We start from the raw sequence: 115,343 nt of genomic DNA on the forward strand, positions 1-115,343 counted from the left end.
GCTCCGAGGTGGAGTGGGTGTAAGCACTGAGGGAGCCGCCGCTCAGGACCATCTGAGCGGCGGCTTCGTGTTGCCAGGGAAGTGAGATGTTCGATCAGGGCGGTCTCGCAGTTCGGAGGCGGCGCTGCGTCACAACCGTCAGGACGTGATCTTCACAGTTCGGTGTGAAGCTATTTCCCTCACGCTGAGACTGTCGTGGCCGCTTCCCACTTCGAGCCCCTAGCGCCACCGAGGCGAGCAAAGCATTCGATCAAGTGGCCGAAGGCTCAGGTCGACAGAGCTCCATCGCTGACGACTACGTACCCGCACCCTTGGCCACGCATGCCCGTGAGGCCCTTGATGCTGCAACTGAGCCTGGGCGACGCTCAGTTGCAGTCCACATGCGTCCCCGACGCAACCCTTCGACACTCACGAAGGAGTGGAATATCAGCGAATCACCAGTCGCACCAGTCGGCAGTCAGCTACCCTAATTAGCCCTGCGGATCAGGGAAGGGGCGGGGAAGGGCGGGCTAACTGACCGGGTGGCACTGGTTGCGCAGAGGGGCTATCGAACGCTTGAGTGAATTGCACTAGGCGTCGCACTGGACTCGATGGTCGCCTGGGACGTCGACTTGCTGCACGGCTGACGGCATGCTCGAAATTTTAGAAGACTCCGGGGGGTTCGGTGCACATTAAGTCGTTTCGAGTTCAGAACTTTCGCCGCCTGAAGAACGTCCGAGTAGACCTCGATGAGAAAACAACGATTTTTGTTGGCGCGAATAACAGCGGCAAGACGTCTGCAACTCACGTGTTCCAACGGTTCCTAGACCCCAAGGTTCGATTCCAGATCTACGATTTCACGGCCGACTGTTGGGATGCATTCAACAGCCTCGGTTCTGCAGTGGATCAAACGGAATTGGACCTACCCAATATCTATTTCGATCTTTGGTTCGAGGTTGATGAAGACAACGTGCATCGCGTCCTCAATCTCTTGCCAGGCCTCGACTGGGACGGGGAACCTGTGGGGTTGCGTATGGTTTATGCGCCCAAAGACCCTTCCTCGTTGATGATGAATTACCAGAAGTCGCGGAGCGATAGGAAGCTTCCTGACGAGAGTTCTGATAGTGCTTACAAGCCGTGGCCCCTGAATCTAACCGATTATCTCACCAAGCGGCTGACGAGCGAATATGAGATCAAGTATTACGCACTTGATGCTCGTCAGTGCGATGCCGACCTAATTCCGAGAGACGGATACGAGCCGTTCTACCTTGGAACGAACGCCACCGGCGCCGGCGCTATGGTCAGTTCGCTCATCAAGGTTGACTTTCTTAATGCCCAGCGGCATCTCACGGATTCAGAATCGCACGGTCGAGCCGAGGACTTGTCTCGGAGACTCAGTAGGTACTATCAGCGCAATTTGCAGAAGTTTGAAACTGACCTCGATGCCCTTAGCGCTATCGCTAACTCGGAATCGGCCCTCAACGAGCATTTTGCTCAAGCGTTTGATTCTATTCTGAAGAGTATTGAGCATCTTGGATACCCAGGGGCTACCAATGCTGGCCTCGTAGTCAAGGCCTCGTTCAATGTGCAGAACATGCTAAGCACAAATGCACGCGTTCACTACGCGCTTCCCTCGTCCAGGGGGTCCCTGCTCCCTGATTCATCACAGGTACTGCCAGATCAATACAATGGCCTAGGGTTCAAGAATTTGATCTACATGGCTGTTGAGATCTTGGACTTCCACCATGCTTGGGAAGATGTAGATGACCATCGTCCACCAGTACACCTAATCATGATCGAAGAGCCAGAAGCCCATCTGCACGCTCAACTGCAACAGGTGTTCATTCGCAGAGTCTTCGAACTTCTCCCCGAGGCTAAATCTGGGTTCCATACTCAGATGGTTGTCACGACTCACTCGTCGCACATCTTGTACGAGAGCAGCTTCAAGCCGATTCGGTATTTCTGCCGAGATAGCGGTACGCAATCGGTGCATTGCAGCGAGGTCAAGAACCTGTCGGTCTTCTATAACGGAGAAGAAGAGGCGACACGAGATTTCTTGCAACAGTATCTGAAACTCACCCATTGCGACCTATTCTTCGCCGATGCTGTTATTTTGGTCGAAGGAAATGTTGAGCGACTGCTGTTGCCTCTAGTCATAGAGCGAAAATTTCCTGCGTTGAAGGCGTGCCATCTCACTATCCTCGAAGTGGGCGGAGCGTTCGCGCATGTATTTCAGGAGCTGCTTGAATTTTTGGAGATCACCACCTTGGCCATCACGGACCTCGACAGTGTTGGGCCACCGGAAGTTAACAGTGCTGAAGCGAAGGATTCCGAAGGGAGCCGTGCGTGCAAGACGACTGTGCCGCACGCCATCACCTCAAACGAGACGCTTAAACATTGGTTTCCTAAGCTGACCACGATTGAAGAGTTGCTAGACCTTCCAGACAGCGAAAAGGTCGTTAAGCTCGATGGGGAGGAGGCTGGCAACATCCGAGTTGCGTACCAGACCCGCCAGCCTACTGTATGGGGTTCTAATGGGATTGAGCTGGCTGGTCGAACCCTCGAAGAGGCCTTCGCCCTGGAGAATTTGACTTGGACTCAAGAACCATCGAGAAAGGCCATCGGCCTCACTATCCCTAAGTCAAACCAAATGACTCTTGAACAACTACACGATGCGCTTTTCGCTCGGGTTCGAAACCTCGATAAAACGAGGTTTGCTCTAGGCCTTATTGCTGAGAAAGACACCGCATGGAAACCGCCGCAGTACATCATGGACGGGTTGGATTGGCTTTGTGCGCAGTTATTGTCTCCACCTGTGGGCTCTTCGGTCGGGGGTGAGGTGAAATGAAATCACGAGTTTCTGCCCCAGACACTCCTGCAGATATTAAGTTGCGTGGCCTCCTGGACGGTGATCAACTTCGATCCTTCATCGTGGTTGCCGGCGCCGGTTCAGGCAAGACAACTTCTCTGGTGAAGGCACTTGATTATGTAGTGACGCGGCATGGCGCCCAGCTAAGGGCTCGAACCCAGCAGGTTGCATGCGTTACCTACACCGAAGTGGCAGCTAAGGAGATCCACGCAGATGTGGCCAACAGTCCTCTAGTCTCCGTGTCCACCATCCATAGTTTTCTGTGGACTCTAATTAAGCCGTTCCAGAGAGATATAGCCAAGTGGGTGCGTAGTCATGTAGAGGGCTTGATTCATGAGATCAAAGAAAAGCAGAAAAATTACACAACGCGCACGCGTAACACCACGGTGACGAAGGATAAATCTGATCTGGAGAAACTTGGTGCTCAGCTTCGACTAATCAACGAGGTCAAGCGTTACTCATACGGTGTCGGAAGTGACTATGCAAAGGGAATCCTAGGGCATGAGGATATCATCGCAATGGTTCCCGACCTGATCCTCAGTAGCAAGCTTCTTAAGCAAATCGTGGCCAGTAAATATCCGTATATCTTTGTTGATGAGAGCCAGGATACCTTTCCTAAAGTCGTCGAAGCGCTTAAATCTGTTGATGCTCAGGTGAAAGGTGCCATCTGCTTAGGGTTTTTTGGAGACCCCATGCAGAACATTTTTCAACGGGGGGTTGGTTCGATTATTCGAGAGCAAGGGTGGGAACGAATCGAGAAACCCGAAAATTTCCGTAGTTCAACTAGGGTTCTCAACGTTGTTAACCATGTTCGATCTGAAGCCGACGGCATGGTCCAGGTTTCCGGGCGTTCCCCGGAAGAGCGGAACCCTGGCGAGTTCTTTCTCTTCGTTCTTCCTGCCGATGATCAGCGGAGTGAACGACTGGAGCGCGTGCGAGACTGGCTTGGACAGCACAGTAACGCTGGTAGCTGGGATGCGGACTCGGCTAACGACGGTGAGGGTGCGAAGATCCTCATGATCGTTCACCGAATGGTGGCCAAGCGCATGGGTTTCGAGCATCTCTACGCAGCTTTCCACGATAGCGGCTCGAAGAGCTTGAAGGAAGCTTTTGACGAAGGAAATGCCTGGCCGCTTCGACCCTTTGATGAGGTTATTCTTCCCGTTTGCGCGGCCGATAGTGTTGACTCTCCGGTCGTGATTTCTACCCTTCGTCAAAGTGGTGGAGTATTCAATGACGAGGTCCCCGACCAGGATGTCAGGAAGAAGCTGGCTCTTGCGCGTGACGCTGTGGCACAACTTCGCGAGACTGTGGCAAAGGGTGGTCCAGGCTCTATTGGGAAGGCTCTGAAGCTGGCTCTAACCGCAAACCTTATTTCCCCGGACCCGCGACTCTCCGTTTACCTAGAGCCGGAGGGTCAGCATGCCGAGATCGTGCTGTCCACGGAGACCAAAGAGACCCTAGACGCCTTTATGGCCTGCAACGTAGGCGAACTCTCGGATTACTTCAGGTACATTCGACAACAGTCTCCCTATTCTACGCAGCATGGGACTAAGGGGGCAGAATTCTCTAAAGTCATAGTTGTCCTGGATGACGATGAAGGAAAGTATGGCCTTTATTCCTATGAGAAGCTATTTGGAATCAAGGAACTTTCGGATACTGACAAGCGAAACTTGACTGCGGGGAAAGAATCGGTCTTGGAGCGGACTAGGCGCCTTCTTTATGTGTGTGTTTCACGCGCGGTTGATTCACTTGCCCTTGTTGTGTTCGTAAGCGACCCGGTTACGGCCAAGTCGGTGATTGGGAAATCGAATATTGCAGATGGGGCGTCTATCTTGACTGAAGCTGACCTCGCAGTTTTTTAGTCAGCTAGCGAACCAATGGAGACAGCAGTGTTCTTGCCTGGCTGCCGTTTCTGGCTAGGTATTTAGTTGCGAAGGCTCGTCTAGAGCCTGTCCGTCTGAAAGTTCACCCGTCGGACCTCAATCTCGCCGTGTCGTGCACAACTGGGTACGGTCTAAGTCGTATCCGGTGCACGTCGGGTTGGTCACCCGTAGTCGTGCGCTGGTTGATCGCGTGCGACTAGGGGAGCTGGTACGGGCATGGCGGTTGACGCTGCTCGGTCGGAAGAGGGGTTCACGTCGGCGAGAGCTGCGGGGGTGATGAGGGACGCGTGCCGGGCGGCGGGGCTGGATGGCGGGGGCGCGGAGCTGATCCGGTTCGGGGAGAACGCTCTGTTCCGGCTGACGTCGGTACCCGTGGTCGTGCGCGTGGCGCGGGGGGAGGAGTGGCTACCCAAAGCGCGTATCGAGGTGGCCGTGTCGCGGTGGTTGGCAGGGGAGGGCTTCCCCGGGGCGCGCATCCTCGATGACCTCGAACAGCCACTCGTGGTCGACGGTCACCCGGTGACCTTCTGGCATCTCATCCGTGAGGGTGACCGTAAGGCGACGTACGGGGAACTGGGCGGCATCCTGCGAGACCTCCACTCCATGACGCTGCCGGCCGGGGTGGAGTTTCCCTCGTTCGACCCCTTCGACAAGCAAGAACTGCGGATCGACCGGGCCCCGATTCCGGAGGACGATCGAGTCTTCCTGCGGAAGCGCTGGCGTGAGCTGCGTGACCAGTTCGGAGAGCTGAGCTTCGGGACCCCCAAGGGGCCTGTGCATGGCGATGCCCACGTGCAGAACCTCATGGTGGACGATCAAGGGCACGTCATCCTGATCGACTTTGAGGCGTTCTGCTTCGATCACCCGGAATGGGACCTGATGGTCACGGCCACGGAGCATCACAGTCTTGGGTGGCAGACCGACGAGGAGTACGCCGAATTCGTGCGGGCCTACGGGCGCGACCTGTACGACTGGCCTGGTTATGACACGCTTCGGCGGCTCCAAGAGTTCGGCATGACGACCTGGCTTATGCAGAACGTGCGGGAGGACGAGAGGACGGCTGCCGAGTATCGCCGGCGCATCTCGGCCCTGCGCAACGATGACGCGCCTCGGGACTGGCGGCCGTGGTAGCCGCTATTCGTCGTCGTCCAGCCGGGCCAGTGCCTCACTCACCTTCTCGTTGAAGGCGACCACGGCGGGGTGGGCCACGTGCGCGCTCACCTCGGCCTGGAAGTCGGTCACGTAGCGCTGGAAGCGGGAGGACTGGAGGGAGTCTCCGCCGTCGACTGCGAGACTCGCCGTGGTGACCGCGGCTTCCAACTCGCCGTCTATGAGCTGGCTCTGCGCGAGCACCATGCGGCAGAAACCGAGGGTGCGGGCGTACGCCGGGTCGGTGCTGTCGACGGCGCGCTGTGCCTGCTCAACTGCTTCCCGGCGCATCCGTAGATCGCGGAAGCAGTGGCAGAACTCGCCCGTGAGCTCCGCTTCGTCGAAGTAGCCCAGCCATGCGGGGTCCTCGGCACTGTCGGCCTGCTCGAAGTGGCGTGCCGCCTCGTTCATCGCCCGGGCTGCGCCTACCTTTTCGCCCGCGTTGGAGAGGGCTCGGGCCTCCATCGCCCAATAGTTGGACATGGCGCGTGGGGTGGCTCGGCCCTTGGCGCCCTCGACGGCGGCGCGGGCCAGTTGGATGGCCTGGGCGTGGTTGCCGAGATAGTTCGCCTGGTGGCTGAGGTTGCCGAGGATGCGGGCGCCGAACATACGGTCATCGATGACCTGCGTCAGCCGGAGCGTGGACGACAGGTAGCGGTGGGCGAGCCGGTGGTTTCCAGTGTCGTACGCGGTCCACGCGAGAAGCTGAGAGACCTCAGCGGCGGCGCCGAATAAGGCGGTGCCCACCTTTTCGCTGTAACTGGCGTCCAGCAACGGCAGGACTTCGTGGCGGAAGTAGTGGCGCAGTGCTTTGTGGCCGTGGCCTCCGCCGTACTTGAAGTCGAGCTGCATGAACATGCCTGCGGCGTCCCTGATCGCACGTACGTCGCGCATGCCGACGCGTTGGCGTCCGGGGCGATCGGCTTGGATGCCATCGGGGCGCGCGATCATCCATGACAGGACGGCGGAGCTGAGGTCTCCGTCGGCAACGATCAGCGGGTCGTCGGCCGGGGTTTCAGACCGCTCGTCGGCAAGACTGCCCAGTGTGGAGAGCACGTCGGGAACGGTGCCCGGGTAGCCGACCGGCTGAGGGTCGGCGGGCCGTGAGTGGTCGAAGAAGCCGAGATCGCCGGGTGTGATGCGGCGTCCGAGTTTGGTGCTCAGTACGTCCGCCATGATCGCCGCTGTCTGCGGTTGGATGCCGGCGCCGTCCCGCCAGCGCTGTACGGAGACGTGCGTCGTTCCAAGACTGATGCCGCGTGCGGCGGCTGTGTCCTTCATGCGCTTCGCGAGGCCCTTGTTCGAGACCTTGGCCTGCTCCATGACAGCGATCAACGGCGCGTTCGGCTCTCGGCTCATGCTCCCCTGCCAACCCGAGAATGACGGCAAGTGTTCATCGTGTCACAGCAGTATCAGCTTTGGGGGGTTCATGGATGAACCCCCTTGCCCTTGCCGGTGTTCACGTGAACCCCCTGGTGAACGCTCCCGGTCACGCCTGCTTCGCCGTGTACTGGCTTGCGTGAAGCAAGCGGTGTCTTGAGGGCCGCGGGGCCGCGGAAGGGGAAGCCGATGGACGCGGGGAAGACCGAACGTCTGGCGGGTGAGCTTGATGCTTACGCGCACTGGTTCGTGAGGCCGGAGCCGTTCTCCGACGGGCACTTCCTGGCGTTGACGCTCTTCGCCGAGTTCGGTGACACGGCGCGCGTCGCTCGCGACATGACGGCGGTGTTCCTCCGGGGTGCGGGTGCCGATGAGATCGTTGACGACGCTCGGTTGGTCGTCTCGGAACTGGTCGGCAACGTGGTGAACCACGCCGTGCCGGACCGGCATCTGTCCTCCCCTGGTAGCTGCCGGCGCATCGACGTGATCTTCAAGATGTGGCCGAAGTGGCTCTTCATCGGGGTCGCCGATGAGGACTCGACTCCTCCGCTGCTGCCGGTGGGAGAGGTGTTCTCCCCGGGACTGCTGGGAGAGCTGTCTGAGGCGGTGCTACCCGACAGCGGTCGGGGACTGCTCATCGCTCAGCGCCTGGCGGCGTCGGTCTGGTGGACGCCGGAGGACCGGGGCGGCAAGACGGTTTGGTGCCGATTCGATCTGAACGGCGGAGTGGAGTCCGTACCGCACTGGTGATCTCCGGGCTGCCGTCCTCGTTTCGCTCCTTCGCGATCGGGAGCGGGCGGCGGCCCGGTACGGCCGGAGTCTGACCCCTTCGGCCAGGGCGCGGCTCCTCCGGATTTTCGGGAGCTCCCCCACGGCCGGAGGGCCGCGCCTCACAACCACAAACCGAGACCGGGCCACCCCATCAGCCCTGGAAAGCGAAGGGTGGCCCGGTTGGGAACGCGGCGGTTCCCGGTGCCTGATGGTACCGGGGCCGTCGTGCTGCGCGTCTGCCCTGGTCCACAGAGAGTTGACGATCCGTTACATAGATCGGGACAGAGGTGGGCAACGTGACTGGCTCGGGTGAGAGCTGGCTGAGCGACGGTCTTGATGACATTGCAGGAGACGACGACGGTCTGTGGGTGCCGGGAGTCGACTATGTGGCGGGCTGGCGCACTGGGCGTGCGGCTGCCGACCGGTTGAATCGCGCGCTGCTCGGGGTGGGCTTCGAGCTGTCCGCCGTGCGGGCGGTGGCCTCGACGGACCGGGATGGGCGCGGGGTTGTGCGGCTGGCGGGCCGGCCGGAAGCGGCTGAACTGCTTGCCGGGCTCCTGGAGACGCTTGCCGACGGCACCGACGGTGCGGCATGAGGGGCACTGGCGCCGGTGAGCGGCGCGCGTGGGCACGTCGCCTGCCGGAGAGACTTTGGGCGGTAGCTGCCATGGGGCGAGTGAACAGGGGGCCCTACGCTGGCCCGGCGAATCGGGCAGGCACTGGTCCTGCCCGCGTACGTGCCCGATGGGCCCCCTGTTCTTCGAGGCTCGCCCCATGGGAGCTGCCTAAAGTCTCGGAGGCCGGCGACCCCCGGCCGACCACGCCCCGGCCCTCGACGGCCGTTCGACGCCTCCACTCCTTGAGCGTCCTGCGGTGCGGGGCGTCCGGCGGCCGGACGGGACCGGCGGCCACGCCGCACGCCCGGCCGGGGCGGCCGGGCGGCCCGGCGCGCCGCAGGCGCGCCCTTGAGGAAGTGAAGGCGGTTTCGACCGATGCCTCTCGCCCCTCATGCCTGGCGGCGTCGGGCGGGTTGCTTGTCGGCGGTGATCCGATAGGTGATCTCGGCACGGTCCGCGCCGACGCGCAGTTCTTCGAGGATCAGCGGGCGGTCGTCGGTGCCGTGCGCGACACGGGCCAGGTGCAGGATCGGAGTCGCGTCCGGGAGCTGGAGCGTGCCGCGCTCGTCGGGCAGCGGCATGCGGGCCCGGACTGTCTCCGACCACCACAGGGCGTGTCCGTCCTGGGTGAGCAGTCGGTAGACCGCTGCCGGACGCTTGCAGGGCTCCTCCCTCAGCAGCGGGACGGCTTCGGCCACCTCGAAGGGGATCAGCGTGCGGTGCATGGCGCGGGTGCCGGTGCTCGGATCGATCAGCAGTCGGTCACAGCCGAAGAGCGCTTCTTCTTCGTCGAGTTGGAGCAGACGACCCGTGGCCTTGGTGGTGCGGGTGCGGTACGTGGCCGGCTCCTCGGCCTCCTCCCACACGTCGCCGTTGGGCATGGTGAACCTGCCGTCGCTGGTGCGGCTGATGCGGCGCTCGATGGTGAGCGCGGGCTGACCGTCGGAGCGTACGAAGCTGCCCTTGCCATGCCGTACATCGATCAGCCCTTCCGCGCGCAGTGCGGCGATCGCGTTGCGCACGGTGGGGCGGGAGACCCCGTAACGGGCGATCAGCTGGGCCTCCGACGGCAACGGGGAGGCGGGCGCGAACTCGCCGGACAGGATCGCCTCTCGGATGGCGGCGGCCACCTGCTGGTAGAGGGCTCCGGGGCGCTGGATCTCCGTCATCTCGGCTTCTCCGGTTCGGTGTCGTAGGCACGTCGCACGCGCGTCATCACTCGTCAGCATAAGTAGTTGCGCCCTTGCCGTACAGCGCTCCATAGTCATCACTCGTAAGGACAAGTGACGTCCGGATGTGCTGGGCGTCCCAGCTGGCCAAGGAGGCCGAAGAAACATGCAGTCCATTCCTGTGGACACGGCGCGACTGGGCGTACTGCGGTGCGCCATCGCGCCGGAGGCGAAGATCAGCAACCCCGAGACGCAGGAGGTGAAGAAGGACCGGGACGGCAATCCGGTGTTCACCGTGGCCGTCACGGTGCGGCAGGACCGGCGGCGGATCTCCGTCATCGAGATCGCGGTGACCGGTGAGCCCAAGGGCATCGAGGAAGGGCAGATCGTCAAGGTCACCGGACTGACGGCGTTCATGTGGGCCATGGGCGACCGGCACGGCGTCAGCTTCCGGGCTGACGCGATCACGCCCGTGCACGGCGCCGCTGCCGCTCACGCCAAAGGCGGTGACGCGTGATGGGGGCGATCCTGCTCGCCTTCGCGCTCGCGGTGCTGGCCTGGATGCTCGTCGTCGGTGACCTGGTGCGCCGGCACCGCCCGGCCTGGCACTGGTACCTCATCGGTTACCCCGTCACCGCGTGCCGGGTGGTCCTCACCTGGCGCAAGGTCGCCATGCTCAACGACCTCGCCGTCTCCCGACGTCCGCCGCGCGGGCTGCTCGGCGACCTGGTCGTCAAGGGCGATCCGCTGCGGCCGGTGGCTCCGCGGATCTCCTTCCCGCGGGCTACTCCCATGGGCCTGACCGCGCTCGTGCGGCTGCACGCGGGGCAGACTCCGGCGACGTTCCTCAAGGCGGCTGACGCGCTGGTCCACGCGTGGAAGGTCCACGCAGTGCGGGTCACCTCACCGGAACGCGGGCTCGTGCTCCTGACGGCTACGGCTACAGATCCGCTTCAGCGTCCCGGCCTGGCAACCGCACCGACGGAACTCCTCTGCGCGCTCGTCGGCGTCCTGGAGTCCGGCGGGGCCTGGGTGATGAACCTCCGCCTGGTGCCTCACTGGCTGATCGTCGGCGCCACCCGCTCGGGCAAGTCCACGCTGTTAGCTCGGCTGATCACCCAACTCGCGGCCCAACGGATCGCCCTCGTCGGCATCGACTGCAAGGGCGGTATGGAGCTGGGCCTGTTCGCCGGACGGCTCAGTACGTTGGCCACCTGCCGCCGGGAAGCGGTCGCGGTGCTCTCCGCGCTCGTGGTCGACATGCAGGATCGCATGAGCGCGTGCCGGTCGGCCGGCGTCCGCTCGATCTGGGAACTCCCCGACAAGCTGCGGCCCGTGCCGGTCGTCGTCATCGTCGACGAGATCGCGGAACTGTACCTGTCCGACGGCACCCGCGAGAGCAAGGCAGAGGCAGAACAGTGCTCCACGCTGCTACTGCGGCTGGCACAGCTCGGGGCCGCGCTCGGCATGCACCTGGTCATCGCCGGACAACGGGTCGGCTCTGACCTTGGGCCCGGCGTCACCGCCCTGCGGGCACAACTGGGCGGCCGGATCTGCCACCGGGTCAACGATCCCGGTACAGCGGAAATGGCCCTGGGTGACCTGAACAAGGATGCCGTGGCCGTCGCACAAGCGATCACGGCACAGGAACGCGGCGTGGCCGTGTGCACCGGGCCGGACGGCGGCTGGAGCCGTGCCCGCTCCCATCTCACCCCCACCGAAGAAGCCGTGGCGACGGCCCGCAAGTACGCCCCCATGGCCCCCGACCTGCCCACCGTCAGCCGCGCCCTCGAAGCGCTGGGAGGAGACGACAAGTGATCAGCACCGGTACCGCCGTGTCCCTCGTCGTGGTCTTCGGGATCATCACCTTCCTCCTCGTCCGCTCCCGCGATGTACGGATCTGGGAAGCGGCGTGCATCGCCCTGTTCGGCATGTACCTCGGCGAGACGCCCGTAGCCCTCACGATCAACGGCTTCCTCACCTGGTTCCTCAGCGGCTTCAACCACTTCTGATCAGGAAGGACCCATGCGCATGCCCATGCCTCGCGTGAGGTGCCCCCACTGCAAGGGCGACGGGGCCCGCAAGACCTGGACTGGCCGGCTGCACCGCTGCCGCGTCTGCCGGGGCACTGGAACCACCCGCTGACCCCCTTCACGCCCGACCACGCAAGAGAGGTGGTCCCCATGACCGACCACGCGTCACCCACCATCCTCCGTGCCGCTGCGGCGGCCCACACGGGAAGGTCACCACCATCACCCCGGAGTTCACCCCAGCTGACAGGCGCGCCCTCCTCGACCGCGCGGCGCGCCTGCGCCAGCTTCCCGAAGCAGACCGCGACGCCATCCGCATCGCCCAAGATCCGCGCTTCTCCCGCTGGCTGGAGCAGGTCACCGCTACTGGCGGCTGTGCCCACCCCGTGCATCTCTCCGGTTCCACCACCACCCTGGACGGCGCAACAGGCGAGATCATCCGTCAGTACGACACCCGAGACGAACCCGGCGAACGCCTTCTCGTCCGCTGCCGCAACCGCAGGGCAACCGTCTGCGCCCCCTGCTCCCGCCTCCATGCGGGCGACACCTTCCACCTGGTCCGCGCGGGCCTTCTCGGCGGCAAGAACGTCCCCGCCACGGTCCGCAACCGCCCCCGGCTCTTCGTCACCCTGACCGCACCGTCCTTCGGTTCAGTGCACCGGACCGGGGAACGCTGCCGCCCTCGCCGTGACGGCAGTACGTGCGAACACGGCTCCTACCTCGGCTGCGCCACTGAGCACGCTCCGACCGACCCCCTCGTCGGCCAGCCCCTGTGTCCCGACTGCTACGACTACACCGGACACGTCCTGTGGCACGCGCACGCCTCCAAGCTGTGGGACCGCTTCGTCATCGACGTCCGGCGGCGCCTGGCCTCCTCCGCCGGTCTCGTACAGTCCCGCTTCGCCCACCACGCCCGGCTGTCCTTCGCACGTGTCGCCGAATACCAGAAACGGGCGGCTGTCCACGTGCACGCCGTCGTCCGCCTCGACGGCCCCGACGGACCGGCCGACGAACCCCCGGCCTGGGGCACGGCCGATCGGCTCACCAATGCCGTACGTGCCTCCGCCGGGCGTGTCCTGGTCCGCACCCCGTACAGCCCCGCCGTCGGCGAACTGCCCGTGCGCTGGGGCGCCCAACTCGATGTCCGTCCGCTGTACGCCGACGGTGACGGGCCCGGTGATGACGCGGTGGCCGCGTACGTCGCGAAGTACGTCACCAAGGGAGCGAGCGACACAGGCGCCGGCACCGACCACAAGGTCACCACCTGGGACGACATCGACACGGCACCCGTGAGCGCGCACGTCCGTACCCTCATGCGCACCTGCTGGCGCCTCGGCGGCCTCCCGGAATACGCACCCCTGCACCTGCGCACCTGGGCTCACACCCTCGGCTACCGCGGCCACATCCTCACCAAGTCACGCGCCTACTCCACCACCTACGCGGCCCTACGTGCCGAACGGGCTCAGCACATCGGCCACGCCGACACCCCGGACGTGATCACGGATGCCCACTGGCGCTACGTCGGCTCCGGCCACACTCCCGGCGCGGCGCTAATCGCGGCCGGAGTCGCCCAAGACCTCGAGGAGTGCCGACGGCTCAGCGCTGATGCGGGGCGATGGGGAGGTGGCCGCCGATAACTCCTCTGCCGAAACTTGAGCCCGCGAACGACAGAGCTGCGAGCTTGATCGAAAGTGAGATAGTGATCGTGGATGAGGACGGCACGGAAGAACCGTTCGACGCCTCCACGTGGTTCGAGTAAGACACGAAGCCGCCTCCCCGCGTGACGGGAAGGCGGCTTCGTTCTTGTGCGGCCTGGGATCAGAAGGCTTGCGCGAAGTCGTCTTCGCGGATCACGAGCCGTTCGCGTACGTCCTTCGGGATCAGCAAGCGAAGGTGCACCTTCGGCGCCCGGACCTTCGGCACCTTCGTGCGGGTGACCTCGCAACGGATTCCGACGCGGTAGAGGTCTGCGGACATGGCTTCCATGCCGCCTTCCTGCCAGTGCTCACGGAACGTCTTCCCGCCGTGGACGTTGACCCATCGGTCCTTCGCCGTCTCGGGGTCAATCGCTTCGAGCTCACTGATGAGCTTGTCCAGCGTCGTTTCCGCCTGTTCCTTCGTGAACCGCGTCTTCGTGTACCGGCCCCCCGGTTCCAGTTCCTTCATGTACAGCGCGATGGACTCCTGAAGGCGCTTGATCTCCCTCCGCGCCTCGGCGCCCTCCGCGTACTGGCGAACTTGCACGGGGAAGTCTCCGAGGACCTTGAGAACGTCCTCCACCAGGCGCTCGTAGACCCGCTCGGGGTGGGGCGCCCCGAGTCCGCCGCTCTTGCAGTTGCGGCACCGCAGGTATTGGTAGGTCCCATGAGTGTTGGTCGTGACCTGCACGATCATGTTCGTCTTGCAATCGGCGCACAGGAGAACGCCGAGGAACTGGGTCGCCCCGCCGACACGGCGCGGAGGCTGGTTCTTCTTGCGCTTGTCGAGAGCGGCGCCGAGCGTCTCGAACTCCTCCTCCGTGAAGATGGCGGGCGCGACCTTGATCGGTCGGCCGTCCTTGCCGAGCACCGGCTTCGAACGTCGCTGCCCGCCGTTCTTGTCCTCTTCTACGCGGTAGCCGAGGAGCGCGGGATTGCGGAGCCGGCGGAGCAGCGTCACCACGGTGAGGCCCTGGCTCATAAGGCCGGACCGCTTCAGACAGCGCACCATGAAACTGGCTGAGCGTCCTCGAAGCGCCATGTCCCGAGCCCAGTGCAGTGCCTTGTACGCCTCGGGATCGATGGCGAGAACGACCTTCCCCGTGTCGTCCTCGTCCGTGACATAGCCGTACGTCGGCTTCCCGATGATCCAGTCTTCCTGGGACTTCGCGTAGTCCCACAGGCTCGTGACCCGGGTGGAGGTGTTCGCCGCTTCGATCTCGGCGATGCCGCCGATGATCGTGACCATGATCTTCCCGGCGGTCGTCGTGAGATCAAGACTGTCGTTCTTCGAGACCAGGTTCTTCCCGCGCTTCAGGCTCCACTCGATCATCGTCGAGAGGTCGGAGAGACGACGTACGAAGCGATCGAGCTTCCAGAACAGAAGCTCGTCGAACTCGGGGGATCGGTTGTTCAGCCAGTCACCGAGCTCCTTCCGCTTCCACGGCGGAACCTTGGTCGCCGACACGTTCAGGTCGGAAGCGACGCCGATGACTCGGCTGCCTCGCTCCCTGGCCAGGATGCGGAGATCGAGCTCCTGCCGTACCGGCGACGTCGTGTCGTCCGTTAGTACTGATAAGCGGATCGACAGGAGCGCCCGGGGAGCATCCGCGGGAAGCAGGGCCTCGGCCCGCTTCAGCTCCTCCAACAGGGCAAGGTCGGCCTCGGTCCACTCGGCTTCCACGTTGTAGGCCGCTCGGTCTGCCGCGAGCCGCCGCTGTCCTCGTTTCCTCATGCCGACAGCGTGGCGGAGTTTTAAGCGTTTTTCCATATGCCCGGCCATGGACACGTCCATCCAGATCGGCCCGACCGGCAAGAAGCTGCTGCCGCTGACCGTGAAGAACGGGGGTCCGGCGCCGGCTTCGGCAGGTCACGCGCACTGACCGGGCTGTCGATGCCGCAGTCGGTGAGTCCCACTCATCGCTACCGGTTCACCTGGGACGGTGCGTCGGCGGAGCCGGGCCCGCGCTGATCGGGAGGTCCGTGACCGCCTCCCCTGCCCAGCGCCAGCCGCAGCACGCGCGGCCAGTCGGCGGGTGGTCTGTTCGCCGGGGTGCCGGGGCGGTGGCGGGGGACGCGGATGCGCAGGGCGCCGGGGGCGATGCGGCACAGCACCGGGGCCGCAAGCGTGACGTGCTCCCCGTCGATGCCCGCCGGGACGGTAGGGCCGTCCGCCTCCACGGCCACTTCCCGGGCGGTCAGCCGTCGCAGGTCGGGAGAGCGTGCCCCGCGTACCGTCCGCGCCGCCTGGGCGGCACTGTGGACGCCCACGCACAGGACGCCGAGCCGTCCGGAGTCCAGCCGCTCCCGGCGCCCGGGGTGGGCCGCGTCGGTGGCACGCCGGTAGGGGTTGTTGCTGACCAGGACGGCCTGAAGTCCGCCGATGCGCGTTTCACCGGCCCGCAGCCGAAGGCCGGGCGCCTCCTCGCCGCCGAGGAGGCCGGGCAGTGTCTGCAGGGCGGTGCGCAGTTTGCGGTTGCGGTAGGCGGGGTCGGCGACCACGGACGCGTAGGTGCCGAACGAGGCGTTGTTGACGAACACCCGGTCGGCCGCGAACCCGAGGTCGACCCGTTGTTCCACACCGTCGGTCAGGGCGTCCAGGGCCGCCGCCGGATCGTCGCGGTCCAGGCCGAGATCCAGGGCGAAGTGGTTGCGCGTGCCGGCCGGGATCACCAGGAAGGGGATGTCGTGCGCGGCGGCCACCTCGGCCACGAGGGCCTGCGTGCCGTCGCCGCCGGCCACCGCCAGCAGGTCGGCGCCGTCGTCCACCGCCCGCCTGGCCAGTTCCGCCACGTCCTGGTGCCGCGCCGGATCCAGCAGGACCACCTGCGCGCCCGCCGCCCGCGCCTTCTCCTCCAGGTGGAAACGGGTCACCTTGCCACCACCCGAGAGCGGGTTCATCACGATCCAGGGACGGCGCGGCGCCTCCGCACGCCGCTCACGGCCGGCCGTGGCGGCGCCACCCGCCGGCGTCAGGGCGGTCCGCGCGGCCGCGGCGGCCAGCGCCCACAGCCCCAGGGAGACGGCGGCGGCCCACACCACGCCGTTCGCGGCGAACAGGGCGAGGACCGCCAGCGGAACGGCCACCGAGAGCAGGGTTCCCACCGCCCGGACGATCCCCGTGTGCGCGAGGACCAGCCACAGCCCGGCAGCCGTGAGGGCCAGCCCCGCGACACCGATCACCGGCCAGAGCAGACTGGTCAGCCCGGCGGCGACGAGCGGCACCACGACGCTGCCTGCCAGGGTGAGCAGCGCCAGACGGGCCCACAGGGCGGGCGACCCGCGGGAGGCCGCGCTCACTGTTCCCGCGGCGTTCCCCCGTATGCCCCGCCGGCACCGGCAGCACCGGAGGCACCGGCAGCACCGGAGGCACCGGCAGCACCGGAGGCACCGACTGCCCCGGTGGAGTCCGCGGGCCGGGCCACGCACAGCGCCCAGATGACGAGCCCCGACAGCGCGATCATCAAGGTGGACCACACCGGGGAGTACGGCAGGGACAGGAACTGGGCGATGATGATGAGTCCGGCGATGCCCACGCCGGCGAAGCGCGCCCACCGCGCCGACTGGAACAGCCCCAGGCTGACGATCACGGCGAACGCTCCCAGGACGAGGTGCGCCCAGCCCCAGCCGGTCAGGTCGAACCGGAAGACGTAGCCCTGGGTGACCAGGAACACCTGGTTCTGGACGATCCCCATGATGCCGCGCAGGATGTCCAGCACTCCTGTGATCATCAGCATGACGGCGGCGAAGAGCATGAGGCCCTGGGCCCACGGGTGCCTCGCCGCGTGTACGGGGGCGGTCTGCGAAGCAGTCATGTCGACTCCCTTCCGGGTTCATCCTGTGCATGGCAGGGGCGGAAGGGGCTCACCCGGCGCGGGTGAAGGACCGGGCGGCGCGGTGCCCGGCGTACTCGTTGCCGACGACGGCACCGAGATGGATGACCACGCCCACCGCCACCAGCCACGACAGGATGACCATGACGACGCCCACGGGACCGTACTTCTGGTTGTTGGCCACGATCGACGCGGAGAAGAAACGGGCGGAGAACAGCCCGAGGCCCATCCAGCAGACACTGGTGGCGAGGGCCGCGGGCAGGAGGAAGCGCCAGGTGACCGCTCCGATGAGCAGCAGCCGCATGGTCACCCACCAGAACACCAGCGCCAGGACGAAACCGGACAGGCTCCTCAGGGCGAACGAGGTGAGCACCGCGCCGGACCCGGCCTGTGCCGCTCCGTACACGACCAGTGCCGCGAGCCAGGCGAGCTGGGCCGCGAGGTCCCGCCACCACCGGGGGGCGACGTCGAAGAGGAGCTGGTACCAGCCCTGAAGGGTGCCGGCCACGGCGACCGCGCCCGCGACCAGCAGGAGCGCGCTCACCAGGGTGAGGGTGACCGAGCCGGGACTGGGTTTGAAGAGGCCGGCGAGAGCCTCGGCCGCCTGGTGGTTCAGCCCGAGCCATCCCGCCACCACCTCCGCCGCGTTCTGGCCGACGGCGGTGGTGACGAGGATCAGGAACGGGAAGAAGCAGAGGAAGGCGAGCGACGCCAGCTGGAACGAGTGGCCGAAGAAGTCCGCCACGCTGAGACGCCCCCACAAGCGCCCTGCCGTACTCGCCGTGAAGCGCCTGCCCGCCGTCCGCCATGCGTTGCCCAGCCCGATGCACCGTCGCATACCAGGCAGTCAACAGCGCTGGTCAGGCAATGTCGCGCGGGGCGCCGTCGGGGCGGGCGCGCGCGTCGTGCCTGTCGTCGCGGTCCTCCGGTTCCGGGGAATCAGGCGGGTTCCGGTTGCGGCTCCGCCAGCCGCGCCGGTGCTGCTTCCGGTTCCCACGCTCTGGCGGTCCGTACGTAGCAGTGGATCACCGAGGCCATCGCCAGAAGGAGAAGCGGGCCGAACGCCCACGGGTGTTCGGCCATTTTCACCGGCAGGTAGCGGTACGCCAGCAGGAGCGCGGCGAAGACCGTCGTGCCGTGCGCGACCAACTGGATTCCCGACCGGTCCCAGCCACGGTCGAACGAGCGCAGAGCCGCCTCGACCGTGAGCGAGAACACCACGCCGGCGACGAGATCCACGCCGTAGTGGTAGCCGAATCCCAGCGTCGCGCTGAGCGTGGCGACCAGCCAGAACGTGCCCGCGTAGCGCAGAATTCGGGGTCCCTTCCGGGAATGGACGAAAATCGCGGTTGCCCAGGCCGTGTGCAGGCTGGGCATGCAGTTGCGCGGGGTGAGCTCGTCGAAGGGCATCGGGTGAGGGGCGTCGACCGGCGGCGGCGTGTGCGGCCACAGGTCGGCCAGCGCCCAGTGCGCGCCGCCGGTGCCGAAGGCGCCGGGACCGTAGGCGAACACCGGCCCGACCACCGGGAAGATCATGTAGACGGCGGGGCCGAGGAGGCCGATGGCCAGGAAGGTCCGCACCAGATGATGGCGCGGGAACCGGCGCTCGGCCGCCACGTCGCGCAGCTGGTGCAGCGCGACGACGACCGCGGCCACCGCGAGCTGGATGTAGACGGCGTCGAGCACATGGGGGCCGACCGGGCCGGTGGCCCTGACGATCCGGCCTGCCAGCCACGACGGGTTGCCCAGCGCGTGATCGGCGGTCGCCACGTACTGGTCGAGCACCATCGGGCGGGTCTTCGCCGTGATGAGCAGCCAGGTGTCGCCGGTCTTGCGGCCGGCCACCAGCAGCAGGCCCAGCCCGACGCCCTTCAGCAGCAGCACACGTTCCCGGCCCGTGCGACGCATGACGGCGACGACCCCGCAGCCCAGCATCACCCACAGGGCACCGTTGCCGAAGGGATGGCCGTCGGTCACCTCGACGCCGAGCGCCCACCGCACCAGCGCGAAGGCGATGTCGACGCCGATCGCGGCGGCGAGCGCGAGGAACCGCTGCCGCCAGGTCAGGACCACCATCATCAGCGCCAGGCCGGCGTACAGCAGAAATCCCGATTTCGGCGGGAATATCACCTCCTGTACCTGGTTGGTGAGCGGCCCCGGCAGGCCGTAGCGGCGCGCGGCGAATTCCAGGGCGATGAGGAATCCCAGGATGGCCAGGCCCGCCGCAATTCTGCAGTTTCTTCGCGAAAACACCCGCGGCGCTATGGATATCAATTGTTGTTGTCGGCTTGTTCAGATGTAAGGACAGGCGATGAGGTGCCCGTCATGATTCGATCATGTTAGCGGAGCGGTGCGGGCGGATTCGGGGAATCGGTGAAGACCGCCGCTGCCCCGCGCTGTTGCGGGGGGAGTGGCCCGGCGGTGCAATCAAGTGTGAGGCACTTCGGCGGCAGCGGGCCCGCCGGCCGCCCCGCTCCCGGGACGGGGGCCGGCCGGAAAGGGCTCAAGAGCGACGCCCTGGACATGTTCTCCTCGGTGGTCATCGGGGTGGCGTCCACCGCTCCCGCCTACAGCCTCGCCGCGACGCTGGGGCTCATCGTGGCGGCGGTCGGTCTGCAGGCCCCGATCGTCACGATGCTGTCGTTCGTGCCGATGCTGCTCATCGCGTACGCCTTCCGGGAGCTCAACGCGAGCAACGCCGACTGCGGGACCACCTTCACCTGGGCGACCCGCGCCTTCGGCCCGCGCACCGGCTGGATGGGCGGCTGGGGCATCGTCGTCGCCAACGTGATCGTCATGGCGAGCCTCGCCGAGATCGCCGGCACCTACAGCTTCCGGCTGGTGGGCCTGGACTCGCTGGCGGAGGACCGGCTGTGGACCACCGTGGCGGGCATCGTCTGGATCGCCGTGATGACCACGGTCTGCTATGTCGGCATCGAGTTCTCGGCCGCCGTCCAGCGCTGGCTGCTGTGCGTGGAACTGGCGATGCTGGCCCTGTTCGCCGTCACCGCGCTGGTCAGGGTCTACACCGACCCGCCCCCGACGGCGATGCATGTCTCCGCCTCCTGGTTCAACCCCTTCGAGGTGTCCTCGGCGAAGGCCCTCACCTCGGGCCTGCTGGCGGGCGTCTTCATCTACTGGGGCTGGGACACCGCCGTCTCGATCAACGAGGAGACCGTCGACAGCACCCGCATCCCGGGGCGTGCCGCCGTCCTGTCCACCGTGCTGCTCCTGGTCATGTACGCGCTGGTGGCCACCTCGGCGCAGGCCTTCGCCGGAGCCGGCCGCTCGGGCATCGGCCTGGGCAATCCCGACCACTCCGACGACGTGTTCTCCGGACTGGGCGACGCCGTCTTCGGCAGCCACGGCACGGGCTTCGTGCTGTCGAGCCTGCTGATCCTGATGGTGCTGACCTCGGCGCTGGCCTCCACCCAGACCACCATCCTGCCGCTGGCCAGGACCGTCTTCTCCATGGCCGTGCACAAGGCCGTCCCCGCCCGGTTCGCCCGGGTCCACCGCAGGTTCCTCACCCCGACCTGGTCGACCGTCGGCATGGGGGCGGTCTCCATCGCCTTCCTCGTCCTGCTGACCACCTTCAGCGGGAACGTGCTGGCCGACTCGATCGACTCGGTGGGCCTCGCGATCACGTTCCAGTACGGGCTGACCGGGTTCGCCTGCGTCTGGTACCACCGCAGGGTCCTCAGCCGCAGCACCGGGGACCTCGTCTTCAAGGGGGTGCTGCCCGGCCTGGGCGGGCTGATCATGCTGGGTCTGTTCCTGTACGCCGCCCTCGTCTACGCGGACCCCGGATACGGCGCGACCAGTGTCGACCTGCCGCTCGTCGGACCGACCGGCGGTGTCACCGTCGTGGGCCTGGGCGCCCTGCTCCTGGGGCTGCTGCTGATGCCGGTGGTCACCCGTGGCCACACCGTCGCGCTCAAACTGCAGCGGAGCATGCTTCCGCGCGGTCTGCCGCCGCACACCGCCCTCGACTCGGCGAGCCGCTATCTGCCCGCCGACAGCGGGTCCGGGGTCGGCGGCGACTGGTACGACGTCATCCCGCTGTCGGGGGCCAGGGTCGGTCTGGTCGTCGGGGACGTGCTCGGCCACGGCATGCGCGCGGCGGCCACCATGGGACGCCTGCGTACGGGCGTGCGCGTCCTGGCCCGGCTGGACCTGACCCCGGACGAGCTCCTGTCCCGGCTGGACGACCTGTTCGAGCAGACCGCGCAGGAGCGGAGGGCCGGCCACGGCCCGGGCGACCGGAAGCCCAGGCCCGACGGAACACTGGGCGTGGCCTGTCTGTACGCGGTGTACGACCCGGTCTCGGGGAACTGCAGCCTGGCCCGGGCCGGGGAGCCGGTGCTGGCCGTCGTCGAACCGCACACGGGCGTCGTCGACTGTCCGCGGCTGCCGACCGGGCCGCCGCTGGGAGTCGTCGGCGTGCCCTACCAGAGCACGGAACTCCAGCTCCCGCCGGGCAGCCTCGTCGCCCTGTGCACGGGCGGCCTCCTCCAGTCCGCGGGCGATCGCGACACCGGGCTCGCACAGCTCTCCCGGGTCCTCGCCGACGGCCGAAGGCCCCTGGAGGAGCTGTGCGACCGCGCGGTGGCCACCCTCCTGCCCGGACCGGTGGACGAGGACGCGACACTGCTCCTGGCCCGCACCCGCCTGCTCGACCGCAACCAGTTCAGCCAGTGGGAACTGCCCCCGGACCCGGCGGCGGTGGCCGGCATCCGCACCGCCGTCAGCAAGCAGCTCGGCGACTGGGGGCTGGACGACCTGGCGTTCACCAGCGAGCTCATCGTCAGCGAACTGGTCACCAACGCCATCCGCTACGTCGGCGGCCCGGTCCAGGTACGCCTCATCCGCGACCGGAACCTGATCTGCGAGGTCTCCGACACCGGCCACACCACCCCCAACCTGCGGCACGCCGCCAGTGATGACGAGGGAGGCCGGGGCCTGTTCATCATCGCCCAGATGACCCACCACTGGGGCACGCGCTACACCACCACCGGCAAGACGATCTGGACCGAACAGGACCTCACGCCGGCGGACGGCCAGGCCCTGTAGGCCCCGGCCGTCAGCCACCGATCCGCTGCACGTCCCGGGTCATGGAGGCCGCCACGGCGGACACGACGGCGGTCGCGGCGAGGCTGCCCATCATGATCAGGACCACGCCGACCCCGGATTGACCGGTGGAGTCGTCCGACCAGTCGTAGCCGGCGGCGAACGTCAGGCCCAGCGTGATGCCGAGCACGACGCCCGCGAAGTGGCGCCGGTACGCCGCCCAGCACGCCGGTGCCAGCAGGGTCAGCGCCAGCCCGATCACCTGCCACGCCTGGTACGGGCCGCTCACCGTGCCATCGGGATGCTCGTCGTATTTCTGGTCCCAGCCCAGCCAGGCGGCCCACGCCGCCGCCGATGCCCCGGCCAGCACGAGGACCCACAGCAGGGGAAGAAGGGGTTTCAGCACTCTTCGTCGCATGGCCCCAGCCTTTCGGCAGCGCCCCGCACCGGCCAGAGCGCGAGTACTCAGCCGTACCTGAGTACCTCGGCAGTACATCGGCCATGGGCGGACCGGGGGCGCCGCACGGATAATCTACCGACACGAAGGGCCGACGTCGGGGAGGTCCGTACAAGGCGTTTGGGGAGACTGGTCCAGTGTCGAGGCGTAAGGTGCCCGCGGGCGCCTGGATAACCGGGCTGTTGGTCGGGGCGCTGGCCGCAGTGTTCGTACTGTCGTTGCAGGCGCGGAAGAACATCCCGGCCGGGGGACTGGCCGCCGGGGCCTCCCCGGCGCCCAGCGTGAAGGCCTCCCACCCCGCCGCGCCCAAGGCGCCCGAGCACAAGGTGCCCGCCGGCTCCGGCACCGGGCGCAGGGTGGTGTACTCCGTGGGGCAGAAGCGGGTGTGGCTGGTCGGGGCCGACGGGAAGTCCCGGCGCACGTTCGCCGTCTGGCCGGGCACGCTGACGCCGTCCAAGGGGGCCTACACCGTCACGTTCCGGCGGGAGACCGGGACCGGCAGCGACGGCGTGCAGATAGAGAACGCCGTGTACTTCGGGACCGCCAACGCCTTCTCCAACGCCGTCGACGGCTCCTCCCCGTCGCCCGACCCGAGTCTGCGCACCGGTGCCATAAGGGAGCGCGCGGCGGACGGCAAGGCGATGTGGGACTTCGCCGCCAAGGGCACGCCCGTCCAGGTCGTCGGTTAGCGCCCGCCGGCACGGATCCCCACCGGCCGCCGCCCGGGAGACCGGTGGAAACCCACGGTCGCCGGGGCACGTACTCTTGGTAGGAGTACCACCGCTCTCACGAAGGACTAGGACACTGGGCAAGCGACAGCCCGAAGGCCCGCCGCCCGCACCCGCGGTGCAGCGCATCCGACTGCGCTACACCAAGCGCGGCCGCCTCCGGTTCACCAGCCACCGTGACTTCCAGCGCGCCTTCGAGCGTGCGCTGCGCCGCGCCGAGGTGCCCATGGCGTACTCGGCGGGGTTCACGCCGCACCCGAAGGTGTCGTACGCCAATGCCGCACCCACCGGCACGGGCAGCGAGGCGGAGTACTTGGAGATCGCGCTCGCCGCGCCCCGTGACCCGCAGATGCTGCGCGACCTGCTCGACGAGTCGCTGCCCCCCGGGCTCGACATCGTCGACGCGGTCGAGGCGCGGACGTCAGGACTCGCCGACCGGCTGACGGCTTCCGTGTGGGAGCTCAGGCTGGACGGCGTCGACCCGGCCGAAGCCGAGCGGGCGGTGGCGGCCTTCAACGAGGCCGGCACCGTCGAGGTCCAGCGCACGACCAAGAACGGCGTCCGCACCTTCGACGCCCGGTCCGCGGTCGTGAGCCTGGAGAGAGTGACAACACAGAGTCAGCAGGCTGATAGGCCTGGAGACCAGCCCTGTGCGATACTGCGGCTGGTTGTTCGGCACGTGACGCCTGCCGTACGACCCGACGACGTCCTGTCCGGACTCCGCGCCGTGGCCGACCTGGCGCCGCCGGTCCCCGTAGCGGTGACCAGGCTGGCGCAGGGGCTGTTCGATGAAGAGACCGGCACGGTGACCGACCCGCTCGCGCCCGACCGCGAGGCAGCACAGGCCCTCACAACGGCCGCTGCCGCCGCGACGGTGCCGGCGACGGAAGGCTCCGCGTAGGACGGACGTCGTAGCGCCGCCCTGGTACTCGGGAGCCACCTGGGTCGGGCAGCGCACCGACCACAAGACTTTCGCCAGGCCGTAGGCGACAAGGCATACGGAACCGGCGAGACAGGACAAGAGAGCTCCCGTGTGGCGCCCGCGCCCCGGACGGCGGCACCGCGCACCGCGCGAGCCGCGGACGTCAACGGCGGTCGACAAGATCGACGCCGGGCCAGGCGCGGCGCCCGGGAGCCTGACGGGAGAAACGCCCGCATGCTCGAACCGACCGAACCCGCAGAGTCCTCGACGGACTCCGAACTGAACACCCCGAGCGACACCCTGCCGCCGCGTCGTCGGCGCCGGGCCGCTTCCCGCCCCGCGGGACCGCCCGCCGGGGCCGAGACCCCGGCCGAGGTCACCGCGCCGGCCATACCGGCCGCCGAGGCCGACGAGGTCGAGGAGAAGGTGGCCGCCGAGGCGCCCGCCGCCGAGGCCCCTGCCGCTGCCGCCGTGACGGAGGCCGCGCCCGCCGGGCGTCCGCGCCGCCGTGCGACCCGCCGGGCGTCCGCGCCGACCGGATCCCCGGCGTCCGCGGAGACCGTCGAGACGGTCGTACCGGCCGCTGCCACCCCGGCCCCTGTCGAGGCCGCGGAGAAGGCCGGGGAGACGGCCGAGGAGAAGGCCGTGGAGGAGACCGCTCCGCCTCGTACCCGCCGCCGTGCCACGCGCCGCGCGTCCGCCCCGGCCGGTGCGCCGGCGTCGGCGGAGGCCACCGGGGCCGAGGCCGCTCCGGCCCCGTCCGCCGAGGTTCCGGCCGCCGAGACGCCCGCCGCCGAGGCTCCGGCCGCCGTGGAGGAGGCCGCGCCCGCCGCGCGTCCGCGTCGCCGTGCGACCCGCCGGGCGTCCGCGCCCGCCGGCGCTCCGGAAGTCACCGCCGAGGCGCCTGCCGAGGCTGAGGAGAGCGCTGAGACTCCTGTGACCAGTGAGGTCGCCGAGGCTGCTCCCGATGTCCAGGCACCGGCCGCCGAGGAGGCCGCGCCGCGCCGTACCCGCCGCCGTGCCACGCGCCGTGTGTCCGCCCCGGAGGGGGCGGCCGAGAAGGAAACCGCAGTGGCCGAGGAGACCGCCGCCGAGCCCGCGCGGACCGCCGAGACGGCCGAGACCCCGCAGGCCCCCGCCGCCGAAGCACCGCAGGCCCCCGCCGAGGCCGCCGCCCCGCGTCGTCGCCGCCGGGTCGTGCGCCAGGCCGCGACCGGGTTCGCCGAGCCCGCGCAGCAGGCCTCCCAGAAGGCCGCGGAGGCCGACGCACCGCGCCGCCCGGCACGCCCGGCCGTGGCCGTGTTCCAGGCGCCCGTGTTCACCGAGCCGAGGTTCCAGACCCCGGAGCGCGCCGCCGCCCAGGCGGCCGCCGAAGCCGCCGAGGCCGACGAGGTCGACGAGGTCCAGGCGGCCGAGGAGCTCCCCGAGGAGCAGACCGGCTCGCGCCGCCGCCGTCGCCGCCGGGGCGGCGACGAGGCCGAGGCCCGGACCGACGAGACCGTGACCGCCGACCGGACCGACCGGACCGACCGGACCGACGACGCCGAGGAAGCGGCCGAGCCGGTCGAGGACGTCGCCGAGGGTGACGAGGTCGACGACACCGACGACACCGACGACACGGAGGAGACCGGTTCGCGCCGTCGTCGCCGTCGCGGTGGCCGGCGCCGCCGTCGCGGTGACGCCGTGGACGGCGAGGGCGGGGCCGGCGCGGACGCCGAGTCCGACGAGCTCGCCGCCGAGCAGGCCGAGCAGGACGCCGAGGACACCGCCGAGCAGGACGAAGAGGACGCCGAGGACGCCCGCGCCGAGGAGTCCGGCGGTTCCAGCTCCAGCCGTCGCCGTCGCCGCCGCCGTCGGCGCGCCGGGGACACCTCCACCGACGCCGAGCCCGGTGAGGGCGACCCGGAGCGCACCGTCGTCAAGGTCCGCGAGCCGCGCAAGGCCGCCGAGCCGTCCGACGAGGTGCAGTCCATCAAGGGCTCGACCCGCCTGGAGGCGAAGAAGCAGCGCCGCCGGGAGGGCCGCGAGCAGGGCCGCCGCCGGGTCCCGATCATCACCGAGGCCGAGTTCCTGGCCCGCCGCGAGGCCGTCGAGCGCGTGATGGTCGTCCGCCAGAACGGCGACCGTACGCAGATCGGCGTCCTGGAGGACGGCGTGCTCGTCGAGCACTACGTCAACAAGGAGCAGTCGACCTCGTACGTCGGCAACGTCTACCTGGGCAAGGTCCAGAACGTGCTGCCGTCCATGGAGGCCGCCTTCATCGACATCGGCAAGGGCCGCAACGCCGTCCTGTACGCCGGTGAGGTCAACTTCGAGGCGCTGGGCATGGCCAACGGCCCGCGCCGTATCGAGTCCGCCCTGAAGTCCGGTCAGTCGGTCCTCGTCCAGGTGACGAAGGACCCGATCGGCCACAAGGGCGCCCGTCTGACCAGCCAGGTCTCCCTCCCGGGCCGCTACCTCGTGTACGTGCCCGAGGGTTCGATGACCGGCATCAGCCGCAAGCTCCCCGACACCGAGCGGGCCCGGCTGAAGAGCATCCTCAAGAAGATCGTCCCCGACGACGCAGGTGTCATCGTGCGCACCGCCGCCGAGGGCGCCAGCGAGGACGAGCTGCGCCGGGACGTCGAGCGGCTGCAGGCGCAGTGGGAGGACATCCAGAAGAAGTCCAAGAACGGCAACGCCCCGACGCTGCTGTACGGCGAGCCGGACATGACGGTCCGGGTCGTGCGCGACATCTTCAACGAGGACTTCTCCAAGGTCATCGTGAGCGGCGAGGACGCGTGGGAGACCATCCACGGGTACGTCTCGCACGTCGCCCCGGACCTCGCCGAGCGGCTGTCCAAGTGGAACTCGGAGGTCGACGTCTTCGCCACGTACCGGATCGACGAGCAGCTCGCCAAGGCCCTGGACCGCAAGGTCTGGCTGCCCAGCGGCGGTTCGCTGGTGATCGACCGGACCGAGGCGATGGTCGTCATCGACGTCAACACCGGCAAGTTCACCGGTCAGGGCGGCAACCTCGAGGAGACGGTCACCAGGAACAACCTGGAGGCGGCCGAGGAGATCGTGCGCCAGCTCAGGCTGCGCGACCTCGGCGGCATCATCGTGATCGACTTCATCGACATGGTGCTGGAGTCCAACCGGGACCTGGTGCTGCGGCGCCTGCTGGAGTGCCTGGGCCGGGACCGTACGAAGCACCAGGTCGCCGAGGTCACCTCGCTGGGCCTGGTCCAGATGACCCGCAAGCGGGTCGGCCAGGGCCTGCTGGAGTCCTTCTCGGAGACCTGCGTCCACTGCAACGGCCGCGGTGTCATCGTGCACATGGAGCAGCCGACCTCCACCGGGGGCGGCGGCAAGCGCAAGAAGCGCGGGCGCGGCGGCGACGGCCAGGTGACCGAGCAGGAGACGGTGTCCGTGGCCACGGGGGTCGCCGAGACCGCCGAGGAGGAGGCCGAGAACGAGGCCGTGGCGGAGGTCGTCGCCGAGGTCGCCGAGCCGGTGGCCCTGCCCAGCCCCGACTTCTCGCCGGACGAGGAACTGTTCAGCAGCGTCGCCGAGGCCGAGGCCGCCGCCACCCGGGGTCGCTCGCGCCGCCGGGCGGGCCGGCGGGCGTCCGCTCCGGCGGGCACGCCCAAGGCGGAGACCCGCAGGCCGGAACGCCGTGACGCGGCACCCGTGACCGAGGCCGACGAGGCCGTCGAGGCCCCGACCGCCCAGGACGTCTCCGCGGCGGCGGAGGCCGAGCGTCCGGTGCTGCCGGAGCCGGCCGCCCAGGCGCAGGCCGAGCCCATGGCCGTCGAGGACCCGGTCGTGCCGCCCGCGGAGCCCGAGGCTCAGGCCCCGGCCGCCGAGGAGGCCGCGCCCAAGGGCCGTACGCGCCGCCGGGCGACCCGCAAGGTGTCGGCACCGGCCGGCTCCCCCGCGGGGGCCGAGGCGGTCGTGGTGACGGTCACCGAGCCGGCGGCGCCCGCCGACGAGACCCCGGTGGCCCAGTCCGAGACCGCGGCCCCGGCCGAGGAGGCGCCCGCGGAGAGCGCCGCCCCGGCCCGTCCGCGCCGCCGTGCCGTGCGCAAGGCCACCGCGCCCACCGCGCCCGAGGAGACGGCCGTCGTGGTCGTCCCGTCGGCGGAGGCACCCGCCGAGGCCCCGGCACCCGCCGAGGCCGCCGAGGCGGAGGAGGCCGCACCGGCCAAGAAGACGGCCCGCAAGGCCGCGAAGAAGGCCACCGCGAAGAAGGCCGCCACCAAGACGACCGCGGCGAAGAAGACCGCGGCGAAGAAGACGGCGGCCAAGAAGACGACGGCCAAGAAGGCGGCGAAGACGACCACCGCCAAGACCGCCGCGAAGAGGACGTCGAAGAAGACCGCGGCGGCGGAGCAGACCTCGCCGTCCGTCTCGGTCACGACGGAGGACTGACCCGGCCCTCTCCCACAGGGGCCGTCACGTCGCGGAGCAGCGCGGGACACCGGATCCACCGGTGTCCCGCGCTGCCGTTTTCCTGACCGGTGGTCAGTCGGGGACGATGAGGTCGATTCCGTACGCCGCCACCGCCAGGCACGCGGCGAAACAGAGCACCGCGGCGCCCGCGGCCACCCGCGCCGGCACGCCGCCCGACGAGCCGCCGCGCAGGCCGTCCTCCGACGAGCCGTCACGCAGGCCGTCGGCACGGTTCCAGGCCGCGATGCCGAGGGAGAACAGCACCACCACCGCCAGCGTGGCGCCGAAGCTGGCCAGGGAGACGGCCCCGAGGTTGTGCCACTTGATGTCCATCTCGCGCCTCCTTCCGCGGCTGCGGGAGCCATACGGGCCGCGGTGATCACACCGCGGACGGGCCGGCGTACTCGCTTTCCCGGGCCGGCAGCTCGTTGACGTTGTCCGGGCTGACCGGCCGGCGCCGGGACAGGACGTAGAAGCCCGCCGCCGCGGCCACGGCCACGGCCGCCACCACGATCACCCCGAGGTCGCCCCGGCCGGCCACCCAGGCCGAGACACCGCCGACCGCGGCCGCGGCCGGCAGCGTCAGGACCCAGGACACCGCGATCCGCCCGGCGACGCCCCACCGCACCTTGGCCAGCCTGCGGCCGAGCCCCGAGCCCATGATGGCGCCGGTGCAGACCTGCGTGGTGGACAGCGCGAAACCCAGGTGCGAGGACGACAGGATGACCGCCGTCGCCGTCGTCTCGGCGGAGAAGCCCTGCGGGGCATGGATGTCGGTCAGGCCCCTGCCCATGGTCCGGATGATCCGCCAGCCGCCGACGTAGGTGCCCAGGGAGATCGCCAGCCCGGCGGTGAGCACCACCCACCACGGCGGCTGCGATCCGTGGGGGAGGAAGCCGGTGGAGATGAGGGCGAGGGTGATGACGCCCATGGTCTTCTGCGCGTCGTTGGTGCCGTGGGCCAGGGCCACCAGGGACGCCGATCCGACCTGTCCGGCACGGAAACCCCTGTTGACCCCGCGCTCGGCGGTGCGCTGGGTGATCTTGTAGGCCAGGTATGTCGCGGTCAGGGCCACCGCGCAGGCCAGGATCGGTGAGGCGATCGCCGGGATCACGACCTTCTCCAGCACCTGGCCGAAGTGGATCGCCGATCCGCCCGCTCCCACCCACACCGCACCGATCAGTCCGCCGAACAGCGCGTGCGACGAACTGGACGGCAGGCCGAAGAGCCAGGTCGTCAGGTTCCACAGGATCGCACCGATCAGACCGGCGAAGATCATCACCAGGGAGACCTTGGAGTCGTCGACGAGACCGTTGGAGATCGTCGTGGCCACTTCCGTGGAGAGGAAGGCGCCGGCGAGATTCAGTACGCCGGCGACCGCGACGGCCGTCCGGGGGCTGAGGGCTCCGGTCGCGATGGACGTCGCCATCGAGTTGGCGGTGTCGTGGAAACCATTGGTGAAGTCGAATGCCAAGGCGGTCAGTACGACCGCCAGGAGAAGAAAAGAGATACTCTGCACCGCCGACGACCTCCCGCCCGGCGCGGCAACATGCGAGGAAAACCCCTTCCGTCATCCATCCTGACGGGACCGCCGCCGCACGCAACCGCAGAGCCGCGGCCCCGCCTGCTCGACGCCGGTTTGACCGGCATGGTCCCGCCCCGTAACCTTGACCGTCGGCGTGTCCACTGACGTGCCACATCCCCGTAAACCTCTTCCTCCCGGCCGGTCGGCCGGGAGAGGCCGCTCGTGGTCGAGCGGCTGGACTGCGGGGGTGCCGTTTCCCGAGCGAGAGAGTGAGATCCGCGTGTACGCCATCGTGCGCAGCGGTGGTCGCCAGCACAAGGTTGCTGTCGGCGACATCGTTGAGGTTGACAAGATTTCCACTGCCAAGGTTGGCGACACGGTCGAGCTCTCGACCCTGCTCGTTGTCGACGGCGACGCTGTGACCAGCGACCCGTGGGTGCTGGCCGGCATCAAGGTCCAGGCCGAGGTCGTGGACCACCACAAGGGCCAGAAGATCGACATTCTGCGCTACAAGAACAAGACCGGCTACCGCCGTCGTCAGGGCCACCGCCAGCAGTACACGGCGATCAAGGTCACTGAGATCCCCACGGCTGCGAAGTAAGGGACTGAGGAGAAATGGCACACAAGAAGGGCGCATCGTCCACCCGGAACGGTCGCGACTCCAACGCTCAGCGGCTCGGCGTGAAGCGCTTCGGCGGTCAGGTCGTGAGCGCGGGTGAGATCCTGGTCCGCCAGCGCGGCACCCACTTCCACCCGGGCGCGGGCGTCGGCCGTGGCGGCGACGACACGCTGTTCGCGCTGCAGGCCGGTGCGGTGGAGTTCGGTAGCCACCGTGGCCGCAAGGTCGTGAACATCGTTCCGGTCGCCTGATCCCAGGCACAGACCGAACGCTTTCGCGAGGCGGACCTCACTTCCCGGTCGGGAAGGCAGGTCCGCCTTTCGCGTGTTGAGCGTGTTGAGGCAGTAACCCACTTGTACTTTTTCTGGAGGCACTGAACCATGACCACCTTCGTGGACCGCGTCGAGCTGCACGTCGCCGCGGGTAACGGAGGTCACGGCTGTGCCTCCGTCCACCGTGAGAAGTTCAAGCCGCTGGGCGGCCCGGACGGCGGTAACGGCGGCCGGGGCGGCGATGTGATCCTCACCGTCGACCAGTCGGTGACCACGCTGCTCGAGTACCACCACTCCCCGCACCGCAAGGCCACCAACGGCAAGCCCGGCGAGGGCGGCAACCGCTCCGGCAAGGACGGCCAGGACCTGGTCCTGCCGGTGCCGGACGGCACCGTCGTCCTGGACAAGGCGGGCAACGTGCTGGCCGACCTGGTCGGGCAGGGCACGTCGTACGTCGCCGCGCAGGGCGGCCGGGGCGGTCTCGGCAACGCGGCGCTGGCCTCGGCCCGGCGCAAGGCGCCCGGGTTCGCGCTGCTCGGCGAGCCGGGCGACCTGGGCGACATCGTGCTGGAGCTGAAGACGGTCGCCGACGTGGCGCTCGTCGGCTACCCGAGCGCCGGCAAGTCCTCGCTGATCTCGGTGCTGAGCGCGGCCAAGCCGAAGATCGCCGACTATCCGTTCACCACCCTCGTGCCCAACCTGGGTGTCGTCACGGCCGGTTCGACGGTGTACACCATCGCCGACGTGCCGGGGCTGATCCCGGGCGCCAGCCAGGGCAAGGGGCTGGGCCTGGAGTTCCTGCGGCACGTGGAGCGGTGCAGCGTGCTGGTGCACGTGCTGGACACGGCGACGCTGGAGTCCGACCGTGACCCGGTGTCCGACCTCGACATCATCGAGGCGGAGCTGCGCGAGTACGGCGGGCTCGACAACCGGCCCCGGATCGTCGTCCTGAACAAGATCGACGTGCCCGACGGCAAGGACCTCGCCGAGATGGTGCGGCCGGATCTGGAGGCGCGCGGTTACCGGGTCTTCGAGGTGTCGGCGGTGGCGCACATCGGGCTGAGGGAGCTGTCGTTCGCACTCGGCGACCTGGTCGCGAGGGCGCGGGCCGCGAAGCCGAAGGAGGAGGCGACCCGGATCGTCATCCGGCCGAAGGCCGTGGACGACGCGGGCTTCACGGTCACCCGCGAGGAGGTCGGCGGGGAGCTCCTGTTCCGGGTGCGCGGCGAGAAGCCCGAACGCTGGGTCCGGCAGACCGACTTCAACAACGACGAGGCCGTCGGCTACCTCGCCGACCGGCTGAACCGCCTCGGTGTCGAGGAGCAGCTGATGAAGGCGGGTGCCCGCTCCGGGGACGGCGTGGCCATCGGGCCCGAGGAGAACGCGGTCGTCTTCGACTGGGAGCCCTCGGTCATGTCCGGCGCGGAGATGCTGGGCCGGCGCGGTGAGGACCACCGCTTCGAGGAGCAGCGTCCCGCGGTCCAGCGGCGCCGTGACCGCCAGGTCGAGCGCGACGAGTCCCTCCGGGAGTTCGGCGAGTTCGACCCGTTCGAGTGAAGTCGCCGACGCCCTGGCCGGGATCGGCCTTCCCAGGCTGAACACTCGTCCCCAGAATGACATCTGACGTTCCGTAAGGCCCGTTGTGGCAAGATCACGCCTTTCGCGGCGTGCCCGTGCCGCAACGGGTCTTCTCTTGTTGCGCTTTTGTCATGCTCGCGAAGGGTCCCGTTCAACGGGCGGACCGTCCGGCCGTGGGAGCTTCCGAATGTCCGAAGAGATCACCGTGGCAGAGGAGTCAGCGAATGACCGCAGCATCGCCCGACCGACGCCGCCTTCTGACCGCCGGTGCCGCCGTCGTCGGCGCCGCGGCCTCCGCCCAGCTCTGGCTCCCGACCACCGCACGGGCGGCCGGAAGCACGCTGCCGGACGGGGTCTTCAGCCTCGGCGTCGCGTCCGGGGACCCGCTGCCGGACGGCATCGTGCTGTGGACCCGGCTCGCCCCCGACCCGCTGAACGGCGGCGGCATGCCCGACAGCGCGGTCCCGGTGGAGTGGGAGCTCGCGGACGACGAGCGGTTCAGAAAGACCGTGCGCCGGGGCGTCGCCCAGGCCCAGCCCGAGTTCGGGCACAGCGTTCACGTGGATGTACGCGGACTGCACCCGGGGCGCACGTACTGGTACCGCTTCCGCAGCGGCGGCCAGGTCTCGCCCACCGGCCGCACCCGCACCGCGCCCCACCCGCACCGCAAGGGCGGCTCGCTGCGCGTCGCGCTGGCCTCCTGCCAGAACTGGCAGCACGGCTACTTCACCCCGTACGCCGACATGCTCGCCCAGGACCCCGACTTCGTGCTCTTCGTCGGTGACTACATCTACGAGTCCTCGCCCTCCGCGACGGCCGTGCGCAGGCACGAGGGCAAGGGGGAGCCGTACAGCCTGGTCCAGTACCGCAACCGGTACGCCCAGTACCGCTCGGACCCCGACCTGGCGGCGATGCACGCGAACGCCCCCTGGGTGGTCACCTTCGACGACCACGAGGTCGACAACGACTGGGCCGGGGAGATCCCGCAGGACCCCGACAAGCAGCCGCACGACGCGTTCGTCGCCCGGCTGACGGCGGCCTTCCAGGCGTACTACGAGCACATGCCGGTCCGCGCCACCGCGATCCCGAACGGCCCGCACATCCGGATGTACCGCCGCCTGGAGTTCGGCCGTCTGGCCCGGCTCAACGTGCTGGACACCCGGCAGTTCCGCAGCGACCAGGCCACCAGCCAGGCCGGCGCCCAGGACCCGTCGATGACCATGCTCGGCGCGGACCAGAAGGAGTGGCTCCTCGACGGGCTGCGGGACTCCCCGGCGCGCTGGAACATCATCGCCTCGCAGATCATGCTGGCCGAGACCGACCTGCAGCTCGGTGAGGGCAAGCTCTGGTACTACGACGCCTGGGACGGCTACCAGGTCGAACGCAACGCCCTCCTCAAGGAGTTCACCGGCATCCGCAACCCGGTCGTGCTCAGCGGCGACCGGCACCTGACGATGATCAGCGACCTCAAGGAGGACTTCGCCGATCCGGAATCCGACGTCGTCGGCGCCGAGTTCGTCGGCACCTCCATCTCCAGCAGCGGTGACCAGGACCAGGCCGCCTTCCACGCCCAGTGGGACCCGCTGAAGGCGGACAACCCGCACTGGAAGGTGATCGACGCCCACCGCGGCTACCACCTCTTCGACATCCGTCACGGCGGCATCGACGCGCAGGTCCGTGTCGTGGACACCGTGCTCAAACCCCAGGCGAACGCGAGCACGCTCGCCGCGCTGCGGGTGGAGTCGGACGAACCCGGGGTCCGGGTCGTGTGAGCCGCGCGCGGCATATGAAGTCCGTGTGAGGGGCCTGGGACACATCCGTGTCCCATGCCCCTCTCCGTATCTTCCGCAGCACAAATCCCGATGTGGAATTCCGGGGCATTGAACTGCCCGGCGGGCACTATTCCGCGCTCGTTCGCGACGACGCGGTCTTGCATATGGAGAACGCGTGCGGTCCGAACCCGCGAGGCACGGGGATCCCCCGGCCGGTCGCCGCCGCAGGAGCCCGGCGGCCTGCCGGGCGTCGTGCGCGCCCGGGCCGTGGACCGCCGCCGGATCGGGGCATGCGGAACCTGTGGAGTTACTCACAGCAATTCCGCGGAACTGACAAAGAGGGCATCGTCCTTCACCAGCGGTGCAAGGTGAATGAGAGGTTGCGCGCACATATGCGGCGCCGGTCGCTCACCTTGCACTGCGGTAACCCGAAGTGGGACCATTTCCGGGTTCCCTGTCGCCCCGAGGTAGGTCACCTGTGTCACAGCACATAGCCAAGCCCCGTACCACCGCAGTGATCCTGGCCGGTGGCACCGGTCAGCGCGTGGGTCTGTCGATCCCCAAGCAGCTGCTGAAGATCGCCGGCAAGGCAGTCATCGAGCACACGCTGACCACCTTCGAGAACGCCGACTCGATCGACGACATCATCGTGCTGATGGCGCCGGGCTACGTGCCCGACGTCGAGAAGATCGTCGCCAAGGCCGGGTTCACCAAGGTCAAGAAGATCATCGAGGGCGGCTCGACACGGAACGAGACCACCGAGCGCGCCATCGACGCCCTCGGTGAGGGCCTGGCCGAGGGCGAGGACGTCAACGTCCTCTTCCACGACGCCGTCCGCCCCCTGCTGTCGCAGCGCGTCATCGACGACTGCGTGGCCGCGCTGGAGCGCTACGAGGCCGTGGACGTGGCCATCCCGTCCGCGGACACCATCATCGTCACGCGCACCCACGGCCAGGACGGCGAGTTCATCACCGAGATCCCGGACCGCTCCCGGCTGCGCCGCGGCCAGACCCCGCAGGCCTTCAAGCTGTCCACGATCAAGCGGGCCTACGAGGTGGCGGCGGGCGACCCCAACTTCCAGGCCACCGACGACTGCTCGGTCGTGCTCAAGTACCTGCCGGACGTGCCGATCCACGTCGTGGCGGGCGACGAGTACAACATGAAGGTGACGCAGCCGGTCGACGTCTTCATCGCCGACAAGCTGTTCCAGCTCGCCTCCACCGCGGCGCCCGAGCAGAACGGCGACGACGCCTACCGCGAGCTGCTCACCGGCAAGACCGTCGTCGTCTTCGGCGGCTCGTACGGCATCGGCAAGGACATCTCCGAACTCGCCGAGTCCTACGGCGCCAAGGTCTACGCGCTGGGCCGCTCCACCACGGGCACCCACGTGGAGAACCCGGAGGAGGTCGACGACGCACTGTCCAAGGCCTACGCCGAGACCGGCCGGATCGACTACGTGGTCAACACCGCGGGCGTGCTGCGCATAGGCAAGCTCGCCGAGACCGACAACGCCACCATCGAGGAGGCGCTGAAGGTCAACTACCTGGCGCCGGTGCAGATCGCGCGCTCCTCCTACAAGTACCTGGCGGAGACCAACGGCCAGCTGCTGCTGTACACCTCCAGCAGCTACACCCGCGGCCGCGCCGAGTACAGCCTGTACTCCTCCACCAAGGCGGCCATGGTGAACCTCACCCAGGCGCTGTCCGACGAGTGGGCGGGCGACGGCATCCGGGTCAACTGCATCAACCCCGAGCGCACCGCGACCCCGATGCGCACCAAGGCCTTCGGCCAGGAGCCCGCGGGCAGCCTGCTCTCCTCCGAGGCCGTGGCCCGTACCTCGCTCGACGTGCTGCTGTCGGAGCTGACCGGGCACGTCATCGACGTCCGTCAGCAGGACCCGACGGCGGGCGCCGCGCAGGCCTCCGGCTTCGAGCAGGCGCTGGCCTCCGTCCTGGACCGTCAGGACGGCGTGTAATAATCGACGGTAATCAGATTTAAGGAATTCAGGCCTCTGCGGGCACCCGTTCACCGGGCGTTCGCAGAGGCCTGAATCCGTACACCTTGCAAATCGCCCGCAAACCCGCACCATTCCCGAACAAGACCGGCACTTCCCCTCCCAGAGCAGGTTTCTCCGTGATATCCACCGCTATACGCGTGGCCCGGGTGGGCAGCGCGGCAGAGCTCGCCGCGGCGGCCCTCATGATCCTGGGCTTCCCGGCGCTCATGCTGGCCGCGCTCGTCCCGAGTGTGTACGCCTTCGCGGCCGCGGCCGCCGTGACGTACCTGGCGGACCACTATCTGCACCGCAAGGGCAGCTACCTGATCAACCGCCTCAGCAAGGTGCGGGCCGGCCTGTCGATCCGCTTCCTGATCCGGCAGTTGCTGCTGATCCTGCTGCTGGCCCGGCTGTCCCTCTCGGACAACCTGATCTTCTACGGGGCCATCGCCTGCTTCATCGCCTTCTACGGTCTGCAGGCCCCGCACGGCGCGCTGGTCACCCTGATCCGCAACCGCCGCCGGATGCCGGTCGCCACCCGCAACGTCGACCTGAAGTCCCGTATCCGCATCCCGGACGCGCCGCCGCGCCGCCTGCTGCACCGCTCCGCCGAGAAGATGCTGCACCTCGACCTCGCGGCCGTCGCCGGCCTGCTGGTCTCCGGAGTGATGGACACGGCCGTCGCCGGATTCATCGGCATCGGCCTCACCATCGGCCTGGGCGCGCTGTACGTGCTCGCGCTCGTGCCGTACGTACGCGGCCGGAAGACCCCGCCGAAGGCGGAGCAGGTGCTGGCCGCCGTCGACGACTGGCTGGCCGAGTACAAGCCCGAGACGGTGCTGTACTTCTCCGGCTCCAAGGACTCCGCGTACCAGGTCAACATGTGGCTGGAGACGATGGAGCAGCTGGACACCCGGCCGCTGATCCTCCTGCGCGAGCGGGTCATCCTCAACAACCTGGCGCCCACCACGGTTCCGGTCATCTGCGTGCCCGGAGGGGTGCACCTGATGAACATGGACCTGACCACGGTGCGGGTCGCGCTGTACGCGGCGAACGTCGGCAAGAACATCCACCTGCTGCGCGTCCCCACCATGAAGCACGTCTTCATCGGTCACGGCGACAGCGACAAGCTCGCCAGCGTCAACCCGTACAGCAAGGTGTACGACGAGGTGTGGACCGCCGGCCGGGCGGGCCGCGACCGCTACGCCATCGCCGACGTCGGCGTCCGCGACGACGACATAGTCGAGGTCGGACGCCCGCAGCTCGCACCGATCCGGACCTGGCAGGGCGTGCCCGAGGGACGTATCCCGACCGTGCTGTACGCCCCCACCTGGGAGGGCTGGGACGGCAACCCCGGCAACACCTCGATCGTGCTCGCCGGTGAGAACATCGTGAACAGGCTGGTGACGGCCGACCCGCCGGTCCGTGTCCTGTACAAGCCGCACCCCTTCACCGGCACGGTCAGCAAGGAGGCCGGCGCCGCCCACCGGCGGATCACCGCCCTGGTGGAGAAGGCCGCCGCCGAGCGCGCCGCCGACCCGCGCTTCACCGTCGACACCGCCGCCCAGGACCGCGCCAAGGCCGAGCTGGCCCGGATCGAGGCCCGCCTCGCCGAGCTGTCCGGCAAGGGCGGCGACAGGGGCGACGAGGCCGAGGCCAGCCGGGACGGCCTGGTCGACGCCGCCCGGCACGAGGAGGTCGCCCGGCTGCGCGCCGAGTGGAACACCGCCTACTGGGGCGCCTTCCCGACCTGGGAGCACCGGGTCATCAAGGGCGCCGAGCCGCGTCTGTACGACTGCTTCAACGTCTCCGACGCCATGGTCTCCGACATCTCCAGCGTGGTGTCCGACTTCATCGCCAGCGGCAAGCCGTACGCGGTGACGGACTCGGCCGAGGTGGGCGTGGAGGAGTTCAAGCGGCAGAACACGGCGGTGCGCGCCGCCGTGATCCTCTCCAACAGCGCGGCCGAGCTGGGCGGGCTGCTGGACGCCGTGCGCGACCCGGCCGCCGACCCGCTGGCCGCCGACCGCAAGGAGCTCAAGCAGTACCTGCTGGGCCCGGACGAGCCGACGTCCATCGACCAGTTCAACGCGGCGGTGGCGGCCCTCGCCCTCAAGTCCGAGGCCCGCAACGCCGGTCAGGAGACCCGTCTGGCCGGCGCCAACGTCGACCCCGCCGAGACGGCCGAGCTGACGAACGCGGTGCCCGGTCAACGGCTGCCGTCGGCCGGTGAGTCGGACGGTGTGACCGCCTGACCCGTCCGGCCGCCTGATCCGTCCGGCCCCGAACGGTCCCCGAGGACTCCCGTCCTCGAGGGCCGTTCTCTTGTCCGGCTCTTACCGCGCCCCCTGAGCAGCTCTTACCGCCGCTCCGTACAGTCCGGTGCCGCCCGCCGCGAAACGAACCTGTTCCGTCGCTGTGTGACGTACGCCACTGATTCCGGGTGTTGGGGCAACCGCTTCACGTGGCCACTCGTCTAACTGACCGCTAACCAGGGGTTTCGGGGACATGCTCCATAGGCCATGGAGAAACGTGACAAGGGGGAAACGTGACCGTCGTGACGCAGCCTGATGTGACCGTGATCATCGGGGCGTACGAGGCGATGCCGTACCTGGTCGAGTGCCTGGCTTCGGTCGAGGCACAGACCATCGACCCGGAGCGCATCGAGGTCATCGCGGTGGACGACGGCTCGACCGACGGGACGGGGGAGTACCTGGAGGAGTTCGCGGCCCGCACCGCCATGCCGGTCACCGTGATCCGGCAGAAGAACTCCGGCGGTCCCAGCGGTCCGCGCAACGTCGGCCTGAGCAAGGCGTCGGGGCGGTACGTGTTCTTCCTGGACGCCGACGACCGGCTCGGCCCTCAGGCCCTGGAGCGCATGGTCGCCATGGCCGACAAGAACGGCACCGACGTGGTCCTGGGCCGCGTGGAGGGCGTCAACCGCACGGCGCCGAAGTCGATGTGGGGCAAGACCCTCGACCGTACCGACGTCTTCTCGTCCAACATCAAGTTCACGCTCAGCGCGCAGAAGCTGTTCCGCCGCGAGCTGCTGGAGCGGCACGGCATGCGCTTCGACGAGTCGCTGTGGACCGGCGAGGACGCGCTGTTCACGATGGAGGCCTACCTGCGGGCCGACGGCGTCTCCGTCGTCGCCGACCACACCTGCTACTACCTGGTCGGCCGCGACGACGGCAAGCACGTCACCAAGTCCGGCAGCTACACCCTGCGCTTCGACTCCGCGCGCGCCCTGATGGACCTGATCACGCGGATGGTCCCGGCCGGCCCCAAGCGGAACATGCTCATGGTCCGGCCCTTCCTCATCACCCTGCTGCCGCAGTTCGGGCCCAAGTACCTCAAGGACAGCGAGGAGGTGCGGCGGCACAAGCTGGAGCTGGCCAAGCCCCTGATGGACGCCCACTGGAACCCCGAGGTCGCCCGGCTCCTGAAGGTCCACGAGCGGCTGCGGCTGCACCTGGTGGCCATGCAGCGGCCCGAACTCCTCGCGGACGTCATCGAGTTCGTCAGGGCGAAGAAGCAGGCCGCCGCCATCCTGGAGAAGCGGGGCACCGAGGTCTACCTCGTCTACCCGCACTTCCGTTCCAGGAAGGCCGGCATCCCCGACTGGGTGTACCTCGCCGAGGCGCGTGAGGCCCGGGCCTTCGAGGGATACCGGGAGGCCGCCGCCAACTCCTTCCTGCGACGCGCGCTGCGCAAGGTACGGCGCTCGCTGCCCAGGGCGGGCTTCACGGCGGCGGCCTGACCGGACCGGAGCGGGAGCCCCGGCTCCTCGGGGCTCCTACTGCCGCCCGCCCTGCAGGGCCCGCTTGATGGGGCGGCCCACCACGCGGCGGGCGCGGCGGTAGACGCTGGCGGCGGGGGCGACCTGCACGGCCTTGGCACCGGTGTTCGCGGTGGCCTTCGTCTTCGCCTTGGCCGACTTCGCTCCCGCCCGCGCCAGCTCCCTGCGCAACTGCGCGTTGTCCTGCGACAGTTCGCTGACACGGCCGTACAGCCAGCCGAACCGGGTGGTCAGGGAGTCGACGTCCATGTCGTTCCAGGGGCGGATGCCCGGCGGGAACGACAGCGACCGCATCCGCTCCTCGAAGGCCGCGCCGCCGTCGCCGTGCGTGAAGGTGTTCTCCAGTCCGTTCCTGTCCAGGAACCCGGTGAACCGCTCGAAGCGCTCCCCGTGCCCGCCGACCAGCGCCCCGAAGTCGGCCTTCGCGTACAGCCGGGCGGGGTCGGTGGCCTCGGGGTCCTTGACGACCTCGGCGAGCAGCCGGTGCGGGATGCCGAAGTACCGGCACAGCTCCAGCGTCCGCGAGTCCCCGCACAGCACGGTCGCCGGCGTGCCGGCCAGCAGCGCCGCGATGTTGCCGTGGATCCGGGAACCGAAGGAGAAGTCGAACGCCCGCAGGTCGTCGATCCAGGTGAGGGGATCGATGTACACGCGGACCTTGCCCTCCCGGTACATCGGGTGGTCCGGGTGCGTCGGCATCGCGGTCACCTCGGCGTTCGGGTCCGACAGGTCCCGCCAGTGCAGTTGCCGTGCGTCGCTGAGGTTCTGGCCGACGAAGCGCAGGTTCGGATAGCGCTCGTGGGTGCGGGCGACGATCCGGTCCAGGCCCTGCTTCCGCACCGCGTTGTGCGAGCCGTTGACGGCGATCCGCGACTGGGCCGTCAGCTCCGCCGCCTCCTTGCGCACATCGAGCCGGCGCCCGTACATGAACAGCGAGGGGCAGCCGATGACCTCGACGTCCCGGAAGCCCATGTCCTTGAGGTACTGCTCGGTGAACTCGCCCCGCACACCGATCGACGCACTGCGGTCGAGCACCGCCGCGCAGAACTCGCGCACGGCCGGTTCGATCCGCTTCAGCCGCTCCGGGTTGTAGTCCGCCCCGGTCTGCGCACCGACCCCGAGGACCACCACCGGGATCCGCAGCCGGCCGATGAGCCGGGTCAGGCGCTTCAGTCCGGCCTCGAACGACGGCCTGAACGCGTTGGCGAGCGGTACGACGAAGGCGTCGTACTCCTCGTTGATCCGGCCCGCCGCGGACGCGTCGCTCCCGATGCCGTTCGAGACCACCTCGGTACCGGGTGTCTCGAGGATCTTGTGGGCGGCGTCGCTGAAGATCAGGTTGCCGGAGTTGGTGGCTATGACATCTCTGTGGAGGGCCTCCTCCAGGGGGACGACGTCGTAGGGGCTCTTCCCCGAGCGGAGGAGTATGCGCTTCACAGGGCGAACGTTAGGTGACACACCTTCAAATTAAGTTTGCGTGGACTTTGATTTCTATATGCAACCAGCACAACCTTTTTGCCGTACGCGAAGAGTGATCATGTGGTCACCGACGCCGGTCGGGGGCCTGTCCGGGGGGTGAAACCGGCGCGCGCCGATCGATCTCTTTCGCGTAGATTGCCGGGCAGGGGCGGCACTGACGCGAGGAACAGAGGAGCAAGGTGGCTGGGGCAAGGCAGGCCGTGAGCGAGGCCCGCAGGATCGTCGTCAAGGTGGGTTCCTCGTCGCTGACCACCGCCGCGGGCGGGCTGGACGCCGACCGGGTGGACGCGCTCGTGGACGTCCTCGCCAAGAGCCGGACCGGGGGAGAGCGGGAGATCGTGCTGGTCTCCTCGGGGGCCATCGCCGCCGGACTGGCCCCGCTGGGTCTGCGCCGCCGCCCCAAGGACCTCGCCCGTCAGCAGGCCGCCGCCAGTGTCGGCCAGGGCCTGCTGGTGGCCCGGTACACCGCCTCCTTCGCCCGGCACGGCGTCCGGGTCGGGCAGGTGCTGCTCACCTCCGACGACATGAGCCGCCGGGCCCACCACCGCAACGCCTCCCGCACGCTCGACAAGCTGCTGGCCATGGGGGCGTTCCCGGTGGTGAACGAGAACGACACCGTCGCCACCGACGAGATCCGCTTCGGGGACAACGACCGTCTCGCCGCCCTCGTCGCCCACCTCGTCCACGCCGACCTCCTGGTCCTGCTGTCCGACGTGGACGGCGTCTACGACGGGGATCCCACCAGGCCCGGCACCTCGCGGATAGCCGAGGTGCGGGGACCCGCCGACCTCGAGGGCATCGAGATCGGCAGCGCCGGCAAGGCGGGGGTGGGCACCGGCGGCATGGTCACCAAGGTGGAGGCCGCCCGCATCGCCGCCGCCGCGGGCATCCCCGTCGTCCTCACCAGCGCGGTCCACGCGGCCGAGGCGCTCGGCGGCGGCGACACGGGCACCTACTTCCACGCCACCGGCAAGCGCTCCACCCACCGGCTGCTGTGGCTGCAGCACGCCTCCGCCCCGCAGGGGTCCCTGACCCTGGACGACGGCGCGGTGCGAGCGGTGGTGGAGCGCCGCACGTCACTGCTGCCCGCCGGGATCGCCGCCGTCGAGGGCGAGTTCAACGCCGGCGACCCGGTCGAGCTGAGGGACGGCAGCGGGCGCGCCGTGGCCCGCGGGCTGGTCAACTTCGACGCCAAGGAGATCCCCCGGCTGATCGGACGGTCGACCCGGGAGCTGGCGCGGGAACTCGGCCCGGAGTACGAACGCGAGGTCGTACACAGGGACGACCTGGTGATCCTGCACTCGTAGAACGGGACGCGACGGCGGACTCCGGTGGGGGACGTTCCGTAAAACGGCCACACGAAGCCCTGCGGCCTGCTCAACTTTGCTGAGGGGCGTGTTTCAGGCGCACGCCCCGGCACGGTCACAGCGAGAAGGAGGCCGTCGTGAGACGAGTGCGCCCAGGTGCGGCGGCGTCCCGCGGTGCTCTGACGAGCGTCGCGGCCGGGGACACCTACGAGGAGCCCGCCGACCTGCCCCGCCTGTGGCACGTCACCCTCAGCGTCTCCGGGCAGGAGGTCCCCCTGGGGGATCTCAGGCGTGCCCTGGAGCAGCTCGCCCACGACCACCCCTTCCTGCTGACCAGCAGATACGCCAACGACCACGCCGAGATCCGCTACTGGGAAGAGGCCCGCGACCTGCACGACGCCGCCGCCGTCGCCCTGCGCCTGTGGGGCGAGCACCGGCAGACGTCGGGTCTGCCGCCCTGGGAGATCGTCGGCCTGGAGGTCATCGACCGCGAGACCTACCACCAGCGCGTCGCCGAGGGCTACGGACCGCCGCCCGCGACCCCCGTGGGAATTCATCCCTTCTAGTCCGTTTCTAGTCCGTTCCTGAATCCGCCCGGGGCCGTCCAGAAGGCGTCTCGGGGCCCGTCTCGGGGTGTGGGATGAACCGTGAACGCGCCGGTTGGCCGCACTACGCTTCCCCCATGACCACGCTCTCGCCGTACGACTCGATGTCCCCGGTCACCCAGGCCGCCTACCGCGCCAAGTCCGCCGCCGCCGACCTCGCGCCGCTGCCGCGCGCCGTGAAGGACGACGCGCTGCTCGCCATCGCGGACGCCCTGGAGGTCCGCACGAGCGAGATCGTCGCGGCCAACGCCAAGGACGTGGCCAAGGCCCGGGAGAACGGCACCAGCGAGGCCATCGTCGACCGGCTCACCCTCACCCCCGAGCGGGTCCGGGCCATCGCCTCCGACGTGCGCGACGTGGCGAAGCTGCCCGACCCGGTCGGTGAGGTGGTCCGTGGCTCGACCCTGCCCAACGGCATCGACCTGCGTCAGGTCCGCGTCCCGCTCGGCGTGGTCGGCATCATCTACGAGGCCCGGCCGAACGTCACCGTCGACGCCGCAGCCCTCTGCCTCAAGTCCGGCAACGCGGCGCTTCTGCGCGGCTCCGCCTCCGCCTACGAGTCGAACACCGCCCTCGTCCGGGTGATCCGGGACGCCGTCGGAGGCGCCGGGCTGCCCGCCGACGCCGTCCAGCTGGTGCCGGGGGAGAACCGGGAGAGCGTGCGCGAGCTGATGCGTGCCCGCGGGCTCGTCGACGTGCTCATCCCGCGCGGCGGCGCCTCCCTGATCCAGACCGTGGTCAACGAGTCCACCGTCCCGGTGATCGAGACCGGTACCGGCAACTGCCACGTCTACGTCGACGCGGCGGCCGACATCGACATGGCGATCGACATCCTGATCAACTCCAAGGCCCAGCGGGTCAGCGTCTGCAACGCCGCCGAGACCCTCCTCGTCCACCAGGACATCGCCCCCGAGTTCCTGCCGCGCGCCCTGGACGCCCTCGCCGAGGCCGGAGTGACCGTGCACGCCGACGAAAGGGTCATGGCGTACGCCAAGGACTCCCGGGCCACCGTGGTCGAGGCCACGCCGGACGACTGGGACACCGAGTACCTCTCGTACGACATCGCCGCCGCCGTCGTCGACTCCCTCGACCGGGCGGTCGCCCACATCCGGCTGTGGAGCTCCGGTCACACCGAGGCCATCGTCACCACCTCCCAGCAGGCCGCCCGCCGCTTCACCCAGCTCGTCGACTCGACCACGGTCGCGGTCAACGCCTCCACCCGCTTCACCGACGGGGGCCAGTTCGGCTTCGGCGCCGAGATCGGCATCTCCACGCAGAAGCTGCACGCGCGCGGCCCGATGGGTCTGCCGGAGCTGACCAGCACCAAGTACATCGTCACCGGCGACGGGCACGTACGGCGCTGACGCCGGCCGGGCACCGCACGGTCCCGCAGGGTCCCGCGGTGTCCTGCAAGATCCGTGAGAGGCGTCTCACCAGGCGGTTGAATTTCTCTACAGTCTGCCCAAATCGACCCCCCGGGACTACTCTGGACCCGTGCCGGAGGACGTGGGGGGCACGCCGTTCTCTGACGGCCGGGAGCCCGACGACGACCACGACCACGGAGTGCCGGACGACGAGTTCGCCTCCGTGGTCTTCGACGAGGCCTTCATACGAGCGGCCGTGGTGCACGAGCCGACCGCCGTGGAACGCCTCCTGGCCGCCGCCCAGGCGAGAGCCGAGGCCTCGGAGGCCGAGGCCCGCCGCGCCCACGCCAGAGGCGAGCGGTACGACGAGCGGTACAGTCCCGACGGCACCGATCTCGCCCGTGATCCGGACCTGGACGGCCTCGACGACCCCGAGTTCCTGAGCGACCGCTGGAGCGCCCCCGGGCCCTACGGCAAGCAGGTCCGCTGGCGTCGGCCCGTCGCCTGGCTGCTCGCCGTCGTGATGGGTGTCGGCATGGTCGCACTGGCCTTCGCCGCGGTCTACCGGGGGACCTCCTCGGGCAGCCGGGACCAGCTTCCGTCGCCCCCTCCGGCCGGCCTCGAACAGGGCACCGCCGCGGCCCCCACCACGTCCGCCGAGTCCCGCCCGCCCGCGGTCTCGGCCATCCCGCGCTCGCCCTGAGCAGCCCCGGGTGCCTTTGGTGAGAACCTGTCAGAACTTGTCGTGTACCAGGGCGTTTACCCGAGGCTCGCGGGACCTACTCTGAAAGTATGGGCGGGCCTGGAGACCCACCAGAGGGGACACCCGAGGGCGGCCCCGTCGGTGGAGAGGACGAGTACCGATCCGTCGTGTTCGACGAGTCGTTCGTCCGTGCTGCCCGACTGCAGGAGTACTCCGCCCAGGAGCGCATGGCGGACCACGCGCCCGCCGTCCGCCGTCGTCCGCCCCTGCACCGGGGACTGTCCCGGCAGGTACTGATCCTGGCCCTGCTGATCGTGGTCGCCTTCGGCACCGCGATCTACATGGGCGTACGCCACCCCTACGGTTCCTCCGAGGCCCGGCGGACCGTCGACCCCCTGCGGATGACGGTCATCCCGCTGGCCCTGCAGGGCAAGGTGCCCGGGACGGCCGACGCCGAGTACCTGTACGCGCACAGCCCCGCCGCCCAGTTCGCGGTCGGCGCCGAGGGCATACCGCTGCCCGCCTCCCGGAGCACCGTGCACTTCTCGGACAGCCAGGTCGTGGCCGCGCTCAGCACCGCCAAGGACTACATCGTCCGCTCCGCGCTCTACCCCGAGGTCCTCGACAGCAGTGAGGTCCAGCCCGCCCGCGCCCTCATCGACCCCGGACAACTCGACCAGTTCGACCAGAGCTTCGAGCATCCCGCCGCCGACGGCCGCCACGCCCCCACCGGATGGCTGGTCCGCTTCGACCCCGCCCGCGCCGAGCTGGCCGACCAGAAGGTACGTGTCCAGGGCAGCCTGCAGGCCGCCGAGACCGACTCCTCCACGCTCGAGGTGACCGCGGACCACACGTTCGTCTACGCGCTCCGGCCGACCGGCGCCGATGCCAAGACCCCGGTGTCCCTGTTCACCGTCCGCCGGGAGCTGACCTTCCGCTTCGACCGCGAGGACCTGCGCACACACCAGGTCCAGCTGGTCGTCTCCTACGTCCAGGCGGGCCCCCTGTCCTGCGCCGAGGACTCCACCAACCACCTGCGCCCCCTCCTGGCGGGCCAGACCGCCAAGGCGGGCGGTCCGGCGGGCACGGACCCCTACGCCACGGGCAGCGCGACCGCCCTGTGCGGAACGCTGGCCGCAGGAGCGCAGCCGAAGGTGTGAGGGGCGAGCGGGCCTGCTGCTCCGCGTCTACTCGGCGTCCGGCGTGTCCTGCGGGGGAGTCTTCGGCGGCGGCGGGCTGGTGAAGCCGTCGAAGCCGCGCCGCACCCGGCCGCCCAGGTCCCCGGCCCCGCCGGCGAGATCGCTGACCAGCTTCATCAGCGGATCCTTGGAGCTCTTCACATGATCGGCGTAGTGCGCCGCCGACTCCCGGAACGAATCGCTGACCGAGGTGTCCTTGTCCTCGCTGCGTCGCGGGTAGTGCCCGTCCATGATCCGCTGGTGGTCCCGCGACTCGGCCCACTTCTTCAGCTCGGCCGCCCGCACGGTGGTGAACGGATGGGAGCGGGGCAGCACATTGAGGATCTTCAGCACGGAGTCGCGCAGATCGCCCCCGGACTCGTACTCCTCGGCCTGCTGCAGGAACGCGTCCACGTTCATCTCGTGCAGATGGTTGCCGCCCGCGATCTTCATCAGGCCGCGCATCGAGGCCCGCAGGTCCTGCCCCACCAGGAGGCCGGCCCGGTCCGCGGACAGTTCCGACTTGCGGAACCACTCCCGCAGCGCCGTCACGATCGCCATGATCGCCAGGTTGCCGAGCGGTATCCAGGCCACCCGCAGCGCGAGGCTCGTCAGGAACAGCAGGATCGTGCGGTACACCGAGTGGCCGGACAGCGCGTGCCCCACCTCATGGCCCACCACCGCCCGCATCTCCTCCTCGTCGAGCAGCTCGACGAGGCCCGTGCTGACGACGATGATCGGCTCGTCCAGGCCGATGCACATCGCGTTCGGCTGCGGGTCCTGGGTGACGTACATCGGCGGGACCTTCTCCAGGTCCAGGATGTAACAGGCGTCCCGCAGCATGTCGTTGAGGTGGGCGAACTGCTGGTCCGAGACGCGCACCGAGTCGGACAGGAACAGCAGCCTCAGGCTCCGCTCCGGAAGCAGCCCGCTGAGCGCCTTGAACACCGTGTCGAAACCGCTCAGCTTCCGCAGGGCCACCAGGGCCGAGCGGTCGGCCGGGTGCTCGTAGGCACGGGAGGAGATCCCCGGGAAACGCCTGCGCTGCCTGCTCGGTACGCTGCCGTCCCCGTGCCCGTTCTGTGCGTGGCCGTCGTCGGACATTCTTCCCCCATGCGCGTCTGATGTGCCCCATGCGCCCCCGAGGCAGGCCCCAGCCTAGGCGGAGATACCGTGGACGGGCAGTACAGCCGAAGGAGTCCGTCATGGAGCACATCCCCGCAGCCGCCTGGCTGACCGAGGCCGCCGACGCCGCCCCCCAGCACGGTACGGGGAGCCTGCTCAAGATCGTACTGGTCGTGATGGTTCTGGGCTGTGCGCTGACCGCCTGGTTCCTGCTGCGCGGGTACAAACGGAAGGACGACTGAGCGGCCCGTGGAGTTCCCCGGCGCCGGCCCCGGCTTGCCGCAACAGCGGAGTCGGCGTGATCGGCCCGGGACCGCCCGCATACGATGAGCCGACATCTTTATCCCGCCCACACCGGATAGGTCCTGCCGAAGATGAGCCTCCACAGCACCGCTGCCCAGTTGGTCACCCTCGCCGCCGAGGGCGGGGAGCACGGCGGAAACCACGAAAGCCTCAGCCCCTACGTCACCGGCGGCAGCGCCCTGTTCATCCTGCTGCTCCTGCTGTGGATCACCACCCGCTTCAACCGCGACCGCTGAGCCGGAGATCCGTCGCCCGGGATCCGGGCGCCCCGGATCCGGCGGCCCGGGCTCTCGGGCCGGGCCGGTAGGGTCTGCACGCATGGGAGAGCAGGACATGCCTACCGGTCCGGCGAACGAGACGTCCGACGACACGGTCAAGGCCCCCGAGTACCGGCCGGGCAACGGCCCCGCGCACACGGGCAAGCGCCGCCTGGGAGTGATGGGCGGGACGTTCGACCCGATCCACCACGGGCACCTCGTGGCGGCCAGCGAGGTCGCCGCGCAGTTCCAGCTGGACGAAGTGGTGTTCGTCCCCACCGGACAGCCGTGGCAGAAGAGTCACCGCAAGGTCTCCCCGGCCGAGGACCGCTACCTGATGACGGTCATCGCGACCGCCGAGAACCCGCAGTTCTCGGTGAGCCGCATCGACATCGACCGCGGCGGTCCCACCTACACCGTCGACACCCTGCGCGACCTGCGCGCGCTCAACCCGGAATCGGACCTGTTCTTCATCACCGGCGCCGACGCCCTCGCCCAGCTCCTGACCTGGCGCGACAGCGAGGAGCTGTTCTCCCTGGCGCACTTCATCGGGGTGACCCGCCCGGGCCACCACCTGACCGACCACGGACTTCCGGAGGGCGGCGTCACGCTCGTCGAGGTTCCCGCGCTCGCCATCTCCTCCACGGACTGCCGCGCGAGAGTCGCCAAGGGCGACCCCATCTGGTACATGGTGCCGGACGGAGTCGTGCGTTACATCGACAAGCGCGAGCTGTACCGCGGCGAGTGAGCCGAGAGGGGCACCGGTGAACGAGCGATACGACCCGGGGTACGGGGGAGACCAGTACGAGCTGGTCGGTTACGACGAGTACGGGCAGCCTGTCTACCGGCAGGTGCCCGCACAGCAGACCCCCCAGCAGGCGTACGACCAGTACGGCCGGCCCGGCTACGGCTACGACCCGTACGCGACCGGAGAGCAGCAGTCCGAGCCGTCGTACGACACCTACGACCACGGCCCGCAGACGCCGGCCACCTCCCACGACTCGTACGACTCGTACGGCTCCTACGACCAGTACGGCACCGGGCCGCGGAACCCGGGCGGTCCCGCACCGGGGTACGACCCCTACGGACAGGCGGCGACCGGCGGACAGGCGGCGGCCGGCGGCCGGCAGCCCCGGGTCGCCGAGCAGACCGCCTACATCCCGCAGCAGACCGGACCGGCCGAGGCCGAGGCCGAGGAGGGGACGACCCCGGCCGCCGAGGAACGGGACTACCGCACCGAGCAGTTCGCCTTCGTCGAGGACCCGGACGCCGAGTCCGAGGACGTCATCGACTGGCTGAAGTTCACGGAGAACCGGACCGAGCGCCGTGAGGAGGCCCGCCGCCGCGCCCGCAGCCGGGTCATCGCCCTCGCCGTGGTGCTCGCACTGGTCGCGGTCGGCGGCGTCGGCTACCTCTGGTACGCCGGAAAACTCCCCGGCCTGTCCTCCTCCGGCGCGAAGTCGGGCACCACCACGGCCGCGGGCGCCCAGAAGCGCGACGTGATAGTCGTCCACCTGCACGACACCGCCAAGGGCGGCACCTCGACGGCGCTGCTCGTGGACAACACCACCACCAAGCAGGGCACCACCGTGCTGCTGCCCAACTCGCTCGCCATGGCCGGTGACGACGGCACCACGACGACGCTGGCCAAGTCGGTCAAGGACGACGGCTCCTCAGGCACCGTCGACCAGCTGAACACCGTCCTCGGTACCAACATCGAGGGCACCTGGCGCCTCGACACCCCTTACCTGGAGAACCTCGTCGAGCTGGTCAGCAACATCGACATCGACACCAACACCGACGTGCCCGACCCGGGCGCCAAGAAGAAGGGCACCGCGCCCCTCGTCCACAAGGGCGAGGACCAGACCCTCAGCGGCAAGATGGCCGTCGCCTACGCCACCTACCGGGCCTCCGGCGAGTCCGAGGACGCCCAGCTGGAGCGGTTCGGCCAGGTCATGCAGGGCGTGCTGCGCAAGATCTCCTCCGACCCCACGGTGGCCACCACCACCGTGCAGACGCTGGCGCAGATCCTGGACCCCTCGCTCAGCGACAAGGACCTCGGCACCTTCCTCGCCAAGCTCGCCGACCTGGCCAAGGGCGGCGACTACAGGACCACGCTCCTGCCGGTCCAGTCCGACGGCACGCTGAGCGCGCAGACCAGCGACAGTGTGGTGAAGAACATCCTCGGCGGCACCGCCAAGAGCCCCGAGGCGGGCTCGGCGGTCCGGGTGTCCGTCCAGAACGCCACCGGCGCCAAGGACAACACCGAGAAGGCCCGCGTGGTGATCGTCAACGGCGGCTTCACCTTCCTGGAGGCCGGCACGGCGTCCGCCACCCGCCCGGCGTCCCAGGTGGTCTACGCCGACGCCGCCGAGAAGGAGAACGCCACCGAGGTCGCCAAGACCCTGGGCCTGCCCTCCGGCTCGGTGAGGAAGGGGACGGTCAGCTCGGGCGCCGACGTCTCGGTGATCCTCGGGCAGGACTACAAACCGTCGTCGTCCTAGGACGTCACCGGCCGGGCCACCCCCACGTGACACGTCAATCACGTGGGGGTACCCCGGCGGCTCATGAGACCCTTGGTGTCAAGTGACCGCCGACGGAAAGCCAAGTAGTGACCGCCACCGACCGTTCTCTCGAGCTCATCAACACCGCCGCCCAGGCGGCCGCAGACAAGCTCGCCCATGACGTCATCGCCTACGACGTCAGCGACGTGCTCTCGATCACGGACGCCTTCCTGCTGGCCTCCGCACCCAACGACCGCCAGGTCAAGTCGATCGTCGACGAGATCGAGGAGCGGCTCCTGAAGGACCTCGGCGCCAAGCCGGTGCGCCGTGAGGGCGACCGCGAAGCCCGCTGGATCCTGCTCGACTACGTCGACATCGTCGTCCACGTCCAGCACAGCGAGGAGCGCGTCTTCTACGCGCTGGAACGCCTGTGGAAGGACTGCCCCGAGATCGAGCTGCCCGCCGACGCCAAGGCCACCCGCGGCAAGGCCGAGGAGCACGCCAAGCTGCAGGCCGCCGCCGAGGACGCCGACGAACCGGGCGGGGAGTGGCGATGAGCGCCACCGGTGAGGTGACCGACCGCAAGGGCCGCGGTCGCCGCATCATCCTGTGGCGGCACGGCCAGACCGCGTGGAACCTGGAGCGCCGCTTCCAGGGCACCACGGACGTGGAGCTGACCGAGACCGGCACCGGACAGGCCCGGCGCGCGGCACGGCTGCTCGCCTCCCTGGGGCCCGACGCGATCATCTCGTCGGACCTCAAGCGGGCCGTGCTCACCGCCGCCGAGCTCGCCGCCCTCACCGGTCTGGAGGTCACCCGCGACGAGGGGCTGCGGGAGACCTACGCGGGCGTCTGGCAGGGGCTGACGCACGAGGAGATCATCGCCCGGTACGGCGAGGAGTACGCGGCGTGGAAGCGCGGCGAGCCGGTCCGCCGAGGCGGCGGCGAACTGGAGACCGAGGTCGCCGACCGCGCCGCCCCCGTCGTGCTGCGGCACGCCGACAAGCTGCCCGAGGACGGCACCCTCGTGGTGGTCAGCCACGGCGGCACCATCCGGACCACCATCGGCCGTCTCCTCGGCCTGGAGGCACACCACTGGGAAGGGCTGGGCGGCCTTTCCAACTGCTGCTGGTCCGTCCTCGGCGAGGGCGTGCGCGGCTGGCGGCTGCTGGAGCACAACGCGGGCACCCTCCCGGAGCCCGTCCTCGGCGACGACGACTAGGGCACGGTCCGGGCGCGCCGGTCCAGTGCAGGCGCGGATTTCACTTTCTGGCAGGTCGCAGGCTAAAGTTCTTCTTGTTCGCCCCGCCGAGCGGGGCCGGACAACAAGGGGCTATAGCTCAGTTGGTAGAGCGCCTGCATGGCATGCAGGAGGTCAGGAGTTCAATTCTCCTTAGCTCCACGGATCGGCACTCTGTTGAGTTGTCAAAGATCGGTGATGAGGATCCCGTCCCCTCAGGGGGCGGGATTTTCTGTTCTTCACCTGCCCTTCGTGCCGACCGCCGTGGTCTTCGGCGCGACGCTCACGGGTGCCCTGGCCGCCGTCCGGCCCGCGGAGGCGACGGTCGCGCAGCTCGGTCGGCCGATCGGCGTGGCGGCGTTCGGCACACTGTTCCCGAACCGGCTTGAGTCACTTGGCGCCCCGGAGGCGTATACCTCCGCGAAGGCGCTTTCAGTGTGCGCGTGGGCGCCGGCCGGCACGGCGGCGGTGGGTGCCGTGTCCGGACTGGTACTGAGGCGTCGCTGACCGTATTGGTCCGGCCGTGGCAGAATCAAACGGCCGGAAGGGGGCGCGGCCCGACGGGAGGGAGTAGCGATGCCTGCGAGCATCCTCGAGGAGGTCGACCACCTCCTCGGTGCGGCGGTGATACGGGACACGGCCACCCGGCTCAGCTGCCCTTCCTGCGGTTCCGGTCACGTGGCGCAGGTCCTCGGCGACAACGGCGGGATCTCCTACGTGTGCACGGCCTGCGGCCACAGCTGGAGCTGATCGATGGGTGCACACAGGCGGAAGTGCGACTGGTGCGGGAGCGGTACGCCCATCGTCCGTGACATGGAGCCGATCAATCCCGACTACCAGTACTGGTGCGAGGAATGCGCGCGGGCGCTGATCATAAAAGGCGACCCGATCGAGACGTACCGCGAACTCGAGGGCGAGCCGATCTACGGCCGGCTCCTCGAGGAGCACTGCACGCTCAAGCGGTTCTATTCGTTCGTCACGGCCTGACCCCCGCCGGGCCTCGGCAACGATGTCCGGCGAGCACCAGGAAGAGCAGACCGGTCCCGCCGTAGAGGGCCGACAGCGCGAACTGAGCGAGCCCCTGGTGCAGTTCGGGCCGCCCCGGCCCGTGCGGCACCCACCACAGGGCGTACGAGCCGAAGACCAGCGCCGTACCCACGGCTCCCGCGCGGTGTCCGCGCGTCCACAGCAGCAGCACGAGGGGCACGCACCACACCCAGTGGTGCGACCACGACACCGGGCTGACCAGCAGCGCGGTCACCGCGCAGCCGACCACCGCCCAAGCCCGCTCGCCGCGCAGTTCCGCCGCGACCGCCACGGTCAGCCCCAGCAGGGCCACCAGTGCCGCCGTGGCGGCCCAGACGGCTCCCGGGTCCGGCGTGTGCAGAAGCCGCGCCAGGACGCCGCGCAGGGCCTGGTTCGCGGTCTCCTCGGCGCGGCCCACCCGGCTGGTGCGGAACACCATGCCGGTCCAGAACCGCCACGAGTCGCCCGGCAGGAGGGCCGCCGCGAGCAGGGTCGCCCCGGCGAACGCGACGGCCGCCCCGCGCGCGTGCCGCAGCCAGGGCCCTGTGCCGTCGCCCCTGAACCGTGCCACGGCGCCCGTTGCCAGCAGGAACACCGCGAACAGCGCGGGCGTCAGCTTCACCGCCGTGGCCAGTCCCACACCCGCTCCCGCCCAGCGGGCCCCCGGGGGGCGGGAGAGGTCCCACAGCACCAGGACGGCGATCAGCAGGTTGATCTGTCCGTAGCGCATGGTCGTCCACACCGGCTCGCACCACACGGCCACGGCCGCGATCCACCAGGCGGCCTCCTCGCGCGCGTGGCCCACGAGTCGCAGCGACAGCCGCGCGAACACCACCAGCAGCGCGAGGTTCCCGGCCCTCGCCAGGGTGCGCAGCAGGCCGGTGTCCAGCAGCGTCAGCGGTGTGAACAGCAGGGCCGCGAACGGCGGGTAGGTGGTGGGCAGGCGCGCGGCGGTGGTCCGCAGCGCGTACAGGTCGCCGCCCGCGCGGACGGTCGCGGCTTCCGCCCGGTACACCTTCAGGTCGATCATCGACACGTGCGCGGCCCGCTGCGCGATCCAGAACGCGACGAAGGAGACCAGGCATGCTCCGAGGGCTGTGGTCGTACGGCGGTGGGCTGCGGGGGGCGCGATCACGGGCACGAAAGGCGACATTAGCGCCCATACAGGTCCGGAACGGAAACGATTTGGTACTGCACCCCTACGACCGTGTAATGTTGGCGTCGCCGCCAGGGAAACCGGGCGACACGGTCAACATGCGGCCCGGCCGCGTGAGGACAAGGGGCTATAGCTCAGTTGGTAGAGCGCCTGCATGGCATGCAGGAGGTCAGGAGTTCAATTCTCCTTAGCTCCACAGAAGTAGAAGGCGGATCACTCGATCGAGTGGTCCGCCTTTCGCGTGTTCCGGGTTCGGCCGATTTCGGCAGACGTATGGCAAACGGCGGGTCACCCGTGAATTCGGGTGACCCGCCGTAGGTGCCGGCCCGCCGTTCGTGCCTGCCGGTCTGCCGTGTGTGCCGTCTGCCGTATGTGCGCTCAGCGGCCCAGGGCGCGGCGTCCCCGGCCCTGGGAGAGCACCGGGAGGTTGCGGCCCGGGGCCCGGTCCCGAGAGGCCTCCTCCTCGATGCGCAGGGCGAGTGCCGGGCAGCGGCGCACCGCGCGCAGGGCCTTGGCCTCGGCGTAGCGCGGCACCTTCGCCTGCGCCACCGTCGGGAAACCGTCCGCGCCGAGTTCGAAGACCTCCGGAAGGATGTCCGCGCACAGCCCGTGGCCCCGGCACAGCGTCCAGTCGACGTAGATCTTCTGACGGCTGTTGCCGTTGTCGATCTCCGCCGGTTCGCCGCCGCCCGGGATGCCCGTAGGCATCTTGCCGTCCTCGAAGAGCGGCAGAACGCCCTCCACGGGCCGTCCACAGCCGTTTCCGAGGACGTGCGCCGCCAGGTCGTCGGTGAACGCCTTGACCGTCGACTCCAGGAACATCGCCGAGCCGTCCGGGTGCGAGCACGCGCCGCGCCGCTTGACGTTCTTGGCGACCTGCTTGAGCGCCTCCAGGGCGGCCGGCCCGCCGCCGTTGAGGATGTCCTCCATGCCGCGCGCGGCGGCCGGCAGACCGAGGTAGCAGGGACCGCACTGCCCCGCGCTCTCCTCCGCCAGCCACTGCGCCACCCGCAGCGACTCGCCCAGCGGGCAGGTGTCCTGACTGATCGGCAGGATCGCACCGGCGCCCAGCGCACCGCCCACCGCGTCCAGGGAGTTGCGGGAGACGATCGCCTCGTTGACGGTCGCCGCGTCGATCCACTTGCCGTGGTAACCACCGGTCAGCACGCCCTGCGGCACCGGCGGGGCGCCGGCCAGCTGCAGGACGTAGCGCAGCGGCACACCGGTGGGGACCTCGATCACCATGGGGCGGGCGACCGCCCCGGAGACCGTGAGCATGACGGTGCCCGGCTCGTCGTACAGGCCGGTGTTGCCGTAGCGCTCCGGGCCGATACGGGCGGCGATGGCCAGCTGGGCGAACGTCTCGGCGTTCGACAACAGGGTGGGGGCGCCGCCCACGCCGTTCTGCGAGGCGCTGGTCTTGCGGCCGGGCGGGATCGCCGGACCGCCGTCGATCGAGCGGATCAGCGACGCGGCGGCGCCGGTGACCATGCGGATCGGGTTGCGCTGGACGAACGCCTTGAGCGCCGAGCGGCGGCCGGTGCCCAGGCCGCGCTCGTTGAGCGCGGCCTCCATGGAGCGCTGCGTGGACTCACGGGTGACACCGATCACGAGGGTGCGGGCACCCAGCGCCTCCGCGCACAGCAGGGCGCCGTCCAGGATCAGGTGCGGGGCACGGTTGATGAGGACCGTGTCCTTGCGGCAGGCCGGTTCGTCCTCGCTGCCGTTGACGACGACGACCGGGCGGACACCGCGCTTGATCGCCGACTCGGCGACCGAGCGCAGCTTCTTGTGGAAGGGGAAGCCCGCGCCGCCGCGCCCCTTGAGGCTGATGGCCTCGGCGAGCTGCGCGAGCTGCTCGCCGCCCAACGGTTCGAGCGGCCCATGCACCTTCAGGTGCATGGGCAGGTCGAGTCTTTCTACAAGGTCAAAGCCAGACGTGAGCTGCGGAAGTCCGACCACGCGGACCTCTGGGACGTCGGGCAGGGCCTCGTTCACCTATAGCCTCCGGAAGGCGTGTTCCAAGGTTCGCCCGATCCCGGTGAGTCGAAGGACGCACCGGGCGACGGCTGGTTGGCGGGACCATTGTTGTACGCGTCGCCTGAGTTGTACGTGGCGTAGGCGGTGTTCGTCTCACCGGTGTTGTACGCATCACGTCCGCCGTACCCGCCGCCGCCCGGATTGTTGTAGACCGGGGTGGTGTATCCGGTGTCGGCCAGCGGGTCGTAGGCCGACGGCGGGGCCTCGCCGACCGGCGGCGGGGACGGGATCGGCCAGCTGCCCGAGGTGCTGGACGGGCCGTCCACCCGCGGGAAAGCCTCCGTGGCCTGCATGTCCATCGGCATGTCGATGCGCGCGGTCTGGCCGGCCGCGAAGCCCTGCTGGGCCTGTCCGGGAGGCGTGACGGCGCGGTAGGCGGCCGCGAAGCCGGACCCGGCGGGCTCCGGGGCCTCGTACCTGGGGGCCGAGGGCGCCGCCGCGCGCGGGAAGGAGCCGGTGTCGCCGAACGCTCCCGGCTTGTCGTAGCCCGGCAGCGAGGAACCGCCGGCCCCGAAGGAGGTCCCCTCCGCCACCCTGGCGCGGCTGGCGTCCAGGTCGTCGAGTTCCTGCCGCTCCCCGCCGCCCAGGATGGCCATGAGCTGGGCGGAGACCTTGCGCTTGAAGGACCGGGGGGCGGAGCGCAGGGCGAGGGCCGCGATGATGGCGACCAGGCACGCCTCGTAGGACCACATGAAGAACGGCTTCGCGAAGCGGCCCGAGAACAGGCCGTGGATCAGTGCCGCGCACAGGGCCGGGTAGGCCAGCATGTGCATCGCGCGCCAGCGGGCCGCGACCGGCGCCGGGCTGGCGAACTGGTTGCGCAGCGCGCCCGTGATGCCCACGAAGATCATGAGCAGACCGGCCAGCGAGCCGAGACCGATCAGTCCCGAGCTGCCCCTGACGCCGAGGCTGAAGGGGATCAGCGCGGCGATCAGGACGGTGTGGGACAGCGCCAGCTTGATGGTCACGTGCACCAGGAGGAACGCGATCGAGGCGATGGCGAGCACCCGGTGGATGGCCTGGGAGACGATCCGCTGGCGTGTGTTCAGGAAGATCCGGTCCTGGGTCACCAGGCCCCAGATCACCGAGCTGGTGAGGCTGACGAGCGAAAGGACGCCCGCGCCGAAGTTCAGGAAGTCCTGGAGCCACTGGCCTCCGTACAGCACCACCACGGGTATGAGCAGCAGGACGACAGCGGTCGCCACCCCGTACGCCGACCGGCCGGGTTTGGGGAGCGAGCTGTTGATAGGACGAGGGTTCATGGGGGCAACTCCGAGCGGTTCGGGAAAGCGGTCCCGCTGCCGAACTCTAAATGGCGCCATACCGATCAGTACGAGGTTTGAGTTATTGCGTTGTTATCCAAAGGACGATCCCATCTGTTGCGATGTCCCTTAGAGGGTGTTACGCGAAGTAACCGCGATCCTTGGTCGAGTGGCTGACGTGGTCAGTAGGGACATACGTAAGAGCGTCGCGGCTTGCTCAAGGCCTGCGGTACCCTAACGCCATGCGTGCCGTACGCCTTCTGCTTAGCGGGCCGCGCTGATCAGTCCCGACCGCCGGTGGGAGCCGGGGTCGGCATCGGCGCGGCGTCCCCTCCTGTGCGAGGGGATTTTTCATTTTCTTGAATGTCGCAGCCGCAGGCAGAGACGACCGATGGAGCTTTGAGGATCATGAGCGAGACGAACCCCGCTGCCGCCACTGCCGTGTCGGCGGAGGCAGCGCCGCACCGCTACACGGCCGCTCTGGCGGCCGAGATCGAGGCACGCTGGCAGGACTTCTGGGACGCCGAGGGCACCTACGCGGCGCCGAACCCCAAGGGTGACCTGGCCGGCGACCCGGAGCTGACCGCCCGGCCCAAGAAGTTCATCATGGACATGTTCCCGTACCCCTCCGGTGCGGGCCTGCACGTCGGCCACCCCCTGGGGTACATCGCCACCGACGTGTACGCCCGGTTCCAGCGGATGACCGGCCACAACGTCCTGCACACCCTGGGCTTCGACGCCTTCGGCCTGCCCGCCGAGCAGTACGCCGTGCAGACGGGCACGCACCCGCGCGTGTCCACCGAGGCCAACATCGAGAACATGAAGTCCCAGCTGCGCCGGCTGGGCCTGGGCCACGACAAGCGCCGGTCGTTCGCCACGATCGACCCGGACTACTACAAGTGGACCCAGTGGATCTTCCTGCAGATCTTCAACTCCTGGTACGACGACGAGGCCCGCAGGGCCCGCCCGATCTCCGAGCTGGTCGCGCAGTTCGAATCCGGTGAGCGCGCGGTGCCCGGCGGCCGGTCCTGGAACGGGCTGAGCGCCGCCGAGCGCGCCGACGTCCTGGGCGAGTACCGCCTGGCCTACGCCTCCGACGCGCCCGTCAACTGGTGCCCCGGCCTGGGCACCGTGCTGGCCAACGAGGAGGTCACCGCCGACGGCCGCTCCGAGCGCGGCAACTTCCCGGTCTTCAAGGCCAAGCTGCGCCAGTGGAACATGCGGATCACCGCCTACGCCGACCGGCTGCTGGAGGACCTGGAGGCGCTGGACTGGCCCGAGGCCATCAAGCTGCAGCAGCGCAACTGGATCGGCCGCTCCGAAGGCGCCCGCGTCGACTTCCCCGTGGACGGCGAGCACATCACGGTCTTCACCACCCGCCCGGACACCCTGTTCGGGGCGACCTACATGGTGCTGGCGCCCGAGCACCCGCTGGTCGAGAAGTTCACCCCGCAGGCCTGGCCGGAGGGCACCCACGAGGTGTGGACCGGCGGTCACGCGAGCCCGACCGAGGCCGTCGCCGCCTACCGCGCGCAGGCCGCCTCGAAGTCCGACGTCGAGCGGCAGGCCGAGGCCAAGGACAAGACCGGTGTCTTCATCGGCGCGTACGCGACCAACCCGGTCAACGGCGAACGGGTCCCCGTCTTCATCGCCGACTACGTCCTGATGGGTTACGGCACCGGCGCGATCATGGCCGTGCCGGCCGGTGACCAGCGCGACTTCGAGTTCGCGCGCGCCTTCGAGCTGCCGATCCACTGCATCGTCGAGCCGACCGACGGCCGTGGCACCGACACCGCGACGTGGGAGAACGCCTTCGCCTCGTACGACGCGAAGATCATCAACTCCGCCAACGACGAGATCTCCCTGGACGGCCTGGGCGTCGCCGAGGCCAAGGCCCGCGTCACCGCATGGCTGGAGAGCAAGGGCATCGGCGAGGGCACCGTCAACTTCCGCCTGCGCGACTGGCTGTTCAGCCGCCAGCGCTACTGGGGCGAGCCCTTCCCGATCGTCTACGACGAGGACGGGATCGCCCACGCCCTGCCCGAGTCGATGCTGCCGCTGGAACTGCCGGAGGTCGAGGACTACTCGCCGCGCACCTTCGACCCGGACGACGCCGACACCCAGCCCGAGACGCCGCTGTCCCGCAACGAGGAGTGGGTCAACGTCACCCTGGACCTGGGGGACGGGCCGAAGAAGTACCGCCGTGAGACCAACACCATGCCCAACTGGGCAGGTTCCTGCTGGTACGAGTTCCGCTACCTGGACCCGCACAACAGTGAGAAGCTGGTCGACCCGGAGATCGAGCGGTACTGGATGGGCCCCCGCGAGGGCCTGCCGCACGGCGGTGTCGACCTGTACGTCGGCGGTGCCGAGCACGCGGTGCTGCACCTGCTGTACGCGCGCTTCTGGTCCAAGGTCCTGTACGACCTGGGGCACGTCTCCTCCGCCGAGCCGTTCCACAAGCTGTTCAACCAGGGCATGATCCAGGCCTTCGTCTACCGCGACAGCCGGGGCATCGCCGTGCCCGCCGCCGAGGTGGAGGAGCGCGACGGCGCGTACTACTACCAGGGCGAGAAGGTCACCCGCCTGCTGGGCAAGATGGGCAAGTCCCTGAAGAACGCGGTGACCCCCGACGAGATCGCCGCCGAGTACGGCGCCGACACCCTGCGTCTGTACGAGATGGCGATGGGCCCCCTGGACGTCTCCCGGCCGTGGGACACGCGCGCGGTGGTGGGCCAGTTCCGGCTGCTGCAGCGGCTGTGGCGCAACATCGTCGACGAGGCGACCGGCGAGGTCACCGTCACCGACGCGGAGCCCGACGAGGAGACGCTGCGCGCCCTGCACAAGGCGATCGACGGCGTCCGCCAGGACCTGGAGGGCCTGCGGTTCAACACCGCCATCGCCAAGGTCACCGAGCTGAACAACCACCTGACCAAGGCGGGCGCGGCCGTGCCCCGCGCGGTCGCGGAACCGCTGGTGCTGATGGTCGCGCCGCTGGCCCCGCACATCGCCGAGGAACTGTGGCGCAGGCTGGGCCACGCCGACTCGGTCGTCCACCGGGACTTCCCGGTCGCCGACCCCGACTACGTCGTGGACGAGACCGTGACCTGCGTCGTGCAGATCAAGGGCAAGGTCAAGGCACGTCTGGAGGTGTCGCCGTCCATCTCCGAGGAGGAGCTGGAGAAGGCGGCGCTGGCCGACGAGAAGGTCGTCGCCGCGCTGGACGGCGCCGGGATCCGCAAGGTGATCGTGCGGGCGCCGAAGCTGGTGAACATCGTTCCGGCGTAACGCTCGGGGTAGTCCCCTACGGGCAGGTTCGGGGTTTCTCTGGAACCCGGGGCCTGCCCGTACCGTTTACCGTGGAGAGCAGCGCGGTGCTTGCCGCGCGATGCCGGAGGAGGAGCCGTGGAAGCAGTCGTCGCAGTCTTCGCCCTGCTCTTCCTGCTGTTCGTCGTCCTCGGCGCGTACGCCACGGTCAAGGTGATCGGTGCGGCCAAGCGCGGTGTCGACCGCACGATCACCCAGGCCCGCCGCACCGTCGAGGACCACACCCTGCGCGCCAAGTCCTTCGCGCAGCCCGGCCCGGCCGGTGAGATCGCGCAGCTCCGGCTCGGCCTGCGCACCTCGATGCGCGCCACCCAGGACGCGTTGCAGGCCGGTGCCGTGGAGGACGAGTCGCTGAAGGAGTCCCTCGGCCTCTTCGAGCGGCTCAGTGTGCACGGGCACGAACTGGACGACGAACTCAGGCGCCTGGAGTCGGAGCCGGACCGTGCCACGCTCGCCGAGCGCCTGCCCGAACTGCGCAGCCGCACCGAGCGGATCACCCGGTCCGCCGACTCCCTGCGCTGGGCCGCCCGGGACCGGGCGCACCGCTTCGCCGAGGACGACCTCGACACGCTGAGCGCCCAGATCGACGTCGAGACCGGAGCGCTGCGGCACTGGACGCGTGCGCAGTCCCCGACCATGCCGCCGCCGTGGCCCGACGCCCCGGCCGACGAGGACCGGACCGCACAGCAGACCTGGCCGGAGCCCCCTCGGCCCGGCACCGCCGAGGAGCCGGCCCGGCCGTCGCTCACCCCGCCCGGCCGGCGCCAGACGTACGCCTGGCAGAAGAAGACCCGCCCGGAGAGCACCACTTGATCCGGCGGACGGCGGCCCGGGTCGCCGGGGCCGGTCTGCCGCACGGACGCTACGACAGGTAACCTCCAGGTCATGTCCTGCCATGTCGCTATCGTCACCGATTCAACGGCCTACCTGCCGCAGCGGACGATGGAGCGCCACGGCATCACCGCGGTACCCCTGACCGTGGTCCTCGGCGACCAGGCGCTCGAAGAGGGCACCGACATCTCCACCCGTTCCCTGGCCCAGGCCCTGCAGAAGCGGCGCGCCGTCACCACCTCGCGTCCCAGCCCCCAGGTGTTCGCGGAGACCTACCGCAAGGTCGCCGAGTCCGGCGCCACCGGTATCGTCTCCCTCCATCTCTCCGCCGAGCTGTCGGGTACGTACGACGCCGCCGTCGTCGCTGCGCGCGAGGCGCAGGTGCCGGTGCGGGTGGTGGACACGGGGATGGTCGCGATGGCCCTCGGCTTCTGCGCTCTCGCCGCGGCCGAGGCGGCGGAGGCCGGCGGCACCGTGGACGAGGCCGTCACCGCGGCGGAGAAACGGGCCGAGGGCACCGCCGCCTACTTCTACGTCGACACGCTCGACTATCTGCGCAGGGGCGGTCGTATCGGTGCCGCGCAGGCACTGCTGGGCTCCGCGCTCGCGGTCAAACCGCTGCTGCAGCTGGACGACGGACGCATCGAACTCCTGGAGAAGGTCCGGACGGCGTCGAAGGCGATCGCCCGCCTCGAGGAGATCGCGGCGGAACGGGCGGGCAGTGCCGAGGTGGACATCGCCGTCCACCACCTCGCCGCCCCCGACCGTGCCTCGGCTCTCGCGGAACGGCTCCGGGCACGTGTGCCGGGGCTGGCCGATCTGCATGTGAGCGAGGTCGGCGCGGTGATCGGGGCGCACACCGGACCCGGGCTGCTGGGGGCCGTGGTCTCCCCGCGATGACGTCCCGTCAGCTTTTTCATCCCTAAGGGTGGCGCGGTTTTCCACAACCGACCGGTCGTCCACGGAAATCGAGCAAGATCATCGCCAGATGACGGGATGTCGGATCCTCGTCGCATGGCACTTCGAACCCCTTCACGCCCATCGACCGCGACCAGTGGCCCCGGCCGCGCCCCCGCTTCCGACAGCCGCACCCGGCACCGCCGTTCCCCCGCCCGGCGTTCCGCCCGGCACCGCCACGCACCGGCGGAAGAACTGCGCCGCCGTGCGGAACTGCTCTTCGCCGAAACCGCCCGGCAACCAGGCGAGTCGGGACACGGCCCCCCACCGGAGCAGCCCCGGGCCGGCACAGTGAGCGGGATGGGCACGGTGTGGGAACCGAGCCCGGGGCCCGGGACGGTCCCCGCTGAGGGGACGCGTACGGCGCCGGCCGCCATGGCCGCCGGCCTGGGCCCCCTGCACATCGCGAGGGGCGGTGCCGAAGAGGAGCCGGTGGTCCCCGACTGGCGGGAGCGTGCCGCGCTCGCGGTGCGGGAGCGGATGCCGCTGTGGCTGCAGACGCGGTGCGGTCTGGAGCGGCGGGGCGTGGTGGCGCTGTCGGTACTGCTGGCCGTCGCCGCCGTGTTCGCGGCGCAGCACTTCTGGGCGGCCCGCACCCAGTCCGTCAGCGCACCCCAGGTGGTGGGGGCCGAGGCCCCGTACGCCAAGGACACGGAACCCGGGCGCGGCGGCGGCCACGGGCAGAACCGGCCGGCCACATCCCGGGCCGGCGCCGCGGCTGTTCCGGCAACCGGGACACAGATCGTGGTCGACGTCAGCGGCAAGGTCCGCCACCCCGGAATCCATCGCCTGCCGGCCGGCTCACGGGTCGCCGACGCGCTCCGAGCGGCAGGCGGGGTACGCCCGGGCGCCGGCACCGGGGGTCTCAACCAGGCCCGCTTCCTCGTGGACGGCGAACAGGTCGTCGTCGGAGGCCCCGCACCGGCGCCGGAACCCGCTGCCGGCGCCGCCCCGGGGCCCGGCGCGGCGGGCGCACCGGCGGGAGCCGGCCCTGCGGTGCCGGTCTCCCTCAACACGGCCACCGCGGACCAGTTCGACGCCCTCCCCGGCGTCGGCCCCGTGCTGGCCCAGCACATCATCGACTACCGCACCCGGCACGGTGGCTTCCGTTCGGTCGACGAGCTGCGCCAGGTCAACGGAATCGGCGCCCGGCGCTTCGCCGACCTGCGGAACCTGGTACGGCCATGAGCCGGGCGCCCGCCCCGCCGAGCGCCGTCGCGCTGTCCGACGGCGACCGCCCCACGCCCCGCTCCGCCCGCCGGGCCGTCCACGAGGCCTCCGGGAAACGGCTGGGTGCCGCACACCCGCGGCAGGAGGGCCCGACGGACCTGCGCCTCGTACCACCCGCGCTCGCCGCCTGGGCCACGGCCGCGCTCGCACTGGACGCCCCGCCGGGCTGGACCGTGGGCATCGCCGCCGCCTGCCTGGTCACGGGGGTGCTGCTGCTGTCCGGGAGAGCGCCGGCCAGGGACTCGCCGTCCGGCTGGTCACGCGTCACGGTCGCCGCCGTGCTCCTGTGCGTGGCCGCGGCGGCCGTCTCCGCCGGACTGCACGGGGCGGACCTGCGGCGCGGGCCGGTGCCCGCGCTGGCCCGGCAGTACGCCACGGTGACCGCCGAGATCGAGGTCGGCTCCGATCCCCGGCTCAGCAGACCCCGGGTCACCGGCGACCACGCGGCCCCGGTCGCCGTACTGGTCCACGCCGAGGTGCGGCGCGTCGAGACGTCCGACGGGACGGTGGCGGTGACACGGACACCGGTGCTGGTGATCGTCGACGCGGGGGCGCCGGAGCCGCGCGGGACTCCCGGGGAACGGGCGACGGGCGTGCGGGCGGCCTGGCTCGGGCTGCTGCCCTCGACCCGGCTCAGGGTGAGCGGCCGGCTGGCACCGGGGGCGGCGGGCGGGGACCGGACGGCGGCCGTGCTCCGGGTGCGGGACGGGTGGGCGCCGGAGGTCGTGGGGAGGCCGAACGGCCCGCAGCGGCTGGCGGGACGGCTGCGGGCCGGGCTGCGTGACGCCACCGACGGGCTGCCGGGCGACGCCCGGGCGCTGCTGCCCGGGCTGGTCGTCGGGGACACCTCGCGGATCACGCCCGAACTGGACGACGCCTTCCGGCAGACGGACCTGGCGCACACCCTGGCCGTCTCCGGCAGCAACCTCACCATCCTGCTCGCGCTGCTCATCGGACCGCCCGGACTGGCCCAGCGGGCCGAACGCAGTGGACTGGCACCGCGTCTCGGCCTCTCCCTGCGGGCGACCGCGCTGCTCGCGGCGGTGCTCACGCTCGGCTTCGTCGTCGTGTGCCGGCCGGACCCGAGCGTGCTGCGGGCCGCCGCCTGCGGCACCGTCGCCCTGCTCGCCCTGGCCACGGGACGTCGTAGATCGCTGGTTCCGGCGCTGGCGACGGCCGTGCTGCTGCTGGTCCTGTACGACCCCTGGCTGGCCCGCGGTTACGGCTTCCTGCTCTCCGTGCTCGCCACCGGCGCCCTGCTCACGCTGGCGCCCCGCTTCGGGGCGGCACTGCGGCGGCGCGGGGTACCGGCACGGCTCGCCGAGGCGCTGGCCGCCGCTGCCGCCGCCCAGGCCGTGTGCGCGCCGGTCGTCGCCGTGCTGTCGGCCCGGGTGAGCCTGGTGGCGGTGCCGTGCAATCTGCTGGCGGAGGTCGCGGTCGCCCCCGCCACGGTACTGGGCTTCGCGGCGCTGGCGACCGCGCCGGTGGCCATGCCCCTGGCGAAGGCGCTGGCCTGGCTGGCCGGATGGCCGGCCGGATGGATCGCGGGTGTGGCCCGGGGCGGGGCCGGGCTCCCCGGCGCGGGGGTCGACTGGCCGGGCAGCTGGACCGGGGCACTGCTGCTCGTCGCCGTCACGGTGGCCGTCGTACTCCTCGGGCGGCGGCTGCTGCGGCACCCGTGGTGGTGCGGCGTCTGCGGGCTGCTGCTCCTGCTGGCCGTGGTACGGCCGGCGCCGCTGACCCGGGTGATCACGGGCTGGCCGCCGCCCGGCTGGCGGCTGGCGATGTGCGACGTGGGGCAGGGCGACGCCACGGTGCTCGCGGCGGGCGGCGGCACCGGGGTGGTGGTGGACGCCGGGCCCGACCCGGCCCTGGTCGACCACTGTCTGCGGCGGCTGGGGATCACCCGGATCCCGCTGGTCGTGCTGACCCACTTCCACGCCGACCATGTCTCGGGTCTGCCCGGTGTGCTGCGCGGGCGGTCGGTGGGCGAGATCGAGACGACCGGCTTCGAAGAGCCCGCCGACCAGGCAGGTTTTGTACGCAGGGAGGCGGCCGAACGGAGCATCCCCGTCACCCACGCGGTCGCCGGGGAGCAGCGGCGGACCGGCCCGCTGTCCTGGCGGGTGCTGTGGCCCCCGCCTCGCCCGGTACCGGAACCGGACGGGCCCAACGACGCCAGCGTGGCCCTGCTCGTCCGGTCGGCCGGGCTGCGGATGCTGCTGCTCGGGGACCTGGAACCCCCGTCCCAGCAGGCGCTGTCGAGATCCGTGGCGGCGGCCGGGCTGGGCCGTGTCGATGTCCTCAAGGTCGCCCATCACGGCTCCGCCAACCAGGACCCCGACCTGATACGCCTGGTCGCCCCCAGGATCGCGCTCATCAGCTGCGGTGCCGACAACCCCTACGGCCACCCGGCTCCCCGCACCGTGCGGGCGCTGCGGGACGAGGGCGCGTTGGTGCTGCGCACGGACCGGGACGGGGCGCTGGCCGTCGCCGGCACGGGCGGGGCGGACGGGGAGGTGCGGGTGGCGGGAGACTGAGGGCATGAACTCCGCACAGGTCGACGCCTATCTCCGCCGCCTCGGGACCGCGCGCCCGGCGCGGCCCACCGCCGGGGCACTGCGTGAGCTGCATCTCGCGCATCTGCGCACCGTGCCCTTCGAGAACCTGTCGGTGCACCTCGGAGAGGAGATCGTGCTGGAGGAGACGCGGCTCGTGGACAAGCTGGTGGGGGAGCGGCGGGGCGGGTTCTGTTACGAACTGAACGGGGCCTTCGGGGCGTTGCTCACCGCGCTGGGCTTCGACGTCGGCCTGCTCGCGGGGCGGGTGTTCGGGGACGAGGGCCGGCTGGGGATCCCGTACGACCACCTGGCGCTGCGGGTGGGGACGGTGGACGGCGGTGCGTGGCTCGCCGACGTCGGGTTCGGGGCGCACAGCCACCATCCGCTGGCGCTCGGGGAACGGGGCGAGCAGGCGGACCCCGGCGGCGTGTTCCGGATCCGGGCGGCCGGGCCGGAGGAGGCCGCCGACCTGGACGTCTTGCGGGACGGCAAGCCCCAGTACCGTCTGGAGACGCGGCCCCGGGCGCTCGGTGACTTCGTCGCCGGGGCCTGGTGGCACAGCACCTCGCCGCAGTCGCACTTCACCCGGTCCCTGGTCTGCTCACGGATCACGGAGGACGGAGGGCGGATCACACTGAGCGGCCGCAGCCTGACGGTGACCTCCGCGGACGGGTCGCGTGACGTGTGCCGGCTGACCACGGACGAGGAGGTGCTCGGTGTGTACCGGCGGAGGTTCGGAATCGAGTTGACGCGGGTGCCGACCCCGCGGAAGTTCGGGCGGTCGGGATAAAAGGGCCAGAAAAGTGCCAGCCGTGCGTAGTTCCAGCGGAACCGCTTGTTTCCTTCGAGCTGGACACATGTTGCATCGAAAGCCTCACTGGTGGTCGAATGCGTCTTCGTCAACGGATCAACGAACCAGGACAAGCCGCACAGGGGGGTCGTGATGATGGGCCGCTTGCTGGGAAGCCGGACCAACCGGACGCCGTGGACGGGTCCCCTCGCGTCGCTCCGGACGCCGCCCAGCGCCGGGGTGCTGGGCTGCCGGGTGCTCGATCCGGTCAACGCCCCTGTGCCGCAAGCCGAGTTCACGGTCAGCGACGCCATGGGCCGTGTGGTCGTCAGCGGCGGGACGGATCCGTACGGATCCTTCGTGACGACGGTCCCGGCGGGCGAATACCGGCTCGCGGTCTCGGCCGAGGGGTACGCGCCCTACCGGGCGACCGTCACGGTCGGTGAGGGCTCGCTGACCTCGCTCGGCGATGTGATCATGCCGATCGCCCAGCCACCGGAGCTGCCGGCGCCGGGTGACTGGGAGATCGACCCGACCCATTCCTCGATCGCGTTCGTCGCCCGGCACATCGGACTGGCCCGGGTCCACGGGCGGTTCAACACGTTCGCCGGCGTGGTGCGGATCGCCGATCCGATGGAGCGGTCCGCCATGCACGTGGTGATCGACGCGTCCTCCATCGACACCAACGTCCGGATGCGCGACGACCACCTGCGCTCGGCGGACTTCCTCGATGTCGGCAGCTTCCCGGTCCTGGAGTTCTACAGCGACCGCTTCGTGCACAAGGGCGGTGGCAAGTGGGCCGTCACCGGGGCCCTGTCGCTGCACGGGGTCACGCGCACGGTCACGCTCGACGTGGACTACCTGGGGCTCGGCAACGGCATGGAGGGCGAGGCGCGGGCGGCCTGCCGGGCCGTCACCGAGCTGCACCGCGACGACTTCACCGTCAGCTGGCAGTCGATGCTCGCCCGGGGCATCGCGGTGGTCGGCCCCACCATCGCGATCGAGCTCGACGTGCAGGTGGTGCCCAAGTCCTGAGCGGGCCCGCGGACAATGGCCCGGTGAGCGATGTGAGACATGTGCTGGTGCTGCCCGACCGCGATGCCGCCGAGGAGGTGGCGGAGGCGCTCGTGGAGCGGTTCGGCGTGACGGAGGAGCCGCGGCCCGTGCGGGACGCCCTCGCCGGTGAGGACGACGCCGAGGACGCGCAGTGGCTCCTCGTCCTGCGGGACGAGGAGGAGCGGCTGGACGCGGAGGAGCTCGACGCGCTGGCCGGCGAGTGGGACGGCTGGCGCGAGGAGCCGTAGGAGGCCCGCGGGGCCGGCCCCGGGCCGTTGTCGGTGGTGCGTGGGATGCTTGTCGCGATGGCCAGGAAGACTGCGAACGACGACCCTCTCGCCCCCGTGACGCTTGCCGTGGGCCAGGAGGACCTCCTGCTCGACCGTGCCGTGCAGGAGGTGGTGGCCGCCGCCAGGGCCGCCGACGCCGACACGGACGTACGGGACCTGACTCCCGACCAGTTGCAGCCCGGCACGCTCGCCGAGCTGACCAGCCCCTCGCTCTTCGCGGAGCGCAAGGTGGTGGTCGTGCGCAACGCCCAGGATCTGTCGGCCGACACGGTCAAGGACGTGAAGGCGTACCTCGGGTCGCCCGCGGAGGAGATCACCCTCGTGCTGCTGCACGCGGGCGGCGCGAAGGGCAAGGGGCTGCTCGACGCCGCGCGCAAGGCGGGGGCGCGGGAGGTGGCGTGCCCGAAGATGACCAAGCCGGCGGACCGGCTGGCGTTCGTGCGGGGCGAGTTCCGGGCGTCCGGACGGTCGGCGACGCCCGAGGCGTGCCAGGCCCTGGTGGACGCGATCGGCAGCGACCTGCGGGAACTGGCGTCGGCGGTGTCGCAGCTGATCGCCGATGTCGAGGGGACCATCGACGAGGCGGTCGTCGGGCGTTACTACACCGGGCGGGCCGAGGCCTCCAGCTTCACGGTCGCGGACCGGGCGGTCGAGGGGCGGACGGCAGAGGCCCTGGAGGCGCTCAGATGGTCGCTGGCCACCGGAGTCGCCCCGGTGCTCATCACCAGCGCGCTGGCGCAGGGCGTGCGGGCGATCGGGAAGCTGTCGTCCGCGCGGGGCGGCCGCCCGGCCGATCTCGCGCGGGAGCTGGGCATGCCGCCCTGGAAGATCGACCGGGTGCGGCAGCAGATGAGGGGCTGGACACCGGACGGGGTGGCGGTCGCCCTGCGGGCGGTGGCCGAGGCGGACGCGGGGGTGAAGGGCGGGGGAGACGACCCCGAGTACGCCCTGGAGAAGGCGGTCGTCACCATCGCACGGGCGGCCCGGTCCCGGGGACGCGGATAACCGCCCGGCCTCACAGCGGACGGCCCGGACAGCCCGGACAGGCCGAAGGCCCCACCGCGCACCCTGGGGAAGGGAGAAGCGGTGGGGCCTTCGGTTCGAGCTGTTGTCGGATCCGCGCCCGCGTGGCGAACGCAGGCCGCGCGCGGATCCCGGGGTGCCGGTCGGGAGCGGATGAGAGAGGGCCCGCTCTGGGTCCTTCCGGCGGTCAGATCAAAGAACTGGTTCAGCCCTTGAGGGACGTGACCTTGGCGGCCAGCGCCGACTTCTTGTTGGCGGCCTGGTTCTTGTGGATGACGCCCTTCGAGACGGCCTTGTCGAGCTGACGCGCGGCAGCGCGCTGGTACTCGGTGGCCTTCTCGACGTCACCCGCGGCAGCGGCCTCGCGGGCCTTGCGGATCGCGGTCTTCAGGGAGGACTTGACGGCCTTGTTGCGCAGCCGGGCCTTCTCGTTGGTCTTGATCCGCTTGATCTGGGACTTGATGTTCGCCACGAATGAGCCTTTTCAGGTTCTGGCACAGGGCCGCGAAGGTCCCGTGCCGGTGATTTCTTGGGTCGTGCCTCGCGCAGAGAGGGCATGAGACACAGCCACCCAGCCTACCAGCGGCCCATCGAGTGGCCCAAACCGGTCGCAGGTCCCCGCCCGTGGGACCATGGAGACTACGTATCGATCCGACCCGAGGCATAAGGCGCCTCAAGAGACAGGACCCTGCGTGCCCGCGACCCCTAACCATGTGCCCGAGCCGAGCCGTACCGACCCGGCTCTGATCCGCAACTTCTGCATCATCGCGCACATCGACCACGGCAAGTCCACGCTCGCCGACCGGATGCTCCAGCTGACCGGTGTGGTCGAGCAGCGGCAGATGCGTGCTCAGTACCTCGACCGGATGGACATCGAGCGTGAGCGCGGTATCACGATCAAGTCCCAGGCGGTGCGTCTGCCGTGGGCTCCCACCCACGACCCAGGCAACACGCACATCCTCAACATGATCGACACCCCGGGGCACGTCGACTTCACCTACGAGGTCTCGCGGTCGCTCGCCGCCTGCGAGGGGACCATCCTCCTCGTGGACGCCGCCCAGGGCATCGAGGCCCAGACCCTCGCCAACCTGTACCTGGCGATGGAGAACGACCTCACCATCATCCCGGTGCTCAACAAGATCGACCTGCCGGCCGCCCAGCCGGAGAAGTTCGCCGAGGAGCTCGCCAACCTGGTCGGCTGCGACCCCGGCGACGTGCTCAAGGTCTCCGCCAAGACCGGACTCGGCGTGGAGGCGCTGCTCGACAAGGTCGTCGCCGAGATCCCCCCGCCGGTCGGCGTCAAGGACGCGCCCGCGCGCGCCATGATCTTCGACTCGGTCTACGACTCCTACCGGGGCGTCGTGACCTACGTCCGTGTCATCGACGGCCAGCTCAACAAGCGCGAGCGCATCAGGATGATGTCCACCGGCGCCACCCACGAGCTGCTGGAGATCGGCACCAACTCGCCCGAGATGCTCCCCGCCGACGGCCTCGGCGTCGGCGAGGTGGGCTATCTGATCACCGGTGTGAAGGACGTCCGCCAGTCCAAGGTCGGTGACACCGTCACCAGCCAGAGCAAGGGCGCCACGGAGCCCCTCGGCGGGTACAAGGACCCCAAGCCGATGGTCTTCTCCGGTCTGTATCCGCTGGACGGCTCCGACTACCCCGAGCTGCGCGAGGCCCTCGACAAGCTCCAGCTCAACGACGCCGCCCTGGTCTACGAACCGGAGACCTCCGCCGCCCTCGGCTTCGGCTTCCGCGTCGGCTTCCTCGGCCTGCTGCACCTCGACGTGATCCGCGAGCGCCTGGAGCGCGAGTTCGGGCTCGACCTGATCGCCACCGCGCCCAACGTGGTCTACCGCGTGGTCATGGAGGACGGCAGCGAGCACACCGTCACCAACCCGAGCGAGTTCCCCGAGGGGAAGATCAGCGAGGTCTACGAGCCGGTCGTGCGGGCCACGATCCTGGCGCCCACCGAGTTCATCGGCTCGATCATGGAGCTGTGCCAGACCCGGCGCGGCACCCTGCTCGGCATGGACTACCTCTCCGAGGACCGGGTCGAGATCCGCTACACGCTCCCGCTCGCCGAGATCGTCTTCGACTTCTTCGACCAGTTGAAGTCCAAGACACGCGGTTACGCCTCCCTGGACTACGAGCCCACCGGCGAGCAGACCTCCCAGCTCGTGAAGGTCGACATCCTGCTGCACGGCGACAAGGTGGACGCCTTCTCGGCGATCACCCACCGGGACCAGGCGTACGCGTACGGCGTGCGGCTGGTGGCCAAGCTGAAGGAACTGATCCCGCGGCAGGCCTTCGAGGTCCCCGTCCAGGCCGCCATCGGCTCCCGGGTCATCGCCCGCGAGACCATCCGCGCCATCCGCAAGGACGTCCTCGCCAAGTGCTACGGCGGTGACATCTCCCGCAAGCGGAAACTGCTGGAGAAGCAGAAGGAAGGCAAGAAGCGGATGAAGATGGTGGGTTCCGTGGAGGTTCCGCAGGAGGCCTTCATCGCGGTCCTCTCCAGCGATGACAGCGCGGGATCGGGCAAGGCCAAGAAGTAACCGCCGGTAGCGCCGAGTGGCGTCGGCATATCAGGTGCAACAGGGGCTCGTCGTACGAAAGCGCGGCGGGCCCCTGGGTGCGCATAGTGTCGCTGTGTGGACGAAGTGACAGGCCGCAGCCCCTTACGCGTCGGCCCGTAGCGCTTTACTCTGATCCCTGCTCGATAGTTACTCACGAGTTAAACAAGTGGCCGAACCGCGTTCGTGAGTGAACCCAGCCGCAACTGACAGCCGCGCCGTCGCGGGCCCCGGAGGATGTCGTGAGCGACACACAGACACTGATCGAGAACCGTCCGCCGTCCGTCGCGGCACTCTTCCTGGAACGCGTCGACGCGACACCGGACGCCGAGGCGTACCGCCACCCCGTACCGTCCGCCTCGGGCCAGGGCCCCGACGACTGGAAGTCGCTGAGCTGGGCGCAGGCCGCCGAGCGCGTCCACGCGATCGCGGCCGGTCTCATCGAACTGGGTGTGCAGCCCGAGCAGCGGGTGGCGCTCGCCTCCTCCACCCGTATCGAGTGGATCCTCGCCGACCTCGGCATCATGTGCGCCGGCGCCGCCACCACCACCGTCTACCCGCAGACCAACGCCGACGAGTCGGCCTTCATCCTCTCCGACTCCGAGAGCCGGGTGCTCATCGCGGAGAACGCCGACCAGCTCGCCAAGGCGGTGGAGAAGCGCGCCGAGCTGCCCGAGCTGCACCACGTGGTCGTCATCGACCCGGCGGGCGTCGAGACCGGCGACTGGGTGCTCACCCTCGCCGAGCTCGAGGAGCGCGGTGCCGCGTACCTGGAGAAGCACCCGGAGCTGATCAAGGAGCGGGTCGGTGCGATCACCAAGGACCAGCTCGCGACGCTGATCTACACCTCCGGCACCACCGGCCGCCCCAAGGGCGTCCGCCTCCCGCACGACAACTGGTCGTACATGGCGAAGGCGATCGCCGCGACCGGGCTGCTCGGCCCCGAGGACGTGCAGTACCTGTGGCTGCCGCTCGCCCACGTCTTCGGCAAGGTGCTCACCTCCGGGCAGATCGAGGTCGGGCACGTCACCGCCGTCGACGGCCGCGTCGACAAGATCATCGAGCAGCTGCCGGTGGTGCAGCCGACCTACATGGCTGCCGTCCCGCGGATCTTCGAGAAGGTGTACAACGGGGTCGCCGCCAAGGCCCGGGCCGGCGGACCGGCCAAGTACAAGATCTTCCAGTGGGCCGCCGAGGTCGCCCGCGAGTACGCCAAGGTCTCGCAGGACAACTTCCGCCGCACCGGCACCCACTCCGTGCCCTTCGGTCTCGGAGCCAAGCACAAGGTCGCCGACGCGCTCGTCTACGCCAAGATCCGCGAGGCCTTCGGCGGCCGGCTGCGCGCCTGTATCTCGGGCAGCGCGGCCCTCGCCCCCGAGATCGGCTACTTCTTCGCCGGCGCCGGCATCCACATCCTGGAGGGCTACGGCCTCACGGAGTCCTCCGCGGCCTCCTTCGTCAACCCCGGCGAGGCCTACCGCACCGGCACGGTCGGCAAGCCGCTGCCCGGCACGGAGGTGCGCATCGCGGACGACGGGGAGATCCTGCTGCGCGGCCCGGGCATCATGGAGGGCTACCACGGGCTGCCCGAGAAGACCGCCGAGGTCCTGGAGTCGGACGGCTGGTTCCACACCGGCGACATCGGCGAGCTGTCGCCCGACGGCTATCTGCGCATCACCGACCGCAAGAAGGACCTGATCAAGACCTCGGGCGGCAAGTACATCGCGCCGGCCGAGGTCGAGGGCCAGTTCAAGGCCGTGTGCCCGTACGTCTCCAACATCCTGGTGCACGGCGCCGACCGGAACTTCTGCACCGCCCTCATCGCCCTCGACGAGCCCTCGATCCTCGAGTGGGCGAAGGAGAACGGCCTGGAGGGCAGGTCGTACGCCGAGGTCGTCGCCGCCCCGGCCACCGTCGAGATGGTCGACGGCTACGTCCAGCAGCTCAACTCCGGCCTCCAGCGCTGGCAGACCATCAAGAAGTTCCGGCTCCTGCCGCGCGACCTCGACGTCGAGCACGGTGAGATCACCCCCAGCCTGAAGCTGAAGCGGCCGGTGGTGGAGCGGGAGTACAAGCACCTCATCGACGAGATGTACGCGGGCTCACGAGAGGCGTGAGCCCATGGGGGGCGGCCGGAAGCCGGTAACGGGCTCCGGCCGCACCGCCCGTGGTCAGGGTGACGGTGCCTCATCCGGGGCGCTCTCACCGGCGGGAGCCGCACCCTCGGGGTCCAGCAGCGCGCAGACGACCGTGAGCAGCCGGTCGACGTCCACCGGCTTCGGTACGTAGTCGTTGGCGCCGCGCGCGATGGACTTCTCCCGGTCGCCCGGCATGGCCTTCGCGGTGAGGGCGACGATGGGCAGGCCGGCCCAGCGCGGGGCGCGGCGGATGGCGGAGATCGTCTCGTAGCCGTCCATCTCCGGCATCATGATGTCCATCAGGACCAGTTCGACGTCCGGGTGGCGTTCCAGGGTCTCGATGCCCTCGCGCCCGTTCTCCGCGTACAGCACGGGCATGCCGACCCGGCCCAGGACGTGGGTGAGGGCGAAGACGTTGCGGATGTCGTCGTCGACGATCAGCACCCGCCGGCCGGGCAGCACCTGGCCCGCGCGGCCCGTCTGCCACGCCTCCAGCTTGGTGGGCGCGGGCCAGGAGTCGTCGGCGGCGAGCGGCTCCGCCGAAAGCTGCTCCGGGAGCGGGACGTCCGCCGCCGGGTCGGCCGCCGGGTGTCCCGGGCTGACGACCGGGACGTACAGCGTGAAGGTGGAGCCCCTGCCGGGTTCGCTCTCCGCGACGATCCGGCCGCCGAGCAGGCCCGCGATCTCCCGGCTGATGGACAGTCCCAGTCCGGTGCCCCCGTACTTGCGGTTCGTCGTGCCGTCGGCCTGCTGGAACGCCTCGAAGATCACCGGAAGTTTCTCGGGCGCGATCCCGATACCGGTGTCGTTGACGGCGAACGCGAGCACCTCGTCGCTGTCGCGGACTCCCCCACTCTCGACTTCGCTCGAGCGGGGGGACCCCCATCGCCGTTCCGGGTCCTGTACCCGGTTCACCCGCAGCTCGACCCGGCCCGTCGCGGTGAACTTGATCGCGTTGGACAGGAGGTTGCGCAGGATCTGCTGCAGACGCTGCTCGTCGGAGTACATCTCCCGCGGGACGTTCTCGCCGACCGTGACCTCGAACGCGAGCCCCCGGTCGATGGTGAGCGGGCGGAAGGTGGCGTGGACGTAGTCCAGCAACTTGATCAGCGGCAGCCGCTTCGGGCGGACGTCCATGCGGCCCGCCTCGATCTTCGACAGGTCCAGGATGTCGTTGATGAGCTGCAGCAGGTCGGAGCCGGAGCGGTGGATCGTCGTCGCGAACTGGACCTCCTGGTCGGAGAGATGGCCGTCCGGGTTGTCGGACAGCAGCCGGGCCAGGATCAGCAGCGAGTTCAGCGGGGTGCGCAGCTCGTGCGACATGTTCGCCAGGAACTCCGACTTGTACTGCGACGAGGTCGCGAGCAGAGCGGCCTTCTCCTCCAGTTCCGCGTTGGAGCGCTGCAGTTCCGCCTGCTGCTTCTGCAGTTCGTCCGAGCGTTCCTGGAGCTGCATCGCGAGCCGCTGGGACTCGCCGAGCAGCGACTCGGTGCGGGAGTTGGCGATGATCGTGTTGATGGCCACGCCGATGGTGTTCACGAACTGGTCGAAGAACGCCAGGTGCACGTCGGAGAAGCGGGAGAAGGAGGCGAGTTCGACCACTCCGAGGAGCTTGTCCTCGAACAGGATCGGGATGATCACGATGGTGGTGGGGGCCGCCTCCCCGAGGCCACTGTTGATCTTGATGTAGTCCGGCGGGGCCTCCTCCACCAGGATCCGCTGCTTCTCCCGGGCCGCCTGGCGGACCAGCCCGTGCACCGGCAGGCCACCGGTCTCCACGGTCGCGCCCTCCGCCGCCCCGTACCCGGCGATGAACGCCAGCCCCTTGGCGGGGACGGCGCTGCGCACCGCCGGATCCTCCTCCGGGTTGGCCAGGTAGAAGGCCCCGTACTGGGCGTTCACCAGCGGTGTCAGCTCCCGCAGGATCAGGTCGGCGACCTCCATCAGGTCCCGGTGGCCCTGCATCAGCGCGGCCAGCCGGGCCAGGTTGGACTCCAGCCAGTCCTTGGCCCGGGTGGTCTCGCGCAGGTTGGCCACCATCAGGTTGATGTTGTCCTTCAGCTCGGCGACCTCGCCGCGCGCCTCCACCGTGATGGAGCGGGACATGTCGCCCTGGGCCACCGCGGAGGCGACCTCGGCGATGGCACGGACCTGGGTGGTCAGGTTCAGGGCGAGCTCGTTGACGTTGGTCGTCAGGCGCTTCCAGGTGCCGTACACGCCCTCCACCCGGGCCTGGCCGCCGAGCCGGCCGTCGCTGCCGACCTCACGGGCCACCCGGGTCACCTCGGAGGAGAACGAGGACAGCGTGTCGACCATGGTGTTGATGGCGGTCTTCAGCTCCAGGATCTCGCCCCGGGCGTCCACGTCGATCTTCTTCGACAGGTCGCCGTTGGCGACGGCCGTGGTGACCTGGGCGATGTTGCGGACCTGCGAAGTGAGGTTGTCCGCCATGTAGTTGACGTTGTCCGTCAGGTCACGCCACACCCCGAGGACGCCCAGCACCTGGGCCCGGCCGCCCAGCCGGCCGTCGGTGCCGACCTCGCGGGCCACCCGGGTCACCTCGTCGGCGAAGGCGCGCAGTTGCTGCACCATCGTGTTGACGGTGTCCTTGAGCTCGAGGATCTCGCCGCGCGCGTCGACGGTGATCTTCTTCGACAGGTCGCCGTTGGCCACGGCGGTGGTGACCTGGGCGATGTTGCGGACCTGCGAAGTCAGATTGAGCGCCATGAAGTTGACGTTGTCGGTGAGGTCCTTCCAGACGCCGGAGACGCCCCGCACCTGCGCCTGACCACCGAGGTTGCCCTCGGTGCCGACCTCGCGGGCCACACGCGTGACCTCGTCTGCGAACGCCGAGAGCTGGTCCACCATCGTGTTGATCGTCGACTTCAGCTCCAGGATCTCGCCCTTCGCCTCCACCGTGATCTTCTTCCCGAGGTCGCCCTGTGCCACGGCGGTCGAGACCAGCGCGATGTTGCGGACCTGCGAGGTGAGGTTGTCCGCCATGAAGTTGACGTTCTCCGTCAGGTCCTTCCACACCCCGGACACCCCGCGGACCTGCGCCCGCCCGCCCAGGTTGCCCTCGGTGCCGACCTCGCGGGCCACGCGCGTGACCTCGTCGGCGAACGCGGAGAGCTGGTCGACCATGGTGTTGATCGTCGACTTCAGCTCCAGGATCTCGCCCTGCGCGTCCACCGTGATCTTCTGGCTCAGGTCGCCGTTGGCGACGGCCGTGGTCACCTGGGCGATGTTGCGGACCTGCGAGGTCAGGTTCGAGGCCATGAAGTTGACGTTGTCGGTGAGGTCCTTCCACACCCCGGACACCCCGCGCACCTGCGCCCGCCCGCCGAGCCGCCCCTCGGTGCCGACCTCGCGGGCCACCCGGGTGACCTCGTCGGCGAACGCGGAGAGCTGGTCCACCATCGTGTTGACGGTGAGCTTCAGCTCCAGCAGCTCACCGGTCGCCTCCACCGTCACCGTACGGGTCAGATCGCCGCGCGCCACCGCCGTGGTCACCAGGGCGATGTCCCGGACCTGCGCGGTCAGCCGGGCCGCCATCGTGTTGACCGCCTCGGTCACGTCCCGCCAACTGCCCGAAAGACCCCGCATGTTGGCCCGCCCGCCGAGCCGCCCCTCGGTGCCCACCTCGCGCGCCACCCGGGTCACCTCACCGGTGAACAGGGACAACTGGTCGACCATCGTGTTCACCGCCCGGCCGAGCCGCCGCAGATCGCCGCGCAACTGGCGGCTGCCGTCGTGCAGATCGACCCGCTGGGTCAGGTCACCGCCGGCCACCGCGTCCAGCACGCGCGCGGCGTTGGCCGCCGGGGCCACCAGGGCGTCCAGGATCTGGTTCACGTCGCCGACCCGGGACGTCCAGGCACCCTGCCCGGGGCTCGCCGAGACCCGCTCGTCGAGCCGCCCGTGCCGCACCAGCTCCCGCTTCACCCGCTGCACCTCCGAGTTGAAGTGCACACTGCGGTCCATGATCTGGTTGAAGACCGCGGTGAGTTCGGCGACCACGCCGTACCCGGTCTCCGGTACCTTCGTGAAGTCGCCGTCCCGGGCCGCGGTCATCGCGGCCAGCAGCGGGCGAAGATCGGATGCGCGGACTTGTTCCGACTTCTGTCCGTCTTCGAGCACACGCGTGGCGTTGTTGTCACTCATGGCGGCCCACTTCGGTAACTCGGCGCTTATGGGCGCAGTCAGTCTGTCACCCTGTCGGCAGTGACCGAGACGCATTCGTCTGAAGTTCGTCCGATCTGCTCGGGGAGTCGGCCATGGGCGCCATACCGACGCAACGGGAGACCGTTTCCCGTGCCTCTGATGTGCCTGCGCACGGAACCGCGGCGGAGCGCACAGCCGTGCGCGCGACCCTCCCCTCAAGCCCCCTCGCGGCCGGATCCGCCCGCACCCTGCTGCGCGTGGCGCTCGCCGAGTGGACCGGCCTCGGCCTCGCGCCGTCACCGCAGCTCGCCGACGACGCCGTCGTGGTCGTCAGCGAACTCGTCACCAACGCCGTCGTCCATGCGGGCACCGACGTCGAACTGACCTGCCGTCTGGAGGAGAGCGGCGCGCTCGTCGTCGAGGTCTGCGACCACCACCCCTCCCGCGCCCTCCGCCAGGACGGCACCGAAGCACCGTACGAGACCCCCGAGTACGGGCGCGGCCTGCGCCTGGTCGCCACGCTCGCCGAGGCCTGGGGCGTCACCTACCGCACCGGCGCCAAGACGGTCTGGGCACGCCTGCCCGCCGAGGGGAACCCGGGCGCGGAGGAGCCCGAGGCCTACGCCGGGGAACGCGGACTGGAGGTCGCCGAGATCCTCGCCCCCGAGCCCCGGCGGCCTGAACGCGACCGGGAATGGCTCGGCCGCGGCGCCCTGTCCTTCCTCGCCGAGGCCTCCGACCTGCTCGCCGGGCAGCTCGACGAGAACCTCGTCGCCGCGCTCGCCGGGCAGCTGATCGTGCCCCGGCTCGCCGACTGGTGCGCGGTGTGGCTGGAGGACGAGTCGACGGTGCGTGGCGGCTGGGCCGACGGGACCGGGGCGGCCGGGCCGCGCCTCGCCCGGGTCTGGCACGGCAGCGAGAACCGCATCGAGGAGCTGCGCCGGGCCCTGGAGAAGGACCCGCCGTGCCCCCGGGACGGCTCACGGTCCGGCCCCGAGCCCTACCCCTGGCCCGGCGAGGCCCTCGGCCCGCACGGCACGGACGGCTCCGCGCTCGCCTACCGGCTGGTCGCGGGTGGCCGCCCGCTGGGCACGCTGGTGATCGGGCGGTGCGGGGCGCCGTACTTCCCCGACGAGATCACCGGCCTGGTCGAGGACCTCAGCCGGCGGGTGGCGCTGGCCATCGGCGCGGCCCGCCAGTACGCCCGCCAGGCCACCATCAGCGCCGTCCTCCAGCGCGGGCTGCTGCCCGGCGCGGTCGCCGAGATCCCGGGGGTGAGCAGCGCGCTCGTCTACGAGCCGTGCGACAAGGGCGGCCCCAGCGGGGACTTCTACGACCTGTTCCCGGCGGGCGACGGCCGCTGGTGCTTCGCCATCGGCGACGTGCAGGGCAAGGGACCGGAGGCAGCGGTGGTGATCGGGCTCGCCCGCCCCTGGCTGCGTCTCCTCGCCCGTGAGGGATACCGCGTCGCCGACGTCCTCGACCGTCTCAACCAGCTCCTCCTCGACGACGCCACCGAGGCCGCCGACGCCGCCGCCCGTGCCCTGGTCGCCGCCGGGGGCCGCCCGGTCGCCCCCGGAGAAGGCCCGCAGACCCGCTTCCTCTCCCTGCTCTACGGTGAGCTCGCCCCCTTCGACGGCGGCGTCCGCTGCACCCTCGCCTCCGCCGGGCACCCCCTGCCGCTGCTCCTCGGGCCCGACGGCGGGGTCCGTACCGTCGCGAGGCCGCAGACGCTCCTCGGGGTCATCGAGGACGAGACGTACACCAGCGAGACCTTCGAGATGTACTCCGGCGACACGCTGCTGTGCGTCACGGACGGGGTCACCGAGCGGCGCTCCGGCTCCCGCCAGTTCGACGACGGCGACGGGCTCGCGGCGGCCCTCGCCGGATGCGCGGGGCTGAGCGCCGAACGGACAGCGGAACGCATCCGCCGGCTGGTGCACGAGTTCGGCGGCGGGCAGCCGGAGGACGACCTGGCGCTGCTGGTGCTGCGGGCGGAGTGACCGGAGGCCTCCAGTGACCGGAGTGACCGCAGTGACCGGAGCGACCCGTGCCGGTGCGGGACAATGGGGGACATGCCTTCCGCACTCCCCGACGGCGAGCCCGTACCCGCCGACGGCGCACTGCCCGCGTCCGCGCTCGCCGGGGCCACGGGCCGCCCCCTCGGCTTCTATCTGCACGTCCCGTACTGCGCGACCCGCTGCGGCTACTGCGACTTCAACACCTACACCGCCACCGAGCTGCGCGGCACCGGCGGCGTGCTCGCCTCCCGCGACAACTACGCGGACACCCTGACCGACGAGATCCGCCTGGCCCGCAAGGTGCTCGGCGACGATCCTCGCGAGGTCCGCACCGTGTTCGTCGGCGGCGGTACGCCCACCCTGCTGGCCGCCGACGACCTCGTACGGATGCTGGCCGCGATCCGCGACGAGTTCGGGCTCGCGCCCGACGCGGAGATCACGACCGAGGCGAACCCGGAGTCGGTGGACCCGGCGTACCTGGCGCGGCTGCGGGAGGGCGGCTTCAACCGGATCTCCTTCGGCATGCAGAGCGCGCGGCAGCACGTGCTGAAGGTGCTGGACCGCACCCACACCCCCGGCCGCCCGGAGGCCTGCGTCGCGGAGGCCCGCGCGGCGGGCTTCGAGCACGTCAACCTGGACCTGATCTACGGCACGCCGGGGGAGTCGGACGACGACTGGCGGGCGTCGCTGGACGCGGCGCTGGGGGCCGGTCCGGACCACATCAGCGCGTACGCGCTGATCGTCGAGGAGGGCACGCAGCTCGCCCGCCGTATCCGCCGGGGCGAGGTGCCGATGACCGACGACGACGTGCACGCGGACCGGTACCTGATCGCGGAGGAGCGGCTGTCGGCGGCCGGGTTCGACTGGTACGAGGTCTCCAACTGGGCCACCTCCGAGTCGGGCCGTTGCCTGCACAACGAGCTGTACTGGCGGGGCGCCGACTGGTGGGGCGCCGGACCGGGGGCGCACTCGCACGTGGGGGGCGTCCGCTGGTGGAACGTGAAGCACCCGGGGGCGTACGCGGCCGCACTGGCCGCCGGGCGCTCGCCGGGGGCAGGGCGGGAGCTGCTGTCCGACGAGGACCGGCGAGTGGAGCGCATCCTGCTGGAGCTGAGACTGCGGGAGGGGGTGCCGCTGGCGCTGCTGAAGGAGGAGGGGCTGGCTGCTTCTCGGCGGGCGCTGGGGGAGGGGCTGCTGGAGGCGGGGCCGTACGAGGCGGGGCGGGCGGTGCTCACCCTGCGGGGGCGGCTGCTGGCGGATGCGGTGGTGCGGGACCTGGTGGACTGATCACTCCGGCGAGTGAATCCCCCCGGAACGCCGGTTCGGTCCCTAACCTGGTTCGTAGGCTGCCGCTGAACAGGACGCGGCGGATGTGGAGGCCACGGAGATGACCGCTGTGGACGAGCGTGGGATGACCAGGTTCTTCGAGGAGTTCGAACCTCCGGAGGGCGTCAAGGTCGAGCTTCTTCGGGGAGAAATCGTGATGATGGCCGCTCCGGATCTGGTGCACAACCGGATTGTGGAGGAGGTGCAGGACCAGATCCCGCGCAAGCGCTGGGCTCGGCTTCAGACGACGGACGTGGACATCATCAACGAGGCCAGCGAGCCCATTCCGGACCTGGTGGTCATTCAACGCGGCGTCGCCCCGGACTCCGGGCGCCTGCTGCCGTCGCAGTTGATTACGTTGGTGGTCGAGGTGGTTTCCAAGACGAGCGTCGACCGGGACTACGGAGTCAAGCGTTCCATCTACGCGGCAGGCGAGATCCCCGCTTACCTGATCATCGACCCGATCATGGCACATTGCGTCCTGCTCACGGAGCCCGTAGGTGTGGGGGACGAGGCCGACTACCAGGCCCAGAGGATCACCCGATTCGGCGCTGCACTCCCGCTGGAATCACTCGGCGTTGAGCTGGACACCACCGAATTCGGCACCTACAAGGGCGTCAGGCCCCACCGCTATCCGTGACGAAGTCGATCAGCTCCTCCACCCGCCCCAGCAACTCCGGCTGCAGGTCCTTGTAGGACGTCACACGCTTCAGGATCGCCTGCCACACCGCCCCGGTGTTCTCCGACGGCCAGCCCAGCGCCCGGCACACGCCGGTCTTCCAGTCCTGACCGTGCGGAACCCGGGGCCACGCCTCGATCCCCAGGGACGACGGCTTCACCGCCTCCCAGATGTCGATGTACGGGTGGCCCACGACCAACGCGTGCTCACTCGTCACCGACTCGGCGATCCGCCACTCCTTCGTCCCCGGCACCAGATGGTCCACGAGCACCCCCAGCCGCGCGTCCGGCCCCGGCCCGAACTCGGCCACGATCGCCGGCAGGTCGTCCACGCCCTCCAGGTACTCCACGACCACGCCCTCGATGCGCAGGTCGTCGCCCCACACCTTCTCGACCAGTTCCGCGTCGTGCCGGCCCTCGACGTAGATCCGCCCGGCGCGGGCCACACGCGCGCGTGCCCCGGGGACGGCGACGGAACCGGAGGCGGTACGGGTGGGACGTACCGGCGCCGCGGACGACGGCCGCACCAGCGTGACCACCCTGCCCTCCAGCAGGAACCCGCCCGGCTCCAGCGGGAACACCCGGTGCTTGCCGAAGCGGTCCTCCAGGGTGACCGTGCCCGCCTCGCAGCGGATCACCGCGCCGCAGAAGCCGGTGCCGGGCTCCTCGACCACCAGGCCGGGGTCCGCCGGGACCTCGGGGACGGGCTTGGGCTTCTTCCAGGGAGGAGTCAGATCGGCGGAGTACTGGCGCATTCCGATGACGATAGGAGAACCCGTACCGCCATCAGGGCGACACGCCGAAACGCGCGGCCAGCTCGTCGCGCTGCCGCCGCACGAACGCCGCGTCCACCACCGCTCCGTGACCGGGCACGTACAAAGCGTCCTCGCCGCCGAGGTCGAGGAGCCGGTCGAGGGCGGCGGGCCAGTGGGACGGCACGGCGTCGGGGCCGGCCTGCGGTTCGCCGGACTCCTCGACCAGGTCGCCGCAGAAGACCACCTCCGGATCCCCGGGGACCAGCACGGCCAGGTCGTGGGCGGTGTGCCCCGGGCCCACGTTGGCCAGCAACGCCTGCCGGCCGCCGCCCAGGTCGAGGGTCCACTCGCCGGAGACCAGGTGGCGGGGGACCGGGAGGGAGTCCACGGCCTGTTCCGCCTCCGCCGCCGCGAGGCCGTTCCGTACCGCGTCCAGGCGCAGCTCCTCCCGTTCGTACGCGAACACCGCGTCCGACCCCACCGCCGCGAACGTCTCCGCGCCCGCGAAGGCCGCCGCGCCGAACACGTGGTCGAAGTGGGGGTGGGTGAGCGCGAGATGAGTCACACGGCGGCCGGCCAGTTCCTGCGCCTGCGCGCGCAGCCGTGCGCCCTCGGCGAGACTCGACCCGGAGTCCACCACGAGCGCCGTACCCTCGCCGAGGACCAGCCCCACCGTGCAGTCCCAGCCGGGCAGCCGGCACCGCCCGACCCCGGCGGCCACCCGCTCCCAACCCAGCTCTTCCCAAGTCACCGTCATACCGCGACGCTAACGGGGACGGCCGTACCCGGGCACGGCGGCGCGGACCGGCCTTGCCCGGGGTGTACCCCACGGCCGTACACTGGGCCGGGGTGCTGGCACTCGCGAGCGCAGAGTGCCAGACAAAGGGCCCGAAGGCCGCAGGGGACGATTTTCTGGAGGTGTGCGCGGTGCTGAGTGAACGCAGGCTTCAGGTGCTGCGTGCGATCGTCCAGGACTACGTCGGCACCGAGGAGCCCGTCGGCTCCAAGGCCCTCACCGAGCGGCACAACCTCGGGGTCTCCCCGGCCACCGTCCGCAACGACATGTCGGCCCTGGAGGACGAGGGGTACATCGCGCAGCCGCACACCAGCGCGGGGCGCATCCCCACCGACAAGGGCTACCGGCTCTTCGTCGACAAGCTCGCGGGCGTCAAGCCGATGACCGCCCCCGAGCGGCGGGCGATCCAGAACTTCCTCGACGGTGCCGTCGACCTCGACGACGTCGTGGCCCGTACGGTGCGGCTGCTCGCGCAGCTCACCCGGCAGGTCGCGGTCGTGCAGTACCCCTCGCTGACCCGCTCGACCGTGCGGCACGTGGAGCTGCTCTCGCTCGCCCCGGCGCGCCTGATGCTCGTGCTCATCACGGACACCGGCCGGGTCGAGCAGCGGATGGTGGACTGCCCGGCGCCCTTCGGGGAGACCTCGCTGGCGGACCTGCGCGCACGGCTCAACAGCCGGGTCGCGGGCCGCCGGTTCACGGATGTGCCGCGGCTGGTCGAAGACCTCCCCGAGGGATTCGACACGGAAGACCGAGGTACGGTCTCGACAGTGCTCTCCACTCTGCTGGAGACGCTGGTCGAGGAGAACGAGGAGCGGCTGATGATCGGCGGTACCGCCAATCTCACCCGCTTCGGACATGACTTTCCCCTCACCATCCGGCCGGTGCTCGAGGCGCTGGAGGAGCAGGTGGTGCTGCTCAAGCTCCTGGGCGAGGCGAAGGATTCGGGCGTGACCGTGCGCATCGGCCACGAGAACGCCCATGAGGGACTCAACTCCACGTCCGTGGTGTCGGTCGGTTACGGTTCGGGCGGCGAGGCAGTCGCCAAGCTCGGCGTGGTCGGACCGACCCGCATGGACTATCCGGGAACGATGGGAGCGGTACGAGCGGTGGCACGGTACGTCGGACAGATCCTGGCGGAGTCGTAGGTGGCCACGGACTACTACGCCGTTCTCGGCGTGCGCCGCGACGCGTCGCAGGAAGAGATCAAGAAGGCCTTCCGGCGGCTCGCGCGCGAGCTGCACCCGGACGTCAACCCGGATCCGAAGACCCAGGAGCGGTTCAAGGAGATCAACGCCGCCTACGAGGTGCTGTCGGACCCGCAGAAGAAGCAGGTCTACGACCTCGGCGGCGACCCGCTCTCGCAGGCCGGCGGCGCCGGCGCGGGCGGCTTCGGGGCCGGTGGCTTCGGCAACTTCTCCGACATCATGGACGCGTTCTTCGGCACGGCGTCCCAGCGCGGCCCGCGCTCGCGCACCCGGCGCGGCCAGGACGCGATGATCCGGATCGAGGTCGAGCTGGACGAGGCGGCCTTCGGCACGACCAAGGACATCCAGGTCGACACGGCGGTCGTCTGCAACACCTGCAACGGTGAGGGCGCCGCGCCCGGCACGACCGCCCAGACCTGTGACATGTGCCGCGGCCGCGGTGAGGTCTCCCAGGTCACCCGGTCCTTCCTGGGCCAGGTCATGACCTCGCGGCCCTGCCCGCAGTGCCAGGGCTTCGGCACCGTCGTGCCGACCCCGTGCCCCGAGTGCGCCGGCGACGGCCGGGTCCGCTCGCGCCGCACCCTGACGGTGAAGATCCCGGCCGGTGTCGACAACGGCACCCGTATCCAGCTCGCGGGCGAGGGCGAGGTCGGCCCCGGTGGCGGTCCCGCCGGTGACCTGTACGTCGAGATCCACGAGCTGCCGCACTCCACCTTCCAGCGGCGCGGCGACGACCTGCACTGCACGGTCACCATCCCGATGACCGCGGCGGCCCTCGGCACCAAGGTGCCGCTGGAGACGCTGGACGGCATGGAGGAGGTCGACATCCGCCCGGGCACCCAGTCCGGCCAGTCGATCCCGCTGCACAACCGGGGCGTCACCCATCTGCGCGGCGGCGGCCGCGGCGACCTCATCGTCCACGTCGAGGTCCAGACCCCGACCAAGCTCGACCCCGAGCAGGAACGGCTGCTGCGCGAGCTGTCCAAACTCCGCGGCGAGGAACGCCCCCAGGGGCAGTTCCAGCCGGGGCAGCAGGGCTTGTTCTCGCGGTTGAAGGATGCGTTCAACGGGCGCTGACGTGGCGCGGGGGCGGTTCGGCCGGGGGTCCGGGGGTCGTCCCCCGGGCAGGCACGGTCGGCCGGGGCAGCAGGGCTTGTTCTCGCGGTTGAAGGACGCGTTCAACGGGCGCTGACGCCCGGCGTCAGGTGCCCTGACCGCTGACCATTCCCCTGGCATATGCCAGGGGAAGCCCGGTTGCGGAGTTGTTCGGAGGACGTGGCAACATGCGGGTCATGTCCTCCGCACTGACCGATCTCTTCCCCCATCCGATCGTGCAGGCCCCCATGGCGGGCGGTGTCTCCGTACCCCAGCTCGCCGCTGCCGTGTGCGAGGCCGGTGGGCTCGGGTTCCTCGCCGCCGGGTACAAGACCGCCGACGGCATGTACCAGGAGATCAAGCAGCTGCGGAGCCTGACCGGCGGCCCCTTCGGCGTGAACCTCTTCATGCCGCAGCCGGAGTACCCCGGTGCAAGCACCGGCTCCACCCGAGCGGCTAACGCCGCGCCCCCTGCCGGCGCCCTCGAGATGTACGCCCACCAGCTGGCCGGCGAGGCCGCCTGGTACGAGACCGAGCTCGGCGACCCGGACAGCGGCCGGGACGACGGCTACGAGACCAAGCTCACGGTGCTGCTCGACAACCCGGTGCCCGTGGTCTCCTTCCACTTCGGCGTCCCCAGCCGGGACGTGCTCGACGCGCTGCGCCGCGCCGGAACCCTCACCCTGGTCACCGCCACCACCGCGGAGGAGGCCCTGGCGGTGGAGCGGGCCGGGGCCGACGCGGTCATCGCGCAGGGCGTGGAGGCCGGCGGCCACCAGGGCACCCACCGGGACATCCCGGAGGCGGACGGCAGCGGCACCGGCCTCCTCTCGCTGGTCGCCCAGGTCCGCGAGACCGTGGACATCCCGATCGTCGCCGCCGGAGGCATCATGCGCGGCAGCCAGATCGCGGCGGTCATGGCGGCGGGCGCGAGCGCGGCCCAGCTCGGCACCGCGTTCCTCGCCACCCCCGAGTCCGGCGCGAACGCCCTGCACAAGCAGGCGCTGACCGACCCGCTGTACGCCCGTACCGAGCTGACCCGCGCCTTCTCCGGCCGCCCGGCCCGTGGCCTGGTCAACCGCTTCGTGCGCGAGCACGGGCCCTACGCGCCCGCCGCCTACCCGGAGATCCACCATCTGACCGCGCCGCTGCGCAAGGCCGCCGCCAAGGCCGGTGACCCGCAGGGCATGGCGCTGTGGGCGGGCCAGGGGCACCGGATGGCACGGGACGTGCCGGCCGGGCAACTGGTGGAGGTCCTGGTAGCGGAGCTGGAGGAGGCCCGCGCGGCCCTGTCCGCCGGGGGTGGGCTGCGATGACGGCCCCGGTGTTCGTGGTCGAGCGGCTCGACGGAGTCGGCCCCGAGTTTGTGCTCGACGGGCCCGAGGGCCGGCACGCGGTCTCCGTGAAGCGGCTGCGCCCCGGCGAGGACGTGGTGCTCACCGACGGGCGCGGGCACTGGACCGAGGGCGTGGTGAAGGCCGCCGAGGGCAAGGACCGGCTGGTCGTCATGGACCTGGAGCCGGTCGTGGAGGAGCCCCTGGCGCAGCCGCGCATCACCGTCGTCCAGGCCCTGCCCAAGGGCGACCGGGGCGAGCTGGCCGTCGAGACCATGACCGAGGCCGGCGTCGACGCGATCGTGCCCTGGCAGGCCGCCCGCTGCATCACCCAGTGGAAGGGCGACCGCGGACTGAAGGCACTCGGCAAATGGCGGAGCACCGCCCGCGAGGCGGGCAAGCAGTCCCGCCGGGTCCGCTTCCCGGACGTCGCGGACGCGGCGACGGGCAAGCAGGTTGCCCAGCTTCTCGCCAAAGCCGACTTCGCCGCCGTCCTGCACGAGGACCGCGACTACCCCAGTGAGCCCCTGGCCACCGCCGAACTCCCCACCGAGGGTGAGATCGTGCTGGTCGTGGGTCCCGAAGGAGGCGTCGCCCCCGAGGAGTTGGAGCTGTTCGCGGCGGCCGGTGCGAAGGCCTACCGGCTCGGGCGCACGGTACTGCGCTCCTCGACCGCCGGCACCGCGGCCGTGTCCCTGCTCATGGGCCGGACCGGCCGCTGGTCCTGACCGCAGGGGAAGCCCGCGCCCACCTGACGGCGACCGCCGGGAAGAGCTCCCAGCCGTCCACCTCCTTGGAGCAGTCGAGCAACCCGCGCTCCCGTGCCTCGTCGACGAACGCACGGACGACACCCGGCCGGTGCAGGTTCAGCAGCTCTCCGCCGCCGTCGCCGACGCACCCGGAGTGCAGCAGCCCGTCGGGCAGCAACCGGCCCGCGCCGGACCGGAAGACGATCCGCGTCCGGACGCCCTCCCGGTACAGCGTGAGCACCTCCCGGCAGGCCACACCGGCCGCGTGCCGGTGCCGCACGGTCCACCGGTGCGCCGTCCCCTCGCCGTCGACGAGCCGTCTGACCCTGCGTTCACTGCGCATCCGGCCAGCCTAGGACGCAAGAGCCACCCGATGGTGGGACGCTCGAACAACCGAGTGGCCGTATGTGCCCTACCGCCCCGCCCGCGGTGGTGGCACGCTCCCCTCCATGGGGGTATCGAGGCACTTGCCGCACCGGCCCCGCCGGACGCGGGCGGTGGCCGTGGCGGGGCTGGCGGTGGCGGCCGTGGGCGCGGTCGTGGCGTGTGAACCGGGCGATCTGAGTTCGGCGGCGGTCGCGTACACCACGGACAAGACGGCGACCGCGGAACTGGAGCGGCAGCACGTGCACGTGCGCTGGCTCACCTGCACGGGCAGCTACGGAAGCAGGGGCCGCGCCACGGGGAAGTCGCCGTCGCCGAGCGCGACCACCGTGGTCACCGTCGACTGCCGGGGGCAGACGGACGACGGACGGAAGATCACCGTCACCGGCCGGGTCACCAAGGCAGTCGACGGCGCGTGCGTGCGCGGCGACCTCACCGCGAAGGTCGGCGGCAAGCGGTGGTTCCACGTCGACGGCCTGGGCGACTGCGACGCCAGGCCGGGACCGACGTACACCGCGCCCGTCACCCACCGGCCCCCGGGCGGCGGGCAGCCCGGTCCCACCGTCACCGTCACGGTCACCAGGACCATCTGGTGCAAGGGCGACCCCACCTGCTGGCCGGTCGAGGGCAAGTGATCGCCGAAACCGGGTCCCGCCGACGACGTGTGCTGCGTAGGGTGATCGGGTGACTCAGGGCGCATCCACCACGACACCGGCAACCCCGTCCTACCTCCGATTCCCGCACCTGCAGGGGGAGTCGGTCACCTTCACCGCCGAGGACGACGTCTGGCTCGCCCCGCTGGACGGCGGGCGGGCCTGGCGGGTCAGCGCGGACAACGTACCGGTGAACCACCCCCGTATCTCCCCGGACGGCACGACGGTCGCCTGGACCTCCACCCGCGACGGCGCCCCCGAGGTGCACATCGCCCCCGTCGCCGGCGGCCCGGCCAAGCGGCTCACCCACTGGGGGAGTTGGCGCACCCAGGTGCGCGGCTGGACCCCCGACGGGCGGGTCCTGGCGCTCAGCACCCAGGGCCAGGCCAGCCTGCGCCGCAGCTGGGCCCACGCGGTGCCGCTCGACGGCGGACCGGGCACCACCCTGCCGTACGGGCCCGTCGGGGCCGTGGCGTACGGTCCGGCCACCGTGCTGCTGTCCGCGCCGATGGGGCGCGAGGCCGCCTGGTGGAAGCGCTACCGGGGCGGTACGGCGGGCAAGTTGTGGATCGACCGCGAAGGCGACGGCGAGTTCGTACGGCTGCACGAGGAGCTCGACGGGAACATCGAGTACCCGGTGTGGGCGGGGGAGCGCATCGCCTTCCTGTCCGACCACGAGGGCACCGGGGCGCTGTACTCCTCCCTCGCCGACGGGTCCGACCTGCGCCGGCACACACCACTCGACGGCTTCTACGCCCGGCACGCATCGGGCGACGGCACCCGCGTCGTGTACACCGCCGCCGGTGAACTGTGGGTCCTGGACGACCTGGACGGCGCCGAACCGCGCAAGCTCGACATCCGGCTGGGCGGAGCGCGCGTGGACCTCCAGCCGTACCCGGTGAACGCGGCCCGCTGGTTCGACTCCGCCGCCCCCGACCACACCGCGCGGGGCAGCGCCGTCGAGGTGCGCGGCGGCATCCACTGGGTCACCCACCGCTCCGGCCCCGCCCGCGCGCTCGCCGCCCGCCCGGGCGTCCGGGCCCGGCTGCCGCGTGCCTTCCGCGCCGAGGGCGAGGACTGGGTGGTGTGGGTGACCGACGCCGAGGGCGACGACGCGCTCGAGTTCGCCCCGGCCACCGGCCTCGCGCCCGGCACCACCCCCCGGCGCATCGCCGCCGGACAGCTCGGCCGGGTCCTGGAGCTGGCCGTGGCCCCCGACGGCAGCCGGGCCGCCGTCGCCGCGCACGACGGACGGCTGCTGCTCGTCGAACGGGAGACCGGCGAGGTCCGCGAGGTCGACCGCAGCGAGGACGGCGACGTCTCCGGGCTGGCCTTCTCCCCGGACTCCGCCTGGCTCGCCTGGTCCCACCCCGGCCCGCGCCCCCTGCGTCAGCTCCGGCTCGCCCACACCACCGACCTGTCGGTCACCGAGGCGACCCCGCTGCGCTTCCAGGACTACGCGCCCGCCTTCACCCTCGACGGCAAGCACCTCGCCTTCCTCTCCGCCCGCTCCTTCGACCCGGTCTACGACGAGCACGTCTTCGACCTGGCCTTCGTGGTCGGTTCCCGCCCCCACCTGATCACCCTCGCCGCCACCACCCCCTCGCCGTTCGGCCCGCAGCGGCACGGCCGGCCCTTCGACACGCCCGACAAGGACGAGACCCCGGACAGCGAGGGCACCCCGACCACCCGGATCGACCTGGAGGGGCTCGCCGACCGCATAGTGCCCTTCCCGGTGGAGGCCGCCCGCTACTCCAACCTGCGCGCCGCCAAGGACGGGGTGCTGTGGCTGCGCCACCCGGTGCGCGGTGTCCTCGGCGTCTCCCGGGCCACCCCCGACGACCCCGACCCGAAGACCGAGCTGGAGCGCTACGACCTCGCCCAGCAGCGCATCGAGCACCTCGCCGCGGACGCCGACCACTTCGAGGTCAGCGGCGACGGCAAACGCGTCCTGCTGTGGACCGACGGCCGGCTCCGCGTCGTGCCCAGCGACCGGCGCGCCGCCACCGACGACGACGGCGACACCTCTGTCACCGTCGACCTCACACGGGTCCGCCAGACCGTCGACCCGGCGGCCGAGTGGCGGCAGATGTACGACGAGACCGGCCGCATCATGCGCGACCACTTCTGGCGGCCGGACATGGGCGGGGTCGACTGGGACGGCGTCCTCGACCGCTACCGCCCGGTCCTGGACCGCGTCGCCACCCACGACGACCTCGTCGACCTGCTGTGGGAGGTGCACGGCGAACTCGGCACCTCGCACGCGTACGTCACCCCCTACGGCGCGCACGGCGGCGGCGCCCGCCAGGGCCTGCTCGGCGCCGACATCTCCCGGCACGAGGACGGCAGCTGGCGCATCGACCGCGTACTGCCCGCCGAGACTTCCGACCCGAACGCCCGCTCCCCGCTCGCCGCGCCCGGTGTCGCGGTGCGCGCCGGGGACGCGATCGTCGCGGTCGGCGGCCACCCCGTCGACCCGGTGACCGGTCCCGGCCCGCTGCTCGTCGGCACGGCCGGCAAGGCCGTCGAGCTGACCGTCTCACCGGCGGGCGGCGGCGAGCCGCGGCACGCGGTGGTGGTCCCGCTCGCCGACGAGGAACCGCTGCGCTACCACGCCTGGGTCGCCGACCGGCGCGCCCGCGTCCACGAGCTCTCCGGCGGCCGGCTCGGCTACCTCCACGTGCCCGACATGCAGGCCCCCGGCTGGGCCCAGATCCACCGCGACCTGCGGGTGGAGGTGGCCCGCGAGGGACTCGTCGTCGACGTCCGGGAGAACCGCGGCGGCCACACCTCCCAGCTCGTCGTCGAGAAGCTGGCCCGGCGGATCGTCGGCTGGGACCTGCCGCGTGGCCTCAGGCCCTACAGCTACCCCCAGGACGCGCCCCGCGGGCCGGTCGTGGCGGTCGCCAACGAGTTCTCCGGCTCCGACGGCGACATCGTCAACGCGGCGATCAAGGCGCTCGGCATCGGCCCGGTCGTCGGCACCCGCACCTGGGGCGGCGTCATCGGCATCGACAGCCGCTACCACCTGGTCGACGGCACACTGGTCACCCAGCCCAAGTACGCCTTCTGGCTGGAGGGTTACGGCTGGGACGTGGAGAACCACGGGGTCGATCCCGACGTGGAGGTGGTCCAGCGCCCGCAGGACTGGGCGGCGGGCCGGGACCCCCAGCTCGACGAGGCGGTACGGATGGCGCTGGCCGCGCTGGACGACACCCCGGCGAAGACCCCGCCGTCGCTCCCGGACCTGGACTGACACCCGGTGTCGATACGATGCCCCCGTACTGGATCACCGGCGTGAGGAGGCACACGCATGGCAGGGCAAGAGGGCGGCGCGCCGCAGGACGACTGCCTGTTCTGCAAGATCGTCGCGGGGCACGTACCGGCGACGATCGTCCGTGAGACCGAGACGACCGTGGCCTTCCGGGACATCAACCCCCAGGCGCCCACCCACGTCCTGGTGATCCCCAAGGCGCACTACCGGGACGCCGCCGCGCTCGCCGCCGGCGCCCCGCAGCTCGCCGCGGACGTCCTGGCGGAGACCCAGGCGGTCGCCGACGAGGAGAAGCTGGAGAGCTACCGCATCGTCTTCAACACCGGCAGCGGCGCCGGCCAGACCGTCTGGCACGCGCACGCCCACGTCCTCGGCGGTCGCGGCCTGCAGTGGCCCCCCGGGTAAGCAGCCGTGTCCGTACGCGAGTTGGTCGTCCTCGGCACCGCCAGCCAGGTCCCGACCCGGCACCGCAACCACAACGGCTACCTGCTGCGCTGGGACGGCGAGGGCATCCTGTTCGACCCCGGCGAGGGCACGCAGCGGCAGATGCTGCGCGCCGGGGTCGCCGCGCACGACCTGAACCGGATCTGCGTCACGCACTTCCACGGCGACCACTCACTCGGGCTCGCCGGGGTCATCCAGCGCATCAACCTGGACCAGGTCCCGCACCCGGTCACCGCCCACTTCCCGCGCTCCGGGCAGCGCTTCTTCGACCGGCTGCGGTACGCGACGGCCTACCGTGAGACGGTCGGCGTCACCGAGGCGCCGGTCGACGCCGACGGGGACCTCGCGGTCACCGCCTCGTACACCCTCCAGGCCCGCAGGCTCTCCCACCCCGTGGAGTCCTTCGGCTACCGGCTGATCGAACCCGACGGGCGCCGCATGCTGCCCGAGCGGCTCGCCGCGCACGGCATCAAGGGGCCGGACGTGGGGCGCCTCCAGCGGGAGGGGGCGATCGACGGTGTCGCCCTGGAGGACGTCAGCGAGGTGCGGCGCGGGCAGCGGTTCGCGTTCGTCATGGACACCCGGCTGTGCGAAGGGGTGCACGCGCTCGCCGAGGGCTGCGACATGCTGGTCATCGAGTCCACCTTTCTCGACGAGGACGAGGATCTCGCCGAGGAGCACGGCCATCTGACGGCGGGCCAGGCCGCACGGGTGGCCCGGGACGCCGGGGTACGGCACCTCGTCCTCACCCACTTCAGCCAGCGGTACTCCGCACCGGAGGAGTTCGAGCGGCAGGCGCGGGCGGCCGGCTTCGAGGGCGAGCTGACCGTGGCACACGACCTCCAACGGGTGCCGGTTCCGAAACGGCGATAAAACGGCCGTACGATGCTTTGATGTCCCTCCCCAAAGCAGAACTGCACCTCCACATCGAAGGCACCCTGGAGCCGGAGCTGGCGTTCCGGCTCGCCGAGCGCAACGGCGTGACGCTTCCGTACGCGGACACCGACGCGCTGCGCGAGGCGTACCGGTTCGAGGACCTGCAGTCGTTCCTGAACCTGTACTACGAGCTGATGGCCGTCCTGCGCACCGAGCAGGACTTCGCGGACCTGGCCGACGCCTACCTCGCCCGCGCCGCCGCGCAGGGCGTGCGGCACGCGGAGATCTTCTTCGACCCGCAGGCGCACCTCTCCCGGGGTGTCGGCATGGGGACGGTCGTGGAGGGGCTGTGGCGCGCGCTCGGCCGCAGCAGGGAGAACCACGGCGTCTCCACCAAGCTGATCATGTGCTTCCTGCGGGACGAGTCCGCCGAGTCGGCCATGGAGACCCTGGAGGCCGCACGGCCCCACCTCGACCGGATCACCGGCGTCGGCCTGGACTCGGCCGAGGTCGGGCACCCGCCGGTGAAGTTCCGCGAGGTGTACGAGGCCGCCGCCGCGCTCGGACTGCGCCGGGTGGCGCACGCCGGTGAGGAGGGGCCGCCGGAGTACATCACCGAGGCGCTGGACGTGCTCGGCGTGGAGCGCGTCGACCACGGTCTGCGCTGCGTGGAGGACCCGGCGCTGGTCGCCCGCCTGGTCCGGGACCGGATCCCGCTGACCCTGTGCCCGCTGTCCAACGTCCGGCTCCGCGCCGTCGACACCCTCGCCGACCACCCGCTGCCCGCGATGCTCGACGCGGGACTGCTGTGCACGGTCAACTCGGACGACCCGGCCTACTTCGGCGGCTACGCCGGCGACAACTTCCACGCCGTCCGCCAGACGCTCGGCCTGACCGACGACCGTCTGCGCGAACTGGCCCGCAACTCGTTCCTCGCCTCCTTCCTGGAGGACGACGAGGAACTCCGGGCCCGCTACCTCGCGGAGGTCGAGGCGTACGAGTTCGGCTGAGCGCCGCGGCTCGAGGAACCCCCGCTGCGGAGCGCGGACGAACACGCGGCTCGGCCCCCGCACGGCGATGACCGGCCGCCTCGCGCTCGGCGCTGCGGGCGCGCGGCGGTGGTGGCCCTCGCCATAGGCCGCCGACGGCTCCTGCGCCGCGCCGATCGCCTCGGCGGCGGCCACGGTGGCCGGCACGCGCAGCACTCTCTTCGTGGCAACGGCGGGTATCGCCCTGACAGCCCTGGTGGACCTCGGCTTCCCGCGCAGGTCACCACGATGACGCCGCGTACACGATGGCCGGCCCCCGCGGAATTCCCCGCGCGGGCCGGCCGTCCATCTCAGTTCGCGGAAGCGGCGGCGAACGAGTCCGGGGGCGCGGTGTCGTAGGCCTGGCGGGCGGCGGTGGCCGGAGTGTCCACCGGGATCTCCACCACCTCCACGGTCTCGGTGACCGGCGCCGGGTGGCCGGTCGTGCGGAGGGCCACCGCCGTCATGGGAACCGCGATCACCAGCAGGCCGACGGCCAGCACCGCGCCCATGGCCGGGAAGCCGGCGTGCGCGGACAGGAGGCTGCCGGCCAGCGGGCCCGCCGCCGTGCCCAGTGAGCCGGCGGAGCCGACCAGGACCGCCCAGCGGCCGCGCGGGTCGAGCGAGGCGGCGAGGCCGATCAGATACGACAGCACGACCGGGTAGAGCAGGTTCCAGGCGATCTCGCCCGCCGCGAAGGTCCTCAGGTCCCGCGCGGACGCGCTGAGCGCGATACAGGCCGCGATGAGCGCCGTGCCCGCCCCGATCGGCAGCGCCCGGCCGAGCCGCGGCCCGAGCGCACCGGCCCCGACGACCCCCAGCAGCCCGGCGCCGAGCGCGATCGCGAACACCGCGCCGACGGTCACCTCGGTCAGGTGCGCCTGCGACAGGCCGATCCGGCCGCTCACGCCCCACAGGGAGTTCTGGGCCAGCGACCAGCAGGGCATCGCGGCGGCGAGGAGCAGTCCGGAGCGCCGGTGGGGGAGGAGGCCCCGCCCGACACGGTCACGGGCGGTGGCGGTACCTACGGACAGACGGCCGGTGAGCGGCGACACCGCCAGCGCGGCGAGCGCGATCGCGGCCAGCGGCTGCCCGTGACCCGGGCCGAGGTGCGGAACCGTCAGATAGACGACGCCCGCGAGGGCGGAGACACCGAGCAGCCCGAGCGTGGTGACCCGGTGCGGATCCCTCTGGGCCGCGATGCCCACCGCGGCGACCGCGGTGACCGTACCCGAGCCGAACCCGCCGAGCACCGCGCCCGCGACGACGGCCGGAACGGCACCGGTGAGCGCGGCCCCGCCGTAGCCCAGGACGGCCAGCACCAGCCCGATGCGGGCGAGGGCACGTGCCCCGATCCGCTCGACCCGGGACGCCAGCAGGAAACCCGCCGTCGCCGAACTCAGCAGCAGCGCGCTGCCGATGGCCCCGGCCTGGGTGGCGGAGAGGGGAAGCCCCGAGTCGAGTCTGCCGACGGTGGTGGGCAGGAGGTACGGGGCGAGGTACCCGGCCGTGAAAAGGGCGACGAGGGGCCAGGGCGTGGTGCGGGGGGAGGACACGGGCGTTCCCAGGGCATGCGAAAGGAGCGGCTCAGAAGGGGGATTGGCGCAGGCCGTCGACGGACAGGAACGCGCGAGCCAGTTGTATCAAGCAAGCGGTTGCGGAAAAAGCGCGGGGAGCATGATGTGGATCACATTGTGTTTGCCGTGAGTTGTGCCCGGGTAGAAGAAACTGCTCCTGACGACCCGGTAGCGCATCATCCAGCCCGTCCGGCGTTTGAGGACGAGGCCGTTCAGACCGAAGTGGGGGCCTGGGGGCGGCAGCCCCCGGCATCGGTGCGCGAAACGCCGTTCACCGCCCAGGCCCTAGCGCCAGTGCACCGCCCCGCCCGCCGCAGGCGACACCGCCTCGATCTTCGCCCTGATCTCCCGCATGACCGCCACGATCCGCTCCTCGTGCCCGGGCGTCAGCCGGGCCACCGGCACCGAACAGCTGATCGCGTCCTGGGCGGGGGAGTCGTAGCGCAGGGCGAAGCCGAAGCCGACGATGCCGAGGACGCCCTCCTCGCGGTCGACCGCGTAGCCGCGGCTCCGGGTCCGGGCGAGGTCGGCGGCCAATGACTCCCTGCTGGTGCGGGTGTTGGGGGTCAGTGCCTCGTAGGGGCCCTCGGGCAGTGCGGTGTCCGGGCGTTCGGCGAGCAGCGCCTTGCCGAGCGCGCCGACGTGGGCGGGCAGCCGCCGTCCGACCCGGCTGATGGTCCGCAGGTACTCGTGGGACTCCCGGGTCGCCAGGTACGCCACGTCCAGACCGTCCAGCCGTCCCAGGTGGATGGTCTCGCCGAGCGCCTCGGACGCCTCGTCGAGGTAGGGGCGCGCGGCGCGGACGCGCGGGTCGGAGTCCAGGTAGCCGGTGCCGGTGAGCAGCGCGTGGATGCCGATGCCGTACAGGGAACCGGTGACGTCCGTGCGTACCCAGCCCCTGCTGATGAGGGTCTGGAGCAGCGCGTACATCGAGCTGCGCGGCACCCCGAGTTCGTCCGCCAGCTCCTGCAGCCGCGCCGGACGGTCACCGCGCGCGGCGAGCACTTCGAGCAGCTCGACCGTCCGCGCCGCGGACTTCACCTCGCGGACGCCCCCTGTCTCGGACATGTGCCGATGGTAATCGGAGGCGCCCGGACCATTGACGGCCGTGGTTCGCCTATCTAATCTCCATCTTCATACGTGGATGATGTCTACATGGGGAGATGGCTGACGGTGGCTGACGGTACGGACACGGACACGGAGACCCCGGCGGGCAGGCTGCGGGCCGGGATGGCGAACGGCGTGCTGTCGTTCCCGCTCACGAGCTTCCGCGCGGACGGCTCGCTCGACCCCGACGGCTTTCGCGCCCATGTCGCGGCCCAGATCGCCACCGCCCCGGGCGCCGTCTTCCCGGCCTGCGGCACGGGCGAGTTCTTCTCGCTCGACGAGGACGAGTACCGCCGGGTCGTCGGGATCGCGGTCGAGGAGGCGGCGGGCCGCGTGCCCGTCGTGGCCGGTGTCGGCTACGGCTGGGCGCAGGCCGTACGGTTCGCGCGCATCGCCGAGGAGGCCGGCGCCGACGCGCTCCTCGTGCTGCCGCACTACCTCGTCGCCGCCCCGCAGGACGGACTCGTCGCCCAGCTCGCACACATCGCGGCCCGCACCCGGCTGCCGCTCATCGCCTACCAGCGCGGCCAGGTCACCTTCGGCGCGGACGCCTTCCGGCGGATCACCAGGATCCCCGGCGTCATCGGCCTCAAGGACGGCCACAGCGACCTCGACCGCCTCCAGCGGCTCACCCTGGCCGCCCCCGAGGGCTTCCTGTTCTTCAACGGGGCCGCCACCGCCGAGATCCAGGCCCGCGCCTACGCCACCGTCGGCGTCCCCGCCTACTCCTCCGCCGTGCACGCCTTCGCCCCCGAGATCGCGAACGCCTTCTTCACCGCCCTGCACGGCGGCGACGGCGGCACGGTCGACAAGCTGCTGCGCGAGTTCTACGTCCCGCTCGTCGAACTCCGCGACCGGGTGCCCGGGTACGCCGTGTCGCTGGTGAAGGCGGCGGCCCGGCTGCGCGACCGCCCGGTGGGCCCCGTACGCGCCCCGCTCACCGACCCGTCGGCCGCCGACCTGGCCGACCTCGCGACTCTCCTGACCACCGGACTCGACCTCGTAGGAGCCGACCTGTGACCCGTGACCTGACCATCGCCGAGGTACGGCTGACGCCCATCCTGGTCGCCGACCCGCCCCTGCTCAACACGCAGGGCGTGCACCAGCCGTACACCCCCCGGCTCATCGTGGAGGTGGTGACGGCCGACGGCGTCACGGGCGTCGGCGAGACCTACGGCGACACCAAGTACCTGGAACTCGCCCGCCCCTTCGCCGACAAGCTGGTCGGCCGTCAGGCGAGCGACCTGAACGGGCTGTTCACGGTGGCCGAGGAGGTCGCCGTCGACGGGTCCCGGGTCTCCGGCCAGGTCGACGTCGGCGGGCTGCGCGGTGTGCAGACCGCCGACAAGCTGCGGCTGTCCGTCGTCTCCGGCTTCGAGGTCGCCTGCCTCGACGCCCTCGGCAAGGCCCTCGGCCTGCCCGTGCACGCGCTGCTCGGCGGCAAGGTGCGGGACGCCGTCGAGTACAGCGCCTACCTGTTCTACAAGTGGGCCGCCCATCCGGAAGGGGTCCGGTCGGAGCAGGACGACTGGGGTGCCGCCGTCGACCCGGCCGGAGTCGTCGCACAGGCCCGCAGGTTCAAGGAGCGCTACGGCTTCACCTCCTTCAAGCTCAAGGGTGGTGTCTTCCCGCCGGACGAGGAGATCGCGGCCGTACGGGCGCTGGCCGAGGCGTTCCCCGGGCACCCGCTGCGCCTGGACCCCAACGGCGCGTGGTCCGTGGAGACCTCGCTGAAGGTGGCGAAGGAGCTCGCGGACGTCCTGGAGTACCTGGAGGACCCGGCCCTCGGCACCCCCGCCATGGCCGAGGTGTCCGCCGGGACCGACGTGCCGCTGGCCACCAACATGTGCGTGACGACCTTCGCCGAGATCAAGGAGGCGTTCACCAAGGACGCCGTCCAGGTCGTCCTGTCCGACCACCACTACTGGGGCGGCCTGCGCAACACCCAGCAGCTCGCCGCGATCTGCCGCACCTTCGGCGTCGGGGTGTCCATGCACTCCAACACCCACCTGGGGATCAGCCTGGCCGCGATGACCCATGTCGCGGCCACCGTCCCCAACCTCCACCATGCCTGCGACTCCCACTACCCGTGGCAGTCGGAGGACGTGCTCACCGAGCGGCTGACGTTCGACGGCGGCAAGGTCACCGTCTCCGACGCCCCCGGCCTCGGCGTCGAACTCGACCGCGACAGGCTCGCGTTCCTGCACCGGCGCTGGCTCGACGACGACGGTGCGCTGCGCGAGCGCGACGACGCGGCGGCGATGCGCGTCGCCGAGCCCGACTGGGTCACGCCTTCCGTCCCCCGCTGGTGACTCCCCTTCTCGTCCGGTACCAGCCCCCCGCCGACCCCGCCACGGAGGTGACGCCCGGCACCGCCCGCACGCCCCACCCGGTCCCGGCCCGCCCCCCCCCGCGCCGCAGGCGTCGCTCGGGCGCGGTTCGGCGGGGCGGGTGGGGGCCGGCCGGGGGGGCGACGGCCGGTCGGTCGTCGGTGATGTGGTGCACACTGGCCAGACCCGCACCACGTCAGGGAGCGCCATCGTGACCGCGTCCAACACGTTCGCCGGAGAGGAACGGGAGCACCTCGGGGAGCCCCCGCACGCCCACGCCCACGTCGACCCCCTCGCCGCCACGCGCACGCCGGCCGATCCGCCCTGGGACGTCTACCTCACCGGCACCGTCTTCCTGGACATCGTCTTCACCGGGCTCGACACCGCGCCGGTGCGCGGCACCGAGTCCTGGGCGCGCGGGATGGGCTCGAGCCCCGGCGGCGTCGCCAACATGGCCACCGCACTTGCCCGCCTGGGCCTGAGGACCTCCCTCGCGGCGGCCTTCGGCGACGACCACTACGGCGAGTACTGCTGGGACGCGCTCGAACAGGGCGAAGGCATCGACCTCTCCCCCTCCCGCACCGTCCCCGGCTGGCACTCCCCGGTCACCGTCTCCATGGCCTACGAGGGCGAGCGCACGATGGTCTCCCACGGCCACGAACCGCCCCCCGAGGAGCCCGCCCCCGACTGCCCGCCCCGCGCGCGGGCGGCGGTGGCCTCACTGACCCCGGGCAAGCGGGCGCCCTGGATCGCGCAGGCCGCGAGCGAGGGCACCCGGATCTTCGCCGACGTGGGCTGGGACGACACCGGGGCCTGGGAGCTGACCGGACTGGCCGACCTGGAGCACTGCGAGGCCTTCCTGCCCAACGCCGAGGAGGCCATGCGCTACACGGGCGCCGACTGCCCGCGTGCCGCGGCCCACGCCCTCACCGAGTACGTACCGCTGGCGGTGGTCACCCTCGGCTCGGAGGGCGCCTACGCGGTCGACCGGCGCACCGGCGAGAGCGCCGAGGTCCCCGCGATCGCCGTCGAGGCCCTCGACCCCACCGGCGCCGGTGACGTCTTCGTCGCCGGTTTCGTCACCGGCACCCTGGCCGGCTGGCCCCTCGCCGACCGCCTCGCCTTCGCGGGCCTGACCGCCGCCCTGTCCGTCCAGGAGTTCGGCGGCTCCCTGTCGGCCCCCGGCTGGGCGGAGATCGGCGCGTGGTGGCGCCGGGTGCAGTCGGTGGACGGCCAGGACCCGGCGGCCCTGCGCCGGTACGCGTTCCTGGCCGGCCTGGTTCCCGAGGAGCCGCTCACCGCGTGGCCGCGACGCAGGGCGGTGCCGACGATCGGGTTCGGCCGGTCGACGTGACGGCAGGGGGCCTCCCTCCCGACACCCGCTTGTACGAAAAGCCCTACGGTGTTGTCAGCCCCCCGTCGTACCCTTGATAGCGCGAGGCCGCCCTCAGCTACGCGGCCGTGACGAGGAGGAATCGCAGGCCTTAAGCGCCGGCCCATGACTCAGACACCCACAGCTCACACTCGCGCGCAGGAGCAGGCGAAGGCACAGATCACCGTCCCCGCCCAGCACCCCATGGTCACCGTGCTGGGATCCGGCGACTCCCTGCTGCGCGTGATCGAGACGGCCTTCCCGGCGGCCGACATCCATGTCCGGGGCAATGAGATCAGCGCGGTCGGCGACCCGGCGGACGTCGCCCTCATCCAGCGCGTGTTCGACGAGATGATGCTCGTGCTCCGCACCGGGCAGCCGATGACGGAGGACGCAGTGGAACGCTCGATCGCCATGCTCAAGGCGAGCGATGCCGGGACGAACGACGGACAGGAGACCCCGGCGCAGGTACTGACGCAGAACATCCTGTCCTCGCGCGGCCGCACGATCCGCCCCAAGACGCTGAACCAGAAGCGGTACGTCGACGCCATCGACAAGCACACCATCGTCTTCGGCATCGGCCCCGCCGGCACTGGCAAGACCTACCTGGCGATGGCCAAGGCGGTGCAGGCCCTGCAGTCCAAGCAGGTCAACCGCATCATCCTGACCCGCCCCGCGGTCGAGGCCGGTGAGCGGCTCGGCTTCCTGCCCGGCACGCTCTACGAGAAGATCGACCCCTATCTGCGCCCGCTCTACGACGCGCTGCACGACATGATCGACCCGGACTCCATCCCCAGACTGATGGCCGCCGGGACCATCGAGGTCGCGCCGCTCGCCTACATGCGCGGCCGTACGCTCAACGACGCCTTCATCATCCTGGACGAGGCCCAGAACACGAGCCCCGAGCAGATGAAGATGTTCCTCACCCGCCTCGGCTTCGACTCGAAGATCGTGATCACGGGTGACGTGACGCAGGTCGACCTGCCGGGCGGCACCAAGTCCGGTCTGCGGCAGGTGCAGGAGATCCTGGAGGGCGTCGAGGACGTCCACTTCTCCCGGCTGTCGTCCCACGATGTCGTACGGCACAAGCTGGTGGGCCGTATCGTCGACGCGTACGAACAGTACGACAGCCAGAACGGTACGGAGAACGGCACCCCCAAGGGCGGCCGCCCCAAACGGAAGTAGACACGCCAGCACCATGTCGATCGACGTCAACAACGAGTCCGGAACCGAGGTCGACGAGCAGGCGATCCTCGACATCGCCCGCTACGCGCTCGCACGGATGCGCATCCACCCGCTCTCCGAGCTCTCGGTGATCGTCGTGGACACCGGCGCCATGGAGCAGCTGCACATCCAGTGGATGGACCTGCCCGGACCGACCGATGTCATGTCCTTCCCGATGGACGAGCTCCGGCCACCGGGCAAGGACGACGAGGAGCCCCCGCAGGGGCTCCTCGGCGACATCGTGCTCTGCCCCGAGGTCGCCGCCAAGCAGGGCGCGGAAGCGCCTACGCAGCACTCCATGGACGAGGAGCTGCAGCTGCTCACCGTCCACGGTGTGCTGCACCTGCTCGGGTACGACCACGAGGAGCCCGACGAGAAGGCCGAGATGTTCGGACTCCAGGCCGCCATCGTGGACGGCTGGCGTGCCGAGCGGGGCATGACCGGGCCGTCCCCGGCGCCGACCGTCTCGTAAGCGCGGCCGATGAGTCCTCAGATCGTTCTCGGCGCGATCGCCCTGGTCGTCGTGGCCTGGCTCGCCGCCTGCGCGGAGGCGGGCCTCGCCCGGGTCTCCAGCTTCCGGGCGGAGGAAGCGGTGAAGTCCGGGCGGCGGGGCAGCGCCAAGCTCGCCCAGATCGCCGCCGACCCCACCCGCTACCTCAACGTCGCCCTGCTGGTCCGCGTCGCCTGCGAGATGGCCGCCGCGGCCCTCGTCACGTACGCCTGCCTGCAGGAGATCCACGGCACCGCCCAGGCCCTGCTCGCCGCGATCGGCGTCATGGTCCTGGTGTCGTACGTCGCCGTCGGCGTCTCCCCGCGCACCATCGGCCGCCAGCACCCGCTGAACACGGCGACCGCCTCGGCGTACGTCCTGCTGCCGCTGGCCCGGATCATGGGCCCGATCCCCAACCTGCTGATCCTCATCGGCAACGCGCTCACCCCCGGCAAGGGCTTCCGCCGCGGCCCCTTCGCCTCCGAGGCCGAGCTGCGCGCGCTGGTCGACCTCGCCGAGCAGGAGTCCCTGATCGAGGACGACGAGCGCCGCATGGTGCACTCCGTCTTCGAGCTGGGGGACACCCTCGTCCGCGAGGTCATGGTCCCGCGCACCGACCTGGTCGTCATCGAGCGGTACAAGACCATCCGCCAGGCCCTCACCCTGGCCCTCAGGTCCGGCTTCTCCCGCATCCCGGTCACCGGTGAGAGCGAGGACGACATCGTCGGGATCGTGTACCTGAAGGACCTGGTCCGCAAGACGCACATCAGCCGCGACGCCGAGAACGACCTGGTGTCCACGGCGATGCGGCCGGCGTTCTTCGTACCCGACACCAAGAACGCGGGCGACCTGCTGCGCGACATGCAGAAGCAGCGCAACCACGTCGCCGTCGCCATCGACGAGTACGGCGGCACCGCGGGCATCGTCACCATCGAGGACATCCTCGAGGAGATCGTCGGCGAGATCACCGACGAGTACGACCGCGAACTCCCGCCCGTCGAGGACCTCGGCGACGGCCGCCACCGGGTCACCGCCCGTCTGGACATCACCGACCTCGGCGAGCTGTACGGCCTGGAGGAGTACGACGACGAGGACGTGGAGACCGTCGGCGGCCTGCTCGCCAAGGCACTGGGCCGGGTGCCCATCGCCGGGGCCTCCGCCGAGGTGGAGCTGCCGGACGGGCGGAAGCTGCGCCTGACGGCGGAGGCCGCGGCCGGGCGGCGGAACAAGATCGTCACAGTGCTCGTGGAGCCGGTGGCCCCCGAGGAGCTGCCCGAGGACGAGGAGACGAAGCCGGAGTGAGTCCCGAGGAACTGCGCGCCTGCTGCCTCTCCTTCAACGCGGCCGTGGAGGACTTCCCGTTCAACCCGGAGACCTCGGTCTTCAAGGTGCTGGGCAAGATGTTCGCCCTGTCCTACCTCGGCGGGCGGCCGCTGACCGTCAACCTCAAGTGCGACCCCGAGGACGCGGTGCGGCTGCGCGGCGAGCACGAGGGCCTGATCGTGCCCGGCTACCACATGAACAAGCGGCACTGGAACACCGTCACGGTGGACGGCGGTCTTCCCGACCGTCTGGTCAGGGAGCTCATCGAGGACTCGTACGACCTGGTCGTCGCCGGTCTTCCGCGCGCGGAGCGGCTCCGCCTGGACCGGTCCTGAGTCCCGCGCGGGTTCTTCGTATGCTCGGGGCATGACCGACAGCAGCGCGCTCGACCCCGAGGACCGCAAGATCGTCACCCTGGCCCGCTCCGCCCGGGCCCGCAACGGTGTGCCCGAGGGGGCGGCCGTGCGGGACGAGACGGGGCGTACGTATGTCGCCGGGACGGTGGCTCTGGAGTCGCTGCAGCTGAGTGCGCTGCGGACGGCCGTCGCCATGGCGGTGGCGTCCGGGGCGAAGTCCTTGGAGGCGGCGGCTGTGGTGACCGAGGCCGAGGGAGTCCCCGGGGAGGACCTCGCCGCCGTGCGGGATCTTGGTGGGGCGGGGACGCCGGTGCTGGTGGCCGGCCCGGATGGTGTCGTCCGGGTGACGGTCTCCGCGGGCTGAGGTCCGGGGGGCCCGCGGGCAGGGGGCACCCCCGGACGGGCTGAGTATGCCGGCCGGTGCTGAGTGGTCCGGCCGGCGTTGAAGAGTTAATAGGCCGGAATTCAACCTTGCAGGCGCTTGTTTCCGGCGCATCAATGAAAGCGTCATCTCCCGACGGGCCGTCAGATTCGAGCCGCGCAGCTGACCGCACCCACCTGTCAAAGCCGACGGCCGTCGACGCGCACTCCCAGACAAACGGGAAGGGAGCTCACCCCCATGAGAGGCAAGCGCGCAACCACGGGTGCGGCAGTACTGGTCGGGGCCCTCGCGGTCACCGGACTGGCCTTCGCGCCCACCGCGGCCGCCGTCACCCCGACGACGGCGACGATCAACGCCACCTGCGGACTGTTCGGCGGCGGGGCGGCCACGCTCACCGCCACGCAGGACGGCACCTCGGCCACCATCACCCTCTCGTCCAGCGCCATCAAGACCCCCCTCGCGCTGGCGAAGGACTCCATCACGTCCAAGCTCACCATGGTGAAGGCGAGCGGCGGCACCACCGTCTTCAGCGGGAAGAAGAACCCGGCCATGGCCGCCGGTGACCCCGTCACGGTCGGTCCGCTCAGCGGCACCGTGGCCTCCGGCGACAGCCTGGAGTTCTACGGCGGCTCGCTGGTGATGACCATCTTCGGGATCAACGTCACCTGTACCTCCACCGCCAACCAGTCGCCCGGCCCGTTCGTGTTCGACTGAGCGATCGGGTGAGGGATCTGTTCCGGATGCCGCAGAAACTGATGATCCGTCAGCTTTCTGCGGCATCTGCATTGACTTCTCAGGCCGGCTCCACATCAATGGCCCCCTGTCGGCGCAGACGAGCCGCTGCGCCCGCATCCCTCAGGAGGGGGCAAGCGTGGGTCCGACACTCCGAAGACCGCGCCGGCGCCGCTGGGCGTCGCTGCTCGCGGTGACCGTGGTCGCGGTCACCGCGGGCGGGGCGCTGGCCTGCCCGGCCGGCGCGGCGGGCACCAACGTGGACTACGCGACGCACTGCATCCCGCCCGCCATCGCGGGCCTCCCGCCGATCGACGGCACCACCACCGGGAACATCTCGGTGGACAAGACCAGCCCCAAGGTCGGCGACACGGTCACCGTGACGTACACGGTGGTCACCCCGGCCGCCAGCAACCCCACCGAACTGGCCCTGCCGGCCGACATCATGACCCCGACCGGCAAGGTCACCCTGAGTGGCGTGCAGACCGGGGACGTGACGGTGGCGGGACCGAAGAAGAACGACCCGGTGCCCGGGAAGGGCGCCTTCCCGTCGTTCTCCATGACCGGCACGTTCAAGGTCACCAAGGCCGGCGACATCAAGCTGTCGCCCGGCGACTACAACATCCACACCAGTTACATCATGGAGCTGGACACTCCGTGCACGGTGACCAACCCGCCCGCGCCGGTCTCCCAGACCATCACCGCGACGGACGACTCGACCCCGGTCAACAACCGTGCCATCACACTGGGTTCGGCCTCCGGTGACCCCGGTGCCAGTGTCACCGTCAAGGGCAGCGGCTTCACACCGGGCGCGACCGTCACCCTGGCCGGACGCGCCGGGGACAAGCAGACCTCGGACACCGCGACGGTGACCGCCGGCTCCGACGGCTCCTTCAACGGCTCGCTCGCCGTCAACGACAAGACGACGACCGCGGTCGTGGCGTACGAGGGCTCCTCCTGGACCGCTCAGAAGGGCAGCCCGCCCGCGGCCTACGTCGTGAACGACACCACGCCCGTGCCCGACGGCAGTCAGAAGCTGACGACCACCGTGAAGGCGGGGACGCTGTCCATGTCCCAGGCCGGGGACGCCGTCTCGCTGTCGGCGGTCGAGTTCGGCAAGGGCGGGGCGTCGACCGGCTCCCTCAACAAGGTGACCGTCAAGGACTTCCGCGGCGGGCCCGCGGGCTGGTCCCTGACCGGCAAGGTCACCGACTTCACCGGTCCCGGCGCGAAGATCGACGCCGGCAAGCTCAGCTGGACCCCCGCCTGCGCGACCAAGGCGGGCAGCCTCAGCACCTGCAAGGCCGGTTCGGCGGGCACGGTGGGCGGTTCCGGAGCGACGCTGGCGTCGACCCCGGACGGCACGCTCACCGGCGGTGAGTTCACCGTGGACGCCGGACTCTCCCTGGACGTACCGGCGTTCACGCCCCCGGGCTCGTACTCCGGCGTCCTCACCCTCACGCTCACCTGAGCGTACGTGTCACCCAGCCGGTGGCCGGGCGCCCCACCGCACCGGGGCCGCACCCGCCCGACCGCCGACCCGACTCAACGCCGCGGGGGTCCGCACCCATGCGCAAGCCGTACGCCCTCCTCCTGCGCCCCGGTGTGCTCCTGGGCCTGCTCCTCGGCCTGTTCCTGGCCGCGGGGACGGGCCCGGCGCACGCCGCCGACAACGGCAGCTGGTCCGTCTACCCCGTCTCCTCCCGTATCGCCGCCCGGCCCTACTTCTACCTCTCCGCCGACCCGGGCCAGACCATCACCGACAAGGTGGTCGTGGCCAACAAGACGAGCACCCCCCTGACCTTCCGGCTGTACGCGGCCGACGCCTACAACACCGCCCGCGACGGCGGTTTCGCCGTGCGCACGGTCAAGGAGCGGATGCGGGGCGTCGGCGCCTGGGCGAGGCCCGCGAAGTCCCGGGTCACCGTCCCCGGCCACAAGACGGTGACCGTGCCCTTCACCCTGCACGTGCCCGACGGCGCCGAACCGGGCGACCACCCGGGCGCGATCGTGGCGCTGGACGAACGTGTCGACAGGGGGGACGGCTCACTCGTCCTCGGTGTGCAGCGGGCCGTCGGCGCCCGCGTCTACCTGCGGGTGGGCGGCCCCACGCTGCCCGCCGTCGCCGTCGAGAACGTCCACATCGCCCACCACCAGCCGCTCGTCCCCGGCCTCGGCGAGAGCACGGCCACCGTCTCCTACACCCTGCACAACACCGGCAACGTCACCCTCGACCCCAAGGTGGAACTGAAGGCGAAGGGCATGTTCGGCCGCACGCTGCTGACCCGCGACCTGACGAGGATCCCCTCCGAGCTGCTGCCGGGGCAGCGGGTCCGGCTCACCGAACCGTGGCGGGGCGCGCCCCAGCTCGACTGGGGGAACGTCACCCTGACCGCCAGAGCCACGGGCACCCGCGAATCGGCCAGTGCCTCCTTCTTCGCGCTGCCCTGGCTGACGTTGGCGGTGGTGTTCGTCGCCGGGGTGGTGGCCGGGATCCTGCTCAGAGCGCGTCGGGGCCGCGTTCGCCCGTCCGTACGCGTACGACCGTCTCCACGGGCAGGGACCACACCTTCCCGTCCCCGATCTTCCCCGTCTGCGCGGCCCTGACGATCGCGTCGATCACGTCGTCGGCGACGGCGTCCTCGACGACGACCTCGATACGGACCTTGGGCACCAGGTCGACCCGGTACTCGGCGCCGCGGTACACCTCGGTGTGGCCGCGCTGCCTGCCGTACCCGCTGGCCTCGGTCACGGTCAGGCCGTGCACCCCGAGCTCCTGCAGAGCGGTCTTGACCTCGTCGAGGCGGTACGGCTTGACGATCGCGGTGATGAGCTTCATGCCTGGGTCTGGACCTTCTGGGCGGAGTGGAGGGACGAGGACACCGGGGCGCCGTGGCCCAGGACCCCGTGATCGTAAGCCGTCTCGGCGTGCACCGTAAGGTCCAGGCCGGTGTACTCCTGCTCCTCGCTCGCGCGGAAGCCCATCGTCTTGTCGAGCAGCTTGCCGATGCCGTACGTCACCCCGAAGGCGTACGCGGCGACGACCACCACCGCGAGGAGCTGCTTGCCGAGCTGGCCGATGCCACCGCCGTAGAAGAGGCCCTCCGCGCCGCCGGTCATCGCCTTCTCGGCGAACAGGCCGATGAGGACGGTGCCCACGATGCCGCCGACCAGGTGAACGCCGACGACGTCGAGGGAGTCGTCGTAGTCCAGCTTGAACTTCCAGCCCACGGCGTAACTGCACAGGACACCGGCGGCGAGGCCGACGACCAGGGAGCCCAGCAGGGAGACGGAGCCGCAGGAGGGGGTGATGGCGACCAGACCGGCCACCGCGCCCGAGGCGGCGCCCAGGGTGGTGGGGTGGCCGTCGCGCCTCTGCTCGACGAAGAGCCAGCCGAGCAGGCCGGTGCAGCCGGCGGCGAGGGTGTTGAGGAACACGGCGGCGGCGAGACCGTTGGCGCCGAGCGCGGAGCCCGCGTTGAAGCCGAACCAGCCGAACCAGAGCAGGCCGGCGCCGAGCACCACCATGGGCAGGTTGTGCGGGCGCATCGCGTCCTTCTTGAAGCCCAGCCGCGGGCCGAGGACCAGGCACAGGGCGAGACCCGACGCACCGGAGGTGATCTCGACCGGCAGACCGCCCGCGAAGTCCAGGGCACCGAGCTCGGCCACGATCCAGCCGCCGGGGCCCCACACCCAGTGGGCGACCGGAACGTATACGAGCAGCGCCCACACGGGGACGAAGACCAGCCACGCGGAGAACTTCGCCCGGTCGGCGATCGCGCCGCTGATCAGGGCGGCCGTGATGATCGCGAAGGTGAGCTGGAACGTGGCGAAGAGCAGGGTGGGGACGGTCCCCTGGACGCTGTCCGGGCCGAGACCGGCCATCCCGGCGTGCCGCAGTCCGCCGATGAGCCCGCCGCCGACGTCGTCGCCGAAGGCGAGCGAGTAGCCTCCCGCCAGCCAGACCACCGTCACCAGGGCGATCGACACGAAGCTCATCATCAGCATGTTGAGGACGCTCTTCGTGCGGACCATGCCGCCGTAGAAGAGGGCGAGGCCCGGGGTCATCAGCAGGACGAGGGCGGTGGCGGCGAGCAGCCAGGCGGTGTCTCCGGTGTCGGCGTGCGCTGCGTGTGCCGCGTGCGCTTCGGCGAGGATCACGGGTGTCTCCAACGGTGCGGGGGCTCGTCAGAGGGTCACCGGCGCGCGTTTCCGGTTGCGTACGGGTGTGTTTCCGTGACGTTTCGTTGCGTGCGGGTTTCATGAAGCTCACGGTCGCGGATCCGGGCGGACGGTGGTACGGCGGGGCTTTGTGGATCAGGGACAATGAACGTCATGAGCGTTCGTACCCAGTCATCCGAAGAGTCGGGCGAGACCGTCCACCGCGCCGGCTTCGCCTGCTTCGTGGGCCGCCCCAACGCGGGCAAGTCCACCCTCACGAACGCTCTGGTCGGGCAGAAGGTGGCGATCACCGCGAACCAGCCGCAGACGACGCGGCACACGGTACGCGGCATCGTGCACCGGCCCGACGCCCAGCTCATCCTGGTGGACACCCCGGGTCTCCACAAGCCGCGCACGCTGCTCGGCGAGCGGCTGAACGACGTGGTGCGCACCACCTGGGCCGAGGTCGACGTGATCGGCTTCTGCCTTCCCGCGAACGAGAAGATCGGCCCCGGCGACCGCTTCATCGCCAAGGAGCTGGCCGGGATCCGGAAGACCCCGAAGATCGCGGTCGTCACCAAGACCGACCTGGTCGACTCCAAGACCCTCGCCGAGCAGCTGATCGCGATCGACCAGCTCGGCAAGGAGCTGGGCTTCGAGTGGGCGGAGATCGTCCCGGTGTCGGCGGTGGGCGCGAAGCAGGTGGACCTGCTGGCGGACCTCCTGGTCCCGCTTCTGCCCGAGGGCCCGGCGCTCTACCCCGAGGGCGACCTCACGGACGAGCCCGAGCAGGTCATGATCGCGGAACTCATCCGCGAGGCCGCGCTGGAGGGCGTCCGGGACGAGCTGCCGCACTCCATCGCGGTGGTCGTCGAGGAGATGCTGCCCCGCGAGGACCGTCCGGCCGACAAGCCCCTCCTCGACATCCACGCCAACGTCTACATCGAGCGGCCGAGCCAGAAGGGCATCATCATCGGCCCCAAGGGCAAGCGGCTGAAGGAGGTCGGCATCAAGTCCCGCCGGCACATCGAGGCGTTGCTGGGGACGCCGGTCTTCCTCGACCTGCACGTGAAGGTTGCCAAGGACTGGCAGCGGGACCCGAAGCAGCTGCGGCGGCTGGGCTTCTAGGAGTTCCTCGCCCCCGCCGCCCCTGCCCTTCCCGCCCCCAGGGGCTCCGCCCCTTCGACCCCGCTGGGGGGCTGCGCCCCCAGACCCCCCTTCGGCCTGAACGGCCTTCCAGTCGGGTGGGACGGGTGGTGGGTGGGCATGGGCCCGGGGGTCCGGGGGCGGAGCCCCCGGCGCAGGCTGGACCCGGGGGTCTAGTCCACGCCCCTGATCCGGTTCACCAGTACCGCCCCCGCCAGCCCGATCACGGCAGACACCAGGTACAGCACCCGGTAGCCGCCGAGATACGTCACGATCGGCGCGGCGAGGGCGGGGGCGGCGACCTGGGGGAGGGCGTTGGCCACGTTGATCACGCCCAGGTCCTTGCCGCGGTCCAGCGCCTTCGGCAGGACGTCCGTCATCAGGGCGAAGTCGACGGAGGTGAACACGCCGAAGCCGACCCCCAGCACCGCCGCCGCCACGATCGCGCCGGGCCAGGTCTGCCAGCCGGCGAGCGCCGCCGTCGCCACCGCCATCAGCACGCCCGACCACACCACGAACGGCTTGCGCCGGCCCACCCGGTCCGACCAGACGCCCCCGACCACCACCGTGGCCAGCAGGGTGACCCCGTTCACCGCGGTCAGGATCAGCACGCCCCCGTCGGGGTCGTGGTAGTGGAGGCGGTCACGCAGGTAGTACAGGAGGTACAGCAGCACCAGCGCGTTGCTGAGGTTGATCAGGAACCGGGTCAGCCACGCCCAGCCGAGGTCCGGATACCGGCGCGGGCTCAGCCAGAAACCCGCGAGGAAGCCCCGCCAGGACCACGGCGGACGGTCCTCGACGGCCAGCCGCAGATCCGCGTAGCGCCACACGTACGGCAGCACGCCCACCGCCGTGAACACCGCGCAGGCCGCGTAGCCCGCCCCGACGCCCCCGGCGGCCGTGGCCAGTCCCGTCCCGCCGACCACGCCCAGGATCTGCGCCGCCCCCAGCCAGCCGCCGACCGAGCCCCGCTGGAGCCGGGGCACCCGGTCGGGGACCGCCGCCGTCACCGCCGCGAACGCCGCGTTCAGCGTGAGCTGGACCAGGCACCAGCCCAGCGTCATCGTGGCCGTCCCGCCCGCGCCCGCGAGGAGGAGCAGGGACAGCGCGCCGCCCGCCGCCCCGGCCACGATCCACGGCGTACGGCGGCCCCGGCGGGACGTCGTACGGTCCGACAGCGCGCCGAAGAGCGGGTTCGCCACCAGCGACACCACCGCGCCGGCGCCCGTCACCCACGCCAGCAGCGTCTCCTTCGACATGCCGGAGCCGGGCGCGAAGTCCTTCGCCTGCGAGGCCAGCAGGATCTGCAGCGGGCCGTACCAGCCCACCCAGATCGCCCCGTTGGCGAGCGAGAGGGACGCCGTCCAGCCGCGGCCGACCCGTTCGACGGGCCCGGTGAGCGCATCCGGCGGGCGGACGGCTCTCATCTCTGCGCCCGCAGCAGCTCCTGGAACCAGCCGTACGACGCCTTCGGGGTACGCTCCTGCGTCGCGAAGTCGACGTGGACCAGCCCGAAGCGGCGCGCGTAGCCCTCCGCCCACTCGAAGTTGTCCAGCAGGGACCAGACGAAGTAGCCGCGGACGTCGACGCCCGCCTCGACCGCCTTGTGCAGGGCGCGGACATGGCCGTCCAGGTAGGCGATCCGGTCCCGGTCGTCGACGCCCTCGTAGGAGCAGCCGTTCTCGGTGATGACGACCGGCGGGAGACGGTCGCCGTAGCGGTCGCGGAAACCCGTCAGCAGTTCCGTCAGCCCCTCCGGGACGACCGGCCAGCCGAAGTCCGTCACCGGGCGGTCCTCGATCTCCCGCACCGAGAAGGGCAGTTCGGCGGGCATGGTGACACCGCCGAACTCGATCTCGGTGCCCTGCGGGGCGCCCACCTTGGTCGGGGCGTAGTAGTTGACGCCGTACCAGTCGACCGGCTCGGCGATCACCTTCAGGTCGGACGCCACGTCGCCGGGCATCAACTCGCCGATGCCGGCCGGGTACTCGCCGAGGATCAGCGGCTCCGCGAACAGCCGGTTCAGCAGCACGTCGTAGAAGTCCGCCGCCTCCACGTCGGCCTGCTCCCCGGAGGCGGCCCAGACCGGCCCGTGCGAGTTGGCGATCCCGATGTCGGCGTCGCCGGCCGCGCGCAGCGCCCGTACCGCGAGGCCGTGGGCGAGGAGCTGGTGGTGGGCCACCGGCAGCGCGTCGAACAGGAGTCTCCTGCCGGGCGCGTGGACGCCGAGGGCGTGGCCGAGCAGGGTGTGCTCGGCGGGCTCGTTGAGGGTGATCCATCTGGTCACGCGGTCGCCGAGCCGCTCGGCGACCACCGACACGTACTCGGCGAACCGGGACGCCGTGTCCCGCTCCAGCCAGTCCAGCGTGGCCGGCAGGTCCCAGTGGAAGAGGGTGGGGACGGGCCGTACGCCCGCCGCGCACAGCTCGTCCACCAGCCGGTCGTAGAAGTCCAGGCCGCCGGGGGAGTTCACCCGGGGCCAGGAGACGGAGAAGCGGTACGCGTCCACGCCCAGGTCGGCCAGGAGCGTCACGTCCTCCCGGTAGCGGTGGTAGTGGTCGCAGGCCACCGCCGCCGTCGAGCCGTCCTTGACCCGCCCCGGCCCGGCCGTGAACACGTCCCACACGGAGGGTTCGCGCGTCTCCACGGCTCCCTCGATCTGATGGGCCGAGGTCGACACGCCCCACAGGAAGCCGGGCGGGAACCGGGGTATCGGGTTGCCTGCATCAGTCGCCATGGGCGCGATCATCCTTACCGCCGGTAACAGAAGTCAACGCCCAAGCGTGAAGGTACTTATGATCACCTGATGATCGATGGTCAACTCGTACGACTCCGGGCACTGCGCGCAGAGGACGTGGACGCCCAGCTGCGCTGGCGCAACGACCCCGAGGTGGTGCACTGGGCCACCGGAGGCCATCCGGGCTTCGGCCCGGTCACCCGGGAGGCGATGGAGCGCTTCCACGAGGCGCGGCTCCGCGAGGACCCGCGCGACGGAGCCACCTTCACGGTCGAGGAACGGGACGGCGGACGTCCGATCGGCATGGCCGACTACCGCGACCTCGACCCGTTCGCGGGCCGGGCCACCGTCGGTGTCACCATCGGCGAACCCGACCGCTGGGGCGGCGGCTACGGCTCCGAGGCGCTGCGGCTGCTGCTGGGCCATCTGTTCGGGACGTGCCGGCTGCGGCGGGTCGAACTGGACACCTGGAGCGGCAACGAGCGCGCCGTCCGGGCCTTCCGCCGCCTCGGATTCGTCGAGGAGGGGCGCCGCAGAGCCGCCGTACGGGTGGGGGACACCTGGTACGACGGCGTGCAGTTCGGCATGCTCGCCGAGGAGTGGGCCGCGGCCCGCACCCGTTAGGCACCACCTGTCAGCACTGCCCGTCAGGCGCCCTCCTTCAGTACCCGCGAGACCAGCTCCCGCTGCTCCTCGGTGAGCCGGGGATCGGCCGCGTACACCGTCCTGCCGTCCACC

At 70.5% G+C, this 115,343-nt stretch carries 96 protein-coding genes, 2 tRNA genes and 1 pseudogene (1 of these 99 cut by a window edge); 72 read left to right on the forward strand and 27 right to left on the reverse strand.

The window, feature by feature from the left end:
• Positions 1-664: 664 nt before the first annotated feature.
• From ACFY0F_RS01280 to ACFY0F_RS01290, 3 genes are all read left to right on the forward strand, one after another.
• A complete protein-coding gene (locus tag ACFY0F_RS01280; protein ID WP_388787093.1) occupies positions 665-2,827 on the forward strand; it encodes an ATP-dependent endonuclease in 2,163 nt (720 codons plus the stop codon).
• Positions 2,824-4,713 carry a UvrD-helicase domain-containing protein gene (locus tag ACFY0F_RS01285; RefSeq protein ID WP_388787096.1) on the forward strand — a complete coding sequence of 630 codons (1,890 nt, stop codon included), beginning with the start codon at positions 2,824-2,826 and terminating at the stop codon, positions 4,711-4,713. Before ACFY0F_RS01280 ends, ACFY0F_RS01285 begins: the two co-directional genes overlap by 4 nt.
• Before the next feature lie 237 nt (positions 4,714-4,950).
• Positions 4,951-5,865, forward strand: coding sequence for a phosphotransferase enzyme family protein (locus ACFY0F_RS01290; RefSeq protein ID WP_388787099.1), 915 nt, complete (start codon positions 4,951-4,953; stop codon positions 5,863-5,865).
• Between the two features lie 3 nt (positions 5,866-5,868).
• Here ACFY0F_RS01290 and ACFY0F_RS01295 read toward each other — a convergent pair whose 3' ends face one another.
• Positions 5,869-7,242 (reverse strand): sporulation protein, encoded by a 1,374-nt coding sequence (locus ACFY0F_RS01295; RefSeq protein WP_388787102.1) that lies wholly within the window; start codon positions 7,240-7,242, stop codon positions 5,869-5,871.
• 210 nt (positions 7,243-7,452) lie between these two features.
• Here ACFY0F_RS01295 and ACFY0F_RS01300 point away from each other — a divergent pair, with 210 nt between their 5' ends.
• Positions 7,453-8,013 (forward strand): ATP-binding protein, encoded by a 561-nt coding sequence (locus ACFY0F_RS01300; RefSeq protein ID WP_388787105.1) that lies wholly within the window; start codon positions 7,453-7,455, stop codon positions 8,011-8,013.
• Between the two features lie 317 nt (positions 8,014-8,330).
• Complete coding sequence (locus tag ACFY0F_RS01305; protein WP_388787107.1) at positions 8,331-8,630, forward strand: hypothetical protein; 300 nt, start codon at positions 8,331-8,333, stop codon at positions 8,628-8,630.
• Between the two features lie 410 nt (positions 8,631-9,040).
• Here the strand turns inward: ACFY0F_RS01305 and ACFY0F_RS01310 are convergent, their stop codons facing one another.
• Positions 9,041-9,820, reverse strand: a complete 780-nt coding sequence (locus ACFY0F_RS01310) for a GntR family transcriptional regulator (protein ID WP_388787109.1) — start codon at positions 9,818-9,820, stop codon at positions 9,041-9,043.
• A gap of 166 nt (positions 9,821-9,986) precedes the next feature.
• On the opposite strand from ACFY0F_RS01310, the gene ACFY0F_RS01315 reads away from it, so the two are divergent.
• The 4 genes from ACFY0F_RS01315 to ACFY0F_RS01330 all read left to right on the forward strand — a co-directional run bounded on the left by ACFY0F_RS01315 (position 9,987) and on the right by ACFY0F_RS01330 (position 13,487).
• A complete protein-coding gene (locus tag ACFY0F_RS01315) occupies positions 9,987-10,337 on the forward strand; it encodes a hypothetical protein (RefSeq protein WP_388787112.1) in 351 nt (116 codons plus the stop codon).
• On the forward strand, positions 10,337-11,638 hold the full coding sequence (locus ACFY0F_RS01320) for an FtsK/SpoIIIE domain-containing protein (protein WP_388789124.1): 1,302 nt from the start codon (positions 10,337-10,339) through the stop codon (positions 11,636-11,638). Before ACFY0F_RS01315 ends, ACFY0F_RS01320 begins: the two co-directional genes overlap by 1 nt.
• Positions 11,635-11,832: a hypothetical protein gene (locus tag ACFY0F_RS01325; RefSeq protein WP_324785634.1), complete on the forward strand. Its 198-nt coding sequence runs from the start codon at positions 11,635-11,637 to the stop codon at positions 11,830-11,832. Before ACFY0F_RS01320 ends, ACFY0F_RS01325 begins: the two co-directional genes overlap by 4 nt.
• 296 nt (positions 11,833-12,128) lie before the next feature.
• Positions 12,129-13,487: a replication initiator gene (locus ACFY0F_RS01330; RefSeq protein ID WP_388789127.1), complete on the forward strand. Its 1,359-nt coding sequence runs from the start codon at positions 12,129-12,131 to the stop codon at positions 13,485-13,487.
• A gap of 181 nt (positions 13,488-13,668) precedes the next feature.
• Here ACFY0F_RS01330 and ACFY0F_RS01335 read toward each other — a convergent pair whose 3' ends face one another.
• From ACFY0F_RS01335 to ACFY0F_RS01355, 5 genes are all read right to left on the reverse strand, one after another.
• Positions 13,669-15,231 (reverse strand): recombinase family protein, encoded by a 1,563-nt coding sequence (locus ACFY0F_RS01335; protein ID WP_388789130.1) that lies wholly within the window; start codon positions 15,229-15,231, stop codon positions 13,669-13,671.
• Between the two features lie 239 nt (positions 15,232-15,470).
• Positions 15,471-16,847 (reverse strand): diacylglycerol/lipid kinase family protein, encoded by a 1,377-nt coding sequence (locus ACFY0F_RS01340; protein ID WP_388787116.1) that lies wholly within the window; start codon positions 16,845-16,847, stop codon positions 15,471-15,473.
• Positions 16,844-17,362, reverse strand: coding sequence for a hypothetical protein (locus ACFY0F_RS01345; RefSeq protein WP_388787118.1), 519 nt, complete (start codon positions 17,360-17,362; stop codon positions 16,844-16,846). Before ACFY0F_RS01345 ends, ACFY0F_RS01340 begins: the two co-directional genes overlap by 4 nt.
• A gap of 49 nt (positions 17,363-17,411) precedes the next feature.
• On the reverse strand, positions 17,412-18,125 hold the full coding sequence (locus ACFY0F_RS01350) for a ribonuclease BN (protein ID WP_388787121.1): 714 nt from the start codon (positions 18,123-18,125) through the stop codon (positions 17,412-17,414).
• 194 nt (positions 18,126-18,319) lie between these two features.
• Positions 18,320-19,633: a phosphatase PAP2 family protein gene (locus ACFY0F_RS01355; protein WP_388787124.1), complete on the reverse strand. Its 1,314-nt coding sequence runs from the start codon at positions 19,631-19,633 to the stop codon at positions 18,320-18,322.
• Positions 19,634-19,801: 168 nt separating this feature from the next.
• Between ACFY0F_RS01355 and ACFY0F_RS01360 the strand changes: the two genes are divergently transcribed.
• Complete coding sequence (locus tag ACFY0F_RS01360; RefSeq protein ID WP_388787127.1) at positions 19,802-22,453, forward strand: amino acid permease; 2,652 nt, start codon at positions 19,802-19,804, stop codon at positions 22,451-22,453.
• 10 nt (positions 22,454-22,463) lie between these two features.
• On the opposite strand, the gene ACFY0F_RS01365 is transcribed toward ACFY0F_RS01360, so the two are convergent.
• On the reverse strand, positions 22,464-22,868 hold the full coding sequence (locus ACFY0F_RS01365; protein WP_388787130.1) for a hypothetical protein: 405 nt from the start codon (positions 22,866-22,868) through the stop codon (positions 22,464-22,466).
• Between the two features lie 176 nt (positions 22,869-23,044).
• On the opposite strand from ACFY0F_RS01365, the gene ACFY0F_RS01370 reads away from it, so the two are divergent.
• From ACFY0F_RS01370 to ACFY0F_RS01380, 3 genes are all read left to right on the forward strand, one after another.
• Entirely contained in the window at positions 23,045-23,596 is a 552-nt protein-coding gene (locus ACFY0F_RS01370; RefSeq protein WP_388787133.1) for a hypothetical protein, read from the forward strand.
• Between the two features lie 157 nt (positions 23,597-23,753).
• Positions 23,754-24,536: a TIGR03936 family radical SAM-associated protein gene (locus ACFY0F_RS01375; RefSeq protein ID WP_388787136.1), complete on the forward strand. Its 783-nt coding sequence runs from the start codon at positions 23,754-23,756 to the stop codon at positions 24,534-24,536.
• 255 nt (positions 24,537-24,791) lie between these two features.
• Positions 24,792-28,970: an Rne/Rng family ribonuclease gene (locus ACFY0F_RS01380; protein WP_388787139.1), complete on the forward strand. Its 4,179-nt coding sequence runs from the start codon at positions 24,792-24,794 to the stop codon at positions 28,968-28,970.
• 93 nt (positions 28,971-29,063) lie between these two features.
• Here ACFY0F_RS01380 and ACFY0F_RS01385 read toward each other — a convergent pair whose 3' ends face one another.
• A complete protein-coding gene (locus ACFY0F_RS01385; RefSeq protein ID WP_388787142.1) occupies positions 29,064-29,324 on the reverse strand; it encodes a hypothetical protein in 261 nt (86 codons plus the stop codon).
• Positions 29,325-29,370: 46 nt separating this feature from the next.
• Positions 29,371-30,510 carry an anion permease gene (locus ACFY0F_RS01390; protein ID WP_388787145.1) on the reverse strand — a complete coding sequence of 380 codons (1,140 nt, stop codon included), beginning with the start codon at positions 30,508-30,510 and terminating at the stop codon, positions 29,371-29,373.
• Between the two features lie 286 nt (positions 30,511-30,796).
• Between ACFY0F_RS01390 and rplU the strand changes: the two genes are divergently transcribed.
• The 7 genes from rplU to ACFY0F_RS01425 all read left to right on the forward strand — a co-directional run bounded on the left by rplU (position 30,797) and on the right by ACFY0F_RS01425 (position 40,513).
• Entirely contained in the window at positions 30,797-31,117 is a 321-nt protein-coding gene (gene rplU, locus ACFY0F_RS01395; RefSeq protein ID WP_003990208.1) for a 50S ribosomal protein L21, read from the forward strand.
• Between the two features lie 14 nt (positions 31,118-31,131).
• Positions 31,132-31,386, forward strand: coding sequence for a 50S ribosomal protein L27 (gene rpmA, locus ACFY0F_RS01400; RefSeq protein ID WP_365884299.1), 255 nt, complete (start codon positions 31,132-31,134; stop codon positions 31,384-31,386).
• Between the two features lie 129 nt (positions 31,387-31,515).
• Positions 31,516-32,964 (forward strand): GTPase ObgE, encoded by a 1,449-nt coding sequence (gene obgE / locus ACFY0F_RS01405; RefSeq protein ID WP_388787148.1) that lies wholly within the window; start codon positions 31,516-31,518, stop codon positions 32,962-32,964.
• 245 nt (positions 32,965-33,209) lie between these two features.
• Positions 33,210-34,757: an alkaline phosphatase D family protein gene (locus tag ACFY0F_RS01410; protein ID WP_388787150.1), complete on the forward strand. Its 1,548-nt coding sequence runs from the start codon at positions 33,210-33,212 to the stop codon at positions 34,755-34,757.
• Between the two features lie 478 nt (positions 34,758-35,235).
• On the forward strand, positions 35,236-36,732 hold the full coding sequence (locus tag ACFY0F_RS01415) for a D-ribitol-5-phosphate cytidylyltransferase (RefSeq protein ID WP_388787153.1): 1,497 nt from the start codon (positions 35,236-35,238) through the stop codon (positions 36,730-36,732).
• 188 nt (positions 36,733-36,920) lie between these two features.
• Positions 36,921-39,008 (forward strand): hypothetical protein, encoded by a 2,088-nt coding sequence (locus tag ACFY0F_RS01420; RefSeq protein ID WP_388789132.1) that lies wholly within the window; start codon positions 36,921-36,923, stop codon positions 39,006-39,008.
• Positions 39,009-39,301: 293 nt separating this feature from the next.
• Positions 39,302-40,513, forward strand: coding sequence for a glycosyltransferase family 2 protein (locus ACFY0F_RS01425; protein WP_388787156.1), 1,212 nt, complete (start codon positions 39,302-39,304; stop codon positions 40,511-40,513).
• Between the two features lie 36 nt (positions 40,514-40,549).
• On the opposite strand, the gene ACFY0F_RS01430 is transcribed toward ACFY0F_RS01425, so the two are convergent.
• Positions 40,550-41,989 (reverse strand): polysaccharide pyruvyl transferase family protein, encoded by a 1,440-nt coding sequence (locus tag ACFY0F_RS01430; RefSeq protein ID WP_388787158.1) that lies wholly within the window; start codon positions 41,987-41,989, stop codon positions 40,550-40,552.
• 242 nt (positions 41,990-42,231) lie between these two features.
• On the opposite strand from ACFY0F_RS01430, the gene proB reads away from it, so the two are divergent.
• The 5 genes from proB (at position 42,232) to ACFY0F_RS01455 (ending at position 47,170) form a co-directional block, all read left to right on the forward strand.
• The gene (proB, locus tag ACFY0F_RS01435) at positions 42,232-43,338 is read left to right on the forward strand and encodes a glutamate 5-kinase (protein ID WP_388789135.1); all 1,107 of its coding nucleotides are present in this window, start codon (positions 42,232-42,234) and stop codon (positions 43,336-43,338) included.
• 137 nt (positions 43,339-43,475) lie between these two features.
• Entirely contained in the window at positions 43,476-43,904 is a 429-nt protein-coding gene (locus ACFY0F_RS01440) for a hypothetical protein (protein WP_388787160.1), read from the forward strand.
• 116 nt (positions 43,905-44,020) lie between these two features.
• A complete protein-coding gene (locus ACFY0F_RS01445) occupies positions 44,021-45,307 on the forward strand; it encodes a glutamate-5-semialdehyde dehydrogenase (protein ID WP_388787163.1) in 1,287 nt (428 codons plus the stop codon).
• Between the two features lie 130 nt (positions 45,308-45,437).
• Positions 45,438-46,010: a hypothetical protein gene (locus tag ACFY0F_RS01450; RefSeq protein ID WP_388787166.1), complete on the forward strand. Its 573-nt coding sequence runs from the start codon at positions 45,438-45,440 to the stop codon at positions 46,008-46,010.
• 89 nt (positions 46,011-46,099) lie between these two features.
• Positions 46,100-47,170 carry a hypothetical protein gene (locus tag ACFY0F_RS01455; RefSeq protein ID WP_388787168.1) on the forward strand — a complete coding sequence of 357 codons (1,071 nt, stop codon included), beginning with the start codon at positions 46,100-46,102 and terminating at the stop codon, positions 47,168-47,170.
• A gap of 27 nt (positions 47,171-47,197) precedes the next feature.
• Here the strand turns inward: ACFY0F_RS01455 and ACFY0F_RS01460 are convergent, their stop codons facing one another.
• Entirely contained in the window at positions 47,198-48,292 is a 1,095-nt protein-coding gene (locus ACFY0F_RS01460; RefSeq protein ID WP_388787171.1) for a M48 family metallopeptidase, read from the reverse strand.
• Between the two features lie 101 nt (positions 48,293-48,393).
• Here ACFY0F_RS01460 and ACFY0F_RS01465 point away from each other — a divergent pair, with 101 nt between their 5' ends.
• The 10 genes and pseudogenes from ACFY0F_RS01465 to ACFY0F_RS01510 all read left to right on the forward strand — a co-directional run bounded on the left by ACFY0F_RS01465 (position 48,394) and on the right by ACFY0F_RS01510 (position 53,604).
• Positions 48,394-48,555 (forward strand): hypothetical protein, encoded by a 162-nt coding sequence (locus tag ACFY0F_RS01465; protein WP_388787174.1) that lies wholly within the window; start codon positions 48,394-48,396, stop codon positions 48,553-48,555.
• Between the two features lie 132 nt (positions 48,556-48,687).
• Positions 48,688-48,852 carry a hypothetical protein gene (locus tag ACFY0F_RS01470; protein ID WP_388787177.1) on the forward strand — a complete coding sequence of 55 codons (165 nt, stop codon included), beginning with the start codon at positions 48,688-48,690 and terminating at the stop codon, positions 48,850-48,852.
• A gap of 82 nt (positions 48,853-48,934) precedes the next feature.
• Positions 48,935-49,621 carry a nicotinate-nucleotide adenylyltransferase gene (gene nadD, locus ACFY0F_RS01475; protein ID WP_388787179.1) on the forward strand — a complete coding sequence of 229 codons (687 nt, stop codon included), beginning with the start codon at positions 48,935-48,937 and terminating at the stop codon, positions 49,619-49,621.
• A 16-nt stretch (positions 49,622-49,637) separates the two neighbouring features.
• Entirely contained in the window at positions 49,638-51,377 is a 1,740-nt protein-coding gene (locus tag ACFY0F_RS01480; RefSeq protein WP_388787182.1) for an LCP family protein, read from the forward strand.
• 107 nt (positions 51,378-51,484) lie between these two features.
• On the forward strand, positions 51,485-51,934 hold the full coding sequence (gene rsfS, locus ACFY0F_RS01485) for a ribosome silencing factor (RefSeq protein ID WP_388787185.1): 450 nt from the start codon (positions 51,485-51,487) through the stop codon (positions 51,932-51,934).
• On the forward strand, positions 51,931-52,599 hold the full coding sequence (locus tag ACFY0F_RS01490) for a histidine phosphatase family protein (protein ID WP_388787187.1): 669 nt from the start codon (positions 51,931-51,933) through the stop codon (positions 52,597-52,599). The genes rsfS and ACFY0F_RS01490 overlap by 4 nt, the downstream gene beginning before the upstream one ends.
• Before the next feature lie 107 nt (positions 52,600-52,706).
• A tRNA-Ala gene (locus ACFY0F_RS01495) sits at positions 52,707-52,779 on the forward strand.
• Positions 52,780-52,836: 57 nt separating this feature from the next.
• Positions 52,837-53,124: pseudogene (locus ACFY0F_RS01500) on the forward strand (MFS transporter); the annotation flags it as partial.
• A 69-nt stretch (positions 53,125-53,193) separates the two neighbouring features.
• Positions 53,194-53,367 (forward strand): hypothetical protein, encoded by a 174-nt coding sequence (locus ACFY0F_RS01505; RefSeq protein ID WP_388787189.1) that lies wholly within the window; start codon positions 53,194-53,196, stop codon positions 53,365-53,367.
• A 3-nt stretch (positions 53,368-53,370) separates the two neighbouring features.
• A complete protein-coding gene (locus ACFY0F_RS01510; RefSeq protein ID WP_006136074.1) occupies positions 53,371-53,604 on the forward strand; it encodes a hypothetical protein in 234 nt (77 codons plus the stop codon).
• Here ACFY0F_RS01510 and ACFY0F_RS01515 read toward each other — a convergent pair.
• On the reverse strand, positions 53,594-54,784 hold the full coding sequence (locus tag ACFY0F_RS01515) for a glycosyltransferase 87 family protein (protein WP_388787192.1): 1,191 nt from the start codon (positions 54,782-54,784) through the stop codon (positions 53,594-53,596). The genes ACFY0F_RS01510 and ACFY0F_RS01515 overlap by 11 nt on opposite strands.
• Positions 54,785-54,922: 138 nt before the next feature.
• Between ACFY0F_RS01515 and ACFY0F_RS01520 the strand changes: the two genes are divergently transcribed.
• Positions 54,923-54,995: transfer RNA gene (locus tag ACFY0F_RS01520), tRNA-Ala, on the forward strand.
• Between the two features lie 182 nt (positions 54,996-55,177).
• On the opposite strand, the gene ACFY0F_RS01525 is transcribed toward ACFY0F_RS01520, so the two are convergent.
• Together ACFY0F_RS01525 and ACFY0F_RS01530 are read right to left on the reverse strand one after the other, a co-directional pair.
• Positions 55,178-56,797 (reverse strand): NADH-ubiquinone oxidoreductase-F iron-sulfur binding region domain-containing protein, encoded by a 1,620-nt coding sequence (locus tag ACFY0F_RS01525; RefSeq protein WP_388787195.1) that lies wholly within the window; start codon positions 56,795-56,797, stop codon positions 55,178-55,180.
• Positions 56,794-58,101 (reverse strand): cytochrome b/b6 domain-containing protein, encoded by a 1,308-nt coding sequence (locus ACFY0F_RS01530; protein ID WP_388787198.1) that lies wholly within the window; start codon positions 58,099-58,101, stop codon positions 56,794-56,796. Before ACFY0F_RS01530 ends, ACFY0F_RS01525 begins: the two co-directional genes overlap by 4 nt.
• Before the next feature lie 408 nt (positions 58,102-58,509).
• Between ACFY0F_RS01530 and leuS the strand changes: the two genes are divergently transcribed.
• From leuS to holA, 9 genes are all read left to right on the forward strand, one after another.
• Positions 58,510-61,389 (forward strand): leucine--tRNA ligase, encoded by a 2,880-nt coding sequence (leuS, locus tag ACFY0F_RS01535; RefSeq protein ID WP_388787201.1) that lies wholly within the window; start codon positions 58,510-58,512, stop codon positions 61,387-61,389.
• Between the two features lie 117 nt (positions 61,390-61,506).
• Entirely contained in the window at positions 61,507-62,241 is a 735-nt protein-coding gene (locus ACFY0F_RS01540; RefSeq protein WP_388787204.1) for a hypothetical protein, read from the forward strand.
• 72 nt (positions 62,242-62,313) lie between these two features.
• The gene (locus ACFY0F_RS01545) at positions 62,314-63,159 is read left to right on the forward strand and encodes a DegV family protein (protein WP_388787207.1); all 846 of its coding nucleotides are present in this window, start codon (positions 62,314-62,316) and stop codon (positions 63,157-63,159) included.
• A 114-nt stretch (positions 63,160-63,273) separates the two neighbouring features.
• Positions 63,274-64,404: a helix-hairpin-helix domain-containing protein gene (locus tag ACFY0F_RS01550; protein WP_388787209.1), complete on the forward strand. Its 1,131-nt coding sequence runs from the start codon at positions 63,274-63,276 to the stop codon at positions 64,402-64,404.
• The gene (locus tag ACFY0F_RS01555; RefSeq protein WP_388787212.1) at positions 64,401-66,986 is read left to right on the forward strand and encodes a ComEC/Rec2 family competence protein; all 2,586 of its coding nucleotides are present in this window, start codon (positions 64,401-64,403) and stop codon (positions 66,984-66,986) included. Before ACFY0F_RS01550 ends, ACFY0F_RS01555 begins: the two co-directional genes overlap by 4 nt.
• A 4-nt stretch (positions 66,987-66,990) precedes the next feature.
• Positions 66,991-67,797, forward strand: a complete 807-nt coding sequence (locus ACFY0F_RS01560) for an arylamine N-acetyltransferase (protein WP_388787214.1) — start codon at positions 66,991-66,993, stop codon at positions 67,795-67,797.
• A gap of 153 nt (positions 67,798-67,950) precedes the next feature.
• Positions 67,951-68,832 (forward strand): YceI family protein, encoded by an 882-nt coding sequence (locus tag ACFY0F_RS01565; RefSeq protein WP_388787217.1) that lies wholly within the window; start codon positions 67,951-67,953, stop codon positions 68,830-68,832.
• 23 nt (positions 68,833-68,855) lie between these two features.
• Positions 68,856-69,101: a hypothetical protein gene (locus ACFY0F_RS01570; protein WP_388787219.1), complete on the forward strand. Its 246-nt coding sequence runs from the start codon at positions 68,856-68,858 to the stop codon at positions 69,099-69,101.
• Positions 69,102-69,158: 57 nt separating this feature from the next.
• Positions 69,159-70,148, forward strand: a complete 990-nt coding sequence (gene holA / locus ACFY0F_RS01575) for a DNA polymerase III subunit delta (RefSeq protein ID WP_388787221.1) — start codon at positions 69,159-69,161, stop codon at positions 70,146-70,148.
• A 223-nt stretch (positions 70,149-70,371) separates the two neighbouring features.
• Here holA and rpsT read toward each other — a convergent pair whose 3' ends face one another.
• Positions 70,372-70,638, reverse strand: coding sequence for a 30S ribosomal protein S20 (gene rpsT / locus ACFY0F_RS01580; RefSeq protein ID WP_196462792.1), 267 nt, complete (start codon positions 70,636-70,638; stop codon positions 70,372-70,374).
• A 220-nt stretch (positions 70,639-70,858) separates the two neighbouring features.
• Here rpsT and lepA point away from each other — a divergent pair, with 220 nt between their 5' ends.
• Both lepA and ACFY0F_RS01590 read left to right on the forward strand, forming a co-directional pair.
• Positions 70,859-72,727, forward strand: coding sequence for a translation elongation factor 4 (gene lepA, locus ACFY0F_RS01585; RefSeq protein WP_388787224.1), 1,869 nt, complete (start codon positions 70,859-70,861; stop codon positions 72,725-72,727).
• A gap of 260 nt (positions 72,728-72,987) precedes the next feature.
• Positions 72,988-74,862 (forward strand): AMP-dependent synthetase/ligase, encoded by a 1,875-nt coding sequence (locus ACFY0F_RS01590; RefSeq protein ID WP_388787227.1) that lies wholly within the window; start codon positions 72,988-72,990, stop codon positions 74,860-74,862.
• A 54-nt stretch (positions 74,863-74,916) separates the two neighbouring features.
• Here ACFY0F_RS01590 and ACFY0F_RS01595 read toward each other — a convergent pair whose 3' ends face one another.
• Entirely contained in the window at positions 74,917-79,047 is a 4,131-nt protein-coding gene (locus tag ACFY0F_RS01595; RefSeq protein ID WP_388787229.1) for a HAMP domain-containing protein, read from the reverse strand.
• Positions 79,048-79,160: 113 nt separating this feature from the next.
• Here ACFY0F_RS01595 and ACFY0F_RS01600 point away from each other — a divergent pair, with 113 nt between their 5' ends.
• From ACFY0F_RS01600 to ACFY0F_RS01610, 3 genes are all read left to right on the forward strand, one after another.
• Positions 79,161-81,050, forward strand: coding sequence for a SpoIIE family protein phosphatase (locus ACFY0F_RS01600; protein WP_388787232.1), 1,890 nt, complete (start codon positions 79,161-79,163; stop codon positions 81,048-81,050).
• A 72-nt stretch (positions 81,051-81,122) separates the two neighbouring features.
• On the forward strand, positions 81,123-82,355 hold the full coding sequence (hemW, locus tag ACFY0F_RS01605; protein ID WP_388787234.1) for a radical SAM family heme chaperone HemW: 1,233 nt from the start codon (positions 81,123-81,125) through the stop codon (positions 82,353-82,355).
• Positions 82,356-82,455: 100 nt separating this feature from the next.
• Complete coding sequence (locus tag ACFY0F_RS01610; protein ID WP_388787237.1) at positions 82,456-83,034, forward strand: Uma2 family endonuclease; 579 nt, start codon at positions 82,456-82,458, stop codon at positions 83,032-83,034.
• Here the strand turns inward: ACFY0F_RS01610 and ACFY0F_RS01615 are convergent.
• Both ACFY0F_RS01615 and ACFY0F_RS01620 read right to left on the reverse strand, forming a co-directional pair.
• Positions 83,012-83,827 (reverse strand): DUF3097 domain-containing protein, encoded by an 816-nt coding sequence (locus tag ACFY0F_RS01615; protein ID WP_388787240.1) that lies wholly within the window; start codon positions 83,825-83,827, stop codon positions 83,012-83,014. The genes ACFY0F_RS01610 and ACFY0F_RS01615 overlap by 23 nt on opposite strands.
• Before the next feature lie 31 nt (positions 83,828-83,858).
• Positions 83,859-84,584, reverse strand: a complete 726-nt coding sequence (locus tag ACFY0F_RS01620; protein WP_388787243.1) for an MBL fold metallo-hydrolase — start codon at positions 84,582-84,584, stop codon at positions 83,859-83,861.
• 170 nt (positions 84,585-84,754) lie between these two features.
• Here ACFY0F_RS01620 and hrcA point away from each other — a divergent pair, with 170 nt between their 5' ends.
• The 4 genes from hrcA to ACFY0F_RS01640 all read left to right on the forward strand — a co-directional run bounded on the left by hrcA (position 84,755) and on the right by ACFY0F_RS01640 (position 88,988).
• Positions 84,755-85,771: a heat-inducible transcriptional repressor HrcA gene (hrcA, locus tag ACFY0F_RS01625; RefSeq protein WP_388787246.1), complete on the forward strand. Its 1,017-nt coding sequence runs from the start codon at positions 84,755-84,757 to the stop codon at positions 85,769-85,771.
• A complete protein-coding gene (dnaJ, locus tag ACFY0F_RS01630) occupies positions 85,772-86,908 on the forward strand; it encodes a molecular chaperone DnaJ (protein WP_388787248.1) in 1,137 nt (378 codons plus the stop codon). It abuts the gene before it with no gap.
• A 215-nt stretch (positions 86,909-87,123) separates the two neighbouring features.
• Entirely contained in the window at positions 87,124-88,242 is a 1,119-nt protein-coding gene (locus ACFY0F_RS01635; protein ID WP_388787250.1) for a nitronate monooxygenase, read from the forward strand.
• Positions 88,239-88,988, forward strand: coding sequence for a 16S rRNA (uracil(1498)-N(3))-methyltransferase (locus tag ACFY0F_RS01640; protein WP_388787253.1), 750 nt, complete (start codon positions 88,239-88,241; stop codon positions 88,986-88,988). Before ACFY0F_RS01635 ends, ACFY0F_RS01640 begins: the two co-directional genes overlap by 4 nt.
• Here the strand turns inward: ACFY0F_RS01640 and ACFY0F_RS01645 are convergent.
• Entirely contained in the window at positions 88,960-89,352 is a 393-nt protein-coding gene (locus tag ACFY0F_RS01645; RefSeq protein ID WP_388787256.1) for a hypothetical protein, read from the reverse strand. The two genes, ACFY0F_RS01640 and ACFY0F_RS01645, sit on opposite strands and share 29 nt — an antisense overlap.
• A 106-nt stretch (positions 89,353-89,458) precedes the next feature.
• On the opposite strand from ACFY0F_RS01645, the gene ACFY0F_RS01650 reads away from it, so the two are divergent.
• From ACFY0F_RS01650 to ACFY0F_RS01670, 5 genes are read left to right on the forward strand one after another with little or no spacing between them, the layout of a single operon-like run.
• On the forward strand, positions 89,459-90,028 hold the full coding sequence (locus tag ACFY0F_RS01650) for a hypothetical protein (RefSeq protein WP_388787259.1): 570 nt from the start codon (positions 89,459-89,461) through the stop codon (positions 90,026-90,028).
• 49 nt (positions 90,029-90,077) lie between these two features.
• Positions 90,078-93,302, forward strand: coding sequence for a S41 family peptidase (locus ACFY0F_RS01655; RefSeq protein ID WP_388787262.1), 3,225 nt, complete (start codon positions 90,078-90,080; stop codon positions 93,300-93,302).
• Positions 93,303-93,359: 57 nt separating this feature from the next.
• Complete coding sequence (locus tag ACFY0F_RS01660; protein WP_388787265.1) at positions 93,360-93,725, forward strand: histidine triad nucleotide-binding protein; 366 nt, start codon at positions 93,360-93,362, stop codon at positions 93,723-93,725.
• A 6-nt stretch (positions 93,726-93,731) separates the two neighbouring features.
• Entirely contained in the window at positions 93,732-94,637 is a 906-nt protein-coding gene (locus ACFY0F_RS01665; RefSeq protein ID WP_388787269.1) for a ribonuclease Z, read from the forward strand.
• Between the two features lie 20 nt (positions 94,638-94,657).
• Positions 94,658-95,650, forward strand: a complete 993-nt coding sequence (locus tag ACFY0F_RS01670; protein WP_388787272.1) for an adenosine deaminase — start codon at positions 94,658-94,660, stop codon at positions 95,648-95,650.
• Positions 95,651-95,979: 329 nt separating this feature from the next.
• Here the strand turns inward: ACFY0F_RS01670 and ACFY0F_RS01675 are convergent, their stop codons facing one another.
• A complete protein-coding gene (locus tag ACFY0F_RS01675; protein ID WP_388787274.1) occupies positions 95,980-97,224 on the reverse strand; it encodes an MFS transporter in 1,245 nt (414 codons plus the stop codon).
• Between the two features lie 306 nt (positions 97,225-97,530).
• A complete protein-coding gene (locus ACFY0F_RS01680) occupies positions 97,531-98,313 on the reverse strand; it encodes an IclR family transcriptional regulator (protein ID WP_388787276.1) in 783 nt (260 codons plus the stop codon).
• A gap of 162 nt (positions 98,314-98,475) precedes the next feature.
• Here ACFY0F_RS01680 and ACFY0F_RS01685 point away from each other — a divergent pair, with 162 nt between their 5' ends.
• The 11 genes from ACFY0F_RS01685 (at position 98,476) to ACFY0F_RS01735 (ending at position 109,168) form a co-directional block, all read left to right on the forward strand.
• A complete protein-coding gene (locus tag ACFY0F_RS01685; protein WP_388789137.1) occupies positions 98,476-99,372 on the forward strand; it encodes a 5-dehydro-4-deoxyglucarate dehydratase in 897 nt (298 codons plus the stop codon).
• The gene (locus ACFY0F_RS01690; protein ID WP_388787279.1) at positions 99,369-100,664 is read left to right on the forward strand and encodes a glucarate dehydratase family protein; all 1,296 of its coding nucleotides are present in this window, start codon (positions 99,369-99,371) and stop codon (positions 100,662-100,664) included. Before ACFY0F_RS01685 ends, ACFY0F_RS01690 begins: the two co-directional genes overlap by 4 nt.
• A gap of 229 nt (positions 100,665-100,893) precedes the next feature.
• Positions 100,894-102,036 (forward strand): carbohydrate kinase family protein, encoded by a 1,143-nt coding sequence (locus tag ACFY0F_RS01695; protein ID WP_388787282.1) that lies wholly within the window; start codon positions 100,894-100,896, stop codon positions 102,034-102,036.
• Positions 102,037-102,180: 144 nt separating this feature from the next.
• Entirely contained in the window at positions 102,181-103,239 is a 1,059-nt protein-coding gene (locus ACFY0F_RS01700) for a PhoH family protein (RefSeq protein WP_388787285.1), read from the forward strand.
• A gap of 13 nt (positions 103,240-103,252) precedes the next feature.
• The gene (gene ybeY / locus ACFY0F_RS01705) at positions 103,253-103,750 is read left to right on the forward strand and encodes an rRNA maturation RNase YbeY (RefSeq protein WP_388787287.1); all 498 of its coding nucleotides are present in this window, start codon (positions 103,253-103,255) and stop codon (positions 103,748-103,750) included.
• Between the two features lie 9 nt (positions 103,751-103,759).
• Positions 103,760-105,070, forward strand: coding sequence for a hemolysin family protein (locus tag ACFY0F_RS01710; protein WP_388787290.1), 1,311 nt, complete (start codon positions 103,760-103,762; stop codon positions 105,068-105,070).
• Positions 105,067-105,426 (forward strand): MmcQ/YjbR family DNA-binding protein, encoded by a 360-nt coding sequence (locus ACFY0F_RS01715; protein ID WP_388787293.1) that lies wholly within the window; start codon positions 105,067-105,069, stop codon positions 105,424-105,426. Before ACFY0F_RS01710 ends, ACFY0F_RS01715 begins: the two co-directional genes overlap by 4 nt.
• Before the next feature lie 31 nt (positions 105,427-105,457).
• Complete coding sequence (locus ACFY0F_RS01720; RefSeq protein WP_388787296.1) at positions 105,458-105,811, forward strand: cytidine deaminase; 354 nt, start codon at positions 105,458-105,460, stop codon at positions 105,809-105,811.
• 255 nt (positions 105,812-106,066) lie between these two features.
• Positions 106,067-106,543, forward strand: a complete 477-nt coding sequence (locus ACFY0F_RS01725; RefSeq protein ID WP_388787299.1) for a hypothetical protein — start codon at positions 106,067-106,069, stop codon at positions 106,541-106,543.
• A 157-nt stretch (positions 106,544-106,700) separates the two neighbouring features.
• On the forward strand, positions 106,701-108,032 hold the full coding sequence (locus tag ACFY0F_RS01730) for a beta-xylosidase (RefSeq protein WP_388787301.1): 1,332 nt from the start codon (positions 106,701-106,703) through the stop codon (positions 108,030-108,032).
• A gap of 98 nt (positions 108,033-108,130) precedes the next feature.
• Entirely contained in the window at positions 108,131-109,168 is a 1,038-nt protein-coding gene (locus tag ACFY0F_RS01735; protein ID WP_388787304.1) for a WxL protein peptidoglycan domain-containing protein, read from the forward strand.
• Here ACFY0F_RS01735 and ACFY0F_RS01740 read toward each other — a convergent pair.
• Both ACFY0F_RS01740 and ACFY0F_RS01745 read right to left on the reverse strand, forming a co-directional pair.
• Positions 109,062-109,400 (reverse strand): P-II family nitrogen regulator, encoded by a 339-nt coding sequence (locus ACFY0F_RS01740; RefSeq protein ID WP_388787307.1) that lies wholly within the window; start codon positions 109,398-109,400, stop codon positions 109,062-109,064. The genes ACFY0F_RS01735 and ACFY0F_RS01740 overlap by 107 nt on opposite strands.
• Positions 109,397-110,734 carry an ammonium transporter gene (locus tag ACFY0F_RS01745; RefSeq protein ID WP_388787309.1) on the reverse strand — a complete coding sequence of 446 codons (1,338 nt, stop codon included), beginning with the start codon at positions 110,732-110,734 and terminating at the stop codon, positions 109,397-109,399. Before ACFY0F_RS01745 ends, ACFY0F_RS01740 begins: the two co-directional genes overlap by 4 nt.
• 162 nt (positions 110,735-110,896) lie before the next feature.
• Here ACFY0F_RS01745 and era point away from each other — a divergent pair, with 162 nt between their 5' ends.
• Positions 110,897-111,850, forward strand: coding sequence for a GTPase Era (gene era / locus ACFY0F_RS01750; protein ID WP_388787312.1), 954 nt, complete (start codon positions 110,897-110,899; stop codon positions 111,848-111,850).
• 191 nt (positions 111,851-112,041) lie between these two features.
• On the opposite strand, the gene ACFY0F_RS01755 is transcribed toward era, so the two are convergent.
• Positions 112,042-113,295 carry an MFS transporter gene (locus ACFY0F_RS01755; protein ID WP_388787315.1) on the reverse strand — a complete coding sequence of 418 codons (1,254 nt, stop codon included), beginning with the start codon at positions 113,293-113,295 and terminating at the stop codon, positions 112,042-112,044.
• Positions 113,292-114,605 carry a GH1 family beta-glucosidase gene (locus ACFY0F_RS01760; protein ID WP_388787318.1) on the reverse strand — a complete coding sequence of 438 codons (1,314 nt, stop codon included), beginning with the start codon at positions 114,603-114,605 and terminating at the stop codon, positions 113,292-113,294. The genes ACFY0F_RS01755 and ACFY0F_RS01760 overlap by 4 nt, the downstream gene beginning before the upstream one ends.
• Positions 114,606-114,674: 69 nt before the next feature.
• Between ACFY0F_RS01760 and ACFY0F_RS01765 the strand changes: the two genes are divergently transcribed.
• Positions 114,675-115,229, forward strand: coding sequence for a GNAT family N-acetyltransferase (locus ACFY0F_RS01765; RefSeq protein WP_388787321.1), 555 nt, complete (start codon positions 114,675-114,677; stop codon positions 115,227-115,229).
• A 23-nt stretch (positions 115,230-115,252) separates the two neighbouring features.
• Here the strand turns inward: ACFY0F_RS01765 and ACFY0F_RS01770 are convergent, their stop codons facing one another.
• Positions 115,253-115,343 carry the end of a protealysin inhibitor emfourin gene (locus ACFY0F_RS01770; protein ID WP_388787324.1) on the reverse strand. The gene runs 176 nt beyond the window's last position, so 91 of the gene's 267 nt are visible here — the last part of the coding sequence; the start codon falls outside the window, past its right edge — the gene reads right to left on this strand; the stop codon is at positions 115,253-115,255.

Origin of the sequence: Streptomyces sp. NPDC001544, from assembly GCF_042894285.1 — a bacterium.
GTDB lineage: Bacteria > Actinomycetota > Actinomycetes > Streptomycetales > Streptomycetaceae > Streptomyces.

Coding starts and splice junctions, on each gene's coding strand:
- ACFY0F_RS01285 (WP_388787096.1), top strand. CDS start 2,824: ATGAAATCACGAGTTTCTGCCCCAGACACTCCTGCAGATATTAAGTTG.
- ACFY0F_RS01290 (WP_388787099.1), top strand. CDS start 4,951: ATGGCGGTTGACGCTGCTCGGTCGGAAGAGGGGTTCACGTCGGCGAGA.
- ACFY0F_RS01295 (WP_388787102.1), bottom strand. CDS start 7,242: ATGAGCCGAGAGCCGAACGCGCCGTTGATCGCTGTCATGGAGCAGGCC.
- ACFY0F_RS01300 (WP_388787105.1), top strand. CDS start 7,453: ATGGACGCGGGGAAGACCGAACGTCTGGCGGGTGAGCTTGATGCTTAC.
- ACFY0F_RS01310 (WP_388787109.1), bottom strand. CDS start 9,820: ATGACGGAGATCCAGCGCCCCGGAGCCCTCTACCAGCAGGTGGCCGCC.
- ACFY0F_RS01315 (WP_388787112.1), top strand. CDS start 9,987: ATGCAGTCCATTCCTGTGGACACGGCGCGACTGGGCGTACTGCGGTGC.
- ACFY0F_RS01320 (WP_388789124.1), top strand. CDS start 10,337: ATGGGGGCGATCCTGCTCGCCTTCGCGCTCGCGGTGCTGGCCTGGATG.
- ACFY0F_RS01345 (WP_388787118.1), bottom strand. CDS start 17,362: ATGACTGCTTCGCAGACCGCCCCCGTACACGCGGCGAGGCACCCGTGG.
- ACFY0F_RS01365 (WP_388787130.1), bottom strand. CDS start 22,868: ATGCGACGAAGAGTGCTGAAACCCCTTCTTCCCCTGCTGTGGGTCCTC.
- ACFY0F_RS01380 (WP_388787139.1), top strand. CDS start 24,792: ATGCTCGAACCGACCGAACCCGCAGAGTCCTCGACGGACTCCGAACTG.
- ACFY0F_RS01385 (WP_388787142.1), bottom strand. CDS start 29,324: ATGGACATCAAGTGGCACAACCTCGGGGCCGTCTCCCTGGCCAGCTTC.
- rpmA (WP_365884299.1), top strand. CDS start 31,132: ATGGCACACAAGAAGGGCGCATCGTCCACCCGGAACGGTCGCGACTCC.
- obgE (WP_388787148.1), top strand. CDS start 31,516: ATGACCACCTTCGTGGACCGCGTCGAGCTGCACGTCGCCGCGGGTAAC.
- ACFY0F_RS01410 (WP_388787150.1), top strand. CDS start 33,210: ATGACCGCAGCATCGCCCGACCGACGCCGCCTTCTGACCGCCGGTGCC.
- ACFY0F_RS01445 (WP_388787163.1), top strand. CDS start 44,021: ATGACCACGCTCTCGCCGTACGACTCGATGTCCCCGGTCACCCAGGCC.
- ACFY0F_RS01455 (WP_388787168.1), top strand. CDS start 46,100: ATGGGCGGGCCTGGAGACCCACCAGAGGGGACACCCGAGGGCGGCCCC.
- ACFY0F_RS01460 (WP_388787171.1), bottom strand. CDS start 48,292: ATGTCCGACGACGGCCACGCACAGAACGGGCACGGGGACGGCAGCGTA.
- ACFY0F_RS01465 (WP_388787174.1), top strand. CDS start 48,394: ATGGAGCACATCCCCGCAGCCGCCTGGCTGACCGAGGCCGCCGACGCC.
- ACFY0F_RS01470 (WP_388787177.1), top strand. CDS start 48,688: ATGAGCCTCCACAGCACCGCTGCCCAGTTGGTCACCCTCGCCGCCGAG.
- nadD (WP_388787179.1), top strand. CDS start 48,935: ATGGGAGAGCAGGACATGCCTACCGGTCCGGCGAACGAGACGTCCGAC.
- ACFY0F_RS01490 (WP_388787187.1), top strand. CDS start 51,931: ATGAGCGCCACCGGTGAGGTGACCGACCGCAAGGGCCGCGGTCGCCGC.
- ACFY0F_RS01505 (WP_388787189.1), top strand. CDS start 53,194: ATGCCTGCGAGCATCCTCGAGGAGGTCGACCACCTCCTCGGTGCGGCG.
- ACFY0F_RS01510 (WP_006136074.1), top strand. CDS start 53,371: ATGGGTGCACACAGGCGGAAGTGCGACTGGTGCGGGAGCGGTACGCCC.
- ACFY0F_RS01530 (WP_388787198.1), bottom strand. CDS start 58,101: ATGAACCCTCGTCCTATCAACAGCTCGCTCCCCAAACCCGGCCGGTCG.
- leuS (WP_388787201.1), top strand. CDS start 58,510: ATGAGCGAGACGAACCCCGCTGCCGCCACTGCCGTGTCGGCGGAGGCA.
- ACFY0F_RS01545 (WP_388787207.1), top strand. CDS start 62,314: ATGTCCTGCCATGTCGCTATCGTCACCGATTCAACGGCCTACCTGCCG.
- ACFY0F_RS01550 (WP_388787209.1), top strand. CDS start 63,274: ATGGCACTTCGAACCCCTTCACGCCCATCGACCGCGACCAGTGGCCCC.
- ACFY0F_RS01555 (WP_388787212.1), top strand. CDS start 64,401: ATGAGCCGGGCGCCCGCCCCGCCGAGCGCCGTCGCGCTGTCCGACGGC.
- ACFY0F_RS01560 (WP_388787214.1), top strand. CDS start 66,991: ATGAACTCCGCACAGGTCGACGCCTATCTCCGCCGCCTCGGGACCGCG.
- ACFY0F_RS01565 (WP_388787217.1), top strand. CDS start 67,951: ATGATGGGCCGCTTGCTGGGAAGCCGGACCAACCGGACGCCGTGGACG.
- holA (WP_388787221.1), top strand. CDS start 69,159: ATGGCCAGGAAGACTGCGAACGACGACCCTCTCGCCCCCGTGACGCTT.
- ACFY0F_RS01595 (WP_388787229.1), bottom strand. CDS start 79,047: ATGAGTGACAACAACGCCACGCGTGTGCTCGAAGACGGACAGAAGTCG.
- ACFY0F_RS01600 (WP_388787232.1), top strand. CDS start 79,161: ATGGGCGCCATACCGACGCAACGGGAGACCGTTTCCCGTGCCTCTGAT.
- hemW (WP_388787234.1), top strand. CDS start 81,123: ATGCCTTCCGCACTCCCCGACGGCGAGCCCGTACCCGCCGACGGCGCA.
- ACFY0F_RS01610 (WP_388787237.1), top strand. CDS start 82,456: ATGACCGCTGTGGACGAGCGTGGGATGACCAGGTTCTTCGAGGAGTTC.
- ACFY0F_RS01615 (WP_388787240.1), bottom strand. CDS start 83,827: ATGCGCCAGTACTCCGCCGATCTGACTCCTCCCTGGAAGAAGCCCAAG.
- ACFY0F_RS01620 (WP_388787243.1), bottom strand. CDS start 84,584: ATGACGGTGACTTGGGAAGAGCTGGGTTGGGAGCGGGTGGCCGCCGGG.
- ACFY0F_RS01635 (WP_388787250.1), top strand. CDS start 87,124: ATGTCCTCCGCACTGACCGATCTCTTCCCCCATCCGATCGTGCAGGCC.
- ACFY0F_RS01640 (WP_388787253.1), top strand. CDS start 88,239: ATGACGGCCCCGGTGTTCGTGGTCGAGCGGCTCGACGGAGTCGGCCCC.
- ACFY0F_RS01645 (WP_388787256.1), bottom strand. CDS start 89,352: ATGCGCAGTGAACGCAGGGTCAGACGGCTCGTCGACGGCGAGGGGACG.
- ACFY0F_RS01650 (WP_388787259.1), top strand. CDS start 89,459: ATGGGGGTATCGAGGCACTTGCCGCACCGGCCCCGCCGGACGCGGGCG.
- ACFY0F_RS01660 (WP_388787265.1), top strand. CDS start 93,360: ATGGCAGGGCAAGAGGGCGGCGCGCCGCAGGACGACTGCCTGTTCTGC.
- ACFY0F_RS01670 (WP_388787272.1), top strand. CDS start 94,658: ATGTCCCTCCCCAAAGCAGAACTGCACCTCCACATCGAAGGCACCCTG.
- ACFY0F_RS01680 (WP_388787276.1), bottom strand. CDS start 98,313: ATGTCCGAGACAGGGGGCGTCCGCGAGGTGAAGTCCGCGGCGCGGACG.
- ACFY0F_RS01685 (WP_388789137.1), top strand. CDS start 98,476: ATGGCGAACGGCGTGCTGTCGTTCCCGCTCACGAGCTTCCGCGCGGAC.
- ACFY0F_RS01700 (WP_388787285.1), top strand. CDS start 102,181: ATGACTCAGACACCCACAGCTCACACTCGCGCGCAGGAGCAGGCGAAG.
- ybeY (WP_388787287.1), top strand. CDS start 103,253: ATGTCGATCGACGTCAACAACGAGTCCGGAACCGAGGTCGACGAGCAG.
- ACFY0F_RS01710 (WP_388787290.1), top strand. CDS start 103,760: ATGAGTCCTCAGATCGTTCTCGGCGCGATCGCCCTGGTCGTCGTGGCC.
- ACFY0F_RS01720 (WP_388787296.1), top strand. CDS start 105,458: ATGACCGACAGCAGCGCGCTCGACCCCGAGGACCGCAAGATCGTCACC.
- ACFY0F_RS01725 (WP_388787299.1), top strand. CDS start 106,067: ATGAGAGGCAAGCGCGCAACCACGGGTGCGGCAGTACTGGTCGGGGCC.
- ACFY0F_RS01735 (WP_388787304.1), top strand. CDS start 108,131: ATGCGCAAGCCGTACGCCCTCCTCCTGCGCCCCGGTGTGCTCCTGGGC.
- ACFY0F_RS01740 (WP_388787307.1), bottom strand. CDS start 109,400: ATGAAGCTCATCACCGCGATCGTCAAGCCGTACCGCCTCGACGAGGTC.
- era (WP_388787312.1), top strand. CDS start 110,897: ATGAGCGTTCGTACCCAGTCATCCGAAGAGTCGGGCGAGACCGTCCAC.
- ACFY0F_RS01755 (WP_388787315.1), bottom strand. CDS start 113,295: ATGAGAGCCGTCCGCCCGCCGGATGCGCTCACCGGGCCCGTCGAACGG.
- ACFY0F_RS01760 (WP_388787318.1), bottom strand. CDS start 114,605: ATGGCGACTGATGCAGGCAACCCGATACCCCGGTTCCCGCCCGGCTTC.
- ACFY0F_RS01765 (WP_388787321.1), top strand. CDS start 114,675: ATGATCGATGGTCAACTCGTACGACTCCGGGCACTGCGCGCAGAGGAC.